At 37.8% G+C, this 96,780-nt stretch carries 84 protein-coding genes and 2 pseudogenes (1 of these 86 only partly in view); 58 read left to right on the top strand and 28 right to left on the bottom strand.

Going from position 1 to position 96,780, the window contains the following annotated elements:
* The first annotated feature begins 3 nt into the window (after positions 1-3).
* Positions 4-96 (top strand): IS3 family transposase, encoded by a 93-nt coding sequence (locus F5ESL0259_RS09095; RefSeq protein ID WP_370448790.1) that lies wholly within the window; start codon positions 4-6, stop codon positions 94-96.
* A 426-nt stretch (positions 97-522) separates the two neighbouring features.
* On the opposite strand, the gene F5ESL0259_RS07745 is transcribed toward F5ESL0259_RS09095, so the two are convergent.
* Together F5ESL0259_RS07745 and F5ESL0259_RS07740 are read right to left on the bottom strand one after the other, a co-directional pair.
* The gene (locus F5ESL0259_RS07745) at positions 523-999 is read right to left on the bottom strand and encodes a nucleoside 2-deoxyribosyltransferase (protein ID WP_046327691.1); all 477 of its coding nucleotides are present in this window, start codon (positions 997-999) and stop codon (positions 523-525) included.
* Positions 1,000-1,023: 24 nt separating this feature from the next.
* Positions 1,024-1,824, bottom strand: coding sequence for a tyrosine-protein phosphatase (locus F5ESL0259_RS07740; protein ID WP_122038056.1), 801 nt, complete (start codon positions 1,822-1,824; stop codon positions 1,024-1,026).
* Between the two features lie 143 nt (positions 1,825-1,967).
* Here F5ESL0259_RS07740 and F5ESL0259_RS07735 point away from each other — a divergent pair, with 143 nt between their 5' ends.
* From F5ESL0259_RS07735 to phnE (F5ESL0259_RS07710), 6 genes are all read left to right on the top strand, one after another.
* Positions 1,968-2,459, top strand: a complete 492-nt coding sequence (locus F5ESL0259_RS07735) for a universal stress protein (protein WP_122038055.1) — start codon at positions 1,968-1,970, stop codon at positions 2,457-2,459.
* Positions 2,460-2,969: 510 nt separating this feature from the next.
* Positions 2,970-3,902, top strand: coding sequence for a phosphate/phosphite/phosphonate ABC transporter substrate-binding protein (locus F5ESL0259_RS07730; protein WP_046325569.1), 933 nt, complete (start codon positions 2,970-2,972; stop codon positions 3,900-3,902).
* 325 nt (positions 3,903-4,227) lie between these two features.
* Positions 4,228-5,154, top strand: coding sequence for a phosphate/phosphite/phosphonate ABC transporter substrate-binding protein (locus F5ESL0259_RS07725; protein ID WP_122026544.1), 927 nt, complete (start codon positions 4,228-4,230; stop codon positions 5,152-5,154).
* Positions 5,155-5,175: 21 nt separating this feature from the next.
* Complete coding sequence (phnC, locus tag F5ESL0259_RS07720; RefSeq protein WP_122026543.1) at positions 5,176-5,949, top strand: phosphonate ABC transporter ATP-binding protein; 774 nt, start codon at positions 5,176-5,178, stop codon at positions 5,947-5,949.
* Positions 5,942-6,745 (top strand): phosphonate ABC transporter, permease protein PhnE, encoded by an 804-nt coding sequence (phnE, locus tag F5ESL0259_RS07715; protein ID WP_122038054.1) that lies wholly within the window; start codon positions 5,942-5,944, stop codon positions 6,743-6,745. Before phnC ends, phnE (F5ESL0259_RS07715) begins: the two co-directional genes overlap by 8 nt.
* Entirely contained in the window at positions 6,745-7,557 is an 813-nt protein-coding gene (phnE, locus tag F5ESL0259_RS07710) for a phosphonate ABC transporter, permease protein PhnE (protein ID WP_122038053.1), read from the top strand. Before phnE (F5ESL0259_RS07715) ends, phnE (F5ESL0259_RS07710) begins: the two co-directional genes overlap by 1 nt.
* Before the next feature lie 57 nt (positions 7,558-7,614).
* On the opposite strand, the gene F5ESL0259_RS07705 is transcribed toward phnE (F5ESL0259_RS07710), so the two are convergent.
* Entirely contained in the window at positions 7,615-8,181 is a 567-nt protein-coding gene (locus tag F5ESL0259_RS07705) for a DNA-3-methyladenine glycosylase I (RefSeq protein WP_122038052.1), read from the bottom strand.
* 188 nt (positions 8,182-8,369) lie between these two features.
* Between F5ESL0259_RS07705 and F5ESL0259_RS07700 the strand changes: the two genes are divergently transcribed.
* From F5ESL0259_RS07700 to F5ESL0259_RS07670, 7 genes are all read left to right on the top strand, one after another.
* Positions 8,370-8,855, top strand: a complete 486-nt coding sequence (locus F5ESL0259_RS07700) for a hypothetical protein (protein WP_046325563.1) — start codon at positions 8,370-8,372, stop codon at positions 8,853-8,855.
* Between the two features lie 55 nt (positions 8,856-8,910).
* A complete protein-coding gene (locus F5ESL0259_RS07695; protein ID WP_122038051.1) occupies positions 8,911-10,308 on the top strand; it encodes a metallophosphoesterase in 1,398 nt (465 codons plus the stop codon).
* A gap of 109 nt (positions 10,309-10,417) precedes the next feature.
* Entirely contained in the window at positions 10,418-12,367 is a 1,950-nt protein-coding gene (gene asnB, locus F5ESL0259_RS07690) for an asparagine synthase (glutamine-hydrolyzing) (RefSeq protein WP_122038050.1), read from the top strand.
* Positions 12,368-12,386: 19 nt separating this feature from the next.
* Entirely contained in the window at positions 12,387-13,643 is a 1,257-nt protein-coding gene (locus F5ESL0259_RS07685) for a carboxylate--amine ligase (RefSeq protein WP_122038049.1), read from the top strand.
* Positions 13,644-13,812: 169 nt separating this feature from the next.
* A complete protein-coding gene (locus tag F5ESL0259_RS07680) occupies positions 13,813-15,033 on the top strand; it encodes an MFS transporter (protein WP_110446625.1) in 1,221 nt (406 codons plus the stop codon).
* Positions 15,034-15,128: 95 nt separating this feature from the next.
* A complete protein-coding gene (locus tag F5ESL0259_RS07675; RefSeq protein WP_122038048.1) occupies positions 15,129-17,078 on the top strand; it encodes a M13 family metallopeptidase in 1,950 nt (649 codons plus the stop codon).
* A gap of 144 nt (positions 17,079-17,222) precedes the next feature.
* Positions 17,223-18,470 carry a CPBP family intramembrane glutamic endopeptidase gene (locus F5ESL0259_RS07670; RefSeq protein ID WP_122038047.1) on the top strand — a complete coding sequence of 416 codons (1,248 nt, stop codon included), beginning with the start codon at positions 17,223-17,225 and terminating at the stop codon, positions 18,468-18,470.
* A gap of 274 nt (positions 18,471-18,744) precedes the next feature.
* Here the strand turns inward: F5ESL0259_RS07670 and F5ESL0259_RS07665 are convergent, their stop codons facing one another.
* The 4 genes from F5ESL0259_RS07665 to F5ESL0259_RS07650 form a co-directional block, all read right to left on the bottom strand.
* Positions 18,745-18,945: a hypothetical protein gene (locus tag F5ESL0259_RS07665; RefSeq protein ID WP_110446623.1), complete on the bottom strand. Its 201-nt coding sequence runs from the start codon at positions 18,943-18,945 to the stop codon at positions 18,745-18,747.
* 156 nt (positions 18,946-19,101) lie between these two features.
* A complete protein-coding gene (locus tag F5ESL0259_RS07660; RefSeq protein WP_122038046.1) occupies positions 19,102-21,132 on the bottom strand; it encodes a KUP/HAK/KT family potassium transporter in 2,031 nt (676 codons plus the stop codon).
* 122 nt (positions 21,133-21,254) lie between these two features.
* A complete protein-coding gene (locus F5ESL0259_RS07655) occupies positions 21,255-21,713 on the bottom strand; it encodes a hypothetical protein (RefSeq protein WP_110446621.1) in 459 nt (152 codons plus the stop codon).
* Between the two features lie 258 nt (positions 21,714-21,971).
* Positions 21,972-22,835, bottom strand: coding sequence for a hypothetical protein (locus F5ESL0259_RS07650; RefSeq protein ID WP_122038045.1), 864 nt, complete (start codon positions 22,833-22,835; stop codon positions 21,972-21,974).
* Positions 22,836-23,049: 214 nt separating this feature from the next.
* Between F5ESL0259_RS07650 and F5ESL0259_RS07645 the strand changes: the two genes are divergently transcribed.
* The 7 genes from F5ESL0259_RS07645 to F5ESL0259_RS07615 all read left to right on the top strand — a co-directional run bounded on the left by F5ESL0259_RS07645 (position 23,050) and on the right by F5ESL0259_RS07615 (position 30,136).
* The gene (locus F5ESL0259_RS07645) at positions 23,050-23,268 is read left to right on the top strand and encodes a hypothetical protein (protein ID WP_046325553.1); all 219 of its coding nucleotides are present in this window, start codon (positions 23,050-23,052) and stop codon (positions 23,266-23,268) included.
* 41 nt (positions 23,269-23,309) lie between these two features.
* Entirely contained in the window at positions 23,310-23,558 is a 249-nt protein-coding gene (locus F5ESL0259_RS07640; RefSeq protein ID WP_046325552.1) for a DUF2922 domain-containing protein, read from the top strand.
* A gap of 532 nt (positions 23,559-24,090) precedes the next feature.
* Positions 24,091-25,899, top strand: a complete 1,809-nt coding sequence (locus F5ESL0259_RS07635) for an SLAP domain-containing protein (protein WP_122038044.1) — start codon at positions 24,091-24,093, stop codon at positions 25,897-25,899.
* 133 nt (positions 25,900-26,032) lie between these two features.
* The gene (locus F5ESL0259_RS07630) at positions 26,033-26,875 is read left to right on the top strand and encodes a hypothetical protein (RefSeq protein ID WP_122038043.1); all 843 of its coding nucleotides are present in this window, start codon (positions 26,033-26,035) and stop codon (positions 26,873-26,875) included.
* A gap of 235 nt (positions 26,876-27,110) precedes the next feature.
* The gene (locus F5ESL0259_RS07625; protein ID WP_122038042.1) at positions 27,111-27,602 is read left to right on the top strand and encodes a sigma-70 family RNA polymerase sigma factor; all 492 of its coding nucleotides are present in this window, start codon (positions 27,111-27,113) and stop codon (positions 27,600-27,602) included.
* A gap of 121 nt (positions 27,603-27,723) precedes the next feature.
* Positions 27,724-28,941, top strand: coding sequence for a glucosaminidase domain-containing protein (locus F5ESL0259_RS07620; RefSeq protein WP_122038041.1), 1,218 nt, complete (start codon positions 27,724-27,726; stop codon positions 28,939-28,941).
* Between the two features lie 46 nt (positions 28,942-28,987).
* The gene (locus tag F5ESL0259_RS07615) at positions 28,988-30,136 is read left to right on the top strand and encodes an SLAP domain-containing protein (RefSeq protein ID WP_122038040.1); all 1,149 of its coding nucleotides are present in this window, start codon (positions 28,988-28,990) and stop codon (positions 30,134-30,136) included.
* 131 nt (positions 30,137-30,267) lie between these two features.
* Here F5ESL0259_RS07615 and murQ read toward each other — a convergent pair whose 3' ends face one another.
* The 7 genes from murQ to F5ESL0259_RS07580 all read right to left on the bottom strand — a co-directional run bounded on the left by murQ (position 30,268) and on the right by F5ESL0259_RS07580 (position 35,795).
* Positions 30,268-31,140 (bottom strand): N-acetylmuramic acid 6-phosphate etherase, encoded by an 873-nt coding sequence (gene murQ / locus F5ESL0259_RS07610; RefSeq protein ID WP_122038039.1) that lies wholly within the window; start codon positions 31,138-31,140, stop codon positions 30,268-30,270.
* A gap of 24 nt (positions 31,141-31,164) precedes the next feature.
* On the bottom strand, positions 31,165-32,010 hold the full coding sequence (locus F5ESL0259_RS07605) for a MurR/RpiR family transcriptional regulator (protein ID WP_122038038.1): 846 nt from the start codon (positions 32,008-32,010) through the stop codon (positions 31,165-31,167).
* A 127-nt stretch (positions 32,011-32,137) separates the two neighbouring features.
* Entirely contained in the window at positions 32,138-32,458 is a 321-nt protein-coding gene (locus F5ESL0259_RS07600) for a PTS lactose/cellobiose transporter subunit IIA (RefSeq protein WP_122038037.1), read from the bottom strand.
* A 14-nt stretch (positions 32,459-32,472) separates the two neighbouring features.
* Entirely contained in the window at positions 32,473-32,763 is a 291-nt protein-coding gene (locus tag F5ESL0259_RS07595) for a hypothetical protein (protein WP_122038036.1), read from the bottom strand.
* Positions 32,747-34,027 carry a PTS sugar transporter subunit IIC gene (locus F5ESL0259_RS07590; RefSeq protein ID WP_122038035.1) on the bottom strand — a complete coding sequence of 427 codons (1,281 nt, stop codon included), beginning with the start codon at positions 34,025-34,027 and terminating at the stop codon, positions 32,747-32,749. Before F5ESL0259_RS07590 ends, F5ESL0259_RS07595 begins: the two co-directional genes overlap by 17 nt.
* Before the next feature lie 11 nt (positions 34,028-34,038).
* Entirely contained in the window at positions 34,039-34,353 is a 315-nt protein-coding gene (locus F5ESL0259_RS07585; RefSeq protein WP_122038034.1) for a PTS sugar transporter subunit IIB, read from the bottom strand.
* A complete protein-coding gene (locus tag F5ESL0259_RS07580) occupies positions 34,350-35,795 on the bottom strand; it encodes a glycoside hydrolase family 1 protein (RefSeq protein WP_122038033.1) in 1,446 nt (481 codons plus the stop codon). The genes F5ESL0259_RS07585 and F5ESL0259_RS07580 overlap by 4 nt, the downstream gene beginning before the upstream one ends.
* A 218-nt stretch (positions 35,796-36,013) precedes the next feature.
* On the opposite strand from F5ESL0259_RS07580, the gene F5ESL0259_RS07575 reads away from it, so the two are divergent.
* From F5ESL0259_RS07575 to F5ESL0259_RS09090, 5 genes and pseudogenes are all read left to right on the top strand, one after another.
* Positions 36,014-36,895, top strand: a complete 882-nt coding sequence (locus F5ESL0259_RS07575) for a BadF/BadG/BcrA/BcrD ATPase family protein (RefSeq protein WP_122038032.1) — start codon at positions 36,014-36,016, stop codon at positions 36,893-36,895.
* Between the two features lie 14 nt (positions 36,896-36,909).
* Positions 36,910-38,011 (top strand): annotated as a pseudogene (locus F5ESL0259_RS07570) (DUF871 domain-containing protein).
* A 109-nt stretch (positions 38,012-38,120) separates the two neighbouring features.
* Positions 38,121-39,950 (top strand): cation:proton antiporter family protein, encoded by a 1,830-nt coding sequence (locus tag F5ESL0259_RS07565; protein ID WP_122038031.1) that lies wholly within the window; start codon positions 38,121-38,123, stop codon positions 39,948-39,950.
* Positions 39,951-40,136: 186 nt separating this feature from the next.
* On the top strand, positions 40,137-41,618 hold the full coding sequence (locus F5ESL0259_RS07560; RefSeq protein ID WP_122038030.1) for an SLAP domain-containing protein: 1,482 nt from the start codon (positions 40,137-40,139) through the stop codon (positions 41,616-41,618).
* Positions 41,619-41,816: 198 nt separating this feature from the next.
* A pseudogene (locus F5ESL0259_RS09090) lies at positions 41,817-42,320 on the top strand (SLAP domain-containing protein); the annotation flags it as partial.
* Here F5ESL0259_RS09090 and F5ESL0259_RS09085 read toward each other — a convergent pair.
* The 4 genes from F5ESL0259_RS09085 to F5ESL0259_RS07540 all read right to left on the bottom strand — a co-directional run bounded on the left by F5ESL0259_RS09085 (position 42,299) and on the right by F5ESL0259_RS07540 (position 45,786).
* On the bottom strand, positions 42,299-42,601 hold the full coding sequence (locus F5ESL0259_RS09085; protein WP_370448807.1) for a DUF4573 domain-containing protein: 303 nt from the start codon (positions 42,599-42,601) through the stop codon (positions 42,299-42,301). The pseudogene F5ESL0259_RS09090 and the gene F5ESL0259_RS09085 sit on opposite strands and share 22 nt — an antisense overlap.
* Before the next feature lie 209 nt (positions 42,602-42,810).
* On the bottom strand, positions 42,811-43,776 hold the full coding sequence (locus tag F5ESL0259_RS07550; protein ID WP_122038028.1) for a Gfo/Idh/MocA family protein: 966 nt from the start codon (positions 43,774-43,776) through the stop codon (positions 42,811-42,813).
* 97 nt (positions 43,777-43,873) lie between these two features.
* A complete protein-coding gene (locus F5ESL0259_RS07545) occupies positions 43,874-44,647 on the bottom strand; it encodes a hypothetical protein (protein WP_122038027.1) in 774 nt (257 codons plus the stop codon).
* Between the two features lie 341 nt (positions 44,648-44,988).
* On the bottom strand, positions 44,989-45,786 hold the full coding sequence (locus F5ESL0259_RS07540) for a DUF6612 family protein (RefSeq protein WP_122038026.1): 798 nt from the start codon (positions 45,784-45,786) through the stop codon (positions 44,989-44,991).
* A 158-nt stretch (positions 45,787-45,944) separates the two neighbouring features.
* On the opposite strand from F5ESL0259_RS07540, the gene F5ESL0259_RS07535 reads away from it, so the two are divergent.
* The 3 genes from F5ESL0259_RS07535 to F5ESL0259_RS07525 all read left to right on the top strand — a co-directional run bounded on the left by F5ESL0259_RS07535 (position 45,945) and on the right by F5ESL0259_RS07525 (position 48,551).
* On the top strand, positions 45,945-46,637 hold the full coding sequence (locus F5ESL0259_RS07535) for a 2,3-diphosphoglycerate-dependent phosphoglycerate mutase (RefSeq protein ID WP_110446606.1): 693 nt from the start codon (positions 45,945-45,947) through the stop codon (positions 46,635-46,637).
* Positions 46,638-47,241: 604 nt separating this feature from the next.
* Positions 47,242-47,784: a Panacea domain-containing protein gene (locus tag F5ESL0259_RS07530; protein WP_052724666.1), complete on the top strand. Its 543-nt coding sequence runs from the start codon at positions 47,242-47,244 to the stop codon at positions 47,782-47,784.
* Positions 47,785-47,786: 2 nt separating this feature from the next.
* Positions 47,787-48,551, top strand: coding sequence for a hypothetical protein (locus F5ESL0259_RS07525; RefSeq protein ID WP_122038025.1), 765 nt, complete (start codon positions 47,787-47,789; stop codon positions 48,549-48,551).
* A gap of 181 nt (positions 48,552-48,732) precedes the next feature.
* On the opposite strand, the gene lepA is transcribed toward F5ESL0259_RS07525, so the two are convergent.
* The 5 genes from lepA to F5ESL0259_RS07500 all read right to left on the bottom strand — a co-directional run bounded on the left by lepA (position 48,733) and on the right by F5ESL0259_RS07500 (position 53,221).
* Entirely contained in the window at positions 48,733-50,547 is a 1,815-nt protein-coding gene (gene lepA, locus F5ESL0259_RS07520) for a translation elongation factor 4 (RefSeq protein ID WP_122038024.1), read from the bottom strand.
* Between the two features lies 1 nt (position 50,548).
* Positions 50,549-51,235 carry a TetR/AcrR family transcriptional regulator gene (locus F5ESL0259_RS07515; RefSeq protein ID WP_233558050.1) on the bottom strand — a complete coding sequence of 229 codons (687 nt, stop codon included), beginning with the start codon at positions 51,233-51,235 and terminating at the stop codon, positions 50,549-50,551.
* A gap of 90 nt (positions 51,236-51,325) precedes the next feature.
* Positions 51,326-52,294 carry an asparaginase gene (locus F5ESL0259_RS07510; protein WP_122038023.1) on the bottom strand — a complete coding sequence of 323 codons (969 nt, stop codon included), beginning with the start codon at positions 52,292-52,294 and terminating at the stop codon, positions 51,326-51,328.
* Positions 52,295-52,486: 192 nt separating this feature from the next.
* Complete coding sequence (locus F5ESL0259_RS07505; RefSeq protein WP_122038022.1) at positions 52,487-52,804, bottom strand: carboxymuconolactone decarboxylase family protein; 318 nt, start codon at positions 52,802-52,804, stop codon at positions 52,487-52,489.
* A gap of 3 nt (positions 52,805-52,807) precedes the next feature.
* The gene (locus F5ESL0259_RS07500) at positions 52,808-53,221 is read right to left on the bottom strand and encodes a cupin domain-containing protein (RefSeq protein ID WP_110446598.1); all 414 of its coding nucleotides are present in this window, start codon (positions 53,219-53,221) and stop codon (positions 52,808-52,810) included.
* Positions 53,222-53,419: 198 nt separating this feature from the next.
* On the opposite strand from F5ESL0259_RS07500, the gene F5ESL0259_RS07495 reads away from it, so the two are divergent.
* From F5ESL0259_RS07495 to F5ESL0259_RS07470, 6 genes are all read left to right on the top strand, one after another.
* Complete coding sequence (locus F5ESL0259_RS07495; RefSeq protein ID WP_122038021.1) at positions 53,420-55,222, top strand: FAD-binding protein; 1,803 nt, start codon at positions 53,420-53,422, stop codon at positions 55,220-55,222.
* Between the two features lie 147 nt (positions 55,223-55,369).
* Positions 55,370-56,281 (top strand): LysR family transcriptional regulator, encoded by a 912-nt coding sequence (locus tag F5ESL0259_RS07490; protein WP_122038020.1) that lies wholly within the window; start codon positions 55,370-55,372, stop codon positions 56,279-56,281.
* 203 nt (positions 56,282-56,484) lie between these two features.
* Positions 56,485-57,969 (top strand): FAD-dependent oxidoreductase, encoded by a 1,485-nt coding sequence (locus F5ESL0259_RS07485; protein ID WP_122038019.1) that lies wholly within the window; start codon positions 56,485-56,487, stop codon positions 57,967-57,969.
* A 30-nt stretch (positions 57,970-57,999) separates the two neighbouring features.
* A complete protein-coding gene (locus tag F5ESL0259_RS07480; RefSeq protein WP_046325531.1) occupies positions 58,000-59,226 on the top strand; it encodes a nitrate/nitrite transporter in 1,227 nt (408 codons plus the stop codon).
* 28 nt (positions 59,227-59,254) lie between these two features.
* Positions 59,255-61,117 (top strand): FAD-dependent oxidoreductase, encoded by a 1,863-nt coding sequence (locus F5ESL0259_RS07475; RefSeq protein ID WP_122038018.1) that lies wholly within the window; start codon positions 59,255-59,257, stop codon positions 61,115-61,117.
* Positions 61,118-61,184: 67 nt separating this feature from the next.
* Positions 61,185-62,630 (top strand): FAD-dependent oxidoreductase, encoded by a 1,446-nt coding sequence (locus F5ESL0259_RS07470; RefSeq protein WP_122038017.1) that lies wholly within the window; start codon positions 61,185-61,187, stop codon positions 62,628-62,630.
* A 106-nt stretch (positions 62,631-62,736) separates the two neighbouring features.
* On the opposite strand, the gene F5ESL0259_RS07465 is transcribed toward F5ESL0259_RS07470, so the two are convergent.
* Positions 62,737-63,573 (bottom strand): helix-turn-helix transcriptional regulator, encoded by an 837-nt coding sequence (locus F5ESL0259_RS07465; RefSeq protein ID WP_158596020.1) that lies wholly within the window; start codon positions 63,571-63,573, stop codon positions 62,737-62,739.
* Between the two features lie 136 nt (positions 63,574-63,709).
* On the opposite strand from F5ESL0259_RS07465, the gene F5ESL0259_RS07460 reads away from it, so the two are divergent.
* From F5ESL0259_RS07460 to F5ESL0259_RS07450, 3 genes are read left to right on the top strand one after another with little or no spacing between them, the layout of a single operon-like run.
* Entirely contained in the window at positions 63,710-64,966 is a 1,257-nt protein-coding gene (locus F5ESL0259_RS07460; protein ID WP_122038015.1) for a PTS sugar transporter subunit IIC, read from the top strand.
* Between the two features lie 55 nt (positions 64,967-65,021).
* Positions 65,022-67,241 (top strand): beta-glucosidase BglX, encoded by a 2,220-nt coding sequence (gene bglX / locus F5ESL0259_RS07455; RefSeq protein WP_122038014.1) that lies wholly within the window; start codon positions 65,022-65,024, stop codon positions 67,239-67,241.
* 27 nt (positions 67,242-67,268) lie between these two features.
* Complete coding sequence (locus tag F5ESL0259_RS07450; RefSeq protein WP_122038013.1) at positions 67,269-68,759, top strand: glycoside hydrolase family 43 protein; 1,491 nt, start codon at positions 67,269-67,271, stop codon at positions 68,757-68,759.
* A 42-nt stretch (positions 68,760-68,801) separates the two neighbouring features.
* On the opposite strand, the gene add is transcribed toward F5ESL0259_RS07450, so the two are convergent.
* Entirely contained in the window at positions 68,802-69,821 is a 1,020-nt protein-coding gene (gene add / locus F5ESL0259_RS07445) for an adenosine deaminase (RefSeq protein ID WP_122038012.1), read from the bottom strand.
* A gap of 180 nt (positions 69,822-70,001) precedes the next feature.
* Entirely contained in the window at positions 70,002-71,357 is a 1,356-nt protein-coding gene (locus tag F5ESL0259_RS07440; RefSeq protein WP_122038011.1) for a threonine/serine exporter ThrE family protein, read from the bottom strand.
* Between the two features lie 169 nt (positions 71,358-71,526).
* Here F5ESL0259_RS07440 and F5ESL0259_RS07435 point away from each other — a divergent pair, with 169 nt between their 5' ends.
* From F5ESL0259_RS07435 to F5ESL0259_RS07365, 15 genes are all read left to right on the top strand, one after another.
* On the top strand, positions 71,527-71,976 hold the full coding sequence (locus F5ESL0259_RS07435) for a MarR family winged helix-turn-helix transcriptional regulator (RefSeq protein ID WP_122038010.1): 450 nt from the start codon (positions 71,527-71,529) through the stop codon (positions 71,974-71,976).
* Positions 71,977-72,023: 47 nt separating this feature from the next.
* Complete coding sequence (locus tag F5ESL0259_RS07430) at positions 72,024-73,400, top strand: MDR family MFS transporter (RefSeq protein WP_122038009.1); 1,377 nt, start codon at positions 72,024-72,026, stop codon at positions 73,398-73,400.
* A 228-nt stretch (positions 73,401-73,628) separates the two neighbouring features.
* The gene (gene eis, locus F5ESL0259_RS07425) at positions 73,629-74,792 is read left to right on the top strand and encodes an enhanced intracellular survival protein Eis (RefSeq protein ID WP_122038008.1); all 1,164 of its coding nucleotides are present in this window, start codon (positions 73,629-73,631) and stop codon (positions 74,790-74,792) included.
* Positions 74,793-74,953: 161 nt separating this feature from the next.
* Positions 74,954-75,709 carry a DeoR/GlpR family DNA-binding transcription regulator gene (locus F5ESL0259_RS07420; protein ID WP_110446583.1) on the top strand — a complete coding sequence of 252 codons (756 nt, stop codon included), beginning with the start codon at positions 74,954-74,956 and terminating at the stop codon, positions 75,707-75,709.
* On the top strand, positions 75,709-76,623 hold the full coding sequence (pfkB, locus tag F5ESL0259_RS07415) for a 1-phosphofructokinase (RefSeq protein ID WP_110446582.1): 915 nt from the start codon (positions 75,709-75,711) through the stop codon (positions 76,621-76,623). Before F5ESL0259_RS07420 ends, pfkB begins: the two co-directional genes overlap by 1 nt.
* A gap of 16 nt (positions 76,624-76,639) precedes the next feature.
* A complete protein-coding gene (locus F5ESL0259_RS07410) occupies positions 76,640-78,616 on the top strand; it encodes a fructose-specific PTS transporter subunit EIIC (protein ID WP_122038007.1) in 1,977 nt (658 codons plus the stop codon).
* A 324-nt stretch (positions 78,617-78,940) separates the two neighbouring features.
* Entirely contained in the window at positions 78,941-80,200 is a 1,260-nt protein-coding gene (locus tag F5ESL0259_RS07405; protein ID WP_122038006.1) for a PTS sugar transporter subunit IIC, read from the top strand.
* Between the two features lie 43 nt (positions 80,201-80,243).
* Positions 80,244-81,701, top strand: coding sequence for a glycoside hydrolase family 1 protein (locus F5ESL0259_RS07400; protein ID WP_122038005.1), 1,458 nt, complete (start codon positions 80,244-80,246; stop codon positions 81,699-81,701).
* Positions 81,702-81,971: 270 nt separating this feature from the next.
* A complete protein-coding gene (locus F5ESL0259_RS07395; RefSeq protein ID WP_370448591.1) occupies positions 81,972-82,859 on the top strand; it encodes a metal ABC transporter solute-binding protein, Zn/Mn family in 888 nt (295 codons plus the stop codon).
* A gap of 13 nt (positions 82,860-82,872) precedes the next feature.
* Positions 82,873-84,024 carry an SLAP domain-containing protein gene (locus F5ESL0259_RS07390; RefSeq protein WP_122038004.1) on the top strand — a complete coding sequence of 384 codons (1,152 nt, stop codon included), beginning with the start codon at positions 82,873-82,875 and terminating at the stop codon, positions 84,022-84,024.
* 54 nt (positions 84,025-84,078) lie between these two features.
* A complete protein-coding gene (locus F5ESL0259_RS07385; RefSeq protein ID WP_046325516.1) occupies positions 84,079-84,699 on the top strand; it encodes an ATP-binding cassette domain-containing protein in 621 nt (206 codons plus the stop codon).
* Positions 84,699-85,496, top strand: a complete 798-nt coding sequence (locus F5ESL0259_RS07380) for a metal ABC transporter permease (protein WP_122038003.1) — start codon at positions 84,699-84,701, stop codon at positions 85,494-85,496. The genes F5ESL0259_RS07385 and F5ESL0259_RS07380 overlap by 1 nt, the downstream gene beginning before the upstream one ends.
* A 158-nt stretch (positions 85,497-85,654) precedes the next feature.
* Entirely contained in the window at positions 85,655-86,884 is a 1,230-nt protein-coding gene (locus tag F5ESL0259_RS07375; protein WP_046325514.1) for a lactate oxidase, read from the top strand.
* Positions 86,885-87,052: 168 nt separating this feature from the next.
* Positions 87,053-88,549, top strand: coding sequence for an ABC transporter substrate-binding protein/permease (locus F5ESL0259_RS07370; protein WP_122038002.1), 1,497 nt, complete (start codon positions 87,053-87,055; stop codon positions 88,547-88,549).
* On the top strand, positions 88,542-89,291 hold the full coding sequence (locus tag F5ESL0259_RS07365) for an amino acid ABC transporter ATP-binding protein (RefSeq protein WP_110446575.1): 750 nt from the start codon (positions 88,542-88,544) through the stop codon (positions 89,289-89,291). The genes F5ESL0259_RS07370 and F5ESL0259_RS07365 overlap by 8 nt, the downstream gene beginning before the upstream one ends.
* Positions 89,292-89,468: 177 nt before the next feature.
* Here the strand turns inward: F5ESL0259_RS07365 and pepF are convergent, their stop codons facing one another.
* Positions 89,469-91,274 (bottom strand): oligoendopeptidase F, encoded by a 1,806-nt coding sequence (gene pepF, locus F5ESL0259_RS07360; RefSeq protein ID WP_122038001.1) that lies wholly within the window; start codon positions 91,272-91,274, stop codon positions 89,469-89,471.
* 149 nt (positions 91,275-91,423) lie between these two features.
* On the opposite strand from pepF, the gene F5ESL0259_RS07355 reads away from it, so the two are divergent.
* From F5ESL0259_RS07355 to F5ESL0259_RS07335, 5 genes are all read left to right on the top strand, one after another.
* Positions 91,424-92,605 (top strand): LCP family protein, encoded by a 1,182-nt coding sequence (locus tag F5ESL0259_RS07355; RefSeq protein ID WP_122038000.1) that lies wholly within the window; start codon positions 91,424-91,426, stop codon positions 92,603-92,605.
* A 26-nt stretch (positions 92,606-92,631) separates the two neighbouring features.
* Positions 92,632-92,991 carry a hypothetical protein gene (locus F5ESL0259_RS07350; RefSeq protein ID WP_122037999.1) on the top strand — a complete coding sequence of 120 codons (360 nt, stop codon included), beginning with the start codon at positions 92,632-92,634 and terminating at the stop codon, positions 92,989-92,991.
* A 115-nt stretch (positions 92,992-93,106) separates the two neighbouring features.
* Positions 93,107-94,654, top strand: a complete 1,548-nt coding sequence (locus tag F5ESL0259_RS07345) for an ABC-F family ATP-binding cassette domain-containing protein (RefSeq protein ID WP_122037998.1) — start codon at positions 93,107-93,109, stop codon at positions 94,652-94,654.
* An 8-nt stretch (positions 94,655-94,662) separates the two neighbouring features.
* Complete coding sequence (locus F5ESL0259_RS07340; protein ID WP_046325507.1) at positions 94,663-95,439, top strand: threonine/serine exporter family protein; 777 nt, start codon at positions 94,663-94,665, stop codon at positions 95,437-95,439.
* A gap of 3 nt (positions 95,440-95,442) precedes the next feature.
* The gene (locus F5ESL0259_RS07335) at positions 95,443-95,919 is read left to right on the top strand and encodes a threonine/serine exporter family protein (RefSeq protein ID WP_046325506.1); all 477 of its coding nucleotides are present in this window, start codon (positions 95,443-95,445) and stop codon (positions 95,917-95,919) included.
* 174 nt (positions 95,920-96,093) lie between these two features.
* Here the strand turns inward: F5ESL0259_RS07335 and F5ESL0259_RS07330 are convergent, their stop codons facing one another.
* Positions 96,094-96,780: the 3' portion of a C39 family peptidase gene (locus tag F5ESL0259_RS07330; RefSeq protein ID WP_122037997.1), read on the bottom strand. Its footprint extends 24 nt past the window's final position; only the last 687 of its 711 coding nucleotides appear in the window; its start codon lies off the right edge, out of view; the stop codon is at positions 96,094-96,096.

Genomic DNA, 96,780 nt, shown 5'->3' with positions numbered 1-96,780 from the left:
TGGATAAGTTATTACAATGAAGATAGAATTCGGCACAAACTAAAAGGCTTAACTCCGATTCAATATCGGAATCAAGCCTTAAGTAAAATGATATAAAACTAACGTCCAGTTTTAGGGGTTAGCTTCAACTAGCTGGGCGGTTTTAAATATTAAACAAAAAATATTATAAGCGCAGCTACCGTCCTTTGTGGCGGCTCTACGTGAGGAAGACTTATGGCGTAACTCTTCCTTTTTCTTACACCTGTATTTTAGCATGAATACCTTTATGGTGCAATTAAGTATTATAGAACAGAATTCATTGCGTAAAAGAATACAAGGCATTTTAAATTGCAAAGCTAGAGCTAATTTAACAATATGCAATTAGTTGACGCACTAAACTACAAACTTCCTAAACAATTGAAAACATATAACAAAAACCGTCTCAATGATGTGAACCCCAAATTTGTCCTAAATTTGGGGGTCATATCTCAACAGAAACGGTTTTTGTTTGTCTTATTTAGTTTTGTTTAAACACGGCTCTGTTTAATAAGCAGCTCCATCATAAAAGTCAAAACGAGGTTTATTGAAATCAAAGTCTTTCACTTCACTGAGCTTAAGTGCAATATCGCAAACGCCCCAACTCATTAAATTGATTGGTTTGCCGTAGTCTTCATCAGGAATAACCAACACAATGTATTTTCCTTGAGACAGCGCATAACCCAATTCCATACCGAGACCTACATCTTCTTCATCTGGTAAATAGACGCCGATCATAACATCGCTAGTCTTAATACCTGTTAAGTCACCGCGGTAAGTAGCGGTTTCCCATTCACGATCACGCAAATATTCAGGATGCTCCTCGACATTGATGCCTTTGTATTGATGATCTAAAGGAACATAGCTGTTTTCCAGGTCAATGGTTGGGTTTTCTTCTAAAGCTTTCATTGTCTTCTTGTAAGCGTCGTTTTGCTTATCATTAAACCAACCAGCACCAAAATAAACAGTCTTTGTTTTAGTCATAAAATTTCTCCTTACCATTTAAACCTATTTTAAATATATTTCACGTAACTTACTGATTTCATCATCAGTTAATCTCATAATATCATGTAAGTAGTTTTCAACGCTACCATAATTTTTATTTATAGTTGAAATTACGAAGTCAATGTACTCGGAGTGCACGGTTTGCAAGTCTTTTAGGATATTTACTGTAACGTCGTTTGCTCCTTCATCTTTGGCTTTTTGCAAAAATTTATGGACAAAGTCTTTGGTGGCAACGTTTGTTAACAGGTAATCTTTTTTGATAGTTTCAAATGGCACACCAAGTGCTGATAAAATCAGTAGTGCTGCAAAACCAGTTCGGTCTTTCCCAGCGGTGCAATGGAAAATTACACTCCGGTTTTCTTCGTCATTAGCTAGCAGCACATCAAAAAAGTGGCGGTAAGCTTTTTGAGCAGACTCGCTTTTAATCATGTCATCATAGGCCAAAAACATGTGGTCAAATCCCGCTTGAGGATCTTGGCTTTTTTGACTGAGAATTTCATCGATTCCCTTTGATGACTCAGTCAAGTCCTCACTAAATACCGGATCAAAATTGTAAATGGCGCCTTTTGGAACCCGATCAGGCTCTTTTTCAGCCTCATCTTTACTCCGGAAGTCAACGACATACTTAACGCCATAGTCATGTAAAAATTTCATATCGGTTTTATCCAGTTTGGCCAAGTTAGCTGTTCTGAGTAATTTATGCATTTTAACAGTTTTGCCGTCAGTAGTTTGATAGCCGCCCAGCTCGCGGAAATTACGGCCGCTTGTTACGCCAATTAATTGATTTTTAAGTTTTTGGGTCATTGAATACCTCCACCTTTGCATTTGACAATTACACTTAATTTTAGCAATAAACTAGTATATAAACAATTATAAAAAAACCTAAGTGGATAGTGAAATTATGGTAAAATAAACAAAAGAACATTATATTTCAAAAGGGTGAGAACATGGAAACGAAAAAAGCTAGCATTTTAGTTCCAGTTGACGGTTCAGAGTCGGCAGAAAGATCCTTTGATAAAGCAGTTAAAATCGCAATGACGGAAAATGCGCATATCGATGTCTTAAGTGTCATTGATACCAGACAATTTTTGGGTGAGATGCAAGATACACTGATTACGGGCGACACCGTTTATCAGATGACGCAAGATACAGAAAAATATCTTAAAAGCTTGAAAGAATGGGCTCATGACAACTTGGGTTTCGATGATATTGATTATCATATTCGTTATGGCAGTCCGAAGGCGATTATTTCCTATGACTTTATTAAAGATCATCACAATGATTTGATCATCATGGGTGCAACAGGATTAAATGCAGTCGAAAGAATGTTGATGGGTTCAGTTACTGAATATGTTAATCAACATGCTTTGGCTGATGTTTTAATTGTTAGAACAGACGTTAATAATAATCCGCTTAAGCCGCAAAGCGCCAAAAAATAATTATATACAAATTTAAAAGCATACGATCAATAATTCGTATGCCTTTTTTATGCCCAAAAGTCAAAGCTAATTGCTAATAGTGTTCGGAAATACTATTTTAATAACACGATAATTAAATAAAATTTTATTATCCCTTGCTATTTTGCGAATATTTATGGTATTATCTTTATGAAATGAACGTAATTATAGTGTTTGGAAGGTTGAGGGCAATGACGGTAACAGGAAAAATTTATAATTTATTTTCCTATTTATATACTGTTCAACTCGCTTTGTTAACCGTTCGTTTTTCTTTCAGGATAACTACTAGGACGTGATGTGACATTGGTCATATCATGCCTTTTTATTTGCTTAATTTCAGGAGGATGTAATGAAAAATAGAAGCGGAAGTTGATTTAGGTTGATTTTATTTGAATATCTACATGAATAAATTGCCACGAAAATGACAACGAAGTTTATGCTTAAACAAAATTAAAGTTATGGTAAACGTATTTATTAGGAGTAAAAAAGCAAATGACCAAAATCAAAAAGTTTCTGATAGCATGTTTTGCATTATTATTAACCGTTGGTGCTACTGCATGTTCGAATTCAAGTAAGAAATCAAGTTCAAACAGTAACACGCCAAAGTCACTCAACGTGCAGTTTGTTCCCAGCGTAGCTGCTAACAAGTTGGAAGCACGGGCTAAGCCTATGGAGAAGATGCTTTCTAAGCGTCTGGGAATTCCGGTACATGTTTCTATGTCTACTAACTATAATGGCCTAGTTGAAGCCATGAAGTCTAAAAAAGTTGATGTTGGTTTTTTACCTTCAGATGCGTACATTATGGCTCATAAACAAGGCGCAGCAGATTTACTACTGCAGGCAGAACGTTACCGCGTTACACAGCCAAATGGTGTAAGAACCAAAGAATTAGTTAATTCATATCGTGGTGAAGTAGTAGTAAAGAAAGGCTCCTCAATTAAGAGCTGGAAGGATTTAAAAGGCAAGTCTATTTCTGTAACAGATGTTACATCTGACTCGGGTTATATTTTCCCTATTGCAGAGTTAAAACAGAAGGGCTTAGATGTTACTAAAAAGTGTAAATTGGTAACAGTTACAGGTGCAGACCAAGCAGTTCTTAACGTGTTAAACGGTGATACTGACGCGGCATTTGTTTATGAAGATGCTAGAAATGATGTGCTGAAGGATGAACCAAAGATTATGAGCAAGGTTGTACCTATTTACTTCACTAAACGTATTCCTAACGATACTATTTCGGTTCTTCCAAGTATGTCTAAATCATTTAGGAAAAAGTTAGCCAAAGCCTTTATTTCAATTGCTAATTCAAAAGATGGTAAAAAGATGATAGAAAATATTTATAGTCATGAAGGATATACATACGCTAAAGACAGTGATTATAACATCATCAGAAAGTACGATAAATTAATTGCTTCTACTAAGAAATAGTTTCCCCCATATTTAAAAAATCTCAAAAGGCTACATACTAAGAATTAAATAAACTTTCTTAAACAAAATAAGATTTCTAGTCAATTCTCTTTTCTAAATAAAACATTTCTGCTATTATTTGATAGAATAAATACAGTATGTCGAAAGGAGGGTGAAGGTAATGCAAAAACGGCGCTTGGCGTTCAATGAAGTTTTTGCAAAAAAGCCTTTTCGTTCCTTTCAAAATGGTATTGTTCGCTTTTTAGTAAAAGTGTTATTGAAAGACTTAGTTTAATTCACATTCGTGTTTTTAGCTAAAGTCTTTTTTTATGTCTGGGAGGGCATGATGAAAAAATTTAGAAAAATACTAGCTGGTGCCGCTATTTTTTTAGTAGCATTCATGATGGCTGCCTGCTCAAACAAAGAAAAGAGCAAAGATACTGGCACGCCAAAGTCTTTGAACGTCCAATTCGTTCCTAGTCAGGCTGCCACTAAACTGGAATCTCGTGCAAAGCCGCTGGAAAAAATGTTGTCGGATCGTTTAGGCATTCCAGTACACGTATCAATGTCTACCGACTACAACACGGTGGTTGAGGCCATGAAGTCTAAGAAAGTTGATGTAGGTTTCTTGCCGCCAAATGGCTACATTTTAGCTCATAAGCAAGGAGCCGCAGATGTTTTGCTGCAGGCTCAAAGATATGGTGTTAAGCAACCTGATGGACGACCAACTAAGGAACTGGTCAACTTCTATCGCGCTGAAATTGTGGCAAAGAAGAATTCCAAAATTAAAAGCTGGAAAGATTTAAAGGGCAAGTCTATTTCTATTCAAAGTCCCACTTCTTCAGCTGGCTACGTTTTCCCAATTGCTGAATTAAAGGAAAAGGGTCTTGATGTACGCAAGAGTTGCAAGCTAGTGACAGTAACTGGTCAAGACCAAGCTGTTTTAAATGTTCTCAATGGCGACACAGACGCCGCGTTTGTTTTTGAAGATGCACGAACAATTGTTAAAGACGATAATCCTAAGATCATGAGCCAAGTTGTTCCCATTTACTTTACTAAGCCTATTCCGAACGATACCATTTCCGTTGTTCCGAGCATGAGTGAATCGTTCAGAAAGAAATTGGCTAAGGCATTTATCGCTATCGGTAAGTCCAAGAAGGGTAAAAAGGTCATTGAAAGTATTTACACTCACGAAGGATATGTCCACACTAAGGACAGCGACTTTAATGTTGTGCGTAAGTATGAAAAAATTATTGAATCGACCAAAAAATAAAGAATACAAAGGAAGTTTATAATGGCAGATTCTGCAGTTAAGCCAATAATCGAATTAAAGAACGTGAAGAAAGTTTATGGCAAAGATGTTGTTGGTTTAAAAGACGTCAATTTAACTATTAATAAAGGTGAATTTGTCGTTATTGTTGGTCTATCCGGCGCCGGCAAATCAACACTTTTGCGGTCGATTAACCGTTTAATTGATATTACTGAAGGTGATATTTTAATTAATGGTGAATCTATTACCAAGGCCAAAGGTAAAAAGTTAAGAACGCTGCGCCGGCATATTGGAATGATTTTCCAAAGCTTTAATCTGGTTAAACGGTCAAGTGTTCTGCGTAACGTTTTAACAGGCAGAGTAGGTTATTATCCTACTTGGAAATCTACTCTCAATCTTTTTACTAAAGAAGATAAGCAGCGCGCATATGATGCACTCCAGCAAGTGGATTTGGCAGACAAGGTTTATTCACGAGCTGATGAATTGTCTGGTGGTCAGCAACAAAGAGTGGCGATTGCTCGTGTCTTGACTCAAAACCCGGATATTATTTTGGCGGATGAGCCGACAGCTTCACTTGACCCGCAGACTTCACGCCGCGTAATGAAAGACTTGCAGATGCTGAATGAAAAGCATGGTATGACGGTAGTCATTAACCTGCACAGCGTCCAGTTAGCACAAGAATTCGGTAAACGGGTCATTGGTGTTCGTGCTGGTGAAATTATTTATGACGGCAAGATGTCAGATACTCCGGCATCCACGTTTGATCAGATCTATTCCGGTGGTGATCAAGATGAGTAGCACAGAGCAAGAAAAGCTGATGACTTTACCTAAGAAAAAATTTAAAATTTTGAATTTGCTTTGGGTGCTGCTTTTTGTCGCCGGATTATTCATTTCTACTAATGAAACCAAAACAGATTTGGGTGCTCTATTTGCCAACTTTGGGGATTTTGCTGAGATTTTCTTACAAATGTTGCACCCGGACTGGTCATATCTGGCAACAGTGGTACCGCTTTTGCTTGAAACTATTAAGATGGCGATCTTGGGTACAGCAATAGGTTCTGTAATTGCTTTTATTTATTCTTTGCTTATTGCCCGCAATATTGTCAAAAATAAGGCAGTCACGGGAATTTTGCGAATAATTATGAACATTATCAGAACTATACCAGACTTGCTTCTTGGTGCCATCTTTGTTGCTATTGTTGGTATCGGACCGGTAGCGGGTGTCTTGGCACTAGCTATTTGTACTTTTGGAATTGTGGTCAAGCTCTTTTATGAAGCTATTGAAACTATTGATCCGGGTCCGATTGAAGCACTAACTGCAGTTGGGGCTAATAAAATACAAATAATTGTCTTTGCAGTTTTACCACAAGTTATTACCTATTTTATTTCTTATTGTTTATACGCATTCGAAATTAACGTGCGGGCCTCAACCGTTTTAGGTTATATCGGTGCCGGTGGTATTGGGCTATATCTGCAACAAACACTACAAATCTTCGATTACCCGAAGACAGGTACCATTATAATTGTAATTATCATTGTGGTAGTGCTGATTGACTACGTTTCATCTAAGTCACGGGAGGCGTTGATGCAATAATGGATACAAGTATGAAAAAGTTACCTCCTAGGCCTATAGATGTTAAAAAGCGTGCCTTTCACTGGTTGATGGCCATTATCACAGTAGTGCTGATTATTTGGTCGTGTACTGGTATTGACTTTGGCGGCATTAAAGAAACTGCTGGACAAATTGCAGGAGCCATCTTTTCCGGCATTTTCCACCCTGACTGGTCATATGTTTATAACGGTACTGGTGAAGATCTGCTTTCGCAGCTATGGGAAACTGTCTGCATTGCCTTTTTGGGCACATTTATTTCCGCTATTATTTCACTGCCCTTTGCTTTTTGGGCAGCGCATACCAAGCATAAGCACTGGTATGTCTCACGCTCTGGTAAAATTGTGCTGGCAATCATCAGATCATTCCCAGAAATTGTTTTGGCTCTGATGTTTATTAAAGCTGTAGGTCCAGGATCGGCAGCCGGTGTTTTGGCCTTGGGTTTTCACTCAGTAGGAATGCTTGCCAAGCTCTTTTCTGAAGCAATTGAAAACTTAGACGATGGCCCTAACGAAGCAGTTACTGCGGTTGGTGGTTCAAAAACAAATATTATTATGTTTTCTACTATGCCTAATCTGATGCCTGCTCTTATTTCAAACACGTTATACCGGTTTGACGTTTCAATTCGGTCCGCTTCTATCTTAGGCTTAGTTGGAGCCGGTGGTATCGGTTATCCGCTAATTATTGCGCTGCAATATCGCCAGTGGAACCGCGTTGGTATCATTTTATTAGGTATCATTATTATGGTTGTTGTAATTGACTGGATTTCAGGCTGGATTCGGAAGAAATTAGTGTAAAACGCAAATATAACAAATGATGAATCAAGTTGGTAACTAGCAACTTGGTTCATTTTTTTAGCCGTGATATTTAAACGGGCAATTTTCAAGGTGATCGTTAATTAATCCTACGCTTTGTAAGAAAGAATAAAGAATTACTGGCCCCACAAAAGTAAAGCCGTCTTTTTTCATCTGCTTTGCTAGTTCTTGTGCAATCTTGTTTGTCGTTGGTACTTCTGTACTTGTTTGGGGATGATGAATAATAGGAGTAGGGATAAATTCTTGCAAATAGTGCGCGAAACTACCGTATTTGGCATCAATAATTAACAGGGCGCGAGCATTGGTAACTGCCGCCGCAATTTTCCTTTGGTTGCGGATAATTGCCTTGTTCTGCAGTAAGTGGGTTTGATCCAGTGCACTCATTTGGGCAACTTCTTCAGGAATAAAGTTGTGAAAAGCCTGCCTAAAGCTTAAACGTTTATGCAAAACAGTGGACCAGCTGAGTCCGGATTGAAACAGTTCTAGTACCAGCATTTCAAATAAATAGCGTTCGTCTAAATTTAGTTTGCCCCATTCGTGATCGTGGTATTCACTAATTAAAGCATCATCATGGTCACTCCAGGGGCAGCGAGTGATATCAATCATTTTTATTTCTCCTTAAATATATCTTAGCGTTCATAAATAAATACGCCAAAAGTTTGCTATTCTTTGTAAAACAATTTAACTAGTAAATTTAATTATTTTCTTTTTCCTAAAATATTAGAAACTTTGTCCTCAAAAAGTGCAATAGTAGTTTTTTTGGTATAATATATATTGAACTTTAGGAGGAAACCATGGAGAAGTTAGAAATAGTAACTTTGGCCGATGACTTGGCCGCAAATCAAGAGAGTATTTTAAATAAAGAAACAGATTTTGACGCCGAGGCAGTTTATCGTGTAATTGATAATTTGCACGTATTGCATAAGCCAATAAAAGAATACTTCGGCATGACTCAGGAAGAGTATTATGACACTGAAAGTGATCATAAACTGACTTTGATTAAATTATCAGAGCAGTTAACCGATTTACATGATCGGATTTTAACTAACCACGTTGACGGCTTTGTTGACAAGAATGAAATCAACCTGACTTATAATCATGAAAATCCTTATGAAGATGGATTTTACAATGATATAGTAGACTTTCACGTTGTTAGTTACAGCTTAAAAGTAATTGGAGCCGTTGAAGAAGTTGCGCCAAAAACATTACAAGGAGTTTTGTCTAAGGATGCGCTTCTGTCAATTGGTTTAGCGGCACACGCTTTAGAAAAAAGTTTATAATTTTAGAGCTGAAACATGTGTGTTCAGCTCTTTTTCTTTCTGCTTGAGGCAAAAAATGGGTGTTTTTAAGTATGCTAAAAGATTAGCTGATAAAATAAATGGGGCTAAGCTGCATTCCTTATTTAAGAAAAAAGATGTACAGCTTGATCCCATGCAAGACTATTTGACAGTAGGAGAGTATCACGTTGACGGTGAACAAAGAACTCCCAATGATCAACCTTATACCTTGACTGTCTATCAAGATGAAGAAAAGGTACTGCACCAGGCATTGAGCTTGGAAAGCACAGATAAGTTAGAGCCTGAATATGTGCGCAGGTATAGTCCTGAATTGCAGCGTTATCGCGCTTTTGTCAGCCGTAAAACCGGCAGGCGTTACGTTGTAGAAGAATATCTCGACCGCTTTATTGAAAGAGTAAAAGGCCACATTCGTACAGGGAAAAATTCTGTGAATGTGAGTGTCATTACGGACACTCATTATAAGGACCGTAACAGTATGGACTTTTATGGCTGGAATGGTCTGACACATGTTAATGAATTTTCTTATCTTGATGATTCTGGTCTTCTTAGTTTAAAAGTTCATTTAGGTGACTGGATTGATGGCTCTGATACCGGCTTTTTGGGCGAAAGCGAATTAACTAAACTGCGTGATTCTTTTAAATCAGATAAGGTGCCATATATTTTAATTAAAGGAAATCATGATGAAAATGATAAATTCGATGAACATCATGATTTAAGGGCCTCTTTTCCAGAAAATGAATTTGAAGGAATTATGTGGCCTGCTATGTATCAGCAAAATGGTATCCATTATATTTCCCGCCAGCACGGTGTTTGTTACTATGACGTGGATGACTTGCGCTTTATTTCTGTGAATACTTCAGACTTGCCCTACTATCTGGATGCACAAGGCAGAAAAAAATATGATGCTAAACTCACTTTGGCTGTGAGGGAAGATCAAATAGAAGAAATCATTGAAATTCTGGAGCAGTCATCGAATAAGCAAATTATCTTGATGAGCCATGCTAATCCCATTAATCGTAAGGGTTCAAACGCATTAAAGTACAACGGTCGTTCACTGCATGAACTGCTGGTAGCTTTTAATCAAGGTGAAAAAGGAGAGATGCATTCCAGCTTTGGGCTGCCTCCTGAATTTCGTTTGGCAAATGAGTTTGACTTTACTAATGTAAAAAATGCCCGCATTATTGCCTACTTCTGCGGCCACAGACATAGAGAAGACCAGTACCGGATTAACGGGATCCAGTATATCTTGTTTAACTGTTCTGCACTGATGGGTCCTAATCACGCCTTGACTACTAAATATAATAAAAACTGGAAAAGGCAAATTGACCACCAAACCGAATTTGCCGGTTATATTGTGAACATTGATTTACAAAGACACTACATTCAGACCTTCGGCTATGGTGCTGCCAGCAAACGCAGAATCTTTTATATTTAGTAAAGTCGCGACGGGCAATTTGGAAATTGCCCGGTTCTTAGCATATAATGGAAAAGTTAAAATGAAGACAAAAATATACAAAGTAAGACAAATTAAGGGAAGTTAAGCAATGTGCGGAATTGTTGCATTCTATAATCCAGAAATAAATGATAAACAAGCTGCTATCGGTAAAATGATGGCGGCAATGAAGCATCGTGGTCCTGATTCAGATGGCTTTTATACCAACGATAAAATTGCCTTAGGCTTTAGGAGACTGTCAATCATTGATTTACGTGGCGGCAGTCAGCCAATCTACAACGAGGACAAAACAAAGGCGATTATCTTTAACGGTGAAATTTATAACTTCCAGCCCTTAAGAGAAGAATTGCTTGCGGCAGGTCACACATTTACCACTAAGTCCGATACGGAAGTGCTTTTGCATGGTTTTGAAGAATGGGGCATGGCTGGCCTGCTCAAAAGAATCAGAGGCATGTTTGCTTTTATTATTTGGGATGATAAGACCCAGACAATGTATGGTGCCCGCGACTTTTTCGGCATTAAGCCGCTGTATTACAGCAATGAAAATGGCCACCTGATTATGGGCTCAGAAATTAAAAGCTTTCTGGAACTGCCCGGCTTTAAACGGCGTTTAAACATTGAAGCCGTTAAACCGTATTTAATGAATCAGTATAATGACTTGCATGAGACTTTCTTTAAGGGTATTTACAGATTTCCTGCCGGTCACTGGTTTGAATACAAAGATGGCGCAATGAAAATCCACCAATACTGGGACGCGGAATACAAAGCCAATACTTTAAGTTTCGAAGAAACCGTTAATAAAATTAACGAAGACTTGCACGAATCAGTTAAACTGCACCATATCGCGGATGTTCCTGTCGGTGCCTTCTTATCAGAAGGGGTCGATTCCAGCTATATCACCAGTATCTTAAATCCAGACGATGTGTTTTCAATTTCGTTTGATGATGCCACTTATGATGAGGCATCAAAGGCCAAGGCGCTAGCGGACATCAAGGGCTGGAACTTCTTTTCCGACAAGGTTAAAGCCGATGAAGCAATGCATGACTTCCCCGAGATGCAGTATCATATGGATGAACCGGATGCCAACCCGTCAATTATCCCGTTGTGGTACCTCTGCAAAATGGCGCGTAAGCACGTCACTGTCGCATTGTCTGGTGAAGGCGCAGATGAATTGTTTGCAGGGTATGTTAATTATGGGATGCACACGCATAACAGTATTATTAAGGCCTTTACTTCACAGTGTAAGAAATTGCCTAAGAACACCAAGGTTAAGCTGGCGCGCAGAATTAAGAAAATGCCGAACTTTCCGGGCAAGGTGCACCTGTATACCAACTTAGCTGAGCCAAGTGAATTTTACGTTGGTCAATCGGTTATCTACGACATGGATTACCCGACCATCTTCTCTTCTGAAGATGCTAACAGCATCTTAAAACCGTCTTACCGGAATAAGCTAACTGTTAACGGGATTTACCAAAGCGACTTTAAGAAGGTCAAAAATCTCGATAACGTCCGGCAAATGCAGTACATTGATCTGCATCACTTTATGCTTAATGATATTGAACAAAAGGCAGATAAGATTTCTATGGCTCATTCGCTGGAATTGCGGGTACCATACCTTGATAAAAAGGTGGCAGAAAGAGCAAATTCAATTCCAACCGATTATCTAGTTAATAAGCATGATACTAAATATGCTTTACGCAAGGCTTCAGAAAAAGTTTTACCAGCTGAATGGGCAAAACGGCCAAAACTAGGTTTTCCTACCCCAATCAAAGAATGGCTGCAAGAACCTCGTTTTTACAAGCAGGTACGCGAACTGTTCAGTGAAGACTTTGTGCAGGACATCTTCGAGCAGGATAAAATTTTAGACTTACTTGATGAAAACTATAAAGGCGATGGTTCTCATCGCAGACAGATTTGGACAATTTATACGTTCTTAGTTTGGTATAAACTATTCTTTGTTGATTATGAAGGTACAGTTGCCAAATACCAGCGTGTTCAACCAGAAGTAGCCGATTTGATTAAACAAGGCAAATTGGTTTAATGAGGAGCAGAATTTATTAATGAAACGAAACTTTACACCAATTTTACTTGGTAGTGACATTAATGTTTACGGCATGGCCCGCTCGTTTAACGAGGCTTATGGTATTAGCGTGAAAGCACTGGCTGACAGCCAGCTGGCGGCAACGCGTTATTCTAAAATTGTTAGTGTGGAACTGCACCAGGGTTTTAGTGAAGATCCCACTTTTATTGAAGTAATGCGCAAGCAAATGAAACTCTACCAAGACCATGATGAACCGGTGATTTTGATTTCATGCGGAGATGGTTACTCGGAACTGCTTGCCAAACATAAAGCAGAACTGGAGCAGGTATTTGTTGTTCCTTACGTGGACTACGATCTCTTACAAAAATTAATCTCAAAAGAAAACTTTTACCAAATTGCGGAAAAGTATGGTCTGCCGTACCCTAAGACTAAAATTGTGACTATGGCAGATTACAAGGCAGAAAATTATTTGGAACTGCCTTTTGGCTACCCAATGGAGCTTAAGCCGGAAGATCCGGTATCCTGGCTTGACGTGCAATTTGAAGGTCGCAAAAAGGCTTTTACCATTCATAATGAAACTGAATTGCGCGATATTGTCACTAAAATCTATGAAAATGGCTACAAAGAAGATTTAATTCTGCAGGACTTCATTCCCGGTGATGATTCCAACATGCGGGTGTTAAATGCCTATGTTGATAAGGATCATCATATTAAGATGATGTGTATGGGTCATCCTTTGCTGGAAGATCCCACACCCCAGTCAATTGGCAATTATATGGCGATTTTACCTGATTATGATGAAAAGCTGTACGAGCAGGTTGAAGCATTTTTGGAAAAAATCAATTACACGGGGATGGCCAACTTTGACATTAAATATGACGCCCGCGATGGTAAATATAAGTTCTTTGAAATTAATTTGCGTCAGGGCCGTTCAAGTTTCTATGTGACCCTTAATGGTTATAATTTAGCCAAATGGTACGTGGACGATTATGTTTACGATTCACTGCAGGACAAGGAACCAATCTACGGTAATAAATTAAAGTCAAAGCATGAACTGTGGCTGGGTATTCCGGTGAGCGTATTCAAGCAATATGCCGTGGACAATGAAGCTAAACAAATGGCCGAAGAATTAATTCATGAAGGGCGCTATGGTACGACTGTCTTTTATGATCAGGATCGCAATTTTAAGCGGTGGCTGCTTTTGAAATACATGTTTCATAATTATAAAGGACGCTACCAAAAGTATTACCAGGAAAATAAAGGCCAGTTCTTTTAGGCCTATTGCCATTGCATAATAATAAAGATGATTGCAGCAAGACATGTAATCATCTTTTTAGATATAAACTATCTTTTTTACCCGGTTAGTTATTAGTTTTGGGGTGTTCTTTTTTAATACTTCTTGCTAAACTGGTAAATGGAATTTAAAAAAAGAAAGGACTGAATAAATGAAACTTAAACACGGATCTAATGAAGAAACAGAAATTAAGCTGCGTTGGCTACTACTGGGGGAACTGGCCACGTGGATTGGGTCAAGTTTTGTTTGGCCCTTAACTTCGGTTTATTTAAACAAACAATTACACATCAGCCTTTCTGTAATAGGGGTTGTTTTATTTTGCAATTGTGCCAGCAATGTCTTAGGCTCATTTTTAGCCGGACGCTTGTACGACCGCCTGAACCCCTACCCGTTAATTGTTACTGGGTTAGGCCTTGACGCGTTGGTTCTGTTTATGATGGCGTTCTTTCATGGCTGGCCGGAATATTGGATATGGCTGATTATGACGGGATGTATCAGTGGCTGGAACGGCACGCTGATTAATTCAATTGCGACGAGTCTGCGTAAATATTCAGGACGCTACGTTTTTAATTTAATTTATTTTGCGCAAAACGTTGGTACTGTCACTGGTACTCTGCTTGTCGGTTATCTCTATGACTTCTCAATTGAATTTTTATTTATTCTGGCAGCATCTTTATTTGCCATTGCTTGCGTCAATGCGGCTATCCATTACCGCCCGATCAGTACATTTCACCAAAACCGTAAAAAGAATGGTGTTAAAAAGAATGCACAATCCAAGGCGATTCCTATGCCAAAATATAATGTGATGTTAATGGTCGGATTTTTGGTTTCTTTAGCTGTGACCTGGTTAATGTATATGAACTGGGAATCAAACTTGTCGGTTTACATGGTGTCTTTGGGAATACCTTTCCACATGTACAGTTTGCTATGGACCTTTAATGGTGCGATCATAGTTACTGTCCAGGTAATTTTGGCCCGTTTTCCCCATATTTTTAAAAACCTGTTTCAGCAAATTATTTTTGGCACGATCATGTTCGCAATCTCTTTTGCCACATTGATTTTTGCCAAGGACTTCGCCCATTTTGCACTGTCAATGTTTGTTCTGACGCTAGGTGAAGCGACAGCTTTTCCTGCCGTTCCTGCTTACATTAACTATTTATCCCCCGCAACCAGTAAGGGTAAATACCAGGGGGAAATTAATGTTGCCCGCGGTATTGGTCAGGCCTTTGGCCCCTTATTTGGCGGGATGGTAATTGATCGTGCGGGTTACATCCCGTTTTTCATAACAGCTGCCTGCGGTATTTTTCTGATGGTGCTAATGTTATTGCCCCTTCACGCAAAGTTGCGTAAACATATCACACTTTATAAATGATTTTGTAAAGGCTTTTTAATATTAACGGTTTGATTAAAATGATAAGATTAATTTAGTCTATTTTTAATTTAGATATAAAAGGGAGGACTTTCTGAATGAATAAAAATTTTGCTGTTCGCGGCGGTAGTGGCGATATTATTGAACCTAATGTTGCCGCTCGTCCACAGGACAACCTTTACTTGGCTATTAATTCTGAGTGGATTAAAAATACTACAATTCCTGAAGACCGTTCACGGATGGCTTCATTTGACGGCATCGATGTAGATGTTGAAAAGCATTTAATGCAGGATTTTGCCGATTTTGCATCTGGTAAAAAAGAAGTGCCGAACGTTCCTAACTTAGGTGAGGCAGTTAAGCTCTATAAATTAGCAGGCGATTTTGACAAGCGTAATAGAGAAGGTGCTGATCCGATTAAGGACGATTTAGCTATTCTTGACGGCATTAAGGACTTTTCTGACTACAACTTAAATGCGCCTGACTTAGCAACTTTTGCCTTGCTCCCATTTAGCTTTAGCGTTGAACCTGACATGAAGAATACCAAAGTTAATGCTTTGTATTTTGCTGGTCCTGGAACTTTCTTGCCTGACACTACAACTTATCAAACTCCTGATGCACCTCAATTGTTAGATACTTTGCAAAAGCAGTCAGTTAAGCTTTTAACCATGGCTGGTATTGCTCAAGCTCAAGCAGAAAAATATGCAGCAGATGCTATTAAGTTTGATGCTAAGCTATCTAAGATCGTTAAGTCTACAGAGGAGTGGGCAGATTATCCTGCTACTTACAATCCAATGAAGATTAAGGACTTTGAAGCTAAGTTTGATAAATTCAAGATTGCTTACTACTTGAAAGAAGCAATTGGCGAAGAACCAGAACGAATTATTGTTGAAGAACCACGCTACTTGGATCACATTAACGAAATTATCAATGAAGAAAACTTTGCTGAAATCAAGGGCTGGATGATTGTTACCTTTATTAATGCGGCTGCTGATTCTTTGTCACAAGACTTCAGAGAAGCAGCGTTCCCATTTAGCCAGGCTTTATATGGCCAGCCTAAGTTGTCTAGTGGTGAAAAGCAAGCTTACCACATTGCCAACGGTGCCTTTAGTGAAGTAGTCGGCGTTTATTACGGTCAAACTTATTTTGGCGAAGATGCTAAAAAAGACGTTGAGGATATGATTCATCGTATGCTTGACGTTTATAAGGAACGCCTGCAAAATAATGACTGGCTTTCTGAACAAACTAAAAAGCGTGCGATTGTTAAGCTTGATGCTTTGGTCTTGAAAATTGGTTATCCGGATAAAATCGAGGAAATTTATAATCGCTTAAAGGTTATCCCTGCAAGTCAAGGTGGCAGCCTTTATGCAAATGAACGTGCATTTACTATTGCAGAACAAAAGTACAACATTGAGCAACTGCACAAGGAAGTTGACCGGACAGTATGGGCAATGCCTGGTAATTTAGTTAACGCCTGCTATGATCCGCAGAGAAATGATCTGACTTTCCCTGCAGCCATTTTGCAAAAGCCATTCTATGACTTAAAGCAAGACAGAGCAGCTAACTTTGGTGGTATTGGTTCCGTAATTGCTCATGAAGTTTCACATGCGTTTGACAACAATGGTGCACAATTTGATGAATTGGGCAACATGACTAATTGGTGGACTGATGTGGATTACGCCGAATTCAAGAAGCGGACACAAGCTGAAATTGATTTGTTTGATGGCATCGAATATGGTCCGGTTAAACTCAATGGTAAGCAAATAGTTTCAGAAAATATTGCTGACCAGGGTGGTTTAACTGCTGCTGTTGAAGCCGCAAAGAATGAAAATGATGACTTAAAGAAATTATTTGAAAACTTTGCACGCATTTGGGCTAATAAGCAACTGACTGAATCAATTAAGAGTCAAACCGCTGTTGACGTTCATGCACCTGGTCCATTACGTGCCAACGTTCAAAGCCAATGTCAAGATGACTTTTACAAAGCCTTTGATGTTAAGCCTGAAGATGGCATGTGGCTCGACCCAGAAAAACGAGTACATATTTGGTAATTATTAGTAATAAATCAAAAACCATTGTTCTAATCATTTAGAACAATGGCTTTTTTTGTAAAGGTAAATAATAATTTTACTTATTTTAAAAAAGGATTAAAGATATATTGAAACACATTTTATATTTACTATAATGTAGTTACCATGAAGAATTTCAATCAAAACGCTGTATCAGCACGTACATCAGAAACAAATCGGATAATAAAAATTTTTCATTTAGCACAAACTGTGGGACAAATATTGATCTTACTAATTTGCGCTACTCTGGGTTTTGTTAATAGAAATCTTTTTAATCAAAGCCAAAAGCTTGCCATTTCACTCTCTCTTATTTTTGTTTGTTTACAATTTTCTTTATTACAGACTGAAAGTGAACAGCCGAAAAGATGGCAATTGATTAACCATTACATTGAAACTATAGCAATTTGTTACACTTTGCCAATTAGTTTGTCTTTGCTAACAAAATTACTGAATTACTATCATTTGATCAATGGCACTTTCTGGATGCTTTTGGTTACTTTTTATTCCCTTATCATGTATATTCCAATGGCTAAATTAGCCTTAAGTCGGGTGAACAATAATTGGGGCAGAATTTTGCTATTGATGTTTGTTGTCTATGACGTCCGGGTTGTAAGCAAGATTGCCGGAACTTTACGGTACAACAAGGTATTGCACCAGATAAATAATTCGGGTTTGTCTGGAATTCCTGTTTTAATCATCATTACTGTTTTGGTAATGACCAGTTGGAAAATACAAAAACCACACTTTCTATATAGTCGGAATGACTCAATTCTGTTTTCCAGCTTAATAACTTTGCTTTTAGCGGGAGTTTTATTTTTAATTGCTTTATCCCCTTTAGCCAAAGTTGATAACATTGCCGATACTTTGAGTTACTATTTTGATCAAATTAATCTTGGTATTATCGGGTCAGCTATACGAACAGGGATTGCTGAAGAATGGCTAATGCGTTTTTTAGTTATTGCTCTTCTTGCGCAAATTTTTCAAAGCAGTAAGTATCGTATATACTTAATTGTGTTATTTGATGGTCTACTTTTTGGGTTTTGGCATATCACCAACATTGCCTATCAAACGCCATTAACTACTTTGCGCCAAATGTTTGAGGTAAGTGGCGCGGGGTTGGTACTTGCTGCTATTTACCTTTACACACATTCGCTACTGTTAAATATGACCTATCATGGCTTATATGATTTTATTCTATTTCTTCAAGCTGGTATCGGCGAATATGGCAATCCAGTTAAGTCTGCAGTGCAACCTACTATGATGGATTGGCAGGGAACCATTTTGAGAGTGACTATTTATGCAGCTATAGCTTTAGTTATTATTTGGACCAAACGGAGACAAGAAGTAATCGCAAAAAACTTGGCGCAAATGTAATATTTTAAATTGCAGTTTAGGAAGTCATCAAGATTTTACGCAAGATGGAGAAATTAGAAAGAATCTGTTTGACAGTGAAATTCTAAGAAAATTTTTTCCGAAGCAACAAGATTAATTACCATTGATTTTGATTCCATAATTGACAAAGTAATTAAAAAACGCATAAGCTAGACTTTAGCTTGTGCGTTTTTGGTTTGAATAGTTTTCATATAACTAGTTTAGACATATGATTAATAAAAGAGATTTGGTTTATGGGGTTAATTAGTTTTAAAAACTAAAGAGCCACAAAATCTACCAACTTTTCATTAATTAAAATTTGATAAGCATAATATTCAGGTCCAATGTGTTGTACAATGGAGTCACTCACTTCAAGCTTATCGATATATTTATTCATAATTCGCTGGGCTTGGTCTTCACTTATGCCTTTACTCACAGCAAATGCGATCATTTGCTTAAGAAAAATATTTCTATCCATTGTACTTACACCTCACTATCCTAACTCGATCAACTGCTATCTGTTTGACTAGACTTTTACTACTTAGTCATGATTTCTTCATATCACTTATTATAAACGCTTTTTGCTTAAAATAAAGCCGCCCCGACTCTAACAAGTCGTGGACGGTTATTTATATTATTCAGTATCTTTTTTCTTTAGGTTGGAATAGTCACGTGGTGCAACCCGCTTAATGTGCAAGTTGTGTCTTGGCTTGCCTAAAATCAAAGGCACTTGCTCGACCACCGTGTCAGTGTATTCCAGGCCAAACCAGGAGGCAGGATTGGAAGACAGGTTTTGCAGCCATACCCGCGCTTTTAACATTACTTTTTCAAAGCCTTTTAGTCTGGTTAAAGGACTGACAACTTCATTAACAATTACAAATGAAAAGTCGCCGACTTTACGACCAGGGGTAGTGGTGTATTCCTGCGGTTGAGCCTCAATGGTGCCGTCTTTAATCAAGTCGTGGACAATTTGGCGCAGATAAACGTTGACACTGGTCTGTTTCTTGAAACCGAGATACAGCTGCACGTTAATGACATTTTTAGTGCCAAAAGTATTAACGGCGTATCTGGCTGTAAACGGTTCGTTGGTAATGTTGACAGTGACAAACCAGTAGGCCTGAGCGCGTTTAGGCCGTTTATCCAAGATGGAGTACATGATTTCCCGTTTAATAAACTTATTGTATTTAACCTTAGCCATGTAGACCAAGTTAGTCGCATAAGTAGGGTAATCATCATCATGACTTAGGTCCGTTAACATATCGGTGTATTCATCTAAACGTACGTAGGAATGAGCACCTTCGTGCTTGTCACGGACTTTATTGCCGAAGTACCAAATGAACATGATAACGCCAATGAAACCGGCAATTAGGACGGTGACATAACCGCCATGCATGAATTTGGTTAGACTGGAGATTAAGAACATGCCTTCGATAAAGCCAAAGGCAAGTAAAAAGCACAGGCGCAATATTAGCGGATGGTGTTTTGAACCCAAGTACTCAAACAAAAGCAGGGTAGTCATTAACATTGTGACCGTGATTGACAGACCGTAGGCTGCTTCCATGTGTTCTGAAGTCCTGAAGAAAATGACGATTGCAATAGTAGCAACGCAAATCATTTTGTTAACGGAAGGAATATAAATTTGTCCATGCTTAGTAGTAGGGTAATTAATATTCATTCGTGGTAAAAATTTCAGACCACTTGCTTCGGATACCAGTGTAAATGAACCGGTGATTAAAGCCTGGGAGGCGATAATGGCGGCAACTGTAGCTAAAATAATGGCGAATAGGCGCAAATCAGTCGGTACAGCCTCAAAGAAAGGATTGAGCTCACCGCCATTAGTCTGGTAGTGCGGGTTCTGCAGTATCCATACTCCTTGTCCTAAGTAATTAAGTGACAGACAAAGAAAGACATATGGCCATGATCCGCGAATGTTAGCTTTGCCAACATGACCAACATCAGAATACAGCGCCTCGGCACCAGTCGTAGCTAGGAAGATTGAGCCCAAAATGAAAATACCGGCTTTATTAGAGGGGCTGAAAAGAACTTTAACAGCCCAAACCGGATTCAGTGCCTCCAGAATTGACCAGTCGTTAGCCATATTATAGATACCGATCAAACCTAAAAAGGTAAACCAGACAAACATAATCGGGCCGAAGGCTTTACCGATACTGCTGGTGCCCAGCATTTGAATTGAAAACAGTACCAGCAGAATGGCGATCGTAATAATGATGACGGCATTCTGATTAGGAACGGGGACGTGGGAACCAAAGTGCATGTTCTTTAGTCCCTCAATCGAAGTTGTGACGGTCACGGCTGGCGTCAATGTTCCGTCGGCTAATAACGCTGCTCCGCCAATCAACGCTGGCATCACCAGCCACTTGGCTCTTTTGCGTACTAAAGCGTATAAAGCGAATATACCACCTTCACCACGGTTGGTGGCTCTAAGCGCAATCATAACGTACTTAACGGTAGTTAACAGCGTGACTGTCCAGAAAATCAGCGAGATTGAACCCAAGATTAGTTCTCGATCAACGTTGGCAATACCACCATTACCCGTAACGATTGACTTCATTACATAGAGCGGACTAGTACCGATATCGCCGTAAACGATACCGATGGTAATTAACAAACCGGCAGCTGAAATCCGCTTCTTCTTTTTATCCATAGTAAATATGTACTCCCATAGACAAGATTGAACTATTCATTTTTTAAGTAAAAAAGAATGTCACTGTGGCATTCTCATTCAAGTATCTATTCTGTTCTTTTTTTTGCTTTAGTACAAGTAAATTATGATAAAGAAGCTGAAATTTTATTGCGACGGTCTTCGTACCAGTTATCCCAATCCTTGTATGATGTCATTTTTTCTGCTTCAACACCATCTTTAGCCGCAATTTCATCAATTATATTTTGGAAATTTTGGGCATGATATTGTAATACATGCTTAACTAATTCTTTGCGGGTAAAGTGAATGTTGTTAAGAAGATAGTGATTAATATCCACCATGTTGGAATTAGTATCGTATAAATTCATGATTTCTAAGTCGCGCTGATTAAATTGTGCGATGTAGAAATCAGCGAAGACTATAAGGTAGTCTGGCTGCTGCGCGAATTCTTTTTGCGGCATGGTAGCCCACTCAGCCTCAGGCATGACAACCTTAAGTTCCTTTTCTTTTCTAGCTTTTTCCTTATCCTTTTCTTGTTGTTTTTCGTTATCTTTCTCTTTGGTATTATTTTCTTTATCAGTCAAAGCAGACACTCCTTTAATAAAAATAGGAAACGTGAAAGTCAATAGTCATTTTACAGAGTTTAGACTATAAAAGCAACTATTGGAGCAATTTACCCTTTACATAATAGTAGTTTTTCTCAATTTTAATAAAATTATAGCATTTTTGCCTACGCACAAAAAATTGCTGAATAGTTAAAACTTTAACAGCAAAAATCGTCTTAAATTGCAGTTTAGCAGTTCAAGGCGATTTTACTTAATTCAGAGATCTAAAAAGAATGATTATGGTCTGAGATAATCTTGAATGTCTTTTTTGGTAATCTTGCCTGGCTTGGTTCTGCCGGATTTTCTGTAAAGATCAATTAAATCTTGCGGACTCCAGGAAGTTGCGTCATAACCGAACTTAGCTACACGTTTACGCAATTGCGCAATCTGCTTCTTAGTAACGGTCTTGCCGTTTACCTTATGGTTGCCCATTGCTCCTTCACCGGTCTTACCAGCATTGCCCGTGTCTGGTCCTTTACCGGAAATAGCTTTGTAGCTTTGAGCTGCGTTACCGTTTGTGCCGTCTTTAGCAGCCTTTTGGTTATTCTTCAGTCCCTTTTCTGCTTCTTTCTTATATTGGCTGTAGTATTGCCCGTCGATATATGGCAGGTCTAGAACTTTTTGATACTCGTCCGCAGCTTTAAGGTATTGTTTATTCAGCTCTGCTTGGGATGCAGCAAGAAAGATAGGCCGAATTTCGTGCTCGTAATTATCCTGCACATCTTTAATAGTAGCTTTGAGATTTTTACCTTGTTTTACTAAAACGGAGTAGCCGTTTTTTCTTTGAATTACGTCTGCAGTTTTGCTTAAGGCATCATCATATTTACCTTTTTTAGTAGCCTTAATTGCAGAAGTCATATTGTCCGATTGGTTTTTATAAGCTTTAGCCTGGTCAGTCTTCTTAATTCTGAAAGCTTTGGCAAATGCGGAGCTTGCTTCTGAGTAGTCTTTGTCAGCAACTGCATTTTTACCGGTAGTCATTGCACTGTTATAGGAAGCATTAACTTTATCACTGTTAGATTTTTGGGTGGCATAAAAAACGCCACCACCAATAGCGATAATTACTACTGCCACAATCGTACCAATTGTCGTTTTTTTCATAATAGGAATTTATCCTCCTTACTCATACTTAGTTTAATTATAGATGGTTTAAGCAGATTTGACTACTTAATGGTGTTTTTTCACATGTTTTAGCCAAAAAATTACGACTAAAAAGTTACATTTTACGGCGCTAATTCGTTAGTAATAGTGTAAGACAGCTGGCGCGCGGGTTGATTACAGCATTAAGATAAATTAAAAAGGAAAGAAAGATACTATGAATTTTGCATTATTAGATCAAGCAGTCCAATACACATTTTTAAACTCCAAGTATGGCAAACAAGGTGCTAAAACACGCAATTTGAAGAATGTTAAACGGGGTGTTGCAGCAGACAGTTTAGCTAAAGTCGGAAACGCACTGGCTCACTTGCAAGGCGATGAACTGGGAGCGGCAACCTTAATTCAAAAGCAGGGCATTTCATTAGCAAGAGATTAAAACTAGTCATTCAATAATTAAGTGGGATAGGAGTAGATAATATGGAAACTAAAACCAAGACGTTACAATTAGTATTTTTAAATGGTGCGGGCAAAAAGGTTAATTTGTCCTTGGCTAACGCTGCGGCTAACCTAACCGGCGCGGAAGTTAAAACGGCAATGACTACAATAGCAAATGCTGATGCATTTGAACAAGAAGGGGTGAGTCTATATCAAACTCCTCAATCTGCTGCATACGTTGAACGAACTGTTACTAGTTTGTTTGATAATACTGCGGATCAGTCTCTGTAATCTGCAGATACTGAAACTGATTAGCAAATTGATTGCTAAAGTCAGGCGGATTTTAAAACGAGAGTAAATATTAATAAAGGAAAGGGTTGCACTCAGATTGTTAAGTGCAGCCTTTTTTACTTTATAAAAAGTTTTTTTGTTATTATTTTGTAAAATTTACCGGCAAATAAAAAAGTTTTTTTGACTAAAATTGACCAGAAAACCCGCAAAGCATTGTTGCACAACGTTTTTATAAGAATAGCAACTTTACATATCTATTTTACAGCTGTAAGCGTTTGTTACAAAAGTGTGTAAAATAATTGGATGCCTTGCAATTTAAGCAAAAGGTTAGTACAATATGAAATGTGGTAAGTAATAGCTATGCTTCAGGTTCGATAGCCTGTACGCATGCGCGTTCTTCAGCTTGAAGGCTACCTCATAAGAGTTATAAACTTATGATTTCAGCTCGAAGGGTGTTGTAACAATGTAGGCTCATAACGACTGAACCTATAGTCTATTACTATTTTGTATATACACAAGGAGGAAAGACCACATGAAGAAAAATTTAAGAATTGTTAGCGCTGCTGCTGCTGCTTTATTAGCTGTTGCTCCAGTTGCTGCAAGTGCTACATCAACAGTTTTTGCTGATAGCTTTGTTACAGGTTCAGTTACACCAGGAACTGGTGTATCAAGCACTACTAGTTTCAGTGCAGGTATTAATGTATTGAATAATGGTGCTGTTAAAGCCGGAGATAACGCTTCAAAATTAACTGCTCGCGTTTGGAGTGAAGTTGGTACACCAAATATTACCAATCAGTCAATTAAGATTTATCCAGCACAATTTAGTCCTACAAATGCAACTCAACTTATTACTGACGCAAGTCAATATGATGATAATAATGCTGTAGATACACTTCAAGCTGGCGTTCAATATGTTGCTGTCATTAAGAAAATGACAATAACTGGCTTGGCTGCTAACGCCACTTACAGGATTAATGGTAATACAGTTAAAACTGACAATAATAAGAACACAGAAGAGATTGGTTTAGTAAGTAGAGTATTTTACGTTGGTACTACAACTGCTAATGGTGTTCCATTTGCAAGAGAAATTGCTACTGGTCACGAAGTTAAGAGCGGTGTTGTCGGCTTAGGAAACGGTAAGTACACAGTTAGTGCTGTTGTTGATGCAATCAGAGCAAAATATGATGTACAAACTACTGTTACTGATAATAACCCTGCATTTAGTGAATACCAGGATTTGACCGGTGATGTAAAGGCAGGGTTGAAGGCTGCTGGAATTACTGTTAAAGATGATGGCAGTTTTGCAAAACCTGCTACCCCATTTACAGTTAATGCTGCACTTCACTCTTCTAATGATGTTGTTGTAAACTTCCCAGTTACAGTTAACCCTGACCCACTTACTAATGGTGATGCAACATTTCCACAAATGACTGTAACTGTTCCTTATTCAGCTACAGCAACTGATACTCATACCCATACATTTGTAGGTCAAAACAATACTCTTGATGTTGGTGATTCAAGTTTCAACTATGTACCTCTTAACACTGGAGTTCCTGTTGCTGAAATTCAGAGAGCATTTGCTACTACTGTAAGTGCTTCAAACAACACAGCTTTAACACCAAATGTTGATATTAGTAAAGTTAACACTGCAGTTGCAGGTAAGTACCCAGTAACTGTAAGTGCAACTAATACTGATGGTAAGACTACTTCAGTTACCTTCTTCTTAACTGTTGGTGCTAAAGGTGCTACTTACACCACTGTTCAAGCAGACCTTGACAATGTTCCAGTTTACGACATTACTGGCAATACAGTAACTGATACTAAGACTACTGTTAAGAATGGTGACAAGATTGCTACCTTTGGTACTGTAACTGTAAATGGTAAGTCATACACTCGTATTAACGCAGCTGACTCAACTAAGTTCGTTGAAACTAAGTATGTTGACGGTTCAATTAAACCAGTTGCAGCTGTAGCTAAGAAAGTTATGCACAACTCATACATCTACGACAAGGACCACAAGCGTGTTGGTACTAACGTACTTGCAGCTTACAGCACTGTAAATGTTTATGGTACTACAACTAAGCTTGCAGATGGCAGCCTGGTTTACAAGATTGGTGACAACCAATACGTAATGGCTGACAACATTGACGGTACTGCTCGTGTATTGTCACACAACGCTTATGTTTACAAGACCTCTAAGAAGCGTGCTGACAGACGTGTATTGAAGAAGGGTGCAACTGTTGTTACCTATGGTTCACCTTACACATTCAAGAATGGTAAGGCTTACTACCGTATCGGCGGACCTGCTAAGCAATACGTTAAAGTTGCTAACTTTAAGTAATTAATTCTTAGTTAATTACACGAAAACGGAAATGTGTTACATTTCCGTTTTTTTGTTGCCTTTTTAAGCTATGCAAGCGATAACAATACTGGTATAATGGCTTTTATCAATTTTAAAATTAGGAGAAGCTTAAATGATAAAAGAAAATGATACCATTTGCAACTTACCCCCAAGTAAAGACTACCCCATTTGGTCAGAAAGGTTATTGCGCCAGCGGATAGCAGAAGATAAGAAAATTTTAGACTATCTGGTGTTTGATGAAGAATACTGTGTTAGTGCCAGTACCATTGCCTTGTATCAGTTTCAAAATCAGCCGCTGTGGGGCAAGTTCAAAAGCGCCATTTTTGACAGTAAGTGCGGCATAGTCTTAAGTGGTCGTAGTACCAAGTCTCACCTGACTTCATTTGCGCAAAAGTGCCTGTTTGCCGGCCTTGAGTTTCAGCGTGAATTTGCCCGTCAAATTGGTTTAGCAGGACACAACGTCATAGCTACTGGCAAACTGGCTTACTTTTCCACTCGCAGCTACAACACCAGTAATCTTGACTGGGTTGCGCTCCATCAAATGGCCGACTATCAACCTCTGCAGAACCACATGTTTGTCTTTGAAACTGTCAGTATTAGTGACAATAAATACCTTTTTGCTTACCGCAACTGCAGCCGGCATTTAACAGATAAGATATGTAACAGCTTATTCTTTAACCATGCCCTGTATGTGCTTAACAGTACCCATTTAGAGCAGAATTTAGGCTGGCGGGTTAGGAAATTTCATGGTAAATCTCTGATTGATCAACCGGCTAATTTTCATCCGCATCAATCTCTGGCCAATTTAAGTCTCAAAAGTATTATGACGGAAGTTCTGGATAAAAAGCATCTACGTTACGGTAATTACTTGGCAGATTTTTATGAATTGCCCCAAATGACGGAGGCACATAAGAAGGCCTACTATTCCAGCAAGAGACCCGACAGCTTATATTAGCTTGCTACACGAATTAAGTAATTGATTCGTGTATTTTTTTAACTCTTTTTTCACCCAGAAATTGCCCGTTATTAGGCTGTCTGCAGCTAGAATTAGGAAAATTTTTTCTTTTATTAAAATAAGCAGTGATAGTATAATTAACGCCTCATTTTACGTTTTTGCTATTTTAATAAACCTTGTTAATCTATAGGAGCACAAGCGCTTGTGACAAAATGACATAAAGGAAACGTCACAAATGAAGATTAACCAACAGGCATTTTTAACGGCATGGAATAACCAAAAATTAGTTAGAGGCGCTTTAAAAGCCGCCCACGTCAGAGTGGACTATACTAATTATGAAGACCTTTTTCAAGAAGGTATTTTAATATACGCGGAAATGTTAACCAAGTTAGCAGATAAGAAGCGTTCTGAAGTAGATCGGCTGAGTTTTCGTAAGATTATCTGGCACACTATTGATCTGTTGCGCAAAAAGCAGCGTCAATCAGAAGAAGAAATTGCCTTTGATTCGCTCACAGAAGCTACATTAATGACTAACTGGAATAATCAGCTGGTTCTTAAGGGTGAACTTGCTCATATGAACAAGATAGAAAAATTGCTATTTATTAATCACTTAATTGGTGGTCAAACTATCAGTGCCTTGGCTCAAGAAGCCCATGTGAGCCGGGTTCAGCTGCAAAGATGCAAGCATAATTTGTTAATTCACTTACGTGAAATTTTAGAAAAATAATTACTATTTGTAATATAAAAACGATCTATATTACTTTTTGACTACAATTCAAGTGCAGCTATTGTTTATAGTCTAATTGCCCGATACAATAAAGGTGTCGGTTAAGGAGGAAATATTATTTATGAAGAAAAGACTAATCACTGGTTTTGCGACAGCTGTCCTCACCTCAGCGGTTGTCATGCCGGTTACCAACAACTTAATTGCCAATTCTCCAGTACGTGCTGAGAAAGTATCTGCGGCTACTGCGGCTGAAACTGCGTTTTTAAATACTATGTCTAAGCAGGCACAGAAGGTATCAAAGAAATATGGCTTATACCCTTCTGTGATGATTGCTCAGGCAATCGTAGAATCTAATTGGGGCAAGTCAGGCTTGGCAGTCAATGCCAATAACTTATTTGGTATGAAAGCTAATGACGACTGGCCTGGAGCAACTTACTCGTCTAAGACTCGCGAAGAAGATAAGAACGGCAAGAGCTATTACGTAACCGCTAAGTTTAGAAAATACGACTCCTGTCAGGATTCTTTTGATGATAACGGCAAGAAGCTGCGCTTAGGTGTAACTTGGCAACCTGAGCGCTATCAAGGAGCTTGGTTGGAAAACGCCGCTTCTTATACAGATGCCACTCAGGCGCTAACTGGTACGTATGCGACTGACAGCAAATACAACACGACCTTGAATGCCAGAATTGCTAACTACAATTTGACGCAATATGACCCTACGGTTTCAAACACCAGCAAGTCTTATGTCGTCAAGAAAGCGGGCGCTACTTACGCGTGGCCTACTGACCATTCGGTTTCAGCTAAGACTAATTCCGTTGCTAAGGGCGATGCCGTTACTGTTACGAAGACCATTACCTATTATAATGGTAAAAAGCGCATGTATATCTCCGGCAAGGGCTGGGTTAATGATACGCTCTTAGACTTGGGCAGCGCACTTCCTCCTGCTTCGCAAGCCCCTAAGGGTGAAAAAAAGGTCAACAAGACCTTAATGCACAACTCTTATGTCTATAACTCTGAGGGTAAACGTGTTAAGAAGCTTAAGGCGATCAAGGTACCTAACACTGGCAAAGTGATTGCGACTTACGGCACTAAAACTATTAACGGTAAAAAATATTACCGTATTGGTGAAAGCCAGTATATTGCCAGCGGCAATATTGATGGCACAGTGAGACCATTAAAAAAGAACGCTTATGTTTATAACGATTACGGCAATCGTGACAATCAGCTGGTGATGAAGAAGGGGCAGTCAGTCGCAACCTTTGGCAGCGCAATTAATATTTATGGTCATAAGTATTATAGAATTGGTATTCACCAGTATATTAAGAAAGGCAATTTCTAGATCAGGGTCAAACGGTAAAAAGCAGAAATAAGGAATGAAAATTTAGATGAAGATAAAGAAACTAATAACTACTATTGCTATCGGAGTAGGTTTAGTTGCACCTATTTTTAATGTTAATCACACACAGGTAGTTGAAGCTGCCTCAATTAATTCAATCGCAAAACAAAACAGCTATGTCGGCGAGACATTTTTGTATCAAATGTTGCAGACGCAGAATATCAAGTATAACAAATTTTATGCTAAAGGCAATAAAATCAAGTATCGAAAAGGAACACCTGAGGGTATTGTCATCCATGAGACTGCTACCCCTGGAGCTTCTGCCTATAACGAAGCCATTTACTTCAACCGTGAATGGATGAATATGTATTCCTACGTTCACGCTTTTGTCGACAGTAAGCAAGTTATTCAAATGATGACGCCCAACTACGGCGTCTGGGGTGCGGGCGCAATTGCCAACAACCGCTTTATTCAAATTGAACTGTGTCGGGAAAATACGCGCAATAAATTTGCTAAAAGCGTCAATAATGATGCTATATATGCCGCTAAGTTATTGCACCGTTATAACATCACGCCGGTGAATGCTTCAAATACTGGCAAGGGAACTATTTGGTCGCATCACGCTGTATCGCGCTTTTTAGGTGGTACCAATCATACCGATCCGGATGGCTATTTCCAAAAATGGGGCTATTCGATGAATGATTTCTTCTCCCTGCTCAAATATTATTATGACATGCAGGCGGCTGAAACCTCTAATACCACAGTGCCCGATAATAGCGTGGGCACGAGTGATCCGGTGGTTTCTGAGCCTAACACTGACCCCGTTTCTCAAGCACCGACTGGCAACAAGACTTTAATGCATGATGCTTATACTTATGATGTCCAGGGTAATCGCACCACCGCTGCACTGAAAACTGCAGGTACCGTGGTGACTGTGGCGCAAGAGAAAGTCATTAACGGTAAAAAGTACTTGCAAATCGGTGAAAATGAATACGTTGTTGCCAGCAACATTGTTGGCACTAAGCGAGTTTTAACTCATAATGCTTATGTTTATGACACTACCGGAATTCGCAGTGATAATGCAAAACTCTTACGTGGTACTTCTGTTCGTACTTATGGCGGTCGCATCAATATTAGTGGCAAAATGTATTATCCAATTGATACCAACCGCTTTGTCAAAGCAGCTAATTTTAAGTAGCAAGTAAAGAAACAGGTTATGATGATTGTCATAACCTGTTTTTGTGTATTTTTTAATTGCTTGCGCAAGTCCACATCCTGTCTTAGTTAAGTAGAGTAAAGATTAATCTTAATAAACTTTAGACAGACTTCTTAATCTTTGTTTGCATTCTGCAAATACGTTTTTGCTTTGTTTGCATCCCAACTGGTTTGGGCCATAATAATTGCTACCGGAACTTGCATATCAGCTTTTTGCAATAAGTCTGCTGCTGTTTCAATTGATACGTTGCCACATTCATGAATAATGCGCGTAGCGCGATCAACCAGCTTACTGTTGGTAGGCTTTACGTCAATCATAATATTTTGATAAACCTTACCTTGCTTAATCATGACACCAGTAGAGATCATGTTAAGTACCATTTTTTGCGCGGTTCCTGCCTTCATTCTGGTAGATCCTGTAATTACTTCTGGACCAACCACAGTTTCAACTGAAACTTTTGCAAGTTTACCGGTTTTACTACTGGCAACACATGCTAAAGAAATCGTAAGTGCACCAACCTGATTGGCCCATTTTAATCCTCCAACTACATAAGGCGTTCGTCCGCTGGCTGCTATTCCTAAGACAATATCTTTTGCAGACAAGTGGAGATTTTTCAGATCTTTCTTGGCCAATTCTTCTGAATCTTCGGCATGTTCGATAGATAAAAACATAGCTTTTTTGCCACCAGCAATTAGTCCTATGGCTCTTTCTGGCTCTATGCTATAGGTCGGAACTAATTCGACAGCATCCAAAACTCCTAAGCGTCCACTCGTACCAGCTCCAATATAGATTAATCGTCCGCCTTTTTTAAAATTAATACTGGCAAGGTCAATGGCCTGGGCGATTTTAGTATTTTGTTTTTCAACGGCTTCTGCTACTTTTTGATCTTCTGCGTTAATGGCATTAACCATCTCTAAAGTAGACATGGTATCAATGTGTAAAGTATTCGGATTTCGCTGTTCTGTTGTTAAATCTTTAATAGACATTTTTTATATTCTTCCATATGATAATTAATTATTTTCCTTTAGTTGCTTTGTTAATAGTTCAGTATTCTTCATTTTTTCTTCTAAGTTAGGTAATTTATTAATTGTGGCTAAATAAATTAAACTTGAGACGTACATTTCGGACAGTAATGAATCGATTGCGCCTATACGCAGTAATTTCTCTCGGTCTGGTAAACTGATTATTATGTCACTAATATTTAGTAAAGCAGATGATTGGCCTCTAGTAACAGCTATAATAGGAGTTTTATTTTTCTTTGCTTGTTTAGCAATGTAAATTATTTCTTCAGTTAGTCCACTGTATGAAAAGATAACGGCCGTATCTTGGGGAGTGGAATAATATATTCTTTCCAGTGCGATATGTGGGTCAATATTATAGGCAACCTTTTTACCACTTCTAATAAATTTAAAAAATAAATCTTGGGCTGCTAATCCAGATGCACCTACACCGGCAATATAAATTGTATCTGCTTTTTGTAAGTAAGCTACAACTTTTGCTAGTGTACTGGCATCTAATAAAGCATATGTACTGTCGACGTTCTTTTTGATGTCCAAATAGAATTTTTCAATAATCTCTTCTGTCGTGTCATCGGGACTAACAAGAGTATCTAACTCGGAAATATCAGTTTTAGGCATTTCTTTTGCAAGTTCAATTTTAAAATCTTTTAGTCCCTTAAAACCAATTTGCTGACAAAAGCGAATAATAGACGCAGAACTGGTTTTAGTTTTAAAGCCCAAATGTTGTGCATCCAAATTTAGAAAAATTTCAGGCTTTTTAAGAAGATAATCAGCGATTTTTTTGGATGATCTTTTAAAACTGGAGTAATTATTTGTAACTCTATTTAAGAGATCCATAATTGCAGCCCCTTTCAAAAATGAAAAGAAATATTATTAAACGTATACCGAAACTATTTAATTGTCTGCTAATAAAAGAGGGTAGTCAAGTATTATTAACTTGCTACCCTCTTTATCAAAACTGATTTTAATTCAAATTGTTAATTTCTTTTTGCATTTTTATCATCTGTTCGATTAGTGATTGTTCAGACATTGTAGTCATGAATTGGTCCTGTGCATGAATCAACAGTAGCGATATGTCCAGATTATTATTTAAATTTTTTTGGATTAGCTCTGTTTGAATGTTATGAGCCAACACCAATTCATCATTAGCAGATTTTAACAATTGCTTACTTTTTTCATAGTTCTGCTTTCGAGTTTCTGTTAAGGCATCGTACAAATCAGCCCTAGCAGTACCCGAATGGGTAATTAATTTAAAAATTTTAGTTTCTAAACTTGTTTGATCCATTGAGAATACTCTTTCTAAAAACGGTATACAAAAATATACATTAGTATACCACTTGCAATCATTGTCATTGTTACAAAATATAGGTAGCGTTTAAAATTAAATTTCTCTTTGCGATCAACATATAACAAGGATGCAGGAAAAAGTAAGCCTATTGCAATAATATTTCCAAAAAACATTAAAGCTTTACAAGGCCAGAAGTCCATGATAGCGATAATGATTAAATTTATGACTAAAAGGCCTGAAACAAATAATACTGTACCTTTAAATTTAGGCTGAACTCTATTGAAATTATGCATTTTGACCATCCGGTATGTCTTCTTGTTCTTTAGCTAATTCTTGTTTGTCATACATCATGACAAAAGGCCAGTAAATTAGAGTTGCAATTAAAATATCAACTACACAAAGAACAATTGCACGCCAGTCACCACCAGTTGCCAAAAAGGCACCGATAGGAGCTGGTAATGTCCAAGGCGGCTGAACGAACATCATGTGTACCCAGCCTAATTTGAAGGTAAACCAAGTTACAAGGGTCATGACCACTGGTGCTAAAATAAATGGAATTAGAAATACAGGGTTCAGCATTACTGGAAAACCGAAAATGATAGGTTCATTAATATTAAAAATACATGGGACTAAGCTGGCTCTGGTGATTGATTTAGTATATTTAGACTTACCGATACAAAGAGCAGCAATGATTAAGCCTATGGTAGCACCAGAACCACCGATCCAAACAAACCATTGGAAAAATGTTTCAGGAGCGATGTGTGTAGGCTGCAAGCCATGAGACATTTTTTCGGCATTTTCACTAAAATATTGTAACCAAATAGGTCTGGCTACAGAGCCCACAATAGAGTCGCCATGAATACCAAAGAACCAGAAGAATACAACTAAGATTACAGGTACTATTACACCACCTAGTGTATCTCCGGCTTTTACTAGTGGTGAAAAAATGTTTTGAATTAAAACTTCAAGGTTAATCTTAAACACCACATTAATCAGCGTCATGATTATGACTATAATTCCGGCTGGAATAATTGCTTCAAATGAGTGAGCAACGGAACTAGGAACCTGTTCAGGCATTTTGAAAACTAAGTTGTGGGTCTTGCAGAAACGTAAGATTTCTACAGAGAAAATTGCCAGCAGCATACACGGAAAGATACCAACAGAACCTAATGATGCCATCGGTAGTAAAATTTCGCCTGTTTTCTTAATTATTGGCATAATACTTAAGAGAAAAGCTGCTACGGATAACTGAGCACCAGCTAGAGGATCCAGCTTATAGCTTTTTGCTAAATTATATCCGATACCAAAACAGATATATAAAGACATGATCCAGAATGTCATTCTGTATGGAATCATAATCTGTTGAATATGCTGTGTTGCCCAAACATGGAAGCCCCAATTTTCTGGAATTGGGGGCATTGCGATAATAAGGAAGAAACTCCCTACAATGATTAGTGGAATTGCTGAAACGACCCCGTCACGAATAGCCCGTAAATGTCTTTGCTCAGAGATTTTAGATAAAGGCTGGGCAAAGTGCGAATCTAACCAATCAAAAAAATTATTCATTAATATTCACCTTAATTCTTTGTGTCTTTTTCGACAAGATCTAATACGTATTTTCCACCCAATGGGCTATAATCTCTTGGTGGTATAGTTGCAATTCTGATTCCTTTGGCATCGGCAAAGCCCTTAAATACATCAAACCTGTTCCTGACTTGGGGTGCGACTAAAACTATGTCCCAGCCGCCTTGATTAATAGCATCTTCAGCTTGTCCTGAACCTACTGCACTAGATTCAATTTGAATTCCAGCTTTGCCTGCTTCATCTTTAAGTGCTTTTTCGACAATCGCACTTGACATGCCTCCAGAACAAATAAATAGTACTTTTTTCATTTTGATCTACTCCTTTCTCTTTGATGCTCAATAAAGTGTTTATACCATTCAAAGCTGTCTTTTTTATATCGTTTAAAAGTGCCTTGGCCTTTATTATCTGCATCAACATAAACTACTCCATAACGTTTGTCCATTTCACAACTGCCTGCGGAAACAATATCGATGATACCCCAGGCGATGTAGGCTATAACATCAACGTTTTCTTCTTTAGCTTTGATAATTTGATCAAAGTGTGCTTTGAAATAGTCAATCCGGTATTGGTCGTGAACTTTTTGATCGCTAGTTAAAACATCTTTAGCTCCTAAACCATTTTCAGAAATCATGACTGGTTTATTATAGCGATCGTAAATTTTATGAAGTGTAGTCCTTAATCCCATCGGATCAATTTGCCAACCCCATTCGGTGGCCTTTAAGTACGGATTCTTAGTAGTAACAACCAAATTGCCCGCAGTTTGATTTTTATTTTCATCAGCAGTACAAATGCATGAATCATAGTAGGAAAACGTAACTACATCGCATGTATTGTTTCGTAATAGTTCTTTATCAGCAGCAGAAATTTCAAAATTGATATTATGTTTGTCAAAGAATGGTTTCGCATAGTATGGATAATATCCTTTAGCTAAAACATCCATACAGTACCATTGATTGATTTCCTCGTTTTCAACAAGTTCAAGATTATCCTCTGGCTTTGGTGTTAACGGATAATAGCAAAAGCATGAAATCATTGCACAAAATTTCCCTTTGACTTTCAATTCTTTGCCTAACTTGATGGTTTTGGCACTGGCAATGAACTGATGGTGTAATGAAAGGAAAATATCACTGTAGTTATATTCACCATTTTCAGGTTTAACTAAAGCTACACCATTAAATGGGCTAAAATAACCGGCATTAATTTCATTAATTGGTAACCAGTAGTCCACAATTGCTCCCCACTTATGCAGTAGAAAAGAAGAAAATCTCATATAAGCAGCAACAGTTTTGATTGACGTCCATCCTCCATATTTTTCAACCAAATTGAGGGGAATTGCATAATGATCAATAGTGATAAAAATTTTAATTCCTGCATTATGCAGTTTATTTAAAACTTTGTCATAATAACTAACTCCCGCTGGATTAGGTTCAACTTCTTCACCTGTTGGAAACAATCTTGACCAACTAATTGAAAGCCGATAAATGTCCAAATCCAATTCTTTTAGTAATTCAATGTCCGCTGAGCCATACTCATAGCCTTTAGTTCCCACTCTAAAAGGATAGTAGTAAGGACTATCTTTCTTTTTCGCCTCCTCTATTTGTCTTTGTGTTAATAGTCTAGTTTCCGTCGTAGCATTACTGGTTCGAGGGAGATAGGCACGACAATCTTGAGTATCTAATCCCTTACCATCAGTAAATCCTCCTTCATATTGACTTGCAGATGTGGCTCCACCCCACAATATTCGACTCACGTTTTAAATCCTTCTTTCTATGAAATCACTTACATTTTTATTATAAACTGTTTTTAAATATTTTGAAATAAAATTTCAAAAATAATTATATTATTTTGTGCGTACTTTTGTATATTTTTGAAAATGCTTATATTTTGGCAAAAAAATAAATTTATTATTGTATTTTTATTACATAAATCACATAATAAAGGTAAGGTCACAAAAGGAGGTAAAAAAATATGACGTATCGAATTGGTGTAGATAGTGGTGGTACACATGTAACTGCAATTGCATATGGTGAAAAATGTATCTCACTATCTAAATCTGTTTCTGGTCCAGGTAACATTTTTATTAATGCAGAACAAGCTGTTAGGAACATTACTTTAGCAATTAAAAAAGCTGCAATTAGTGATCAAAAATGTGAAAAAATTTTGGTTGGTATTGCTGGGTTAGAATCTACACAGGCACCAGACAAGTATTTGGAAGAAGTAAAAGCAAATGTAGCAGCTATTTGCACAAACATTTCCTTTATTAGTGATGCGCAATTAGCTTTGCTAAATGGGTTGAAGGGAAGAGACGGCTTTTTAACTATTGCTGGAACTGGTTCAATTGTATATGGTAAGCAAAAAAGGAAATACTTACGAGCTGGGGGCTGGGGCTATTTACTAGATGATATTGGTTCAGGTTACAAAATAACTCAAGAAGCTACTACAAAATTTTTGCAGTATTATGATTCCGGTAAAAAATGTTCATATCAGGATGTTATATTTGAATACTTTCAAGTTCAATCAGTCCGGGAATTAATCTCTAAGTATTACTTAATTGATCGTTCCCAAATTGCTGGTTGTTCGGTTAAACTGGCTCAGGCAGCTAAAAAAGGTGATGAACAAGTTATCGCAGTTTTTAAGCATCAAGGCAAGTTACTGGCCGAGGAAATAATAAGATTAGTGCATAGATATTCGACATCTAAAATTGAATACCGGTTAGCATTATCAGGTTCGGTTTTAGTTAAAAATTCCATAATTCAAGAAGAATTAAAGAAAATAGTTTTAAAGGAACTTCCACAAATGAAAATATACATTTCTAAGCAGAATAACAGTATGGCAGTTAACTATATTTAGAGTGGTGAAGCAAAATGACAATGAGAAACATTGGCTTATCTATTTATCCTGACCACAGCAGTTTTGATCAAAATGTTGCCTATTTGGAACTAGGTCACAAGTATGGTTTTAAGCGCATTTTTATGAGCATGCTTGAAGTACAGGAAGATTCAGAAAAAATAAAAGCCAAATATCAAAAAATTATAGATGTAGGAAATAAGTTAGCTTATCAAACTTTTTTAGATGTATCGCCCAAACTTTTTAATAAACTAAATATTTCATATCAAAATCTAAAGTGGTTTGCTGATATGCATGTAAGCGGTATTCGCCTTGACCAGTCATTTGACGGTGCAACAGAGGCATTAATGTCCTACAATCCTTATGGCTTAATAATTGAGCTAAATATGAGTAACGATGTTGATTACTTAAATAATATTATTTCTTATCAAGCCAACACTCCTTATATATATGGTTGTCATAACTTTTATCCCCAAAAAGGCACTGCACTTCCTTATGATTTTTTTACAAATTGTACTAAGCGATTCAAAAAGTTTAATATTCATACAGCTGCCTTTGTTTCGAGTGCAAAAGGAATTATGGGCCCATGGAATGTGACTGATGGTCTTCCAACTTTAGAAAGAGACCGAAGAACTGCCAATTGGCATTCAGGCTAAAGATTTATTTGGTACGCAATTAATTGATGATGTCATTATTGGCAATGCATATGCTAGTGAAGAAGAATTAAGAAGCTTATCTCTAGTAAATCGCTACCAGTTAACTTTTAATGTTCAGTATGTGTCAAATATTAATCCAGTTGAAAAAGAAATAATAGAAAATACACAACATTTTCGTCGCGGTGACATGAATAATACTGTTATTCGTTCAACCACTCCGCGGGTGACATATAAACAAATTTCCAATCCACCTCACGATAATGATAAGGAATTTCATAAAGGCGATATTTTGGTTGGTAACAACAACTTTGGTATATATAAAAACGAATTACAAATTGTGTTAAAATCACATAAAGAAGCACGCAAAAACAAAGTAGGACATATTGATTCACACGAGCTTTTCCTTTTGGACTATATTAAACCGTGGACCAAATTTAAATTGTTGATGGCAAAGGAGAATTAATTTTGCAAAGTTTTCTTATCTAAAGTTCTGGTATTTCTCACCCGTATTATTTTCTTCATTTGGCAATTTTTTGTATAATCGACTAAGAATAAATGAGGGGGCATTCCTTGTGGCACAGTTGTCTTTATTCTTAGTTGTTTTGTTTGCGCTGGTAGTACCTATATTAATGGCGCGTTTAAGGGTTAATGCAGTTCCGACCGCAGTTGCAGAAATTATTGTTGGTATTGTATTAGGGGCAAGTGGTTTCAATCTCGTCCGGCCGACTCATGACCTGTCTTTTCTGTCAAATTTAGGCGTGATCTTGTTGTTGTTTTTGTCAGGGATGGAAATTAACTTTGACTTGTTAAAGCCGGGGCAAAAGTCCAAGAGGAAAAAGGGTCAGATCGCTCCCTTGAAAGTGGCACTCAACGCCTTTTTAGGTGTGACAATTTTGTCTATCTGTTTAGCATTATTGTTAAAGGTGTTAGGTTTATTTGGCGACGTCATGCTTGCAACTATCATTTTTATGACTGTTGCTTTGGGCGTGGTGATTGCTACCTTAAAGGAAAAAGATATTTTAAACAGGCCTATCGGTCAGACGATTTTACTAACTGCGGTTTTAGGGGAAGTAATTCCCTTAATGCTTCTAACGGTTTATGCAGCTATTAATGGCGGTAACACTAAGCAGTTGTGGCTGATTATCCTGCTCTTTGGCGTTGCTATCCTATTATTGTGGCGCTTTAAGCAGCCGTACTTATGGTTTGTAAAGGTGACCAAATCAACCACTCAGTTAGATGTCCGTTTAGCTTTCTTTCTAATATTTGCTTTGGTTACGATAGCAGAGAGAGTAGGAGTGGAAAACATCCTGGGGGCATTTTTAGCCGGCATTGTTATGAAGTTGCTGGAACCCAGTCAGGAAACAGAGGATAAGTTAACCTCAATTGGCTATGGCTTTTTCATTCCTATTTTCTTTATCATGACGGGAGTAAAGCTTAATTTAAGGTCACTTTTGGCTCACCCAAAGTCACTAATTTTATTACCAATATTAGTTTTGTTTCTCTTCTTGGCTAAAGTACCTGTTGCTTTGGTTTACGCGAAAAAATTCGGCAGCAGAAATGGTATTGCCGGTGGCTTTTTAACCGCAACTACGATTACTATAGTGCTTCCGACTTTAGCAGTAGCACGTAAATTAAATGTTATTACACGGCTGCAGTCAGATGTTTTTATCTTGGCTGCTGTGATCGTCTGCATTCTGTGTCCGATTTTATTTAATGCCATTTTTAAATTAAAAGCAGAAGATCGCATTAAAGAAAAAGTCGTGATTTTGGGCACGAATGCCTTGACTGTCCCCGTAATGCTTGACCTGCATGATAACTGGTATTCGGTTAAGATGTTTACTACCAGTAACGAACACTATCATATTTATAAAAGCCGCGTGCCAAAGCTAAAATTATTATCCCAATTAGATAGTGAGAGCTTGGCACAATCTGGTGCCTTTACTGGTGATATTTTCGTTGCGGCCATGAGGTCTGACGATACTAATTTGCGCCTAGGCCAGCTGGCACAAGAGCAGGGTGACTTTAAGCGCATTATTATTTGTCAAAAGCGTGCTGATATTGCCAGGGTCAAGGAATTGCGCAAGAGCGGTATGGAAGTCTTTGACTTAAGTAATATTACTTCCGCACTCTTACGAGCACTAATTGAATCACCCGCTCTCTATAGTGTCTTGAGTGATACAAAAAACGCGGTTTACTCTGTTGTCGTCCGCAATACGCAGTATTCTGGTCGGCAACTGATGGATTGGGATGTGGCTCATGATATCACTGTCAGCCGTATTCGCCGGGGGCAAGAGTGGCTGGTGCCACACGGTCACACTGTCATTGAATTAGGTGATGAACTGATTTTCACCGCAAAATATCAGGCAGCTGATCGTATGCGCAAGATTATCGGCAAAAAATAATTGCTAATTATATTGACTAACAAAGGACTGATTTTGACAATCAGTCTTTTTTAATTGAGAATTTTTTTGAGTTAGAAAATGATACAAAAATTAAGAAATGGCTGACTGTATTTTTTAGTTCTCAGTTAAAATTTACTCTTGTATAGTTATAAAAATTTTCATTTTTAAATATCGAAAGGTTTAGATATGAGTAAAAATAATCTTTGCAAGAAAATGATCGTTTCTTTGACCACCGTAACTTTGCTGACAGGGTTTTTAGAGCAGGCGCCGCCGAGTGTCTTAAATGCCATGCCGGAAAAAGTAAGTGCAGCTAAGAAAAGTAGTCGAACTAGAAGAATAAAAAGGGTGGGAACCAATTCCGCTGTCTATGTCCGCAAGGGCCAAAAGCTGCTTAAATCCAAGAAAATCATCAAGGCGGGTCAAAAAGTACGTATTTATGGCCAAAAAACTGTTAAGGGTAAACTGTTTTATCGCATTGGTAAAAATAAATTTGTTAAAGCCGTTAACATTCAAGGCAAAATTTATCAAGTAACCAAAGATACGGTACTTTATACTCGAAATGGCCAAAAAGTAAAAGCAATTCATCAAGGACAAAAAATCAGGATTTTTGGTGCGCCAAAGGTAATTAAGGGCCAGAAATGCTACGCCACTAGCCACGGTTACATCAAAAGGAGTGTGTTAGCCAAGCTAAATGCAGCGGCGAAATCACCTAAGCAGGTGATTAAAACTCTGTCGCCTGCAGTAAATATTACTAACGAATTGGCAAAAAGTATTGCCGATAATGAGACTCAAACTGCCAATACTTTGGTATTTAATGGTTACGGCTTGAATAATACGCCAAGCAATAGTTTTACTCCTAATGTAAATAAGACTACTCAGGGTGAAACTAATAATAACCATATTAATAGTGCATCAAATGCAAATGGGGCAGAGAAATCTGATAAGTCTGAAGGTACTAATGATAGCAGTATTGCCCCAAGTCCACATAATGCGGATAATCTTGCAGATGGACACGGTGCTAATGTAGTTCAGGAAGCCACTGAAACTAATGATAAAAATACCTCTAAATCTAAAACACCAGAAGATAAGGTGAATCCCGATCAGCCGAATACCTCTGATGATGCAGCACAGGATACAGCCTCCGCTAATTTACCAGATCCTAGTGCTGCTAGTGAGAATGTTTCAGACTCTCACACAAATGAATTTTCACCTAGTAAATTTAGACAAGTCTTTTTAAGAGAACTTAATCAGGAACGGGTTAGCCGGGGTTTAACCAAATTAACAGCAGACCCTACTTATGACAAGATTGTTCAAGAACGTGCCCAGGATTTAATCAAGAATTTTGGACTTTATGATAAATCTGGAAGGTCTATTTTACAAAAGGCTTTTCAAGAAAAGGGCATTGATTATCCCATATTGGGAGAATGTATTGCCAGTTTTTCGTGGGAGTGGACTATTAATCGCACTACAAACATGCTAGAACTTGCACTTGATGGTGGATCAACTGAAGAGGTTGCCAGCAGCATTCTTTACGAATATCTTAACAATAATATAACTAGAGATGGGAAATATAGGGACATATTGCTTAATCCGGCTGCTAGAACAATTGGTTTAGGAGCAGCCTTTGAGAAAACCACCGTTTATTCGGCTGTGGTTGTGATGCCATAACAATATAACAGTAATATTTCAGCTACTGGCAAAGCAAATTATTTATAGTAACAGTGTTATCATTTTTAGTCAGACTTATAAATAAAGTTAAAGAATTAACTTATTAATATTTATATTCTTTTTTCATAGTGCTAGAATATAAGCCATGTAACTCAATAGGAGTTATAGCGTTCTTAATTTTTAACTAAGCACGTCAAAATGTTGTCAATGGAAAAAGGAAGGCTCAATATGAGTAAAAATAGTTTTTATAGAAAAATGATAGTTTCTGTAGCTGGTGCAACATTGTTAGCAGTTGGCGTAAATCAATTGCCTGTCAATGCTTTAGGTAGTACTCCAACTGAAGTTAGTGCTGCTAAAAAAGCTAATAAGACTAAAAAAGTTGGTGCAAATTCTGCTGTTTACAAGCAAAAAGGCAAGAAGTTAGTTAAGACTAAGGTAACAGTTAAGGTTGGCCAAAAAGTTAGTGTTCTTGGCAAAAAGACCGTTAAAGGCAAGGTTTACTATAAGATTGGCAAAAACCAATATATTAAAGCTGTTAATGTTGATGGTAAAACTGTTCAAGTAGTTAAAAACACTGTTTTGGTAACTAGAAGTGGTAAAGCTTTAAAGAAGAGTAAAGTTCGTAAAGGCCAAAAAGTTACCGTTTATGGTGGTACTGTTAAAATTAAGGGTAAGAAGTATTACTCAACTTCAGCTGGATACATTAAAGTAAGTGCTTTAGCTAAAGACAAGACAGAGGTTACGCCAATTAGCTCAACTGGTTCTAATGGTTCCACCAGTTCCACTAGTTCTAACGGCTCAACTGGCTCAACCGGTTCTAACGGTTCAACCAGCTCAACTGGTTCTAATGGTTCCACCGGCTCCACTAGTTCTAACGGCTCCACCGGTTCTACTAGTTCCAACGGCTCCACCGGTTCCACTAGTTCCAACGGTTCAACCAGCTCAACTGGTTCTACTAGTTCTAACGGCTCAACTGGCTCCACCAGTTCTAACGGTTCCACTAACTCAACCGGTTCTAGCAGTTCATCCGCTGCTAATCCTTCAAAGTAAATAATATTTAATATTACTAGCAAAAGAGACCTAAGTGCTACCCCTGATAAATACTAAAATGTATTACAGGACTTTTAGGTCTCTTTTCATATTCAAAAACGCAGTTGCTCTAAATGAGAGGTAACTGTGCTTTTAATTTTATTTATTTGACCGACTCTTTTGCTTGAGCTAGAACATCCATTACAGCTACGCTGTGATCATACAATTTGTCAGCTTCCACAGTGTCGTGATTGTCAATAATTTTAACAAAGTCTGTAAATTCACTCGCCATACGATGATCAAATTGGTTAAAGTTGAATTCACTGTTTTCACCATTTCTTCGTTCAATGGTAAAGTTTTTGATTACGCCCGTTGAACCGTCAAAATAGATAGTGCCCTTTTCACCTTCAATAAAGGATCTTGGAGTAGTATAGCTGTCCTTTGAAGCAATCAAAACAGCTTGCTTATCTGGGTAAACTAAGTTAAGTATACCGGAAGTATCAATATGCTGCTGGATCACTGGGTAATATTGCACCTTTTCCGGTTTGCCAAAAAGACCAACGGCTAAATGAATATTGTAAATATTTAAATCCATTAAGGTGCCACCGTCTTTTGCCGGGTCAAAAACGGGAGCGATCTTACCCTGCAAGAAATCATCATAGCGGCTGGAGTATTGTGTATAGTTCAGAGAGATGATATGAATAGGCGCTATTTTGGTTAATTTTCGTTTGATTTCCTTATAATTGGGCAAATGAATATTGGTGATAGCCTCGACAATAATTACATTATGATCATCAGCTATTTTTTTAAGTTCCTGAGCTTGAGCAACGATTTCAACATAGGGCTTTTCACAAATAACATTTTTGCCAGCCAGAAGGGCTGTCTTAACAACGTCATAATGCAAAAAGTTAGGTACGGCGACGTAAACGGTGTCTACGTTGTCGTCATTGCACAACTGATCGTTATCCGCAAAGACCTCTTTAATACCGTACTGCTTAGCTAAATCTTCAGCGATATGGCGACTGCGCTTAGTCGTAGAGATTGCTGCTAGTTCCAAATTTTTAATTTTAGCAGCAGTAGTTAAGAAGTCATGGACAATTTTGCCACTGCCAATAATACCTAATTTCATTTTGGACCTCCATTTTACTGATGAAAATATTTTAAAGAGTTAACACCCTTATTTTATCTCATCGAATAGATCTGGAGAACCCTATCATTTTAGATTATTAGTTGTAGCTGGGATCTGGGGTCGCATTTTTAACTTCGTCAGGTAGGCTTAAAGAGTCTGAGCCACCAAAGCCAAACATTTTAAGTTTGAAAGATGCTGGTGTCTTTTTATCATAATTCATCTTAAAGGAAACAGCATAGTCTGTTACTTCTTCGTCTTTCAGAGTAAAAGTAACGTAGCATTTGCTGAGTTTAACGTGTTTTTTGAAAGACTTGGTGTCTACCTTATAATCTTTAAAAATCTGATTTAATAGTTTGGCTGCTTTAGTCATATTGACGCTACTTTTGAGAGTATAAACACCTTTTTTATGACTAAGACGGGCATTCTTGTTGAAATCATGCTTAATACTCTTGGCAAATTTCTTAATTGTACTTTCATATTTTTGCATGTCCGGCTGAGTAGTTTCACTGTCTTCGAGAGTTGTATATTGCCATTTGCCATCGACTTTGGTGTAAAGGCGGTTAGAAGTCATATCAACCCATTGTTCTACTTTACCTTTGTTTTTGCCAGCGTTGACGGTAGTAATAGATTGCACTAGTTGAGGCTTGGTAGTGAAGGCACCATGTGCATCAAAACCCAGTTTTTGCTTACCACTTTTAATCTTAGTGGTGAAAACGTATTGGCCACTGGTTGGTTCCGCCTTTTTATTGTTAACAATCGCAATAGCTTGCTTTTTATTTAACGCTGCGTCAACTGTTTTGGCGTGAGTCAAACCACCACCAACAAGGGCGGCAGATAATAAAACAGCAGAAATTAGTTTTTTAAATTTCATTGGTAACATCTCCTTTTTTAAGATACCTATATTTTATATTAAAAAAAACTTTTGTATACCTTTTTTAGTTAAATTTTTATTAAAATTATATATATTAGTATGCCCAACAAATCTTGGTCAAATAAAGGTCCGAATAATCCTGTTGCCAGTGATGGTAGAGCTTGATTTTTAGATAATCCGGTCATAAAAAGAGTCCCGCAAGTTGCTTAATTTGCAGGACTCATTTCATTATTCGGCATTTTTTCTAAATTAAAAGGACTAGCTTCTGCTTAGTAGCGGAAGTAAGTCCTTAACTAGAACCCCATAAACTTTGCTGGTTTTAGGATTCACATTAATAATAGTTATTTCTTCTTTTTATTTGTTTCAGGTAATGGCTTGGCGTTAAGTGCATTATTAGGAATCTTTAAAAAGTCTCTGCTACCAATGTTGCCATAACTTTGACCAGCACTGAAGCGCATTAATTTGTTTACTTTAATTTTAACTAAGTATTGAAACGTATAAAGCTTCTTATTTTTAACCACTAGCTTTGCGGTCATACCTTGAATCTTACCTATTTTGGCTATTTTACGGTAAATCGTTTGTTGCTTTGAGCTTTGATTATTAGTGACAAAGATAGGGTCAAGCGCCTTCTTTATGGTCTTTTGATCTTTAACTGTTGCATCTAGCGTATATGTTTGCCCCTTACGCGTCATTTTATAAGCTTTTGTAAGAGCTGCAGGCGGATCCATTAACATAGGGTTGTTGACTATGGAGTCTAATAAATCAACGTATGAATGACCAGTTAATTTGTTAAAGTCGCTCTTATACCAACTGCTTTCACCATTAATATAGATATGATTGGAATTATCAACCCATTCTTGTGCAGACTGGGTTTTGCCTTTAGCCTGTGTTTGGGAATTAAGTTGAAAAACGGTGGGATTGCCTCCAAAGAGGGCAGTCGTAGCAACAACTTGGTTAGAGGTATCAGTACCCAAAGTGATGACTTGTTTTGCCTGCCCACTCTTAAAAGATTTCTGTGAACATTTGATTACTTGGCTTTTAGTTAAAATTGGTTCGCTTTGCTTTTTTGGCTTCGAGCAACCACCAGCAATTAAAGCCGCCATTAAGCTTAGGCCCAGCATTAGTTTTTTAATTTTCATAACGAGTTAGATAATCTCTTTTCTTATAATCATTATTATTTCTATTGTATCTTAAAACTTGAATTTAAAAAACGATTTTTAACCCTAAAACCTATGAAAACAAAATGTAAATGTGTAAAATAGTAAGTGAAACATTTAATTTGCAAAGGAGATATTTCATGTCAAAATTAGTTTTGATTCGTCACGGACAAAGTGAATGGAACCTTGAAAATAAATTTACTGGTTGGATTGATGTAGATTTATCAGAAAAAGGCGTTGAAGAAGCCAAGAATGCAGGTAAGTTAATTAAGGAACACGGCTTGAAATTTGATCAAGCTTATACTTCAGTTTTAACTCGTGCCATTAAGACTTTGCACTATGCCTTGGAAGAAAGCGACCAACTTTGGGTTCCCGAAACTAAGACCTGGAGATTAAACGAGCGTCACTACGGAGGCTTGCAAGGCTTAAACAAGAAGGCTACTGCTGACAAGTACGGTGATGAACAAGTCCACATTTGGCGTCGTTCATACGATGTTTTACCACCAAAGATTGAGGATGACTCTAAATACAGTCAAGTTCACGATCGTCGCTATGCTGACCTTGACCCACACATTATTCCTCGGACTGAGAACTTAAAGGTTTGCTTAAAGAGAGTTATGCCATTCTGGGAAGATCATATTGCACCAGACCTATTGGCTGGTAAGAATGTCATTATTGCCGCTCACGGTAATTCACTTCGTGCTTTGACTAAATACATCGAAAACATTTCTGACGCTGATATTATGAACTTGGAAATGAAGACCGGTGAACCTGTAGTTTACACCTTTGATGACAAGTTGAATGTCACTAACAAAGAGAAGTTAGACGACTAATTTTAAATTGAAAAATAAAATTCCTAACCTTCGTGGTTAGGAATTTTTTGTAGCTGCAGTTTATTTGTCAATTTTGACAGAAGCGTCAAGTTGTCGACCAGATTGTTCAGCATATTCTTTTAATTTTGGATCGTCTTTTGTTAATTTAGCAAGCATTTTTTCTGTTTCAGTTTTCATTTTTATCCCTCTTTAGAATATCTTTTCGAATAGTTTTATGGCTTATTTATTATGCAAACTATGCAACAATTTCTAAACTTTTTTATCATAGTAGCCCAAGATGACTTCTTTAATTATCGATTCTCTCTTTTTTTAACACGGTAGCATAAAATGCTGTTAGGTTTAAATTGATTTGACTAATTTTATCTCACGACTTTCTGATAAGTGAAAGTAGCGTTACGAGAAAGATAACAAATAAATGGTAATTTGCTTATTGTTTTGAATAAAATATATCGCAATTTTTTGGAATTATTTTTAAAAATATAGACAGAACGTAAGTTTTGTATATATTTGCCTAAATCACACTAATTTTGGGCAAAATAGTGTTATAGTAAAACCAAGAAATCTAGATTTCTTGGTTTTACTGAAGGGGAGAGGGTGCATACATATGACTAAAACTGCTGGTAAAAAAACAGCAAAATTTGTTTTTGACAACGTAATAGATTTAGCTGGGTATTTAGAATATAGACTAGATAATCCTACACCGCTGAAAATTCAAAAGACCTTGTATTTTTTGTGGGCATTTTATTCAGCTACATACGGCAATATTCAGTACAGTACTGATGATCAAAGCGAGTTTGATCTGCAAGATGGTGCTTACCCTCCAGAGCTGTTTGAGCCTGACTTTGAAGCATGGAGATACGGTCCAGTCATAAATAAAGTGTATGCGGCATATAAAGGCGATAAAATTAAGAAACTAAATTCAAACGAAATTCAAGATAAAATTTCTACTGGTGAATCTGAAAAGAGAGAAGTTCTATTATTTATTAATAATTTAGTAGATCAGATTAATGAAGTAAATGATTTCGGCTTAGTTCAGAGATCTCATAAAGATAAGGCCTGGAAAGACGCGTATAACGAGAATGAGCAACACTGTAAAATTGATAGTAATCAAATAAAGCAGGACTATATCAATTATATAGGTGAGTAGAAATGAAAAAACATAAAAGTTCAAATAAGTCTTTTAACAATTTGAGCTTTTTTAATCAAGATAAGAAGTTCCAATCTAATAGAAAGCTTAATGGTCTAAGCTTTTTAACAGATGAACAAAAAGTGAACAGTGGCTCTAACCTTGATGGCTTAGATTTTTCTTCAACTGTCAAAAAAATTGAGTTTCCTTTAAATGCCCAATCAATAAAACCCAAAGTAGCTTTTTTACATTGTTGTTTAAGCAGTCTAAAAATAGCAAATCTTTTATTTACAAATTATATTTATGGCTCAATGGAGAATTATAATGATTCGATTGGGATTAACTTTGAAAATATTTTTTGCAATTCTGAAGTAGTTAATAATAAATTGAGACTGATTAATTTGTCTTTGAAAAATGGAAAGAGAATTAAAACAATTTTTAGTGCCTGCATTAATATTGATTTTAAAAAATATGCGATATATGAATCTTATATCACTAATGAATACACTCAGGTTAGTGATGGGGTAGGTAAAGGAAAATTTAGAGCTTTTTCCGTATATGATGTGGAAAATATCAATAGTGAAAAAGAAGAAAGTTGGTTAATAGTTTTTCTGCTTGATCCACATCATTTGGTTTGTCCTGTTCCTAGTAAGGGTAAATCTCGTGATGAGATAAATGAAATAGAATATAAAAAAGTAAAGGGCTTTAATTGCTCCTTAGAAGGATTGTTTCAAAAGAAAGTAAGCAGAAATGCAATCAAAAAAGAACTTATAAACTGGCTAGACTAACTTTTACCAGAAATATCTCTTATGTCAAAATCTACTTACCTAATGATTATAGAGTTGGAGAATATTGCTGAACTAGAGTAGAGCTTTTATTTGAATAGTTTAAACAAAAAGTGCCCCCTTATTAGATAGATTGTAGGTCTAATAAAAGGGGCTTTTTAATTTTTCTTTATAGATATTTTTTCTAATCCGGTTCATTAATATTTAAAATGGCATCAAAGACGCTTTGCGGCAGCTTAATGTCACTTTTAACGGCTTGTCTTTTGTTTAAACTTTGTCTGCGTAAAAGTTGCTGTTTCTTCGAAATACTCCGTTTTTCGCCATTAACAGCCGCATTTTTACGCAAAGGCGGCACGTCAACCCTGGCTATTGACTTGTTTTCCACCATTGCTTGCACAGGCATGGGGTATAAACGCCGCGGCACAGTATATTTCAATTTTTTAACTAATTTATGGGCGATCAAATCGGCTTTTTGCCGCGGCACAATAATATCGAGAGCATCGACAGCAGCATAGTTAATCTGAATTTGAATTTTAACTACATCCACCAGTTCGTAGTCCAGAAATTCAGTGTCAAGAGTCGCAAAACCATGAGTAATTGATTTTAAGCTGTTGAAAAAGTCATAGGCAATTTCAGACACCGGCAGTTTGTATGTTAATGTGACTAAATCTTGTTGGTTGTCCAAGTCTACCATTTCCCCAAAATGCTGGTCGCATAATTTCATGACGGCACCCAAGTATTCATTGGGCGTGGTAATTACGGCCTTAACGTAAGATTCGGTAACGTAGTCAATTTCAGAAAAATCAGGAAATTTAGCTGGGTTAGTGATGGTGAGGTATTCTTGCTTAGGCTGAGGCTGCTTGAGGTAAACGTGATAGGTGGCATTGGGCGCGGTTGTCAACACTTCCACATGATATTCATCGCGCAATCTTTCTTGGATGATTTGCAAATGGAAAATACCTAAGAAGCCGCAACGAAAGCCGGCATCAAGAGCTTCGGACTGTTCGGGGGTGTAATGAAAGGCTGAATCATTGAGAGCTAGTTTACTGATAGCCTGCTTTAAAGCCTCATAGCTGGTATTTCCTTTAGGATAAAAACCAGCATAAACCATTGATTGCGCTGGCTTAAAGTGGGGAATGGCATTTTTAGTCGGATTTTCCGCAGTGGTTAAGGTATCGCCAACCTGCACGCTGGCAACATCCTTAATCCCAGTCACAAGATAGCCGACTTCACCCGCATTTAATTCCTTTACTGGCTTCATATCTGGCGTGAAGATTCCCACTGCTTGAGCATTAAATGTGCTGCCATTCTGCATTAATTCCAGTTTTTGCTGGCTTTTTAACGTGCCGTCAATTAGTCTGACGTCCGCAATAATTCCCTGGTAAGAATCATATTGCGAGTCAAAAATTAAGGCTTTAAGAGGTGCAGCGGGTTTTCCCTGAGGAGCTGGGATTTTTTGGTAAATTGCTTCTAGTACTTGGTGAACATTTTCGCCAGTTTTAGCAGAAATTTTTAAAATAGCCACGTCTGCAAATTCGGGACGCAGCGCACGAATTTGCGCTTCTGTTGCCGCAACGTCAGCCGCCGCATTGTCAATCTTGTTAATCACCGGAATGATGGTCAAGTTATGCTTTAAAGCTAAACGTAAGTTGGCTACGGTTTGTGCTTGTACGCCTTGGGTTGCGTCAACTAATAAAATAGCACCATCGCTGGCGGCGAGGCTTTTAGAGACTTCGTAAGAAAAATCAACGTGTCCCGGTGTATCGATTAGATTGTATTCGTATTCTTGACCATTGTCAGCTTGATAAAAGTTACGCACTGATCGTGATTTGACCGTTACTCCGTGCGCTTGTTCAACTTCCATGCTGTCGAGCAGCTGGTCGCTTAATTGTCTTTTGCTGACAGTATCAGTTTGTTCCATAATTCTGTCAGCTAAGGTTGATTTACCATGATCAATATGAGCAATTATGGCAAAATTTCTAATATTAGCAAGTTTCATTTTATTTAGTTCCCTCCAGTTTTTGTTGTAATCCTTGTAAGTAAAACAACATTATTTGATTGGCTTCCTGTTCGAGATCAATTTGAAATCCCTTAAAATCAACGGGTAACTGGTCATGATGAAATTCGTCTAAGTTCATCATGTTCATGAGTCCGCTAATTATGGCGCTTTGAATAATAAAAAGGTGACTGGCCTCTTTAACGCTTAATAGTGTGATTCTTGCAGCAATCGTCTGACCTAGCTTTTGATTTATTTCATATAATTTTTCCCGACCGGCCAAAGTTTGTTCTCTGTCAGCTGCTGCTTCTAAAATTGGTCCCCGTAATGCGTTAAGCCGTAATAAATCAGGCCTTTCACGTATTAACAAGTGATTTTGTTCTAATAAAAAGGCAGCAAAGTCATTCCAAGAAGTGAGACTTGCAGTTTTTTGAAAACGCTGGCGTACTTCTTTGAGGTAGTCTTGATAACCGGAAAGCAGCAGATACATAAAGATGTTTTCTTTGGTTTTAAAGTAATTAAATAGTGTGCCTTTAGCTACGCCTGATTCATGTGCAATTTGCGCCATGGATATTTGGTTAAAATCATTTTTTTGAAATAATTTACTGGCAGCAGCCGCAATTAGCTGCTTTTTGGCTTCTTTTTCTCTGGGAGTTAAGACATACATAATGATATTTTCTGCTCCTTTCATTCAATAATGACCAACGGTCATTTTACAAATAATTATTAATTTTTGCAAGCAAAAAACCAGCTACGCCTGCAGCTGGCTTGAACACATATTTTATTTATTAATGTATTTCTTTAATTGTTCACCATGAAGTCCGGCACTTAAGCCCACTAAGAGTTTAATTCTGGCCTTTTGGCCATTAAGGCCGCGGCAGAAGATAATACCCATTTTGGCTAAGCCAACACCGCCACCCTCGTAATCATAGACTGGTTCAGCGATACCATTAAAGCAGCGTGAGACTAATACCAGCGGAATATCGTTCTCAAGCAATTTTTGCAGTGCTGGCAGTGTTTGTGGCGGCATGTTGCCGGCACCTAAAGCTTCAATAACTATTCCTTTAGTTGTCGGTTTGTCTAAGGCCTGCAAAATTTCTGGTCCCATTCCTGCATAGGCCTTTACTAGATAGACATTTGCAACGACATGATCAATAGGTAAATGTTGCTGCGGGTTAATAGTTTGCACATAATTGACGTGGCCTTCTGAAACAACGCCAATTGGACCAAAAGTGGCTGTCCGAAAAGTAGCTACGTTGGTGGTGTGAGTTTTGGTGACATAACGGGCTGGATGAATTTCATCATTCATGACTACTACAACGCCCTTACCAATGGAAGCATCAGAACTGGCCACCATAATTGCTGTCCTGAAATTGTACAGGCCGTCGCTACCAATTTCGTTAGAAGAACGCATGGCCCCGGTTACTACTACAGGCATTTTGCTGGAGATGGTTAGGTCTAAAAATAAGGCTGTTTCTTCTAAAGTATCAGTGCCGTGAGTTACAACTGCGCCAAAAAAGCCTTCTGCTTCAGCTTGGCGGATACGCAAGGAGAGCTGTAACATACGCTCAGGAGTCATATGGGGCGAGGGTAAATTAAAAATTTCTTCTGTAACTAACTGCACGTCATCATCAACGTTTAAAGACAAGTCAGCTAATGGGTTTTGACTGTTGGGCTTAATTTTGCCATTTTCATCTTCTGACATTGAAATGGTGCCACCAGTGTGTAAAATCAAAATTTTTTTGCTCATGATCGTTTTACTCCCGTAATTTCTTTTAATACCCATCAAGAGTAACATAAATTTTCAGCTGCTGATACCTTTAACGGTCAAAGTTTTTAGACATAAAAAAGCAGCCAGACGAAGCAGTGATATGAACCACAAATTTAAGACAAATTTGGAGGTCATATGAGCAAACAGACCAGCCGTTCAAGTTAAAAAGTTTTAATCAGCGAAAACCTCTTGCGCCAGACCAAATGCTGACCATGCTTTAGGCCAGCCGCAATAAAAGGCCAGGTGGGTAATCAACTCCACCATTTCGTCTTTGGTAATACCGTTCTTTTTGCCCATAATCATATGTGATTTAAGTTGGGGAAAAGCGCCTTGTGCCATTAATGCAGCACAGGTAATCAAACTACGATCGCGTGCAGATAATTTATCTTCTCTTGACCAAACTTCACCAAATAAAACATCATCATTTAATTCGGCAAATTTAGGTGCAAAATCACCTAGTTTATCTCTACCAGCTGTTTGTTTTTTCATTTTTTAATCCTCCAGCTTCTCATATTCTTCATCTGTAACAGGTTCCAACCATTTAGGCGTTCCCGCAGTAATAGCTATATGTGCAAACCAACTGTTCTTGGTAGCGCCGTGCCAATGTTTGACGCTGTCATGAACTACGACGACATCTCCTGGGTGCAGTTTGCGTGCCGGCTTACCTTCTTCTTGATACCAGCCTACACCGGCAGTAGCCAGTAAAATTTGAAAGCCACCGATATGCTGATGCCAGTTGTTGCGACAACCGGGTTCAAAACTAACATTTGAAACGCTGACATTAATATTAGGATCACTGACTAAACTCTGCAGGTAGCTTTGACCTTTAAAATATTTTTGATAAGCAGTATTTTTTTCACCTAAAGCAAAAATACCATCTTGCACATCACTTTTATGATCGTCCATTTTTTTAACTCCTTTATATTTGATTTAATAAGATTACTTTAATCCTTAACGTGAACTTTAAGTCAAGTGGTTTTAACAGATGAGTTCAATGAGTTTTATTAATAATGATTATTGTTTTTTGAATAGTATATATTTGAAAAATATAATGTGATAAAATTAATTTGATAAATGAAAGCGATTTATACAAAGGAGATTTATATGATTTATCATAAAGATTTTGCATGGGATGCAAATTATGATGTTGTAGTTTTAGGATTTGGCGGTGCTGGTGCCATTGCTGCTCAGTTTGCGGCTGATCATGACGCTAAAGTGCTGCTGGTTGATGCAGCTCCTGAAGGGCACGAAGGTGGTAATACCCGGTATTCTGCCCAATTAATTGGTACGAGTAATGACTTTAATGAGTTGAAAAAGTATTATCAGAAACTAACAGCGCCAATGGAACTTGACGAAGAGATGATTGATACTTATGTCGATGGGATGGTGCACATTCCTGAATTTGTTTCAAAATATTTGGGTGTTAAACCAAATAGTGCTAAAGAATATGCCCCTGACAGAATTAATGCTATCAGGGAATTCCCGGAATTTCCAGGTTCAGAGTCCTACGATTATACCACTGTAACTAAACAATGGTTTGATGCTTCCTTATGGCAGATTTTAAAAGAGCAAGTAGTGAAACGGCAAGACAAAATAGATGTTTTGTACAGCACACCTGCAGAAGAACTAATTCAAGATCCGGAAACTAAAAAGATTTACGGCGTAGTGATTAAGCGTGACGGTAAGCTGCTCAAAGTTCAGGCTAAAAATGGTGTTGTCATGACTACCGGTGGTTTTGAAAATAATCAAAGAATGATTGAAGACTTTATTGGCGCCAAAAGACTGGCACCTTTAGGCACCCTTTACAACAAAGGTGATGGTCTGAGAATGGCCCTGGAAGTTGGCGCTGATTTTTGGCATTTACATAATTATGAATCTTTAGGTCTGCTTCATGGTATGGCTTTTGCGGTACCAGCAGGACAACGCGGTCGCTTAATGTTAGGGCCTCAAAATGAAGTTGTTTCTAGCGGTAGTGCCTTTGTTGTAGGTGATGACGGTACCAGATACTTTAATGAAGCAGAAGAAAACCGCCACGGCCATATCAAGAATCATGGTCAATGGAAAGTGCCGCTAAATCAAGAGCACCCATACTTGATTTTTGATGAAACTAAAAAGCATGAATTAGATAGCGATAAAATTATTGGCGATTACAAACCATACACAGAAAATGTTATCAAAGCTGACTCTGTTTCCGAATTAGCCGATAAAATTGGTGTTGAACCGGCAGTATTGTCTGATACCCTCAATCGTTTCAATCAAGCATGTCAAAAGCAAGATGATCCCGAATTTAGAAGAGATCCAGCAACTTTACGTGCATTTACTGGTAACACAATTTATGCTGTCAGACTAGAACAAACTATGCTCAATACGCAAGGCGGACCTAGAAGAAATAAGAATGCCGAAATTTTAGATACCAGAGGTAAAGCAATTCCAAATCTTTATTCTGCTGGTGAACTTGGCGGTATCTGTGCTAACCAATACCAAGGCGGCAATAATTTGGCAGAATGCTTAATTTGGGGCAAGATTGCAGGAGAAAATGCGGCTAAACCAAAAGCTGCTGCAACAACTGATGCAGCAAGTGGTGCTACTATGCCTGAAAAGCACTTAACTTCGGATCTTAAACACGAAACCTATGAAACAGGAGAAAACCAATATATTGGTAAATCAACTAAAGGTATGGGTGATGAAATAGTTGTCCGGGTAACTGTTGATGAACAAAAGAACTTAAAGAATATTGAAGTTTTGAAGCAAGCTGAATCAGATGACTATGGCTTGAAAGCTATCAAGACTTTACCTGCCAAAATGGTTCAGGAAAATACCGTTGATGTTGATGCAGTCAGCGGTGCCTCAAGCTCATCACGCGGTCTCAAAGATGCGGTTAATGATGCGCTAAGTAAGATAAAGTAACAGTTTTTAAAAAGGCCATTTGCGCTAAATGGCCTTTTTGTATACACTAAAACAAATTGGATAAAGTAAAGCCCGTATTTTTATATTAAAAGTTTTTAGTATAATATATACAGAAATTAAATTGAGATTTTTAATGAGGTAATAAAAATGAATTTTACTCAATTACGTTGTTTTATCAAGGCTATAGATAATTCAAGTTTTACTATCGCAGCTGAGCAGCTCAATTTTTCCCAATCAGCAGTTTCTAAAAATATTAAAGATCTTGAAAATACTATCGGGGTAACTTTAATTAATCGCGCGCATCATCGGATTTCATTAACAAATGCCGGCAAATATTTTTATCGTGTGGCCAGAAACGTAGTAGACGATATGGACTACACCGTTGCCTATTTACAGAGTAAGAAAAATGATCCAGAAACCCTTGTGCGGATAGGAGTTTGTGATACACCATTTGAGCAAAAAATCTTACCAATCTTTTTGCGTAAATTGCGGGAATCTGGTAGCAACCTAAATATTCAATTTGTTTTTGTTCTTAATAATTCAATTGGTGAACTTCTCAATCATCATGTAGACTTATGTGCAATTGCTCGAGAAGATGTTGATATCATTGAAGACATCAATTTTGAACCAATGGTTCAGGGTAAAATAGTCATAGCATGTCCTCAGGAGTCTAAATTAGCTGAAAAGTCTAAGATTAATATTTCTGATTTGGTTGGTCAGGATTTATTTTTACTTGATCCAAATAGCTCACTAAATGTGCAATTAAATTTTCAAACTGCCCTAATCAATAAATTGGGGATGGATCATATTAAATTTGTACAAGACTTTTTGGCAATGGATATTTATGTTCGCGGAGGTTGGGGTTATGGCATCTTACCTAATTTCATTGCAGATTACCAAACAGAGGGAATTAAATATATTCCCATTGATTATCATGAGATTTCGCCTTATGGCATTGCATATATGGAAAGCTTTACCAATGATTCTGTACTTGAAAAAGTAGTAAGTACATTGAAATCAGCAATAAACGAATATTTATTTGAAAATAAAAATAAGTAATTCACAACAGAAGGTGATTTTTGTAGAGCTTGCAGTCAACTTATAAACGTTGATAGTGCAAGCTTTTTTGCGTTAACTTTCAAAAACATAATATCTGCATTCCATTTTGTAATCTTCAATTCTGAAATGCGTGAAAAGAATCACTTGATTCATAGTATCATGTAAGCGATTGAGAAATTTGTTTTAAAAAGTGAGGGACAAAAATGGAAAATACTTATGATGTAATTATCGCCGGTGCCAGTAATGCCGGTGGTATGGCAGCATGTGCCGCTGCAGAAAAAGGAGCTAAAGTTCTGTTAATTGATAAACAGGGCAGTTCACAATTTCTCTACCGGTCTTTCTTTGCCGCTCTGAATAGTAATGCTCAAAAACGGGCAGGTATTAAGGTTGATAAAGCTAAATTAATGAACTTTTTAACTTTATTTTTCCAAGATAATGTTGATGAGCGTCTACTTTGGACCTGGGCAAATCATGCTGATGAAACAGCGAACTGGCTGGAAGATAACATTCTAAAACCAAATGGTGGAGTCTTGAGACCGCAAAAGGATGCTTACTATGAAACAGTTGTTAACACCGCTTTTAACACTGAACTTGCAATTGCAACACCTGACAATGGTTGGGCTCATTATGGTGATTGGGTAATTGATAAAGTTAAGGAGTTAGGAGTAACTCTTAAATACAATACTAAACTTGAAGAACTTGTCACTGATGACAGCGGTGCGGTTACCGGTGTCATTACCAGCGATCGTGATAGCGGTGAAAAAACGGAGTATCAGGCTACCAAGGGTGTCATTATTTGTACCGGTGGCTATGGCGGCAACGTTGAATTAATGAAGAAGTGGGATCCGCTTGGCTACAAGAAGAACGTATATTCTGACGGTCCACGTGATGACGGTTCAGGTATTCTTGCCGGTTTGAAAGTGGGAGCTGCCCGCGATGAAGAACCTGCAGAAATTATTTTTGACCGTGGGGCTGTTCCTGTTGGTACCAACGCTGAAGAACATTATCAAATTGACTTTAAGGGTCCCGGCTATTTCTGGATGGGTGCATATCCTATGCTTAAAGTTAACCTGAACGGTGAACGTTTTGGCAACGAGAGTGTGCCTTATCAATTTGATATTAATGCAATGGCTAAGCAACCGGGATACCTAGAAGCACAAATTTGGTCAGAAGATACCATGGATCACTTAGCCCAGTTCAAAACTCAAGGCTGTTCTCGTTTAGGCTGGCCTGGTATTTACAATACTGAAGAAAATAAGGCTGAGATTCAACGCAGAATTGATGATGGTATGGTTCAAAAAGCCGATACCATTGAAGAATTGGCTGAAAAATTGAATTTACCAAAAGATAACTTGGTTAACAGTGTTAAACGCTATAACGAGATGTGTGCCATGGGCGTTGATACAGATTTTGGTAAAGAAAAATTCAGATTATTCCCAGTTGCTAAAGCGCCATACTATGGTGTTATTATGGGTGGCCGCCTGCTGGCCACACTAGATGGTTTACGTATCAATACCAAGATGGAAGTAATTGATAAGATGGGCAAGCCAATTCCTCATTTGTATGCGGCCGGTAATGCCAGTGGTGGTTTCTTCTGGGGCAGTTACCCAGACCGTGTTCCAGGTCTTACTTGCAGCCATGCTCAAACATTTGGCCGTTTAGCTGGACAATACGCCGCTGAAAATTAGTTTTAATCACAAAAGGAGTTTTAATTTATTATGGATGAAAAACAGTTACCTAAGCTTTCCAGCTATAGATGGGTAATCTTAGCGATTGTAGCTTTGCTTGATGCAACGAGCAATTACATTCAATTTCAAATTTCAACATTAGCTGTTCAAATTATTCCGGCTTTGCATCTGTCAACAGCACAGTTTCAAAGTTTGGCAATGGCACCAATGTTGGTCGCAGTTTTCTTAAGTATTCCTGCTGGTTCACTTGCAGATAAATTCGGTGCTAAGAAAATTGTTTCAGTAGGACTTATTATTTCTTTATTCGGTGCATATGGCCGTATAATTGCCACCAATTTTGTCACCATGATGATCATGTTGTTATTGTTTGGCGTGTATATGGCACTTTTAAATGCGAACACTATCAAGATTTTTGGTATTTGGTTTAAGCAGGATACTAATTTAGCTATGGGTGTGTTCTTCGCTTCGGCTAGTGTAGGTATTATCTTAACTCGTATTACCAGTCCTCTGTTTCCAAGCGTAAAGGCAGCCTTTACATTTTCAGCAAGCTTATTATTAGTTCTGACAGTTTGCTGGCTGCTTTTCATAAAAGATGCCCCTAAGGGTGAAGAAATTCCTCAACCTCAAGTAAAACAAGGAAAAGCTGAATCATCCCTTGATTTCTTTAAAGAAGCTGCACACAGTAAAAAGACTTGGATTGTCGCTATCAGTGTTGGTGTCGGAATGGGAGCAAGTGAAGCTTTCTCTAATATTATGCCACCAGCTTTTGCCGCAAGAGGAATGTCTACCATTCAAGGAAATAATATCGCTGCTATAGCTACCATTGGTAGTCTTTGTGGTTCATTATTTGGTCCTGCACTAATTGGCAAAGCTAAAAAAGCTAAACCAATTATGATTACCGTAACTCTGATTGCCGGTCTGTTAATTGCACTTACTTGGTTCATTCCACTAGGATTGCCACTAACCATTTCTTTAGTACTTGGTGGATTATTCGGTGCGATGACCGGTCCTTTGATGCAGGCAATGCCAATCACATTCCCTGAAATTGGGCCAAAATATGCAGGTTCAGCAGGTGGTTTGATCGGTACTGTTTCGTTACTGTTTTCATATTGTATCCCAGTTATTATCTCAATGATTGCTGGACGTAACTTTATGTTGACTTTTATCATTCAGGGTATTGTTTTAATGATGACAGCAATTTTTATCGGTATTTTACCTGATGCTAATGCTGCTAAAAATGCTCCACGTGGTAAATAATTGATTCGATTTTGAAAGGAATTTTGTAATGACCAAAAAAATAACTGCAAATCCGGGCAAATACACTGGCTCGGGTCAAGGTAAAGAAAGTCAAATTAACCTTGAAGTTGAGGTTGACACAGATAAAATTGTTAATGTTAAACCATTAGATAAATATGCGCCAGACAGTTTGGCTGACAATGCATTTAAGAAAATGGCGCAAAAGATTGTTGACCAGCAATCAGTTGATGTTGACGTTGTTTCTGGAGCTTCTGAAACTTCACGCGGGATTATTGCGGGCGTAAAAGAAGCCCTTGATAAAGCCGGTGTTGACTATGATGCCCTTAAAGAAAATGGTGGTCAAGCTGCCGGTAAGAAAGAAGAGACTATTGACGTTGATGTCGCCGTGGTTGGTGCCGGTGGTGCTGGTGTAGCAGCTGCTTTAGCTGCACGGCAACATGGCGCTAGCGTTGCCTTATTTGAAAAAACCATTTCTCCACTTGGTGCAAGTACGTTTGCCGGAGGAATGTTTGCGGGCGACAGTCAACAACAAAAAGACCAAGATGCAGTCGTTTCCAAGAAGTGGCTTTATGACGAATACATGGACGCTTCTCAAGGCTATATGAACTCAATTCTTGTGCGCCGTATTATCGATGAATCAGGTAAGACCGTTGATTGGTTAAATGAAAACGGCGCCATTATGAAACTGGTTGATGCTGGTACTGGTGGCAGTTATGATCATATTGGCATGCCGGCTACTCTTCATGGCTATCAAGAAGGCGGCACTAAGGCAGTAACTAAACTAATTGAAAAATTCAAGTCAATTGGCGGCAAGATGTACTTTGGTTTTGCTGGCAAAAAACTGCTGCAAGATGATGACAAAGTTGTTGGTTTAATTGCTGAAAGTGATGAAGAAACGCTCCACGTTAACGCTAAGAAAGTTGTTATTGCTACAGGTGGCTTTGGTGGTAACCCTGAAATGCGCAAGGAATACTTGGGTGATGTCAGCACGCAAGGACAAGTTTTGCAAAATACCGGTGACGGCTTGAACATGGCTTGGGATGCAGGAACTGCTCATCATATCAACGGCTCAACCCATTACTTCTGGCAAACATTTAGCAATAAAGATATCGGTGAAATGGTTAAACTTGTCGGCCCAAACTGGATGCCTCTTAATGCGCTAGCTGACTTTCCAAACTTGCGTGTTAATAATCGTGGTCAGCGTTATGCCAGTGAAACCCATGCATTAGACTTTGCTGTGCATGGAGCCGAATTGTCAGAACAACCACAACAAACCGAATTCGTTGTCTTTGATCAGGCAATGCTGGACAAGATTAAAGAAGGCGGCACAGTTGCAATTGAAGATCACTATGGCAAGTGGAAGAACCATCGCCAGTTCTACATGGAATTTAATTATCCAACAGATACTGAAGAAAATATTAAGCATGAACATGAAAAGACAGACTTTACTGCACTGTTAAATAAGCTGGCTGCAACTAACGTTGTATTTATTGGTAATACAATTGCTGAATTAGCCGAAAAGATGGGCGTTGACAAGGAAAACTTGGCAAAATCAGTTGAGCAATACAATGACGCTAAGAAGAAGGGTGAAGATGACTTGTTCTTCTCTGATACCAAGAGAATGATTCCGGTTGAAAACGGACCATTTTACGCTGTGAAATTTATTGCCCGTAACCTGGGAACTCTTGGCGGTGCCACAATTGATGAAAAAATGCATGCTTTAACTGCAAAAGGCGAACCTGTGCCTAACCTTTACGTAGCTGGTGCCGATGCATCTGGAATGTATGGCAAGGCTTATGTTGACTTTGAAGGTGGTACTTTAGGCTTTGCTTATATCTCTGGTAGATTAGCCGGAATTGATGCGGCTGAAACTGCTAAAGCTGGTAAATAGTTTTATTTAATCAGGTATAAATTTTAAAAACTGGTTTGTGCCTGATTTTTTACTTGAGGAAGAGAATATGACACAAGAAAAATATGATGTAGTAATTGTTGGCGCTGGACTTGCTGGCTTTGCTGCTGCAGATGAAGCTGTTGACAATAATTTAAAAACTTTGCTGGTTGAAAAAGGTAAAACAACTGGCGGCACTGGCAATTATGTTGAAGGTGTTTTTGCTGCCGATTCAGAACTGCAAAAAAAGGATAACGCGGTTCTGAACAAGGAAGATTTGCTTAAAGAAGAACTGACTTATTCGCATTACAAAGCAGACGGTAAAATGTGGCAAAAATATATCGACAATGCCGGTAAAAATGTTTCTTGGCTTGAAGACCATGGTGCCGTAATTGGTATGGTAGCAAACCTGGGCTCCGGTGCTAGGACTTGGCACTTATTTAAAGGTAAGGGTCATGATGCTATTCATAATGGCTTAGAGCCGTATGCTAAGAATAAGGGCATTACGATTCTTACTTTAACAAGAGTAACTGACTTAAAACAAAATGCTGACAGCACTTATGATGTTACTCTGACTAATGTGGTAGAAAAAACTGCTACAGTTGTTACTGCCAAGAATGTGGTTTTGGCTACAGGTGGTTATCTGAACGACCAAAAATTATTAGAAAGTACGCCTCACCAAAATCCTGATAACATTATTCCAGTTAACTCTGGTAAAAATACGGGAGACGGTTTGAGATTGGCCTGGAAGTTGGGCGCTAAAAAGTATTTCACCGGAATGGCAATGATGTTTGGTGGTCAGCTAAAAGATAAGACTATTCCATCATTCAAGCTTTGGGGGACAGCTATCTGGAGTTCAGTTTGTGACCAGCCGCAAATGTGGGTTAATGAATTAGGCGAGCGTTTTGTCGATGAAAGTGCAGCTGTTGTGAACTGGGCTAACGAAGGTAACTCAATGAACCGCCAAGATCGGGTCTTCTGCATCTTTAGTCAAAAGATTTTGGATGACTTTACTGATAAATCTTACCCAAGGTCAATGAAGCCATTTGTTCCAGAAGACAGGTACCCAACTTTGCGTGATGACATTGCCAAGGCCGAAAAAGAAGGTCGCCAGTACCTGCACAAGGCCGCAACACTGGAAGAACTAGCTCAGAAAATTGATACTCCTAACTTAGTTGCTTACGTTAAACATTATAATGAGATGGCGGCAAACGGCGAAGATACTGATTTTCATAAACCGGCCAAATATCTGTTGCCAGTTGATGGCAAGGGTCCATTTTACGCTATTGAATTAGGTGTTGGTGCCTATACTACTGGTGACGGCCTTCGTGTTAATATCAATAATGAAGTACTTGATACTAAAGGCAGACCTATTGCAGGCTTATATGCTATTGGTGGTGACGGTTCTGCTGTTCTGTATGGTGATACTTATGGTGTTAATGTTCCTGGTACACATGCAGGTTATTGTATCTTTTCAGGTCGTAATGCCATCAAAGCAATTGCGGCTAAGGAATAAAAAAGCCAAAAATAATTTCTAAAATAATAAAATAATATCCCAAATTAAAAGACTAACTCCCGTTTTGATGTGAGTTAGCCTTTTTTTGCTTAGCCAAAATAGTATATTACTTATTTTGCTTTTTAAATTGATTAGGCGACATGTGATAGACGGAATAAAAAGCATTATATAAATTACGATATGTTATAAAGCCCGTTGATTCAGAGATTTCTACCCAAGACTTGGAAGAAGAATTCATCAGATCAATTGCCTTATTGATTCTGACTAATCTTAGAAGATCGGAAAAAGAGGAGCCTAAATTTTTCTTTATTAGCCTTGAAGTATAACCATTTGAATAGCAAAAGTGTTGTGCAACATCGCTAATTCGCAATTCATGCTGATAGTTCTTTAATACAAATTTGGTAAGCTCTTCTATAAAATTGATATTGCTCTCTTCCTCGATTGTTTTACTTTCTTGAGCATAGTATTCAGTCAGAATGCGAATAACGTTTATCACCTCTGTCATAATTTTGAGGTTAGTAACTAAGTTGCTTTTTTTATTTTGTAAACTAATAATGCTGGCAAATGTTGCAATTAGTTCTTGATCATTTTCTGACTTTTCAATGCATGAATTAGCGTTAAAAACATATTCATGTAAAAATTCTTTATTAGTCATCTCGCTTAAAAAAGGCAGTGGCAATTGAATACATAATACCCAGTTTTGTTGCGGACTTTTTGTTGAGTGAATTTGATAGGGATTAATTACCATAAAATCATTTTTGCCTAGCAAATAACTTTGATCTTTTAGTTTAACTTCAAGCTTACCCTGAGCACAATACAGTAATTCAGTACTTTGGTGCCAATGCAAGGGAATTACTCTGTTCAAATTGTGGGCGTGAAAATTAAAAATTTTGAAAGGTAACTTTTTTGAATTGCTGATTTTTTCATGTTGGATATAAGACATTGTTATCATCTCGCATAAAGTTACAATGGAAGGTCATTATTTTACAGTTTTTTCCTCTTGAAAATGTATTTTAACACATCTGAAATCGCTTTACCATAATTAATGAAATATCGGGAGCAAAAAGGAGGAGTTTTTTATGAAAGAAAAGATGACAAAGTTTTTTCAAAGAATGCAACCGTGGTTTGACAGGGTAGGAAATAATAAATACCTGCAAGCAGTTATGGGCGCAATGATGGCCACCTTAGGGCCGATGATCATCGGGTCTTTTGCGACTTTGATTGCGGTTTATGCCAGCAAGTGGAAAATGTTGCAGTTGGCAAAAATTATGGGTTTTGTCAATTCAGTAACTATTGGTGCTATTGCTTTATATGTTGCGTTTCTGATGGCTAAGCACATTGCGGGAATGTTTCTCAAAGATGATGACGGCACCAGCGCAGGTATAATTTCGTTAATGTCATTTTTGATCATTACACCACTTGGAAATATCAAAAATGTTGCAGCAATTCCAGTTACCTGGATTGGCGCAGATGGTCTTTTTTCAGCAATCATAGTTGGTATTGTTGTGGGTAGATCATATGTTTACATGAAGCAACACAAGTGGACTATTAAAATGCCGGCTGGAGTTCCGCCAATGGTATCTGATACTTTTGCCGCTTTAATCCCTACTTTACTATTAGGCGTATTCTTTGCAATTGTTGCCTTAGGTTTTAGTGTGACTCCATTTGGCAGTTTTCACCAACTAATTTTTACTATTATTCAAGCACCTTTACAGCATATTGGTGGTTCATTCTGGGCTATGGTTCTAATTTGTTTAATTGAACAATTAGTCTGGTTCTTTGGTATTCACGGTACAAACGTAATAACACCAATTGTTGTTCCTATTTGGATGGCACTTGATATGCAAAACTTAACAGCATACAAAGCCGGTCGTCCTGTTCCTAACATTTATGGCTATGCCTTCTTTAATTTTTACACTTGGGGCGGAACAGCTTTAGGTCTGGTTTTACTAATGCTTTTTATTGCTAAGAGTCAGAGATATAAGACTTTAGGTAAAATTTCAATTGTTCCTGCCTTGTTTGGAATTACTGAACCTGTAATTTTCGGTACGCCATTAGTTCTTAATTTTGATTTCTTTGTGCCGTTTGTGACAAATAATGCTATTGTGGTCATGATAGCTGGCTTGTTAACCAAACTAGGCATAGTTGCCAGATGTACAGGTGCTCAGGCAGTATTTGGATTGCCGCTGGGCGTGCACGCATTATTAGGTGGACATATTTCAATTGTTATTTTGGTTCTGCTGATCCAGCTAGTGATTTCACCAATTCTATGGTACCCATGGTTTAGAAGAGCTGACAAGAAAGCTTTAGCACAAGAACAAAATGCAGCTAAATAGACTATATAATAGAAGAGGTTGCAATCAACCTCTTTTTCATTAGAAGGTATATATTATGGAAGAAAAACAATTAAAACTGTTGTTGAAGGATATGAGCCTTGACGAAAAAATTGGACAGTTAATCCAATTATCAGGGGAATTTTTTCAAGCAAACGATATTTCATACGGTCCGCGAGATAAATTAGGTATTTCACAGAAAATGGTTGACCTAACCGGATCGGTTCTCAACGTTGCGGGAGCTGAGACTACTCGAAAAGTACAGGACCAACAGATGGCCAGACAGCCGCATCATATTCCGGTGATGTTTATGTCTGATGTAATTTATGGTTATAAAACAATTTATCCGATTCCCTTAGGCCTAGGTGCAACCTGGAACCCAGAAATCATCAAAAAGGCCTTTGCTACAGCAGCCGATGAAGCTTCGGCTGCTGGTATTCAAGTTGCTTATGCTCCTATGCTTGATACCGTGCATGATGCCAGATGGGGCAGGGTCTTAGAATCTCCCGGTGAGGATCCATACCTTAATTCTAAATATGCTGAAGCCATGGTTGAAGGTTTTCAGGAAAAAATAGAGGAAAATAAAGGAGTAGCAGCCTGCTTTAAGCACTTTGCCGGTTATGGTGGAGTTGAGTCTGGCAGAGAATATAATACAGTTGATATGTCAATTAGCAACCTTTATCAGAATTATTTGCCTGCTTATAAAGCAGCAGTAAAAGCTGGTGCTAAATTAGCAATGACTTCTTTGGCAGCTTTAAATGGCGTTCCGTCAACTGCAGATAAGAGATTGTTAGATAATTTGCTCAGAAAAGCTTGGGGCTTTAAGGGCATCATTATCTCCGATTATGCTTCAATTTATGAACTGGTTAAACATGGATTTGCTGCAAATACAGTTGATGCATCCTATAAAGCTTTGAATGCTACTGTTGACATAGATATGAAATCGCAGTGTTATGCTAACGGTTTAAAGCAGCTGGTAACTAATGGTCAATTAGATGAAAAGAAAATTGATGCAGCCGTTTGGCGCGTTTTATCATTAAAAAATGACTTCGGTTTGTTTGAAGACCCTTATCGAGGAACGTCGCTAGCTAGAGAAAAGGCTAGTGTTTTATCCGAAGATAAACGGAATCTGGCCAGAAAAATTGCTACAGAAGCCGTGGTACTGCTCCAAAATAAAAATAACGTTTTACCACTTAACAAAAATGAGAAATTGGCGTTGATAGGACCATACAGTACCGAACATTCTTTGCTAGGAATGTGGGCTGTACATGGCGAACCTAAAGACAGCGTTTCAATTTTTGAGGGACTGAAACGTTATGTGCCCGATATTAAAACCGCTAAGGGAACGGATATTAATCGTAGTCGCCAGATGCTGCAAGAAATGGGCTTTCCGTCTGATGAAGCAATTTCTCAGGTCATTTCAACTGAAGAGGAAGAAAAGAATAATAACAAATTGGCACTTCAAGCAGCCCGAGAATCAGATGTTGTGATCTTGGCGATGGGAGAAAGCACTCTTGAAGCCGGAGAAGCGGGTTCAAAAACGAATCTTTCTTTGCCAGCTAATCAGTTAGATTTGATCAATAAAATTTCTGCTTTGGGTAAAAAAGTAGTTCTCCTAATTATTAGTGGCCGCCCACTAGTGTTAACAAACGTCAAAGACAAAGTTGACAGTATACTTGAGTGCTGGTTCCCCGGAACCGAAGGTGGAGCAGCAATTGCAGATATTTTATTCGGCAAAGCCAATCCTTCTGGAAGACTGACAATGTCGTTTCCGTACAGTTCAGGACAAGAACCGCTTTATTACAATCACTTGTCAACTGGCCGTCCCGTTCATGATTCGCAACATGTTGGCCGCTTTTTATCAAAATATTTGGATGCTCCTGCTGAACCTCTATATCCATTTGGCTATGGCCTATCTTATGGTCATATCAGCTATGAAAAGATGACGTTAGATAAAAAAGAACTGCATCATGATGAACAAATTGTAGCTAAAGTGGTGCTAAAAAATGACAGTGACTGGGACTGTGAGGAAACAGTTCAACTTTATATGCACGACAAAGTGGCATCGATTGTTCAGCCAGTAAAGAGGTTAATTGATTTTAAGAGGATAGCTATTAAAGCTCACACAGAAAAAACTGTCAACTTTAATATTAGTCCTAAGCAATTGACTTTCTTTGATAATACAGGTAAAAAAGTTTTAGAAAACGGAGAATTTACTCTATATGTCGGCAGTAATTCACGGGATTGCCTAGAGCAGGATTTTACCTTAGTTGATTAGTAAAAAGTTAATTAAGAAAGAATAACTATGAAATATCAAAATCCAGTTTTAAGAGGTTTTCATCCTGACCCCAGTATTTGTAAAGTTGGCGATACCTACTATTTAGTTACCTCAACATTTGAGTTTCTACCAGGATTACCGGTCTATCAAAGCAAGGATTTGCTAAATTGGCGCTTGGTAAGTCACGTGATAGATGAAAGCACTGCAAAATATTATCCGTATAGTAATCTTAAAAATTCTCTTGGTGCTTTTGCTCCTACTATTCGTTTTCATGATGGTGTTTTTTATATCGTTTGTACTTTTGTACCCAGAGGCACTTTTATTGTCAAAACCAGAAATCCCGCTCATGGCTGGTCGCAACCTATTTGGCTAAAAGGGGGAGTCGGCATTGATCCTTCCTTAACCTTTTTGAATGATAAGTGTTATCTGCAAATGACAGAAGATGGTAAAATAATACAATTTTTGCTAGATCCGGACACTGGAAAAATATTAAGTGAGGAAAAAATAATTAGTTATGGCACTGGAGGCCGCGATCCTGAAGGCCCTCATATCTATTATCAATATGGCAAATTCTGGCTTCTTTTAGCAGAAGGAGGAACTCGTTCAGGCCATATGGTAACAATGCAAGTTGCTGATAACATTGATGGGCCTTACCACAGCGTCCTAAATAATCCCATTTTGACAAACCGCGATTACAAAAATGAGCTTCAGTGCGTTGGTCATGCGGATATAGTTCAAATAGATGAAGAAAGATTCTGTCTGGTTGCACTTGCGACCAGACAGCCGCTCCATATTCATCGTACCTTACTAGGACGTGAGACAATTTTATTGCCTGTCACTTGGGATGCCAACAAAATTGAAGTTAATAAAAAAGAAAAAATGGGCAAGGCAACAGTTAATGTGGCCGCACCATTAAAAACTAATTTGCAGTCGCATAGTGAGGAAGACTTTACTGCAGCTAATTTGCTTTCTGTGGTAGGATTGCCTCATTACCAGCTTGTAAAAGACGAATTAACATTAAAAGCTAATACGTTGCCTCTTAAAATGTCTCAGGTGAGCCAGCTTGCACCATCCTTTGTTGGTTTTGCGCAAACTGAATTTAACGGTGAATTCTCTTTTTGCTTAAAGACTGAAGAGCTGAGAGCGAGTTTAGCCGGATTAACTGTGTATAAAGATGACACACATTATTTTGCAGTTTTGTATAATGCTGAGCAAAATACAATTCAAATAGGCAAACGAGATAGCGACCTGAAAATCGAGCAGAATTTAAAGGTAAAACATAAAGGCTCAACAATCAGATTTATTTTAAAAATGAGGCAAGAAAATTATTGTGTGATTTTAAAGGATAATGAAACTGAAATTGCTAAAACCAGCATGCTGACCAGACATTTTACTAATGAAGTTAGTGATTCGCCTTTTACAGGCGTAGTAATTGGTTTAAGGGCAATTGGTCAAAATAACGTTAAATTTTATTCAATTAGTTTAAGGTATGAAAATCGTAGTAGCAAAAAAAGGTAGAAAAAATTCTACCTTTTTTTGTGTGATATTTACAGTCGAAATTTAATTAAATTGTGCTACAAATTGGTCTACTTCAGCTAAATATAATTGTTTTTGGCGTTGGCTGATCCAAGAGGTCTCAAAAGAATTTTTAGCAAGTTGCACGATTTGATCTTGTGACAGATCAAATTTTTGTGCTAAAGCATAATAATTATCACTGATGTAGCCTTTGAAGTAAGCAGGGTCATCTGAATTAATGGAAACTTTTACTCCCGCATTCAAAAGATCGATTACTTCTTTACCCTTCATTTCTGGTGAAACAAAGCTGTTAGATAGCGGGCAAGAAGTTAAGCCAACCTGTCTTTTGGCGGCTAGTTCAACCAGGTCTGGATCTTCCACAATGTTGGTGCCATGGTCAAGCCGCTCAACTTCCATAATTTCTAAAGCCTGACGAATATGTTCAATTGAATCTTTTTGATCAATGTCACAGTGAGTAGTGATGTGCAGTCCAGCAGCAGCTGCATCTTCAAACTGGCGGGCAAATTTTAGTGGCGGATTGTTATGCTCATCAGAGTCAAGTCCAATGCCAATTATCTTATCACGGTACTTGAGACCTTCCTGCAAGGTCTTTCTAGCAGATTCTTTAGAAAAATCACGTAAAAAGCACATGATTAGATGAGCATCAACATTTAATGCCCGTGCATCAACAGTAGCTCGATAAAGACCATTGAGTACAACTTCAAAGGGGATGCCGCGGCTAGTGTGAGCTTGTGGGTCAAAAAATAGTTCTACATGTCGAACATTGTTGGCAGCAGCCTTAGTTAAATAAGCCCAGGCCAAATCGTAAAAATCTTCTTCAGTTTGTAAAACATTCATTGCTGGATAATAGACGGCTAGAAATGATGCTAAATCATGGTAATTATAAGTCTTTTGGACATCTTCAATTGTAGCTTGGCCTATATCGACGTGATTGCGTTTAGCTAATTTTAACTTCAATTCCGGTTCTAATGTTCCTTCGATATGCAAATGCAATTCGGCTTTAGGCAAGCCCTGAGTAAATTCTGGTGTGACGACTGAACTCATGTAATCCTCCTTAGACAATGTTCTTGTTTTTTTACTTGTTATTTTAGTTTATCACAATTTTTATAATAAGAATAGAGTAAAAAACGAACAAATTAAAGAGCATTAACGGATATGTTCCTAATAAAATACCTAACTAAGAATCTAGTTAGGTAAAATAATTAAAAATTCCAATTAAGTATTTTAGTCGCAATGGCGCCATTTTGCATCTGTTAAAATGCGGGCTGTTAATAAGCCGATTGGCAGGGCAGTAATAATCATCAAAGCATCCATAATCCAATAAGCACCGACATTAATGTTAGTAATGCCAAAATTAAAGACAGCGCGATACATGTATAAGCCGGGAACCATTATGACAATTGCGGGAACAGTGATCGCAATACGGGGAAAACCAACTTTATCACGGACAAAACTGGCAATTAGTCCTGCTAATAAAGCTCCAGTGAATGCTGCTAGAGCGGCCGGAACATGGTTGAATTCAACTAGACTTAAACGCAGGGTATTTGCCAGAGCACCAATCACTGCAGCAACTGTTGCCATTGATAATTTAGCATTAAACATAATTGAAAAGCCAAAAACGCCACAAAAACTGGCAATTATTCTAAGCATTGTTAATAAAGCCGGATTAAGATTTAGTTTTGGCATAGCCCCTGGTGATAAGTTGAGCATGGTAGCCATGCCCCAGCCTACCATTGAAGCAATCATAACGACTAAGATAGCATAGGCCAGTCTTTCAAGTCCTGAACGCATATCAAGTTTTGACATATCAAGACCAGATGTGATAAAAGGAAAACCGGGAATGACATAGAGCATTGAGCCGATATAGCCATAAGCATGATTACTGCTCCAAGACCAAATTATTGTTCCTAATTTAAAGCAAAGGAAATACACCGCGCAGGAAACTGCTACACCGACAGTTATTTTGGCAACAAGAGTAATTTTCTTTTTACCCATTAGTTGACGAAAATAGTTACCAACCAAAGCGCCTAAAAATGTACAAAACATTTCTGGCAAGCCACCACCAAGTAAAAAAATAAAACTGGCACAGGCCAAGCCGGCGCTCAAAGCAGAAATAATTAGGGGATAGCTTTGAGTATGGCGCTCAATTTGATTCAATTTATGATGAATCGCCCCAATTGTCCAGTGATCATTTTCAGCTTCAAATTTGCGGACAAAATCTTCCATTTCATTTAACTTATTCATATTGACTTCTGTAGCTGGCAAAGAAAGTGTCTGCGAGTATGATTTGTTATCAACATCAAAGCAGGTATAGCTAATAGTTACTAAACCAATGTCGGCTGAACAAGTGATTTTGAGTGCCCGTGCAATGGTATTCATCGAATCGCGCACACGCCAGGCTCCAGTGCCACATTGCAGCAGCATTATACCGATTCTGCCGACTAAAGATCCTTTTTCTACCAGAGTAATATCCTTGACTAAAGTATCATCAGAGCTTTTAAAAAACTGTTTCCAGTGAATTTTCATGTGATGCTTACTAGAAATCTTGGGATATGATGCTGGAGATTGTTCGTCTGTCATAACTGCTTTTTGACCTTTCTGTTATTAATATAGTGTTTTAATTTTACCACACTCGTGGTTGGACCAATTTTATAGAATTGAGTTTAAAAAAGATGTTAATTACAAAAAAAGTGTAGTATACTACAGTATGATAAAATATTAGTATGAGATTTACTTCTAAGGAAATTATATGACAGCTTTTCTAAATCGAATTGGTCCTAAAATTAAAATTGCCAATACTTTGATTGAAAAAGAATTAAACAAAGAGTTCGGTGAAATTTTCAGGGATTATTCTTTAACTGGTGCCCAAATTTCCTTGATGATTTATTTATATGATTCAAAAGAAAGAAAAATAACGCAAAAAGAGGTAGCTGATATATTTGTGCTAAGTCATCCTACAATTCGAGGAATAGTTAAACGCTTAGAAGCAAATAAATTAATTGTTACTTCACGTCTTGAAAATGATCAAAGACAAATTGTGTTAGAACTTTCAAATGAAGGCTTTAATTTAATTGACAAAAATATTTTTAAGATCCGGACAATTATGACAAATATTAATAAGCGCATTACTAAGGACTTGTCAAAGCAAGAAATTTCAGAACTTGAACAAGTCTTAAATAAAATTTCTGCAAATTTCTAATTATTATTAGCAAAAATGTAGCATGCTACATTAAAGAAGGAACTAAAATGATCAAAAATATTTCTAATAAAAAAAGAGCTTTAATGATGGCCGTTTTACTATTTGGAGCATTTGTTTCGCTACTAGCGGAAACTTTTCTCAATAACGCGCTCCCCACAATAATGGCTACGTTTAAAGTTAATCAATCCACTGCTCAATGGCTTACTACCTCTTATTTATTGGTCGTGGGATTGATGATTCCCATGTCAGCTTGGGTCTTTGAATCCTTTAAGTTGAAACAGAACTTTTTAACAATGATGCTAATCTTTTTTACGGGATCAGTCATTTGTATTTTTGCTCCTAATTTTGCCACATTACTAGTCGGCAGAATTATTGAAGCTGTGGCGGCCGGTAGTTTAATGCCATTTATTCAAAACGTCATTTTGATTATGTTTCCTCCTGCAAAAAGAGGCATGGCAATGGGAATCACTGGCTTGGTAATTGGATTTGGTCCAGCTGTTGGTCCCACGATTTCGGGATTAATCTTAAAGTATGCAGACTGGCAAATGCTTTTTATTATTTTAAGTATTGCCAGTGGGTTGGTAGCTATTTGTACTGTATTTTGTATTCAAAATATCACTCAACCGCGCAAAAGCAATACTGATTTAATATCGTTTATTGAATCTATTTTGGGCTTTGGCTTAATCTTGTATTCCCTGTCTGATATCGGGAACACTGGCAAAATTACAATTGCAATAGCAGTTCTTTTTACACTTGGTATACTAATTATTTTGTTATTTTGTCGACGTCAGTTACATATGAAGAAACCTTTACTTAATATTAGAGTTTTTCAAAATTTACAGTTTGACTTGGATACTTTACTAAGTACTATCAGCAATATTTCAATGGTAGGAATTGAATTAGTTTTACCATTATATTTACAAACTACTAGACAAGAGAGTGCATTAACTTCTGGTTTAGTAATGATGCCAGGGGCTCTATTAATGATCATTTGCAATCCGGTTTCAGGAACGTTATTTGATAAGTTTGGTATTAAAAAATTGGCACTTTTTGGTTTTACTATGCTTTTATTAGGCACATTACCAATGGTTGTTTTTAATAGCAATACTAGTCTTGTTTTAATTAGTTTATGTTACGCGCTACGTATGGTGGGAATATCATTTACCATGATGACCACTTTTACTGCGGGTATAAATGTTGTAGAACCTCACATGACGGCACATGCAAATGCGGGTTCATCTACAGTCAGACAAATAGGTGGCTCACTTGGCACAGCATTATCAATGCTGGTAATTAGTTTGTGTGCAGGTGGTACATCGACTGCGAATCTAGCAACTGGATACCGTTGGGGCTTTGTTTTAATGCTGGCTTTTGCAATTATTGGCTTTTGCAGTTCGCTATTTTTGCCTCAAAAAGAAAATTAAATAGTTTTTATTAGTTCAAGTGATAAGCCGTTTAAAATAATATTATTCTGCTTAGATAATTATGTGTATAGTTAAAGTGACATTGACCAATTAATTTAAGCTAGATCAATTTTTATGAAAACGGTATTATAAAACTGCTGGTTACTTATAGTTAGGAATTGACTGGCAAACATTGAACTATTCTATAAAGCACGTAAAAATAGATATTAGCTGAGGAAATGAAAACTAATGAAACTAGATAAAACTAATGAAATATTAGATGAGGTTGTCCTTTTAACTCAATATGCTTTTTTAAAAACTAATGATCTGAAAAAAGATAATAATTTTATGAGTTGTTATCAGCACAGTGACAGTTATGGCATTTTTCATGATGGTAAACTTGCAAGTTATATTATGGCGATTCATTTTGCAAGTCAGATTTTTGATCATCAAATTAAAATGTCAGGAATTGGTTATGTCTCCTCATATCCGGAAAATCGCGGCCAGGGAGATATTTCCAGGCTAATGAAAGAAATACTGGAAGATCTTCATGACGAAGGTGTTTCGCTATCTAATTTAGCACCATGGTCGGAAACATTTTATCGGCAATATGGTTATGAAAATACTATTTATCAAAAAACCTATAGTATTGAACCTACAATGTTTAAGTATTTCAAGCTACCCCAGGCTGGTAAAATTTTAAGAGGCAATTGGAGTAATCCGACATTAAGTAGTTTGATAATAAAGCTATACCAAAAGCAAATTGATGCAGGTGAGGAACGTAATACGATTGTTAGAGCAAAATGGTGGTGGCACAGACTCGAAACATATTATCCTGGCAGATACGTTGCAATTTATGTTGATGAAAATCAGGCTCCTCAGGCCTATATGTTTTATCGTTTTGTAAATAAAAAATTTAAGGTTGACGAAATCTATTATACAAACGCGACTGCTATTACTGCATTACTTAATTTTATTGGTGGTCATATTTCTTCCTGTACTGAGTTTGAAATTACAGCACCAGAAGATTCATTGCTTGAGGAATATTTTCCTGATCAAAGTGGCTTAAAAATTAGTGTCCGGCCTTACATGATGTCGAGAATTGTTGACTTTGGAAAAATTGTGTCTAGCGTGAAGTTTGCTGGTGAAAAAACTGCCAATTTAGAAGTTACAGAGGATGAGATTTGTCCGTGGAACTGCGGTGTCTGGCATCTGGTGAATAATTCTGGTGAAACCAGTTGCGTTAAAACCAGTGCCAAACCTGATTTTACTGGGTCAATAACTAACTGGACGAAGGTTTTACTAGGCCATTTGACTTTAAAGCAAGCAATAAAGTTAGGGCTAATTAAAAAATTGAGTTCCAGTAAATTGGAATTTTTATCTGGTAAAGTGAGTTTTTATGACTATTTTTAACTGAAAATTGTTTCTAATTAACAAAGTAGCAGTTGCATAAATTATGCGACTGCTATTTTTTTGCTTAGAATGAACGATTTTGCAGGAAAATGACAAATTATGAATGAAAATGATTGCTTTTAATTATCAAAGCGCATAAAATACTCGCTGGGGTGAAATATATGTTAACGCCTGAAAGGCAAAAAGTGATTGAGGATTTCGTTAACCAGCATGGCTTATGCCGTGTTAGTGATCTCTGCTCAATAACTTCAACTTCAGAGTCAACCATTAGACGAGATCTAAATCAATTAGCCGAAAAAGGCTTGATTAAACGGGTGCATGGCGGTGCCCAGTCAGTCAAAAGTTTTACTCATGATGTGTCGCAACATATTCGGTTTTCAATGAATCATAATGATAAAAAGCTGATTGCTCAATATGCTGCTGCAAATTTTGTGCATCAAGATGACTATATTTTTATTGATGCAGGAACAACAACATATGAGATGGTTCCTTTTATTGCTGATATTCCACAAGTAACCGTTGTGACTAATGGCTTAGAAACTGCACTTTGTGCTATTAGCCATGGAATTGAGACTATACTTTTGGGTGGTCGAATCAAAGAAAATACTCATGCGGTAGTGGGACAAGCTGCTCTGAAGCAACTGCAGGGGATGAACTTTTCTGCCAGTTTTGTGGGCACAAATGGACTTGATTATCGTGGCAATCTAACCACACCCGATACTGAAGAAGCCGCAATTAAAAAAATAGCAATTGCTCAGGCTAATCAGACATATATTTTGGCCGATACTTCTAAAATTGGCGAGTGTAGTTTTGCCACTTTTGCCCAAGTCAAAAACGTCACAGTTCTTACTACTGCGTTAGGTGCAAAAGAAAAAGAATTACTGCCTGCCAAAATTAAACTGAAGGAGATTTGCTAATGATTTATACGGTTACCGTTAATCCTGCTTTGGATTATGTAATTCAATTAAAGCAGGTTAATCGTGGTGAAGTTAACCGCGCTAATAACTGCTCGTTTTTGGCGGGTGGTAAAGGGATTAACGTTTCACAAATACTCAACCAGCTGGACATTGATAATACTGCCTGGGGTTTTGTGGGTGGCTTTACTGGCAAAGAGCTGGTACGCCAACTTAATCAGCGCCGCATTGTTAACGACTTTGTTACTATTTCTGATGTGACCCGCGTCAATGTGAAGGTGCACGCAGAAGAGGAATCTGAAATTAATGCCGCTGGGCCTAATATTACAGAGCAGGAAATAACTGCTTTTAAAGCGCGGCTAAATGACTTGCAAAAAGGTGACATAGTAGTTTTAAGTGGTTCATTAGCTCCTAGCTTACCAGTAGATTTTTACAAAGAACTTTTGCCTACTATTAAAGAAGCACAGGCAGATTTTGTGATTGATACAACTGGTCAGGCTTTACTTGATACTTTGAGCTACAAACCACTTGTAATTAAACCCAACCATCATGAACTGGCTGATTTGTTTAATACTACTTTTAATTCTGATAAAGAGATGCTTGAGTGTGCGCGTAAATTGCTTGACATGGGTGCCCAAAATGTTATGGTCTCCATGGCCGGCAAGGGCGGTTATTTGATAACCCCTAAGCATTTTTATCATGCTAAAGCAGCTGTTGGTACTGCCGTTAATTCGGTTGGTGCAGGAGACTCGATGATAGCCGGCTTTGTTGGCACTTATGTGAAAACAAATGATCCGGCAGCAAGTTTCCGTATCGGTATGGCCTGTGGTGCTGCCACAGCTTTTACTAAAGATATTGCCGTTAAAAGTCAGATTGATGCGGTGTTGCCGCAAATTAATGTTGAAGAAATTTCATAAATTGAGGAGAATTTAAATGAAAATTAAAGATATTTTGGCTCCTGAATCCATGATTATGGCGCTTAAAGCGACTAACAAAGAAGATGCCGTTAAAGAAATGGCTGATTTAGAGGTCAAAACCGGCATCGTCAATGACGAAGATGAATTCATTAAGTCAATTTGGGCTCGTGAAAACGAATCTACCACCGGTATTGGTGATGGAATTGCGATGCCGCATGCTCGGAATAAGACAATTAACAAAGCGCGCGTGCTTTTTGCTAAAAGCGAACAGGGGATTGACTACAATTCGCTTGATGGTCAACCAGTTCATTTATTCTTTATGATTACTGCTCCAGATGGCGCCGACAACACTCACTTACAAGCTTTAGCTAAATTGTCCGGGTTGTTAATTGATCCTGATCTGGTTAATGCTCTCAAAAAAGCCCAAACTCCTGAAGAGGTAATCCAGCTTTTTGAAAACGCAGAACAGCAAAAGGATGAGGCTAAAAAAGCCGAAAAAGAGCAAGCCGCAAGTGCTAGTGAAAATGATAATGATAAGGAAGAAAAGCCTTTAATTGTCGGCGTTACCGCATGTATTAACGGTATTGCCCACACCTATATGGCCCAAGAAGCTTTAATCAAAGCTGGTAAAAAACGTGGCGTTGATGTGCGCATTGAAACCAACGGTTCAGAAGGTGTTAAGGATAAGTTGACCGCTGATGAAATTAGCCGCGCTCAAGGGGTTGTTATTGCGTCTGACAAGAAAGTTGACATGCCTCGTTTTGATGGCAAGCCGTTAATTTCTCGTCCCGTTGTTGACGGTATCAACAAACCTGACGAATTGATTGATAACATTTTGAATTCTAAAGCTAGCGTTTACCATTCAAACGGTGAAAAGAGCAGCGATGATAGTGACAATGCTAAAGAAGGCGTTTGGGGCTCAATTTACAAGAACCTCATGAACGGTGTTTCCCACATGTTGCCATTTGTTATCGGTGGCGGTATCTTAATGGCAATTTCCTTTATTGTGGAAAACTATGCTGGTGGTCCAAAATCTCCTGCATTTATTTTCTTGAATAATGCTGGTAACATGGCCTTTGCTTTCATGGTACCAATTTTGTCAGGTTACATCGCTGAATCAATCGGTGACCTGCCCGCTTTAATGCCTGGTTTTGTCGGTGGTTTTATGGCTACGGTCTATAGTGGTGCCTACGGTGGTGCTTATGTTGCCAATGTGGTAACTAATGCTAAATCACCTGCTGGTTTCTTAGGCGGTCTGGCTTCTGGATTTATTGCCGGATACTTGGTAGTCGGCTTAAAGAAATTGTTTGCTAAATTGCCGAAGTCTCTTGAAGGAATGAAGCCAATGCTCATTTACCCAATCTTGAGTCTGCTCTTCATTGCTCTTATCATGTACTACATTGTTAACCCAATCTTTAGTGCAGTTAACTTCGCCATTACTAACTTTTTAAACCAAATGGGTACGGGCAACTTAGCTGTTTTGACAACTATTTTAGCTGCCATGATGTCAATTGATATGGGTGGACCTTTCAACAAGGCTGCTTACGTCTTTGCTTCAGGTGCTTTTGCCAATGATCCTCATTCAACGGTTGCTGCTGTAATGATGGCTGCCGTAATGGTTGGCGGTATGGTACCACCATTTGCGACTGCAATTGGTACGACTTTCTTTAAGAATAAATACACTTTAGATGAACGCCGTGCAGGTTTAACCAACTGGATTTTAGGCTTTTCCTTCATTACCGAAGGTGCTATTCCATTTGCTGCAGCTGATCCTGGACACGTTCTGCCTTCATGCATCATTGGTTCTGCTGTTGGTGGTGCCTTAGTGGGCATATGGCGCATCGGTGTTCCTGCACCTCACGGTGGCCTCTGGGTATCTCCGCTTGCTAACCACATTCTACTGTACTTTGTTGCTACCATCATTGGTTCCATTGTTGCAGGTGTCATCTTAGGTTTGTGGAAAAAGCCTGTTGACAAGCAAGATCAAAAATAAATTCGACTTCAGATATTATTGAGAAATAAAAAATATGCACTAAGCTGTTAGTTGGCCTAGTGCTTTTTTTCTGGCTAAATTATCTACTTACCTTAGAAGCGCACGCTTTTAGGTTGCCGCTACTTAAATAATTGTTTGTCATTTTTAGTATCATTTTGTGTTAATTGAATTAAAAGCTTACAAAATTGTTAACCTGTGAAATGGTTAGGAAAGTTCTGGTTTTTGCATATAGAACGTTAACTGTTTATAGATAATAATATTTTATAGCTGATCAGTTAATAGCAATTAAATAGCTTTTATCTAAAAACAATGGAGGTTTTATAGATGAAAATACAAGATAAGTTTTTAAAAGGTGCACAGACAATTCAAAATAATATTTATGTTAAATCTATTTCTGATGGTCTGTTGTCGTCAATGTCAATTATTATTTTAGGTGCCATTGGAAGTTTAATAAATAATCTTCAAATCCCTGCCTATCAAAAATTATTAGTTTCACTGAATCTCAAGTCAATACTTAGTATTCCTGCTAACATTACTATCAATGTTCTTAGTTTATACGCGGTCTTTTTAGTGGCGAACAAATTTTGTGAGTTAAGTGGACAAGAAAATAAAAAATATGGTATTGAAGCCGGTATTATCGCATTAGTTAGTTTCCTAATTGTCACTCCATTTAATACAGATAAATCTGCTTCAATAGTTTCTTTACCCTCAGATTGGCTGGGAGCCAAAGGACTATTTACATCGTTTTTAGTAGCATTAATAGTAGCTAAGTTATATCTTTTTCTAAAAAATAAAGGTTGGACGATCAAAATGCCTGAAGGGGTGCCACCAACTGTTTCGAACTCTTTTACAGCATTAATACCATCATTCATAATTGCTTTTGTCTTTCTAGCAATTCGGTATTTATTTTCACTAACTAAATTTCAAAGTCTGCATAATTTTATTTTTACCATTATTTCCACCCCATTAACATTACTAAGTAATAATGCATTTACAATGATTTTGTTAGTTTTAATCACTCATTTATTATGGATTTTTGGAATTCATGGTGTAATGATTGTAGTCTCAGTATTTATAGGAATATGGATGCCATTAGACGCTGCCAATCTTGCAGCATTTAATGCTGGACAAGCAATTCCTAATATTTATACTGGAGCTATTTATGGCATGTCAACTTTTGCCGGATCTGGGCTAACAATCGGCTTATGTGTTGCAATGCTAAGGGCACATAAGCAGCAATATAGAACTTTAGGTAAACTATCTATAATTCCAAATTTATTTGGAATTAACGAACCGCTAGTGTTTGGTACTCCTATTGTTATGAATCCTATTTTGGCGATTCCTTTCATTCTTACACCATTAGTTGCCATTATAATTGCAATATTAGGGATAAAAGTTGGTATTTTACCCATACTTCCTGGTATTGGCGTACCTACAGGTACACCAATAATAGTTCACGGATTCTTAGCAGGCGGAGGCAGTATTGCTTGGGCAATATATGAATTCTTAATTTGTGTTTTAAGCTATTTTATTTATCTGCCTTTCTTCAAGAAAATTGATTCAGAACCAAAAAGTAATAAATAATTATTAAAATATTTTTTAGGACTTAAGATTGGAAGGGAAAATAATGTATTCAACAAATTTTCCGCAAAAATTTCCACAAAATTTTTTATGGGGTGGAGCTACTTCTGCTAGTCAGATTGAAGGTGCGTGGAATGTTGATAATAAAGGACCTACAATTGCTGAGGCAGTACCTAGGCCAAAAATAAATCGAAAATTAGCTTTGCCCACTGTAACAAAAGATTCCGTTGCTTTTGCAGCAAAAGATTTAAATGATTCAAGGTATCCCAAAAGAAAAGGCATTGATTTCTTTTACCATTATAAAGAAGATATTAAATTACTTTCTAAAATGGGATATAAGGCATTTAGATTTTCAATTTCTTGGGCTAGGATTTTTCCTAGTGGCACTGAAGATAAGCCGAATATTAAGGGCTTGGAATTTTATGACAATGTAATTTCTGAATGCTTAAAGTATCAAATTGAACCGGTAATTACATTACATCATTTTGATTTGCCATTAGGACTAGTGAAAAATCAAAATGGCTGGTTTAGTAGAAAAACAATAAAAAACTTTACTAAGTATTCCGAAACTGTTTTTGAACGCTATAAGGGAAAAGTAAAATATTGGATTACATTCAATGAAATAAATTCCGCAACTTGGGGATTTGTTGGAACAGGGGCAATAGAAGAAAACTTGACCGAAAATGAGAAAAAGAATGTTCGCTTTCAGTCCTTGCATCATATGTTTATTGCCAGCGCCATAGCAGTACAGCAACTGCATAAAATTGATCCCGAAGCTCACATTGGCTGTATGGTGGCTAGAGATATGGTGTATCCCTTAACGTGTGACCCTAAAGATGTTTTGACTGCTTTACAAAGAGATAACTTCAATTTGTTCTTTTCAGATGTTCAAGTTTTAGGTAAATATCCCAGTTTTATGAACCGGTATTTTAAAGAACATGGCATACAGATAAAAATGAAACAGGGTGATGAGAAAGTTTTAGCTAATGGCAAATGTGATTTTTTATCTTTTAGCTATTATTCATCTTTAACTATTTCTAGTTCTCGTAATGCTAAAAAAGAACACGGTAATATGGCTGTGGGTGGAAAAAATCCCTATTTAAAAGCAACCGACTGGGGTTGGCAGGTTGACCCTTTGGGCTTGAGAATTACCTTAAATGAGTATTGGAACAGATACCATGTACCTCTATTCATTGTTGAAAATGGACTAGGAGCTAAGGATACCTTGGAACACGGCAAAATTCATGATGATTATAGAATTCAATATTTGAAAGAACATATTCTTCAAATTCTTGAAGCAATAAAAGATGGAATAAACGTTATTGGGTATTTAATGTGGAGCCCGTTTGACTTGGTAAGTGCTTCTACAGACCAAATGTCTAAAAGATATGGTTGCATATACGTTGATTTGAATGATGATGGTACTGGGACCTTAAAAAGAATTCCCAAAGACTCTTTTTATTGGTACAAGCAGGTAATTGAATCTAATGGAAATATTTTATGATGAAAGTATATTATAAAGTTTAATAGTTTACTTACTCTAATAGCGTGCGAAAATTTCGCACGCTTTTTAAATTAATGGCAACAACTATGCTATCTACTGCTAGCAATAAAACTGTAATATAACTATAATGGTACGCTATTTTAAAGCAATTCGTTTTTAGTGTATAATGGTTATTAATTGTAAGTAAGTTTGGCTTTTTACTGCAATTAATTAAAAAGTTGCCGTGTTAATTAAAATAACACTTCAAAATGAAAAGGAATGACAACATTAGTGAAATTTACTAGATTAAAAAAGATATTTGCTGCAATTACCTTATTCGGTTTAGTTCTTTTGACGCTAGGTGCTTGTTCGCAGAAACCACATAAAAGTAATAAAATTACTATTATGACCACCACAAATATTTATTCTGACATTGCTCAAAATGTAGTGGGCAAGTATGGTAAGGCAGAAGCAATAATTACCAAGTCATCTGTTGATCCTCATGACTTTCAACCTACCACCAATGATGCTAAAGCATTATCAAATGCTGATATAGTAGTGGAAAACGGCTTAGGTTATGACAGCTGGATGGACAAATTGGCTTCTTCAGTTGATAAAAAGCCGGTGCGCGTTGGTGAAGACCTAATGGGCTTAAAAAAAGGTGATAATCCTCATATCTGGTTTGATTTGACTATGCCTACTAAGTATGTTAATTACTTAGTTAAGCGACTCAGTAAAAAAGATCCGCAGCATGCTCGTTATTATCGTAAAAACGGGAAAAAGTATTTAGCCCAGATTGCTCAAATTCAGAGATCAGCGGCTAAATTAAATCATCAGGTTAAAAAACCAATTTATGTTAGTGAGCCTGTTTTTGATTATGCCTTAGAATCTGTTAATATTAAAGTGGCAAACAAGGATTTTGAGAAGGCAATTCAAAACAATACTGACCCTAGTCCAGCTTCCGTTCAAAAAATGACTGAAGGGATTAAAAAACAAAAAATTGCATTTTTTGTGGACAATGAACAGACATCTAGTTCAACTGTTACTAACTTTTTGAAATTGGCTCAAAAACAAAATATTCCTGTTTTAAAAGTAAGAGAAACAATTCCGGATAATACAAATTATTTAGATTGGATGAAGGATAATTATCAAAACTTGGCTGAAGTAGCCCGAAAGTAGTTATTATGAGGCGATGAAAATGAAGAAATTAATTGCTGTTTTGGCATTGGGAGCAACTGTTACAACCATGGCAGTGCCACTGCCTGTGACAGTTCAGGCTGGTACAATTAATGACACTGCAAAACAAAATAGTTATAGCGGTGTAACATTTGCGGAACAAATATTGGCGCAAGAGGGTATTAAATATAATGACTTTACTGCTGCCAATCCAATTAATTATCGCAACGGCAAGCCCGAAGGTGTGGTTATTCACGAGACTGCTACGCCTAATGCTACAGCACGCAATGAAGCTATTTATTTTAATCGTGAGTGGATGAATATTTATTCCTATGTTCATGCTTTTGTGGATAAGACTGGCGTTATTCAGATGACAACTCCTGATTATGGTGTTTGGGGTGCAGGCCCTGTAGCCAATAATCGTTTTATTCAAGTGGAATTATGTGAGGAAAATAATCTTGCTGATTTTGCCAAAGGTGTCAACAATGATGCTGTTTATGTGGCGCAGCTTTTGCACAAATATAACTTGGTACCGGATAATGCCGTTCATGATGGTAAAGGTACAATTTGGTCTCATCATGCTGTATCTACATTTTTAGGCGGAACTGATCATACTGATCCAGATGGTTATTTTGCCAAATGGGGTTACTCAATGGATGACTTCTTTGAGCTGGTTAAATATTATTATGATCAAGGTGCATCAGCAATACCTACTGCTCCTGTTGGTAGTAGTCCGGTAGCTACACAGGTTCCAGCACCGACAACACCTGTTGCACCCGCTAAAAAACCTGCAGTTTTGCCTAAGCCGGTTGCTACCAGGACTTTGATGCATAATGCGCTCGTTTATGATGAAAATGGGCTAGCAACGGATTTACCAACTAAAAAAGCCGGTTCCAAGCTAACTATTTATGGTAATCTAACAATTAATAAACGGAAATATTTACAAATAGGTATTAATGAATACGTTGTAGCCAGCAATGTAGAAGGTAAACTTCGACTCTTAGGGCATAATGCCTATATTTATGACGGTAATGGCCAGCGGGTTGGCACAAATAAACTATATCGTGGAAACTATGTCCGCACGTACGGTGGCCGCGTAAAAATTATGGGTCGTAAATATTACCCCGTTGATGTTAATCAATTCGTCAAGGTGGGCAATTTTAAATAATAAAAGTGGGAATAATGCAAATTGTCTGATATTTTAGAAGTCACTAATCTCTCAATGAGGTTTGACAAAAATACTGTTTTCAATAATTTGAATTTTAAGTTAGAAAAGGGTTCACTTACTGCCCTTTTAGGCCCAAACGGCACAGGGAAAACGACTCTAATTAATATTTTAATGGCTATTTTGACACCTAGTGCAGGTAAATTTAAGTTTGCGGATGATGTTCGGCTGGGGTATGTGCCTCAGTTTCGCAACATAGACGCGGAATATCCGTTATCAATCGAAGCTTTTGTAGGTCTAAATGCCCCTGTTATCAAAAATAGTGCAACTAAGAAGGCAATAAAAAAGCAACTAGAGGAAACTAACCTGTATCAAATTAAAGATACTCGGATGGGCGAGGCTTCTGGTGGTCAAAAGCAAAGAGCTTATTTAGCACAAGCTTTGCTGGATAATCCGAACATGATTATTTTAGATGAAGCTACAGCAAGTCTTGATCCTGTTGCTAAGGATGAATTGATGAAATTAATCAAGCATTTGAATGCGAAACATAAAATAACGGTCTTGTTTGTGACACATGATGTGACATTAGCTCACAAGTATATGCAAAATTATTTATATTTAAACCATGGTCAAATTGAACATGGCGAGATGTCTCAATTTAAGGAGGCATATGAATAATGTTTGCCTACGGCTTTATGCGTAATGCCTTTCTGGCAAGCACCTTTATTGCCATAACTTGTGGTACAGTTGGTGTCTATGTAGTTGCGCGCAATTTTAGTTTTTTAGCACATACACTGTCTGAAATTGGTTTTGCTGGAGCTGCGTTTGCAGTTTGGCTCGGAATTGGACCATTGTGGGGGATGCTGTTATTTACTCTGTTGGGTTCGATTAGTGTGGGTGAACTGTCGCTTCACAGCGAGCAAAAAGAATCCTCAATCAGTGCAATTTCAGCTTTATTTACGGGCTTGGGAGTTCTTTTTCTGGCAATTTCCGGTGCAAACAGCAATTATGCTACTAACATTCTGTTTGGCAGCATTATCGGAGTTGACCATCAAGGCGTAATTCAACTAATAGTCTTATCCGTAATAGTGTTATTAATGATTTTTAGTATTCAGCGCCCACTAAACTTTGATTCCTTTGACCACATTGGCGCTCTTGCTCATGGGGTAAAAACCGGAGCAGTCAGCGTAATTTTTTTAATAGCTTTAGCAATGTCTGTTTCAATTGGTGCACAAATAGTGGGCTCTCTTTTAGTATTTATTTTGTTGACTTTGCCACCCGCTACTGCTAATTATCTGGGTAAAACTATCCCGTCAATGATCGCTTGGTCTGTCTTTTTTGCTTTAATCGGCGTTTGGCTTGGGTTATATCTGGGTTACATTACTAATTTACCTGTAACTTTCTTTATTGCTGTGATTGAAGTAGCAATTTATCTTGTTACTTACTTTACTCACATCATTAAGCATAAATTATAGTAAAACTGGTTAAAAGGATAAAACAGCTATTATTTTTGTGAAAAAATTATAGTATAATCCCTGTTATTTAAACTTTCCTTTTTGAAATTCACTAACTTTTGTATGCATTTACATGTATAATAAAAAGCGGAAATAATAATAAAGAAGGAGTCTTAATAATGACATACTATTATAATGGTTTTCCTCAAAGCGAACGTAATGAAGCTTTAAATATGGTCAACCTCGATGAACTTGAGGAACGGGCAAAGGAAGTTATGCCTGAAGGGGCATATTACTATATTGCTTCGGGATCTGAAAATGAATGGACTTGGCGTAACAACACTACTGCTTTCAACCATTTTCAAATTGTACCACGTGCTTTAACTAATATGGATCATCCGCAATTAGATACTGAATTTATGGGCATGAAATTGAAAACACCGGTGATGATCTCACCTATTGCTTGTCATGGTATTGCTCATAAAGATGCAGAAATTGCTACCCAAAAGGGAGCAGCAGCTGCTGGTGCACTCTTTTCATCCAGTACATATGCAAATAAGAGCGTTGAAGATATTGCTGCTGCAGCTCCAGATGCACCGCGCTTTTTCCAGCTTTACCTCAGTAAAGACTGGGACTTTAACCAAATGGTTTTTGATGCAGTTAAGAAAGCCGGCTATAAAGGAATTTTCCTGACAGTTGATGCGCTGATCTCTGGCTTTCGTGAAGCTAACCTTAGAACTAACTTTGCTTATCCTGTACCCCTAGATTTCTTTACTCGTTATCAAGGTGCTAAAGGCGAAGGTCAAACTGTAGCCCAAATGTATGCTTCTTCGGCGCAAAAGATTGGCCCGCAAGATGTTAGACGTATCAAGGAAATGTCTGGCTTACCAGTATTTATTAAAGGTGTTGTTTGTGCTGAGGATGCTTATATTGCTATGGGTGCCGGTGCTGATGGTATTTATGTTACTAACCATGGTGGTCGTGAGGTAGATTGTGGCCCCGCAACAATTGACATGTTGCCAGAAATTGCTAAAGCTGTTAATCACAGGGTTCCGATTGTCTTTGACTCCGGCGTTCGTCGTGGTTCGCACGTCTTTAAGGCTTTGGCACTTGGAGCTGATATGGTGGGTATTGGCCGGCCATATCTATATGGTCTAGCACTTGGTGGTGCCAAGGGTGTTCAATCTGTTATTGAACAACTTAACCAAGAACTGTTAATTGATATGCAATTAACTGGCTGCAAGACAATCGACGATGTTAAACATGCTAAGATTACTCATATTAATTATACGGCTGATAACTTAAAGTCAAATACTGATCCTTCAAGAGTTAAGCCATATCCTGTAACTGCTGAAAACCAATTGAAGAATAATGGTTCAGATGCTGTAACCGGAGCTTCTCAAGCTTAATTAATTTGAAACGTAAATAGTAAAATCGCTCTATATACTAGTTGCTCTTACTAATAAATAGAGCCTTTTTTTATTACTTAAAAAAATATTATTATTAAGTAATAGTTGTAATTCTATTTTTATATCTTTATAATTGTCATAATAAAAATAAAATTTAGGAGGAAAATTATGAAGAAAGCGTGGAAATTGCTTGAAACTTTGTTGATAGCAGTCATAATGCTAACCCTGTTACCCCAAACTGCAGCAGCTGCTGCTAAAGGACAAACTGAACAAAGAACTGACAATTATCTACGAAAAGTCCGACAAAAAGGCGAGCTAGTCATGGGAACCAGTCCAGATTATCCTCCTTATGAATTTGTCAAAAATATTAACGGCAAATCTAAAATAGTAGGTATGGATGTTGAAGTAGGGCAAAAAATTGCCCATGATATTGGTGTTAAACTCGTAGTGCGGTCAATGGACTTCAACTCTCTTTTGGTCGGCCTTGAAACTGGAAAAGTTGATATGGTCATTGCCGGAATGAATGCAACACCTAAAAGGGCTCAAAGTGTTGCCTTTAGTCAACCATATTATAGAAGTGATCAAAAATTACTGATAAGAACAGAAGATAAGGGCAAATATCATAATTATAAGTCTTTTGCCGGCAAATCAATTGGTGCCCAAACTGGCAGCATGCAGGCGACAATGCTTAAAAAACAAGCCAAAAATGTCAAACTTAAAACTATGGATAAAGATAACGACTTGGTTTTAGGATTAAAAACGCATAAGGTTGATGCTGTGTCTGTTGACAAGGCAACGGCTGAAGCATTTGCTCAAAATACGGCTGGCGTGATGGTAATTCCCGCAGGTCTAAAGACCGAGTCATCTGCAACCTCTATTGCTTTTCATAAAGGAGCTAATAGCTTAGTCAAAGCTGCTAATAAATCAATTGCGGAGATTAAGCAAAAAGATTTAATCAATAAGAAGTATTTGCCAAAAGCCGGCAATTACTTAACAGGTGGTAAGACGAAAAAAGAAGTTAAAGCCTCCAATTCAATGTGGGCTTATAAAGACTTCTTTATTGCGGGAGTTGGCTATACCTTACTTATTTCCGCAATTTCTGTCTTTTTCGGTTTCTTATTAGGTGCGATACTGGCATTTATGCGCTTAGGACACAATCAAATTGCCCGTTCGCTTGCGACAACGTATGTGGAATTTATCCGTGGTACACCGTTAATGGTGCAATTACTCTTTATTTATTTTGGCTTAGGGGTGGTGATCAATATTCCGGCTTTACTGTCTGGTATAATTGCAGTTTCCCTCAACTCTGCAGCTTATGTAGCAGAGGTAATTCGCTCGGGTATTAATTCGATTGCTGTGGGCCAGACAGAGGCTTCTCGTTCTTTAGGCTTGTCACGGACAGCAACGATGCGTTACGTTATTATGCCGCAAGCAATGAAAAATATTTGGCCGGCTCTGGGAAACGAATTTGTTTCTCTAATCAAGGAAAGTTCCATAGTTTCGGTAATAGGCGTCAAAGATTTAATTTATCAGTCACGGGTGGTCCAGGCTGATACCTATCGTGGAGTTATGCCATTGGTAATCACAATGATCTTATACTTTATCATTACTTTTGGTTTATCCAGCCTAATGAAAGTATTTGAAAGGAAAATGAATCATGACTAACGCAAAACCTGTAATTAAAGTTGAACACTTGCAGAAAAAGTTTGGCAGTAATGAAGTCCTAAAAGATATCAATGCGCAAGTAAATGAAGGTCAGGTTATCTGTTTAATTGGTCCTTCAGGTGCTGGTAAAAGTACGTTTTTGCGGTGCTTAAATTTACTAGATCAACCATCTTCCGGCAAAGTGATTTTTGAAGATAAAGAATTAACTGCTTTAAGTGAAGACCAACTTGATAAATTGCGTGAAAGAATGGGCATGGTTTTTCAGCAGTTTAACTTGTTTCCTCATATGAGCATTATTGAAAATATCAAATTGGCACCTATGAAGGTAAAAGGAATGAGTGACAGTGATGCTAAAGCTAAGGGACTTGAGCTATTAGATCAAGTAGGTCTGGCTGACAAGGCAGACGCTTTTCCAACCAGCCTTTCCGGCGGCCAGCAGCAAAGGGTTGCTATTGCCCGTGCTTTGGCAATGGATCCCGAAGTAATGCTCTTTGACGAACCCACTTCAGCGCTTGACCCAGAAATGGTAGGTGAGGTATTGAAGGTAATGCAAGATTTGGCTCAGAAAGGGATGACAATGGTCGTTGTGACTCACGAAATGGGCTTCGCCAAGAATGTTGCAGATGAAGTATGGTTTATGGCTGACGGCTATATTCAGGAAAAAGCTGCACCGCAACAATTCTTTGCGCAGCCGCAAACTCCGCGTGCCCAGGACTTTTTAGCCAGAGTATTGGAAGCATAAACATTTTAAAATTAGTCTACCTGCTGGCAATTCAGCCAAATAACGTAGTATTAAAGGTAAAGCGTAAAAAGTTATGCAATTTAAAACCCACTTTCAGTTAAAGAGAAAGTGGGTTTTGATGTAAGAAATTATGATTTACATATCAGTTATATTATTTGTCAGCGAAACTTGCAAGTGTTATTTAAAATTATTTTGGACAATTTCCTTAAATTCAGCTAGCCGCTTGGCAAAAGTGGTGAAGGCCTCTTCCAAATAATCAGGCTTAGTCATATCAACTCCTGCTTTTTTCATGATTTCAACTGGGTAGTCGCTGGAACCAGCTTGCAAAAAGCTGATGTATGCTTTTCTCTGCTCAGCAGTACCATGCACGACATTATTGGCCAGAGCGGTGGCAGCAGCAAAGCCTGTAGCATACTGGTAAACGTAGAAATTATAATAGAAATGAGGAATTCTGGCCCATTCTTTAGCAATTGCTCCTCCTGGCTGGACTGCATCACCATAATAGCGCTCATTTAATTTACCGTACATATCGTCTAAACGGTCGGCAGTTAAAGGTTCACCTTCAGCATCCAGTTCATGAATGCGCTGTTCAAACTCAGCAAACTGCGTTTGTCTAAATAAAGTTCCTTTGAAAGAGTCCAAATAATAATTTAGAACAAAAGCGCGGGTTTTAGGGTCAGTGATATGTGCTAAAAAGTATTCTGTTAGAATATTTTCGTTCGTAGTTGACGCAATTTCAGCAACAAAGATAGGATAATCGCCATAAACATATGGCTGGTTTTGTCTGGTATACATACTGTGAACGGAATGACCTGTTTCATGAACCAATGTGTACAATGAATCAACATTGTCTTCCCAGTTAAGTAGTTCATATGCATCCGTATCATAGCAGCCGCCAGAATATGCACCTGTAGCCTTGTTCTGTGATTCAACTACATCGATTACCCGATTGTTAAAAATGTAGTCAACCTGCTTTAAATAATCCTCACCTAACGGCCGTAGAGCTTTTTTAGCCTCTTTTTTGGCTTGATCAAAGGTGTAAGTTAAAGCTGGTTTGCCTGTTAACGGAACATACATATCCCACATTTGTAAATTGTTCAAGCCTAAAATTTGTTTGCGTAAAGCCACATAGTCATGAAGAAGGTTTAAGTGCTGGTCTACCTCGCTAATTAAAGTATCGTAAACAACTGTTGGTACACCATTTTCGTTCATTGCACATTCGCGTGCTGAATGATAATGATGAACACGGGCATTATAGTTGTGTTCCTTTACTGCACCAGAAAGGGTAGCAGCTAGAGAATTTTCAAACTGACCGTATGTGGCGTACATTGAATCAAATGCATCTTTTCTTACTGTACGCTTTTGAGATTGAATCAATAAAGAATATAGGCCGTCAGAAAGCTGCACCATTTCCCCGTCATCATTTTGGGTGTAACCATATTCCATGTCCGAATTAGTCAACACGTTATAAGTGTTGTCAGAAGCAGACAATGCATCTCCAGCATCTGCAATCAGTTTTTCTTCTTTGGCGGACAAAGTATAAGGCCGCATTCTGGTAATCTGATCAAGTAAATGATTGTAGTTGACCAATCTTGGTTCTTCTTGTTTAAAGGCTGCTAATTTTGCGGTAGAAACACTTAAAATTGCAGGGTTCATAAAAGAAGTGGCTGCTTCAAATTGACTGGCTAATCCTTGTACTTGAGCAACATAACCTAAATAGTGTGCGTTTCCTGTGTCAACATCACTGGCTAAAGTAGCATAAGAGTAAACTTTTTCCAGTCTTCTGCTAAGAGCTAAAATTTTAGTTATCCCATTATATAATGATGTACCTGATGTAACAAAATTTTCTTTCAAGGTGCTTAAAACTGGTATTTCTTTTTTAAGACGTGTATATTCATCTTCCCAGTCAGCATCTGCTTTAAATATTCTAGTTAGGTCCCATTTTAGATTTGTGGGAACTTCACTTCGTTTAGGAATTGACATTTAAAATCTCCTTTTTTGATATATATAATTAAATTATACTAAAGAATAAAAAATAAGATATTATTAATTATAATTGATATTATTTTAATTCAAGTTTGAAAGTGTTAAAAATAATAGATGGAAAAATACGAAAGGGATTAAATAGAGGAATGGATCCAAATTCAAAACGCAGAGAAGATTACCATAAAGGACATTCTTCTCTAAATCTTCATCGTAATCATGCTCTAGCAGAACCAACCAAAGCATTCAAGGGCAGCGTTTTCGCACGGATTTGTGGTATTGTGGCCGTTTTTTGTGTTTGCTTGGGTCTGGCTTGGGCAGCTCACATGTATTTTGCTTTGCACAGCGCAATTGATGGTGATAGTGGCAACTATGCCACATCTGCTCGTATTGCTAACAGACAACCAATCTCAGTTTTGATTCTTGGGGTTGATCAAGGACTTGAAGGAAGACATGATAAGGGAAACTCGGATACTTTGATTTTGGCTACTGCTAACCCGGCTAAAAATAAAGCAACAATGACTTCCATTCCTCGTGATACCCTTGCTAATATTTTAGGTGATCCGGGAAACAAGTACAATATGTTTCGGGTTAATTCAGCCTATGGAATTGGCGGCAGTTCAGCTTCTATGAAAACTGTTGCGGCTTTAATTGGTGTTCCCATTCATTATTATGTAGAAGTTAACATGAAGGCGCTAAAAAGCTTAGTCGATGCCGTTGGCGGTGTTGATGTTAAAGTCCCGTTTAAGTTTTCATATGATTGGTGTGATTTTCATAAAGGAAAGCAACACCTAAACGGACGTCATGCTGTGGCTTATGTTAGAATGCGCCATGATGATCCTCGAGGCGATTACGGTAGGCAAATGCGCCAAAGGCAAGTAATTACCGCAGTTGTCCACAAGGCTATCTCCGTCGATTCAATAGCTAATTACCGCAAGCTGGTTAAGATCTTTTCGAAGTATGTTAAAACCAATCTTACCTTTAATGATATGTTAGCCTTAGCTTTGACATATCGCGGTTGTTCCCAAAATATTTCCAGCGGTTATATTCAAGGACATGATGCTTGGATTAACGGTTCTTCTATTCAGGTGGCATCTACTAAAGAACTACAGAAGGCCTCTGACAAGATCCGGACCAATCTTGACTTGGATAAAAAAATATTGGATAATGATGAAACGAAGCTCAACAGGCTGAATGAGCAGAACAATAACATTAAATGGCAGGATCCAAGTCCGTTTACTAACTATCAGATTTACCGTTCAGTAGTAACTGATGAGTCAAATAACAGTTCGGATGGAACTGGAACAAGTGGAATTAATTCTGGTCAATAAGTGTTCTCAGCAAAGGAGGATAAAATATGCGTAAGCAATCTGTATTTCTAGTTGTTTATGGTGTGATATCAGCTTTTATTGCTTTTATTGCCGCAATTTTCATCTGCTTACGCACATTGCACTGGTCTTTACCGGTTGCTGTTTTAGTGGCTAGCATATTTGCCTTATTTTTCTTTGCTCTTTCATGGTTTCGGGGTCATGCTTCCGTTGAAATAAAGCGGATTGCAAGTAAATATCACTTATCTGATAAGGATTTAGCCGAAATTACGGGAATGAAAGCAAGTGATTTTCCAATATATAATAACAAGCTGCAATTAATCTTGCCTAAGCGCTATTGGCCAAAAATATTGGATGCCTTGCAGAAATATGAACAAGAAAGAATGTAAAAGTGGGCAACTGCCCACTTTTTTATTGCATGCGTTTACAAATTGAACTGATAGACAAAACAACTGCTTTACTTTTTACCAGTACTACTTATCTTACTATCTAGGGAGATGCATAATGAGTTTATTAACAGTTAAAAATTTAGGACAAGGTTTTGAGGATAAAACTTTGTATGAGAATGCTAGTTTCGTTCTCAATAAAGAAGACCATATGGGTGTCACTGGCCAAAATGGGGTTGGCAAATCCACTTTGATTAAAATTTTAACTGGTGAAATACTGCCTGATGAAGGTCAAGTTAAATGGCAAAATAAGGTAGCAGTCGGCTATCTCGACCAGTATGCTAAATTGCAGCAAGGCGTGACAATTCGGCAGTTTTTGCGCACAGCTTTTACCCCTCTTTATCAAAAAGAACAAGAATTAAACTCACTTTATGAGCAATATGCAACTGAAGGATCTGATTCCCTACTCGCAAAAGCGGGTAAACTGCAAACTTACTTAGAGGAAAATAACTTTTATAATATTGATACAGAAATTGAACGTGTTGCTTCTGGCTTAGGCCTGGCTGAATTGGGATACGATCATGATGTGAGCCAATTGTCAGGTGGTCAAAGATCAAAAATCATTCTAGCTAAATTGCTGCTGCAAACTCCGGCTGTTTTACTGTTAGATGAACCAACTAACTACCTTGATGTTGCCCACATTGACTGGCTGGTGAATTATTTGAATGATTTTGAGGGTGCTTTTATTGTTGTTAGTCATGATTATGACTTTTTAAACAGAATTGCCAACTGCATTATTGATATTGATCTGGGCACAATCACGCGTTATACCGGTACGTTAAAGCAGGCAATGAGGCAAAAAGAGGCTAATCGGGAAACTTACATGAAGGCTTATACTAACCAGCAACGCAAAATTGCTAAAACGGAAGCATACATCCGTAAAAATAAGGCTGGAACCCGGTCGAAAATTGCCAAATCACGGGCGCGCCAGTTGGCAAAGATGGAAGTGCTGAATCCACCCAAAAGCAATCATAAACCGCATTTTGCATTTCCTTATGTAGCAACAGCAGCCAATTTACTTTTGCAAACACAGGATTTGGTTATCGGCTATGACCAGGCGCTGGTAAAAGAAGCTTTTAATTTTTCAGTTGGAAATAATGAAAAAGTTGCTATTACTGGCTTTAATGGGATTGGTAAAACCACGTTATTAAAAACGTTGCTGGGGCAATTAGCACCTATTTTCGGCACCTATAAATTATCAGAAACTGCCAAGATTGCTTACTTTAAGCAGGAATTGACCTGGCCTAATAACAATATGACTCCTTTGCAATATTTGCAGGAAAATTTTGAACAGATTAAGCCTAAAGAATTAAGAGGCGCTCTGGCAAAATTAGGTGTTACCGCTCAGCAGGCAATGAGTCCTTTGAAAAAATTATCGGGTGGTGAACAAGAAAAGGTTAAACTGGCAAAAATGTTGTTTGAACCTGCTAATTTATTGTTTTTAGATGAGCCTACCAACCATTTGGATCGCGATGCAAAAGATGCACTTAGGCAAGCTATCGTTAAGTTTCCTGGCGGAGTCATTATCGTTAGTCACGAACGAGACTTTTTCCAAGGTAACTGGGTTGACAAAACTATTGATATTGAAACGATGAATAAACTTTGAGGTGAAAAATGAGTGCTGAACAAAGTGAACTGTTTTACCAGGATTTACTTGATACCTGTTTAACTGCCGGTGAGCTAATGATAGAAGGGGGCAGTGAAATGTATCGCGTTGAAGATACAATGCTGCGAATTGCCAAAAGTGCCGGAGAACCCGATCCGCGAGTCTTTGTGGTACCAACAGGCGTTTTTATGAGTCTCGACCACGGCAATTATTGTCAGAGTATTTTAGTACATGAACGCAATATTAATCTTGAGTTGGTTGATCGGATTAACTCATTATCGCGCGCTTTTGCGGATAAAAAAATCACTTTGCAAGAAGTTAAAAGGGAAGTAGATAAAATTGCCCACGGTGGTTTTCCCACATTTCCCTTGTGGCTGCAAACTATTGGCGCTGCGGTTTTAAGTGCCACGCTGATGGTAATGTTTATGAATAATTACGACTGGGTTGATTTTCCGGGCGCAGCTTTCGTTGGAGCAATCGGATTTCTCTCTTTTTATTATTTTAAGCGTTTTACCAACGTCAAGTTTTTGGCTGAACTGGTTGCTGCCCTGGTTATGACAGTTGTAGCAGCTGGTTTAGTTAATCTTTTTCCCAAAATGATTATTGACAATATTTTAACTGGAGCGTTGATGCCACTAGTACCTGGTTTGGCATTGACTAACGCTCTGCGCGATTTGTTTAAAGGTGATATTCTTTCAGGAATGGCGAAAATTTGTGAGGCCTTGCTCACAGCCTTTGCGTTAGGCGGTGGAGTTGGTATTGTGTTAAAGTTTTTAGGAGCATAAAAAATGCCTTTTTGGTTAGAAATAGTAATTAACGTTGCCTTTGCTTATTTAGCTTCTGTTGGTTTTGCCCTAACAATCAATGTTCCGCGGCGAGTGCTTAATTTAGCTGGTGTGAGCGGTATTATTAGCTGGATTATCTATTGGCTGGCAATGAGAGCATCAATGGGACGGCTACTTTCAAACTTGCTTGGTTCTTTTGCCATTGGCATTTTAGGAATAGTTTTTGCCAGGATAAAAAAGTGTCCGGCTACTGTCTTTTATATTCCGGCAATTGTGCCCTTAGTACCCGGAGTTCCTGCTTATCAGGCGGTGCGAGAACTAACCTCGGGCAACTTGAGTGGAGCTAATGATGCGGTTTTACGTGTAATAATAGTAACCGGCTCAATTGCTCTCGGGATGCTTTTATCAAGTATGTGTGTGGAAATCTTTTTCAGGATAAAAAAATTTTACAAACATCATTCGAATAAGTATAATAATTAATGCGAGTCGACAAAAACGCGAGATGCGTATTTGTGTGAGGACACCCGCCTTAAATGGCAGGCACGGGAAGTGCTGGTGGTTGACCAACCTGATGTGAACAGAAGTAGTCACCTGTTATTAATAATGGGCCTCGATTTGAAAAAGAGCAGATTCTTAATTGAATCTGCTCTTTTTTTATTCCAGATATAATGCCTGTTTTCCTTGCTGATTATAACTTTTCTCCAAGTTTTGCCACGGAACCTTTTTATTTTTGGTGCCAAAAGGATCATTAACATAAACTACATGAGCTTTTTTGTCAAAGCCGGTAATAACACAGGCGTGAGAAGATGGTGTTACCTGAACTTTACCTTGAGCTGTTTGCCATGTTTGCATATCGCTAACATGATTAAAATTGGTCGTTGTAATGATTAGCACAGGATGGCCATCAGAAACTAGTTTCATTACTTGAATAAAATCATGATTAGTAAAGTTTTTAATCCGATTGGTGTATTTTAGTCCTATTTGTTCTAAAGGCTCATTATAAACGCACCAGCCAGCATTTGCTTGGCTCATATAACCAACAAAACCCACATGGGGATTACCCCGGTATTTGCCATCATCCGTGTAAGAAGATACATGCTTGATATTTTCGGATAAGTTTAGTTTATTTACCTTGATACCATAATACTGTAACAGCATTGACAAGGAAGTCACTTCGCAACCATTTGGCAGTTCCGGATACTGGTTTTCTAGTGGAACATTCAGTTTTTGAGAGGATTTCAGGGTAACCCAGTCATAGCGATCTTTAAGACTATTAGAATTAAGGCCGCTAAAAATTACACCTAAGAAAACGAGACCTAGGAATATCAATAAAATAGCTTT

It is taken from the genome of Lactobacillus sp. ESL0259 (assembly GCF_003693045.1).
In the GTDB taxonomy this organism is placed as follows: Bacteria; Bacillota; Bacilli; order Lactobacillales; family Lactobacillaceae; genus Lactobacillus; species Lactobacillus melliventris.
Note: the sequence above shows the minus strand (reverse complement) of the source record. Positions and strands in the feature narration are given on the sequence as shown.

What these genes read in the sequence shown, in the direction of transcription:
- F5ESL0259_RS07745 (WP_046327691.1), bottom strand. Translation starts at nt 999, where the DNA reads ATGACTAAAACAAAGACTGTTTATTTTGGTGCTGGTTGGTTTAATGAT.
- F5ESL0259_RS07625 (WP_122038042.1), top strand. Translation starts at nt 27,111, where the DNA reads ATGAAGATTAACCAACAGGCATTTTTAACGGCATGGAATAACCAAAAA.
- phnE (WP_122038054.1), top strand. Translation starts at nt 5,942, where the DNA reads ATGAGTAGCACAGAGCAAGAAAAGCTGATGACTTTACCTAAGAAAAAA.
- F5ESL0259_RS07550 (WP_122038028.1), bottom strand. Translation starts at nt 43,776, where the DNA reads ATGAAATTAGGTATTATTGGCAGTGGCAAAATTGTCCATGACTTCTTA.
- F5ESL0259_RS07485 (WP_122038019.1), top strand. Translation starts at nt 56,485, where the DNA reads ATGGAAAATACTTATGATGTAATTATCGCCGGTGCCAGTAATGCCGGT.
- pfkB (WP_110446582.1), top strand. Translation starts at nt 75,709, where the DNA reads ATGATTTATACGGTTACCGTTAATCCTGCTTTGGATTATGTAATTCAA.
- eis (WP_122038008.1), top strand. Translation starts at nt 73,629, where the DNA reads ATGAAACTAGATAAAACTAATGAAATATTAGATGAGGTTGTCCTTTTA.
- F5ESL0259_RS07500 (WP_110446598.1), bottom strand. Translation starts at nt 53,221, where the DNA reads ATGGACGATCATAAAAGTGATGTGCAAGATGGTATTTTTGCTTTAGGT.
- F5ESL0259_RS07450 (WP_122038013.1), top strand. Translation starts at nt 67,269, where the DNA reads ATGAAATATCAAAATCCAGTTTTAAGAGGTTTTCATCCTGACCCCAGT.
- F5ESL0259_RS07575 (WP_122038032.1), top strand. Translation starts at nt 36,014, where the DNA reads ATGACGTATCGAATTGGTGTAGATAGTGGTGGTACACATGTAACTGCA.
- F5ESL0259_RS07475 (WP_122038018.1), top strand. Translation starts at nt 59,255, where the DNA reads ATGACCAAAAAAATAACTGCAAATCCGGGCAAATACACTGGCTCGGGT.
- F5ESL0259_RS07650 (WP_122038045.1), bottom strand. Translation starts at nt 22,835, where the DNA reads ATGAAAAAAACGACAATTGGTACGATTGTGGCAGTAGTAATTATCGCT.
- F5ESL0259_RS07635 (WP_122038044.1), top strand. Translation starts at nt 24,091, where the DNA reads ATGAAGAAAAATTTAAGAATTGTTAGCGCTGCTGCTGCTGCTTTATTA.
- F5ESL0259_RS07410 (WP_122038007.1), top strand. Translation starts at nt 76,640, where the DNA reads ATGAAAATTAAAGATATTTTGGCTCCTGAATCCATGATTATGGCGCTT.
- F5ESL0259_RS07490 (WP_122038020.1), top strand. Translation starts at nt 55,370, where the DNA reads ATGAATTTTACTCAATTACGTTGTTTTATCAAGGCTATAGATAATTCA.
- F5ESL0259_RS07615 (WP_122038040.1), top strand. Translation starts at nt 28,988, where the DNA reads ATGAAGATAAAGAAACTAATAACTACTATTGCTATCGGAGTAGGTTTA.
- F5ESL0259_RS07670 (WP_122038047.1), top strand. Translation starts at nt 17,223, where the DNA reads ATGAAGAATTTCAATCAAAACGCTGTATCAGCACGTACATCAGAAACA.
- F5ESL0259_RS07600 (WP_122038037.1), bottom strand. Translation starts at nt 32,458, where the DNA reads ATGGATCAAACAAGTTTAGAAACTAAAATTTTTAAATTAATTACCCAT.
- F5ESL0259_RS07470 (WP_122038017.1), top strand. Translation starts at nt 61,185, where the DNA reads ATGACACAAGAAAAATATGATGTAGTAATTGTTGGCGCTGGACTTGCT.
- pepF (WP_122038001.1), bottom strand. Translation starts at nt 91,274, where the DNA reads ATGTCAATTCCTAAACGAAGTGAAGTTCCCACAAATCTAAAATGGGAC.
- F5ESL0259_RS07545 (WP_122038027.1), bottom strand. Translation starts at nt 44,647, where the DNA reads ATGAAATTTAAAAAACTAATTTCTGCTGTTTTATTATCTGCCGCCCTT.
- F5ESL0259_RS07645 (WP_046325553.1), top strand. Translation starts at nt 23,050, where the DNA reads ATGAATTTTGCATTATTAGATCAAGCAGTCCAATACACATTTTTAAAC.
- F5ESL0259_RS07365 (WP_110446575.1), top strand. Translation starts at nt 88,542, where the DNA reads ATGACTAACGCAAAACCTGTAATTAAAGTTGAACACTTGCAGAAAAAG.
- F5ESL0259_RS07400 (WP_122038005.1), top strand. Translation starts at nt 80,244, where the DNA reads ATGTATTCAACAAATTTTCCGCAAAAATTTCCACAAAATTTTTTATGG.
- F5ESL0259_RS07695 (WP_122038051.1), top strand. Translation starts at nt 8,911, where the DNA reads ATGGGTGTTTTTAAGTATGCTAAAAGATTAGCTGATAAAATAAATGGG.
- F5ESL0259_RS07495 (WP_122038021.1), top strand. Translation starts at nt 53,420, where the DNA reads ATGATTTATCATAAAGATTTTGCATGGGATGCAAATTATGATGTTGTA.
- F5ESL0259_RS07380 (WP_122038003.1), top strand. Translation starts at nt 84,699, where the DNA reads ATGTTTGCCTACGGCTTTATGCGTAATGCCTTTCTGGCAAGCACCTTT.
- F5ESL0259_RS07435 (WP_122038010.1), top strand. Translation starts at nt 71,527, where the DNA reads ATGACAGCTTTTCTAAATCGAATTGGTCCTAAAATTAAAATTGCCAAT.
- F5ESL0259_RS07355 (WP_122038000.1), top strand. Translation starts at nt 91,424, where the DNA reads ATGGATCCAAATTCAAAACGCAGAGAAGATTACCATAAAGGACATTCT.
- F5ESL0259_RS07505 (WP_122038022.1), bottom strand. Translation starts at nt 52,804, where the DNA reads ATGAAAAAACAAACAGCTGGTAGAGATAAACTAGGTGATTTTGCACCT.
- F5ESL0259_RS07585 (WP_122038034.1), bottom strand. Translation starts at nt 34,353, where the DNA reads ATGAAAAAAGTACTATTTATTTGTTCTGGAGGCATGTCAAGTGCGATT.
- F5ESL0259_RS07535 (WP_110446606.1), top strand. Translation starts at nt 45,945, where the DNA reads ATGTCAAAATTAGTTTTGATTCGTCACGGACAAAGTGAATGGAACCTT.
- F5ESL0259_RS07530 (WP_052724666.1), top strand. Translation starts at nt 47,242, where the DNA reads ATGACTAAAACTGCTGGTAAAAAAACAGCAAAATTTGTTTTTGACAAC.
- asnB (WP_122038050.1), top strand. Translation starts at nt 10,418, where the DNA reads ATGTGCGGAATTGTTGCATTCTATAATCCAGAAATAAATGATAAACAA.
- F5ESL0259_RS07390 (WP_122038004.1), top strand. Translation starts at nt 82,873, where the DNA reads ATGAAAATGAAGAAATTAATTGCTGTTTTGGCATTGGGAGCAACTGTT.
- F5ESL0259_RS07640 (WP_046325552.1), top strand. Translation starts at nt 23,310, where the DNA reads ATGGAAACTAAAACCAAGACGTTACAATTAGTATTTTTAAATGGTGCG.
- F5ESL0259_RS07740 (WP_122038056.1), bottom strand. Translation starts at nt 1,824, where the DNA reads ATGACCCAAAAACTTAAAAATCAATTAATTGGCGTAACAAGCGGCCGT.
- F5ESL0259_RS07660 (WP_122038046.1), bottom strand. Translation starts at nt 21,132, where the DNA reads ATGGATAAAAAGAAGAAGCGGATTTCAGCTGCCGGTTTGTTAATTACC.
- F5ESL0259_RS07385 (WP_046325516.1), top strand. Translation starts at nt 84,079, where the DNA reads ATGAGGTTTGACAAAAATACTGTTTTCAATAATTTGAATTTTAAGTTA.
- F5ESL0259_RS07515 (WP_233558050.1), bottom strand. Translation starts at nt 51,235, where the DNA reads ATGAAAGGAGCAGAAAATATCATTATGTATGTCTTAACTCCCAGAGAA.
- F5ESL0259_RS07345 (WP_122037998.1), top strand. Translation starts at nt 93,107, where the DNA reads ATGAGTTTATTAACAGTTAAAAATTTAGGACAAGGTTTTGAGGATAAA.
- F5ESL0259_RS07700 (WP_046325563.1), top strand. Translation starts at nt 8,370, where the DNA reads ATGGAGAAGTTAGAAATAGTAACTTTGGCCGATGACTTGGCCGCAAAT.
- bglX (WP_122038014.1), top strand. Translation starts at nt 65,022, where the DNA reads ATGGAAGAAAAACAATTAAAACTGTTGTTGAAGGATATGAGCCTTGAC.
- F5ESL0259_RS07375 (WP_046325514.1), top strand. Translation starts at nt 85,655, where the DNA reads ATGACATACTATTATAATGGTTTTCCTCAAAGCGAACGTAATGAAGCT.
- F5ESL0259_RS07370 (WP_122038002.1), top strand. Translation starts at nt 87,053, where the DNA reads ATGAAGAAAGCGTGGAAATTGCTTGAAACTTTGTTGATAGCAGTCATA.
- F5ESL0259_RS07595 (WP_122038036.1), bottom strand. Translation starts at nt 32,763, where the DNA reads ATGGTCAAAATGCATAATTTCAATAGAGTTCAGCCTAAATTTAAAGGT.
- F5ESL0259_RS07730 (WP_046325569.1), top strand. Translation starts at nt 2,970, where the DNA reads ATGACCAAAATCAAAAAGTTTCTGATAGCATGTTTTGCATTATTATTA.
- F5ESL0259_RS07525 (WP_122038025.1), top strand. Translation starts at nt 47,787, where the DNA reads ATGAAAAAACATAAAAGTTCAAATAAGTCTTTTAACAATTTGAGCTTT.
- murQ (WP_122038039.1), bottom strand. Translation starts at nt 31,140, where the DNA reads ATGTCTATTAAAGATTTAACAACAGAACAGCGAAATCCGAATACTTTA.
- F5ESL0259_RS07540 (WP_122038026.1), bottom strand. Translation starts at nt 45,786, where the DNA reads ATGAAAATTAAAAAACTAATGCTGGGCCTAAGCTTAATGGCGGCTTTA.
- F5ESL0259_RS07420 (WP_110446583.1), top strand. Translation starts at nt 74,954, where the DNA reads ATGTTAACGCCTGAAAGGCAAAAAGTGATTGAGGATTTCGTTAACCAG.
- phnE (WP_122038053.1), top strand. Translation starts at nt 6,745, where the DNA reads ATGGATACAAGTATGAAAAAGTTACCTCCTAGGCCTATAGATGTTAAA.
- F5ESL0259_RS07440 (WP_122038011.1), bottom strand. Translation starts at nt 71,357, where the DNA reads ATGACAGACGAACAATCTCCAGCATCATATCCCAAGATTTCTAGTAAG.
- F5ESL0259_RS07675 (WP_122038048.1), top strand. Translation starts at nt 15,129, where the DNA reads ATGAATAAAAATTTTGCTGTTCGCGGCGGTAGTGGCGATATTATTGAA.
- F5ESL0259_RS07665 (WP_110446623.1), bottom strand. Translation starts at nt 18,945, where the DNA reads ATGGATAGAAATATTTTTCTTAAGCAAATGATCGCATTTGCTGTGAGT.
- F5ESL0259_RS07560 (WP_122038030.1), top strand. Translation starts at nt 40,137, where the DNA reads ATGAGTAAAAATAATCTTTGCAAGAAAATGATCGTTTCTTTGACCACC.
- F5ESL0259_RS07620 (WP_122038041.1), top strand. Translation starts at nt 27,724, where the DNA reads ATGAAGAAAAGACTAATCACTGGTTTTGCGACAGCTGTCCTCACCTCA.
- F5ESL0259_RS07460 (WP_122038015.1), top strand. Translation starts at nt 63,710, where the DNA reads ATGAAAGAAAAGATGACAAAGTTTTTTCAAAGAATGCAACCGTGGTTT.
- lepA (WP_122038024.1), bottom strand. Translation starts at nt 50,547, where the DNA reads ATGAAACTTGCTAATATTAGAAATTTTGCCATAATTGCTCATATTGAT.
- F5ESL0259_RS07335 (WP_046325506.1), top strand. Translation starts at nt 95,443, where the DNA reads ATGCCTTTTTGGTTAGAAATAGTAATTAACGTTGCCTTTGCTTATTTA.
- F5ESL0259_RS07630 (WP_122038043.1), top strand. Translation starts at nt 26,033, where the DNA reads ATGATAAAAGAAAATGATACCATTTGCAACTTACCCCCAAGTAAAGAC.
- F5ESL0259_RS07340 (WP_046325507.1), top strand. Translation starts at nt 94,663, where the DNA reads ATGAGTGCTGAACAAAGTGAACTGTTTTACCAGGATTTACTTGATACC.
- F5ESL0259_RS07705 (WP_122038052.1), bottom strand. Translation starts at nt 8,181, where the DNA reads ATGATTGATATCACTCGCTGCCCCTGGAGTGACCATGATGATGCTTTA.
- F5ESL0259_RS07465 (WP_158596020.1), bottom strand. Translation starts at nt 63,573, where the DNA reads ATGTCTTATATCCAACATGAAAAAATCAGCAATTCAAAAAAGTTACCT.
- F5ESL0259_RS07405 (WP_122038006.1), top strand. Translation starts at nt 78,941, where the DNA reads ATGAAAATACAAGATAAGTTTTTAAAAGGTGCACAGACAATTCAAAAT.
- F5ESL0259_RS07735 (WP_122038055.1), top strand. Translation starts at nt 1,968, where the DNA reads ATGGAAACGAAAAAAGCTAGCATTTTAGTTCCAGTTGACGGTTCAGAG.
- phnC (WP_122026543.1), top strand. Translation starts at nt 5,176, where the DNA reads ATGGCAGATTCTGCAGTTAAGCCAATAATCGAATTAAAGAACGTGAAG.
- add (WP_122038012.1), bottom strand. Translation starts at nt 69,821, where the DNA reads ATGAGTTCAGTCGTCACACCAGAATTTACTCAGGGCTTGCCTAAAGCC.
- F5ESL0259_RS07480 (WP_046325531.1), top strand. Translation starts at nt 58,000, where the DNA reads ATGGATGAAAAACAGTTACCTAAGCTTTCCAGCTATAGATGGGTAATC.
- F5ESL0259_RS07590 (WP_122038035.1), bottom strand. Translation starts at nt 34,027, where the DNA reads ATGAATAATTTTTTTGATTGGTTAGATTCGCACTTTGCCCAGCCTTTA.
- F5ESL0259_RS07685 (WP_122038049.1), top strand. Translation starts at nt 12,387, where the DNA reads ATGAAACGAAACTTTACACCAATTTTACTTGGTAGTGACATTAATGTT.
- F5ESL0259_RS07510 (WP_122038023.1), bottom strand. Translation starts at nt 52,294, where the DNA reads ATGAGCAAAAAAATTTTGATTTTACACACTGGTGGCACCATTTCAATG.
- F5ESL0259_RS07725 (WP_122026544.1), top strand. Translation starts at nt 4,228, where the DNA reads ATGAAAAAATTTAGAAAAATACTAGCTGGTGCCGCTATTTTTTTAGTA.
- F5ESL0259_RS07605 (WP_122038038.1), bottom strand. Translation starts at nt 32,010, where the DNA reads ATGGATCTCTTAAATAGAGTTACAAATAATTACTCCAGTTTTAAAAGA.
- F5ESL0259_RS07430 (WP_122038009.1), top strand. Translation starts at nt 72,024, where the DNA reads ATGATCAAAAATATTTCTAATAAAAAAAGAGCTTTAATGATGGCCGTT.
- F5ESL0259_RS07680 (WP_110446625.1), top strand. Translation starts at nt 13,813, where the DNA reads ATGAAACTTAAACACGGATCTAATGAAGAAACAGAAATTAAGCTGCGT.
- F5ESL0259_RS07350 (WP_122037999.1), top strand. Translation starts at nt 92,632, where the DNA reads ATGCGTAAGCAATCTGTATTTCTAGTTGTTTATGGTGTGATATCAGCT.